Origin of the sequence: Comamonas testosteroni (assembly GCF_014076415.1) — a bacterium.
Lineage (GTDB): Bacteria > Pseudomonadota > Gammaproteobacteria > Burkholderiales > Burkholderiaceae_C > Comamonas > Comamonas testosteroni_F.
Genome location: NZ_CP043568.1, coordinates 339207 through 450789 on the forward strand (window position 1 = coordinate 339207; position 111583 = coordinate 450789).

Below are 111583 nucleotides of genomic sequence, written 5' to 3' on the forward strand. Positions count from 1 at the left end.
CATCGCCGGCATGCCGGTGCTGGAAGTGTGGAAGGCCAAGACCTCCATCGTGATGAAGCGCTCCATGGCCTCCGGCTATGCGGGCGTGGACAATCCGCTGTTCTACAAGGACAACAACCGCATGCTGTTCGGCGATGCCAAGAAGATGCTCGATGAGGTGCTGGGGGCTCTGAAGAGCTGATGAAAGGGGTGCCTCTCCTGAGGCGCTCTCTCCTCGCCGGGCGCCTCTCTCGCTTTGCTTCGCAATGCGGGCGGGGGACTACATCTTCGCCGGGGCGCAGCGTACGCCTGTTCTTGAAATGCCTGCGGTTTTCGGCTGCAGGCATCTTTTCTTTCAGAGATGCTGGACGGCGATCTCGCCCAGCAGCACAGCGGCAATCAACAGCATCAGCGTGCCCGACAGGCGCGAGACGGCAAGCGCTGCTGCGGGGCGCGAGCGCAGCACGCTTTGCGAGCCCCAGCCCACGCCGAAGTAGACCACGGCACAGCTGGCCGCATGGACGGCGCCCAGCACCATGATCTGCGCAAACACCGGCCAGCTGTCGCCGGGCCGCACAAACTGCGGCAGCAAGGCCAGCAGCAGCAACAGCTGCTTGGGGTTGAGGCCGCTGACGCTGGCTCCCTTGACCGTCCAGTGCCAGCGCGTGCCGGCGTCGGCATCTGCGGCGCTGCTGATGGCGGCCGGGCTGCGCCACAGGCCCACGCCCATCCAGGCCAGGTACAGCGCTCCGGTGGCCGTCAAGGCGGTCAGCAGGGCCGGGTTGCGTGCCACCAGGGCGCCCACGCCTGCAGCCACGGCCAGCGTGGCCAGCAGCGCACCGCAGGCCAGGCCCAGCGTGGCGGGCAGCACCAGCCGCCTGCCGCGCAGACCGGCCGAGATCACATAGGCCCAGTCGGCCCCGGGCGTGAGCACCAGAAGAAAGGAGACGGCCCAGAAGGCGGTCAAGGCGGCGTAGGACACGAAATTCCCTCGAAAAGCGTTGATGCCGAGAGAATATGGAAGAGGAGCGAGAATGTGCTCTCAATATTCGCCGCTGAACGGCTTGAAATTGGAAGAAACTGCCCCGTGAATTCGCTGGATCGAAAAATTCTTGCTGCGCTCGAAAACAATGGCCGCCTCACGGTGACCGAGCTGGCCGAGCAGGTGGGCCTGAGCCTGTCGCCCTGCCACCGGCGTGTGCGTGCGCTGGAGGAGTCGGGCGTGATTCGCGGCTACCGCGCCGAGCTGGACCCCGCGGCGCTGGGGCTGGATTTTTCGTCGCTGGTCTTTGTCACGCTCAAGGACAGCAAATCCGTTCCCGCGTTCGAGGACGCCGTGGCCCGGCTCGACAATGTGGTGCAGGCCCAGCGACTGTTTGGCGACCCGGACTATCTGCTGCAGGTCGTGGTGCGCGACCTGCCGGCCTACCAGCGGCTCTATGACGAGCACCTGACCCGGCTGCCCGGCGTGCTGCGCATGACCTCCACGCTGGTCATGAAGCATGTGGTGAGCAACAGACCGCTGACCTCCGCGATGGAATAGCCATGAAAAAGCGCCGGTGACTTTCATCACAGGCGCTTTGGGTCAGCCAGATTTGCTATTGATTAAGAAGCTAATTGCGCTTGATTATCAAGGTTTTAAGGTATCTATATATCTGAAAACCTTTGAGGAAAAGCGCTGGCAGCTACTAAAAAATAGGATTTCGGGATCAGGAACCCAGCTTGAGCGAACCCTTCATGAGGGCAGAGTGGCCGGGGAAGCTGCAGAAGAAGGCGTAATCCGTGCCCGCCTTGAGCTTGGCCACGTCGATATCGAACTTGCTGGTCTCGCCGCCGCCGATAACCTTGGAGTGCGCCAGTACGCGGGCGTCGCCGGCCTTCACATAGTCGGCGCCTGCACCGGCGGCCATGCCGTCGGTGATCACGGGCTGCATATCAGCCGCAGTGCTGACCACGATGTTGTGGCCCATGGCGGTCTTGGGCATCTTGCCCACATGCTTGAGAGTCACGCTGAACTTCTTGCAGGACTTGGGCACATCGATGCTTTTGACATTGAACTGCATGGCGTCGTTGCTTTCAACGATGGCTTCGCAGCCTGCCGCCATGGCGGGTGCGCTCAGGGCACCGACTGCACACAGGGCCAGAGTCGTCAGGATCTTCTTCATTGGCTATTCCTTTTCCTAAAAGCGAAACGGGAGGCCGCTGTGGCGTTGTCGCCATCCAGGCTCCGCATTTCATTTTTTCGGAAACCTGTCCAGCCGGCTCAGTACAACTCATGCTCGCATGGGTTGTACTGTTGCACCTTGCGCTAAAGCAAGTGCTCAAGCATGCATGCGTTCGCTGCTTTGCATGCCTATGCACAGCGCCTCAGATCGCCATGTCGTAGCCAATGGTGATGGGCGCGTGGTCCGAGAACTTCTCGCCCTTGTAGATGGACTCGGTGCGTGCCAGGGCCGCGATCGCTGGTGTTGCCAGATGGTAGTCCAGTCGCCATCCCACGTTGTTGGCATAGGCCTGGCCCCGATTGCTCCACCATGTGTAGCAGGCATCCGTGGTGTCGGGCTGAAGCTGACGATAGACGTCGACCAGACCGCCGCTGGCCTCGGTCTTGTGCAACAACCTGCTCATCCAGTCGCGCTCTTCGGGCAGGAAGCCGCTGTTCTTCTGGTTGCCGCGCCAGTTCTTCAGGTCTTCCTTCTGGTGCGCGATATTGATGTCGCCACAGAGCACGAAGTCACGCTCGGCCTTGAGGTGCATCAAGTGGCTGTGCATCTTGGCCAGAAAGCGGAACTTGGCTTCCTGGCGCAGCTCGCCCGAGCTGCCGCTGGGAAAGTAGGCGCTGATGATGGAGAGCTTGCGGCCGGGCGTGTCGAAGCGGGTTTCGACATAGCGGCCTTCGGCGTCGAACTCGTCGATATCGAAGCCCACCACCACATCGCTGGGCTCGTGGCGGGTGTAGACGCCCACGCCCGAGTAGCCTTTCTTCTCGGCAAAGTGGAAATAGCCCTTCATGCCGGCCAACACCTCGAAGCGCCCGGCCATATCCGAAGCCTGGGCCTTGATTTCCTGGACGCAAATACAATCCGGCGCAGTGGCTTCGATCCAGGCTTCGGCGCCTTTGGTCGTGGCAGAGCGGATACCGTTGAGGTTGAGGCTGGTTAATTTGAACAAGGATGAATCCATGGTGGTGAGTGAGAAGCCAATGGGCGGTGCAGACCGTCTGGCGCAGGATTTTGTGCAGTTTGCCGTCGATGCGGGCGTGCTGCGTTTTGGCGAATTCAAGACCAAGGCCGGGCGCATCAGCCCGTACTTCTTCAATGCCGGCCTGTTTGACGATGGCGCCAAGATGGCCCGTCTGTCCGAATTCTATGCAAAAGCCATTCTGGCCAGCGGCATGGAGTTTGATATGGTCTTCGGGCCTGCCTACAAGGGCATTCCTCTGGCTGCCACGGTGGCGGTGGAGCTGGCGCGCCAGGGCAAGAACGTACCCTTTGCCTACAACCGCAAGGAAGCCAAGGACCACGGCGAAGGCGGTACTCTGGTGGGCGCTCCCCTCAAGGGCCGCGTGCTCATCATTGACGATGTGATGTCGGCCGGTACGGCCGCGCGCGAGTCGATTGCCATCATCAAGGCGGCCGGTGCCGAGCCTCACGCCGTGGCCATCGCTCTGGACCGTCAGGAAATGGCGACGGAGAATGGCCAGGACGTGCCGCACAGCGCCGTCCAATATGTGCGCAATCAGCTGGGCATGCAGGTCTGTGCGATTGCCAAGCTGGCCGATTTGTTGCTTTATCTCGAGCAGCAGGGTGGGGATGCCGGCCGCGAGCATCATGAACGCGTGCTGGCCTACCGTCAGCGCTATGGTGTTGAAAACAAGGAATAAACACGCAAATGAAGCAGGCCTTGCATGCAAAACTGAGTTTGTATGTGGTAGCTATCGTCTGGGCAGGGGCCATGCCGGCCCAAGCCCAGGCCCCAGCCAATAGCGGCGGTATCTACGCCTGCACGGATGCCAATGGGCGGCGCATCACGGCCGACAGGCCTATTGCCTCCTGCGTCGATCGCGAGCAGCGTGTGCTTGGCAACACGGGCGTCGAGCTGCGCCGCGTGGGCCCCACGCTGACCGACCAGGAGCGCAGCGCGCTGGAGGCCAGGCGGCGTCAGGATCAGGCCGAGCAGCAACGCCTGCGCGAGGAGCGCTCGCGTGACCGAGCCATGCTGGCGCGCTTCCCCAATCAGGGCGTGCATGACGCCGCCAGAGCCGAGGCGATTGCCCAGGTCAACGATGTGATCGGCGTGGCCCAGCAGCGCCAGGTCGACCTCAGGGAACGCCGCCGCAAGCTCAATACCGAGCTGGAGTTCTATCAGAACGATCCGAAGAGGGCTCCGGCCAATCTGCGCCGCCAGCTGGACGACAACACGGACTCTCAGGCCGAGCAGCAGCGCTTCATCAAGCAGCAGGAAGAGGAAAAGCAGCGCATCAACCAGCGCTTCGATGCCGAGCTGCAGCAGCTGCGCAAGCTATGGGCGGACCTGCCGCAGACCGCACCGCGCGCGCACTGAGAACGTGTCGCGCCTTCAGTCTTTGTGGCTGTTCTTGTGCATGGCCATGACGCGGCCCAGCAGCAGGGTCGCAATCCAGGCCACTGCCGCGATGATCAAGGGTATCTGCACCAGCAGCGATGCCTGAGCCATGAGCATCAGCGCATCGGCTTGCCACAGCGCCCCATAACCCTTGAACAAGCCATAGGCCAGCCATAGCAGCAGGCCTGCGCTGGCGATGGCGGCCATGCTGCGCATATTGCGGCCGTCACGGCTGCCCGTCGGAACGCGCAGGGCCGAGCGCCACAGCCAGCCCACGGCGGCCAGTACCAGCAGCACGCAGGCCGCGACGGAAAGCGGCAGCCAGAGGGGGAGAGGAATCAACGACATGGCGCCGCACTTTAGCCCAGTTGATCCCTGGATGAAAAAGAAAATACCCACCGAGGTGGGCATGCATGAAGGGGCCTGTCAGCGGCTCAGTTTGCGCGCCAGACCACATAGTGGCCCGGCACGGACTGAATGCCCAGCACGGTTGCGTGGTGGGCGAGCAGCTCTTCGAAGGTCTTGGTGATTTCGCTGCCGGCAGTGCTGCCTTCGTATTCCGTGGCCACCTGTGTCGCGGTAAAGGAATTGGCGCCAAAGCTTTGCACGATGTTGCGCAGCTTGTCGAGGTTGGGGGTGAACACGGCGTCCATGGCAGCAACTCCTTTTTCGGGCAATCAAACCAGTACTGCCCATAGTTTATCCAGCAGCCCGTGCCAGGCAAGAGGGCCTTTGCCCGCATGGCTATTGATTGATGGAGAGCAAAGTGCGAATGACGTCGGAGCGCGTGATGACCCCGACCAGGGTTTTGCCGCGCAGCACGGCAATGAACTGCACGCTGTGCGATGCCAGCTCGTGCAGCAGATCGCCCATGGGGGTGTCTTCCTGCACGCTCATCTCTGGTGCGCGCATCAGTTCCTGGGCTACGGATTGCACTTTGGATGGCCGGCTGCGCAGGCGCTGCCAGAGGTTTTGCTGCTGGCGTGCGCGGTGGTCCTGCCAGAGCCAGTCGAACAGGTCGGCGCGCAGCACGCGACCAATCAGCTCACCTTGCGCATCGACCACGGGAAGGCTTTTGATCAGATGGCGGTGAAACAGCTCGGCCACCTCTTCGAGCGGAGTCTGCGGGCTTACGGTCAGGAGCTTGGCGGACATGACGGTGCCGCAGTTGACGCTGGACAGCCGGCGCTTGATGGCCTCCTCCTCGGCGGCGGCCAGCAGCTCGCCCAGATCCTCGGGTGTCAGGTTGTAGCTTTGCTCGAAGCGCTGCAACAGTTGTTCCAGATCCTGCTCGCTCAGCGCCAGGCGCGTGGTGGGGCGCTGGGTCTTGGCCGCTTGAGGCGGCTGGTGCAGGTAGGGGCGGCCGCAGGCACGATGGTAGAGCACGCCGACTGCTGCAAGAACACCAGAGAGCACGGCCATGGGAATCAGCAGATGCCAGCCAAGGGGAGCCATCTGTGCCGCCGCCAGTACCGTCAGCAAGGCAACGGCGCCGCCCGGCGGGTGCAGGGCGCGCAACAGCAGCATCAGGGCAATGGCTCCTGCCACGGCCAGCGCGGCCAGCGAGGTCTGGGACAGCATAGGGAACGCCCAAAGCAGCAGCAAGGTATAGAGTGCGGGCACGGTGTTGCCGACGACACAGTTCCAGGGCTGGGCCAGCGGGCTGCTGGGCACGGCGAATACCAGCACGGCCGTGGCGCCCAGCGGGGCGAACAGGAACAGGGTGTTGGGAAAGAAATGCTCGACCAGCCCGACCAGAATGCCGGCCAGCGCAAGACCCAGACCTGCGCCGATACTGGCGCGGATCAGCTCTTTCCACGAAGGGCGCGAGGCCACCGGCCCCAGGCGCTGCCACATTGTTTGAATGACGGACATAGGCTCAGGCTGCAGGGCGCAAAATTGATAGCTGCTCCCGCAATGTTGTATTGATTAATGCAGCAATTCTGTCAAAAAAAGCTCCACAGGGTGAGCTGTGGAGCTTTGGCGGGATTGACGCCGCTTCAGGCTGCTGCGGGGGCTTGAACGGCTCCGGCACTCAGCATTTCGGCCAGCGGCTTGCGGCCGGACGGCAGTTCGCGCTCGCGCAGATCGTCAGGCAGAGTGGCTGCATCGGCGCGGCGGCCCACGGCGATCACGCATTCGGGTACCAGGTGCTCGGGCAGGTTCAGCACCTTGCGGGCTTCATCGGCCGAGAAGCCGCCCATGGCGTGCGTGGCCAGACCCATGGCATGGGCCTGCAGCGCCAGATAGCCCCAGGCGCAGCCCGTGTCGAAGCTGTGCTTGGCGGCCGAGGCCTGCCTGTCCGACAGCAGCACGATCAGCGCGCCGCCATTCAGGCACCAGCGGCGGTTGGCTTCGTTGGGGATCTGCGAGAACGCCTGCCAGTTCGCGTCATCGCGCAGGGCGTAGGCAAAGTGCCAGGGCTGCTTGTTGCTGGCCGAAGGCGCCCAGCGGGCGGCTTCCACCAACTGCTCCATCTGGGCCGCACTCAGTGCTTCAGGCACAAAGGCGCGCGGCGACATGCGCTCGATGAATTGCGCGTGGACGGGGACGGTACTGCTACGGGTGGTGCTCATGGTGATATCGCTGAACTGAAAAGAAAAGGGCCCGCCTACTGTACAGAGCAGAGGCGGGCCCGAAACCATAGCGCAAGCTCCGGCCTTTGTGCCGGAGCCGGAAAATCAGGGCTTTTGACCCGATTGCGCGCCGATGCCGCGCAGATGGCGTTCCATGCGGAACATCACCAGCGCCATCATCACCATCACCAGGCAGGAAATCAGCAGCGTGGCAAACGCCGTGTCCATGCCCAGAAACTCCCACTTCTCCTCATCGGGGTTGTCGCCGCGCAGCTTGGCGGCCGTGCGGTCGAACGACAGCGTGTAGTTGGTCAGCAAGGTGTTGACGATCTGCGGGGCGGACTGCTGCTGCAGCTTCTTGGCCAGGCTTTCGTTGCCCAGCACCTTCTCCAGCGCCACGGGCAGCCCCTTGATGTAGGCTGCGTACGAGCCCTCGCCATGCTCCATCTCTGCGGCCTGGGCACGGTCGTTGATTTCGGAGGCCAGGTTCACCGGATCCATCAGCATGGCGTCTTCGCCCGCAGCCTCGGCGGCTGCCGCAATCGCCGCATCGGCTGCAGCATCTGCGGCGGCACGGGCCATGCGGTCCTCGCGGGTCAGCGCGATGCGGCGAGCCGTCCAGGCGGCATCCACTTCGGCAGCGGCCGCGTCGGCAGCCTCCTTGTCGCAGCAGGAGTTTTCACGTGCCTCGCGCATCTTGATCTGGCGGTTGACATCGTCGGCCGAGGGCAGGGCATCGCCCTTGAGCAGGGGGTGGATGGGATCCAGGCCCTGGCTGCTGCTTTCCGTTTCTACGCGTTTGCGCGCAGCCGTGTCCCGGTAGATGAAGCCACGCAGCAGGCCGTCGGCCTTGCGGAAGTCCGGACGCAGGGCAGGGTCGGCCAGACGCTTTTCCATGGGCACGGCGTTGCCGAGGACGCTCATGTCGCGGCCGGTCTCTTCTTCCATGTACTTGAGGTCGTAGGGCGCATCCTTCCAGTTCAGCGCCGTTGCGCCGGCAGTGGCGATATCGGGCTTCTTGGGCTTGTAGTGGTCCCAGATCCAGTGGCCCATGCCAAACAGCACAAAGATGGAAAAGGCGAGCAAGACAAGACGCAGAACTTGAATCAGCAAATCTTCTGCGCGGCGCAAGAGGGTCAGCATAGGCAGCAAATCCTTGTAAAAAGCTTGAGTGGTCTGTACTTTCAACTATGAAATTGGAAGCGCGTGAATGATCGCGATTGTAGGAAGCGAATCGGAAAGTCGTAATTTGTTACAGCTGAGTCGACAAATGCACGCTTCTGTCCCGCCCGGCGCTTGTTGTGGGGCCAGGGGCGCCGGTGCTGCTCCTCCTCACGTCATGAAAGGGCGATGCACCCAGATCCTGTAACGGAATTGCGAAACCGCTGTAATGGAGTTTTGATGGATCGAGGCTGGATCATGGGTAAGACGTCGCTGGATAAATCGAAGATCAAGTTTTTGCTGCTCGAGGGCATACATCCCTCCGCGCTCAAGGTGCTGCATGACGCGGGCTACACCAATGTGGAGGCTCTGACCGGCGCGCTGGACGGCGAGGAGCTCAAGCGCAAGATTGCCGATGTGCACTTTGTCGGCATTCGCTCGCGCACCCAGCTCACGGCCGATGTGTTCGCGGCCGCGCAGAAGCTGGTAGCCGTGGGCTGCTTTTGCATCGGCACCAACCAGGTCGACCTCAACGCAGCGCGCGAGCGCGGTGTGGTGGTCTTCAACGCGCCTTACTCCAACACCCGTTCGGTGGCCGAGCTGGTGCTGGGCGAAGCCATTTTGCTGCTGCGCGGCATCCCCGAAAAGAATGCCGTCTCCCACCGCGGCGGCTGGAAGAAGAGCGCGGAGAATTCCTTCGAGATCCGCGGCAAGACGCTGGGCATCGTCGGCTATGGCTCCATCGGCACCCAGCTGTCGGTGCTGGCCGAAGGCCTGGGCATGAAGGTCATCTTCCACGACGTGGTGACCAAGCTGCCGCTGGGCAATGCCCAGCAGAGCAGCGGTCTCAACGAGCTGCTGGCCCAGTCCGATATCGTCACCCTGCATGTGCCCGAGCTGGCCTCCACCAACGGCATGATGGGGGCTGCCCAGATTGCCGCCATGAAGCCCGGCAGCATTCTGATCAATGCGTCGCGCGGCACCGTGGTCGATATCGAGGCCCTGGCCGAGTCGCTCAAGAGCGGCAAGCTGCTGGGCGCCGCCATCGACGTCTTTCCCAAGGAGCCCAAGAGCAACAAGGACGAATTCCTGTCGCCGCTGCGCGGCATGGACAACGTCATCCTCACGCCCCACATCGGCGGCTCCACCATGGAAGCCCAGGCCAATATCGGTCTGGAAGTGGCGGAGAAACTGGTCAAGTACAGCGACAACGGCACGACCACCTCGGCCGTCAACTTCCCCGAAGTGGCACTGCCCGAGCACCCCGGCAACAACCGCATCCTGCATGTGCACGAGAACCGTCCCGGCATTCTCTCTGCCATCAACCAGGTGTTTGCCGACAACGGCATCAATATCGCGGGCCAGTACCTGCGCACCGATGAGAAAGTGGGCTATGTGGTGATCGATATCGATGCCAAGTCCTCGGCGCTGGCGCTGGAGAAGCTCGCGCAGATCGCGGGCACCATCCGCTGCCGCGTGCTGTTCTGAAGCCTTGGTAGCTGAACGGAAAAGGAGACCTCGGTCTCCTTTTTTCATGGGCCGGCCATTGGCGATGCCACGGGCTGGCCGGAAGGGCGCGCGACGGACATGGTGTTGCGCGCCGCTGATGCTAGGCTTGTGCCGTCACAGACCCTCCCGCTTGCACAATGAATACACCAACCAAGAGAGAGTTCACCTTCCGTGGCGTGCTGCTTGGCGCGCTGATCACCCTGGCGTTCACCGCCGCCAACGTCTATCTGGGACTCAAGGTCGGGTTGACCTTTGCCTCGGCGATTCCCGCTGCCGTGATCTCCATGGCGCTGCTCTATCGCTTCAAGGATTCCAACATCCTTGAAAACAATCTGGTGCAGACCCAGGCCTCCGCGGCCGGCACCTTGTCCTCGGTCATCTTTGTGCTGCCGGCACTGCTCATGCTGGGGCTGTGGACGGGTTTCCCGTTCTGGCAGACGGCATTGATCTGCGCGGCTGGCGGCACGCTGGGCGTGCTCTACACCGTGCCCCTGCGTCGCGTGCTGGTGGTGCAGTCCGAGCTGCCCTATCCCGAGGGCGTGGCCGCTGCCGAGGTGTTGCGCGTAGGCGATGAGCAGCGCCATGCCCATGACCCGGAGAGCCTGGGCAAACCGCGCAGTTCGGGCTTGCGCGAGCTGGGCTGGGGCACGGGGCTGGCCGCACTGTTCGGCTTTCTCAGCGGCGGTCTGCGCCTGCTCGGCGATGCCTTCAATTTCTGGATTCCCGCTGGCGGCGTGGCCTTTCGCGTGGCAGCGGGCTTCTCGCCGGCCCTGCTGGCCGCCGGCTATCTGATGGGCGCGGCCGCAGGCATTGCCGTGCTTGTGGGGCTGGCGCTGTGCTGGGGTGTGGTCGTTCCCTGGCTGACGGCCCAGGCTTCTCCTGCGGCCGGCCAGGCGCTCTCCGAGCTGTCCACCCAGCTCTGGGGCAGCAAGGCCCGCTTTCTGGGGGCGGGCGTCATCGGCATCTCTGCGCTGTGGACCGTGGCCACGCTGGCCAAGCCCATTGTCCAGGCGATTCGCAACCAGCCTGCGCGCAGCGTTGCCGAGGCGGCCGGTGGCGACGAAACCGACAAGGACATGCCGCGCAGCTGGATGCTGATGATAGGAGCCGCCGCCCTGGGCGTGCTGTTCCTGGTGGTCAATGACTTCATCTCGGGGCATATGCCCGATCTGGCCGCTGGCGCGCGCTACGGACTGGCGGCCCTGTGCGTGCTGTTCGCGGCCCTGTTCGGCTTTCTGGTAGCCGCCGCCTGTGGCTATATGGCCGGTCTGGTCGGCTCCTCGGCCAGCCCGATCTCTGGCATCGGCATCATCGCCACCTTGCTCATGGGAGTGAGCCTGCTGGCGCTGCATGCCCTGGTGCCGTCCTATGCCAGCGCCGTCGCGGGGCAGATGGGCATTGCACTGGTGCTGTTCATGGTCTCGGCCGTTCTGGCCATGGCCGCCATCTCCAACGACAACCTGCAGGATCTCAAGACCGGCTATCTGGTGGGGGCCACGCCCTGGCGTCAGCAGATCGTGCTCATCATCGGCTGCCTTGTGGGCGCGCTGGTCATTCCGCCCGTGCTGGATCTGCTCTATAACGCCTACGGCTTTGCAGGCAGCATGCCGCGTGCAGGCATGGACCCGAACCAGGCCCTGGCCGCGCCGCAGGCCACGCTGATGATGCAGATTGCCAGCGGCATCTTCAAGGGCTCGCTGGACTGGAGCATGCTGGGCCTTGGCGTGGCCGTGGGCATTGCCGTCATCCTGGTCGATCTGGCCCTGCGCAAGAGCGGCAAGGGCGCGCTGCCGCCGCTGGCCGTGGGCCTGGGCATCTATCTGCCTCCCACCATAGGCCTGACGCTGACCATAGGCGCGGTGCTGGGCTGGTGCATTGCCAGAGCCATCAAGGCCTATGCGCAGCGCGGCGGCAAGGACTGGACGGCGGCGGCCGAGGAGCGAGGCCTGCTGCTGGCCTCCGGGCTGATCGTGGGCGAGAGTCTGATGGGCCTGCTGATTGCGGCATTGATTGGCTTCAGCGGCAAGGATGCGCCGCTGGCCCTGGTCGGCGAAGGCTTTGCGCCCGCCATGTGGCTGGGCCTGGCCTATTTTGTGGGCCTGTGTGTGTTCTTTTATCGCCGGGTGCTGTGCAAATGAAGACAGGAAAATTCGACGGGGAACAGGCCGAATACCGCCGGGGCAACTTCGGCTTCGCACATGAATGGCTGCAAGAGTTCAAGGCACTGGACGAGGTGCTGGAGCGGCTGGACGTGCTGCGTGCCGCCGATCCTGCACATCGCTACCTCTGCACGCTGGACGATGTGAGCCAGTGCAGCTACACCAGCGGCCATGCGAGCCAGGATGAGCGCCTGTATCTGGACGACCCCGAGGACATGGATTGGGACGACCCCGCGCAGGAGCAGGCCCTGACGCTGGCATCGCTGCAGCACCGCGTGGCGCAGCTGCAGCGGCCTGAACTCGTGCAGGACTGGGCACAGGTCTGCGGCACGCTGCTACTGGCTGCTCAGGACGTGGATGCCCTGCTGCAGGCCAACCGCAGTCCCGAGGCCCTGCTTGATGACGTGGTCTATGTCCAGCGTCTGCCCGTGCCCTGCGACGAGCTGATGATTGCGGGCCAGCCCAACGGCTATTTCAGCGCGGACTGGGACAGCTTCCAGAACCACGCCGTCATCTGCCACCTTGCGGCGCAGTACGGCTATCGCTTCTTCGGCATGGGCGCCGCATGGATGGGTTTTGTGCGCTGCAGCCTGCCCGATGCAGCGCTGGTCGAGCGGCTGATAGAGGACTTGCGCATGCTCTACGGCCAGGGGCAGGGCGAGGTACGGGAGCATGCGGGCTGGGTACAGCTGGCGTCCGTGCTGCTATCGCGGCGTACGCTGATGCTCGGTTATGCCGAGAGCCTGGCCGAAGGCCTGGGCCTGGACCTGCCTGCGGGATAAAGGCGCATCGCCACGCTGGCAGCGCTTGCAGCATCTGTGCCGGAGGTCTTTCAGGCCTTTTTTTGCTGGCCGTCCACAAACTGCTCTATGGCGCTCCAGAAACCGTTGGCGCGGAAGATGGTCGAATGATTCGCCTGGGCGAATGCCTGCACCTGCACCGCCTTGTCCCTGAGACTGTGCAGCAGGGCGTCGGTGCGCTCGGGCAGCACCACCTGATCGCGTCCGGCGCGCAGCACCAGAATCGGCCCATGGTAGTTGCGCAGATGCGCGGCAGAGTCGAACGGGTCGCGCAGCAGCAGTTCCACAGGCAGCCAGCCATACATGCCGCGCACCGTGTTCAGAATGCTGTCGAAGGGCGTGACCAGCACCAGCTGGTCCGGCTGGCGCAGGTCGGCCACGGCAGCCGCCACGCCCGTGCCCAGGCTGCGGCCGACCACGGTGATGGGCAACTGTGGGTGCAGGCGCCTGACCTCATCGAACAAGGCGGCGGCATCGAGCTCCATCAGCTCCTGCGTGGGCTCGCCCTCGCTGGCGCCATAGCCGCGGTAGGCCAGCATATAGATATCGCTGTGCGGCAGGCTGCGCGACAGCTGCTGGCGCCGGTGGGCAATGTTCTCGGCATTCCCGCCAAAGTAGATCACCGCATTGCGCGCCTTGCCGTCGGCCGGGTGCAGCTGCCAGCCCCGCAGCAGCACATCGGCGCGCTGCAGCGAGAAATCGGTGCTCTCGGCCGCCACCTGCGTGCTGCCGCCCGGAAAAATCATCTGGCGCTGCTGCGCAAACATATAGCTGCAGATACAGATATAGACCGCCAGGCACAGGGCCAGCAGCCAGAGCAGGGGCTTGAGCAGCTTTGAGAACATGGAGCGCAAAAGTATGGGGTTTGCACCGGATTGTGCGCAGATTTGTGTGGGTTTGGTGTGCGCTTTACCTCGGCTTTATGTAAGCGGTGGTTTGAGGAATTGATAGCGGGTGGTGCAAGTGATGTCTACGTTTGGGGCTTGTTTGGCTCGTGGTGATGCTTTAGCTGTTTGCCTGCTGTGGCGAGGCTGATTGCATGCCTGCTTTGCTTGCAGAGGGCGGGTCTCGGCCCGCCTGCCGACCGACTTTCTGCTGCCAGAAAGTCGGCAAAGAGCCAGCCCCTGCTGCCCCCGTCCCTCCGGCTTCGCCTGCGGGCAACCTGCGCCGTCAAGCTCTTGGGGCTGTGCGGCAAAACTCACTCCGCGTCTTCGACGCTCCGTTCAAACAGGTTGCCGCAGATTGGATGACGATGCAGTTGCACTCTGCGGTGCAACTGCCCGCCCCAAGAACTTGCCGTCGCAGGCGTGGACACAAGGGGCAATACCGCATACGGGATAGCTTCTTTGTGTTTTTGATAGCTGTTACCGCAATAGGAGTATGCGTTAGCGGAAAATTTCGTCACAACTCACGAAGGCTGTCCGTGCCCGTATCAACCCGTGTGTCAGCGCCTGCGGCACACGGTTCAGGCTGCGGGCAACGCTGCCGCAGGACAGCGTTGCATCGTGCTCTGACTTGCCGCCGTTTGTTTGAGTGGAGCGGCAAAGCCGCGCAGCGAGTTGGGCGGCACCGCAGACTGGATTGCGTGACGCAGGTTTGCCCGGAGTGAAGTGAAACGTAGCGTAGGGACGCGGACAGTCGGGTCTGTGTTCTTTGCTTACTTTCTTGCACAAGCAAGAAAGTGAGTCGCCGGCCGGGGCGAGACCCGGCCTCTGTCGCTGGCAACCAAGCGATGCTGTGTTGATAGAAGCTTACTTCGTCACAGTTCTTGCTGGCAACAAGCAAAAGGCCGCAGGCATGTGCTGCCTGCGGCCTTGAACGGTGGGGTTGGCGCCTGGAGTTGGCGGCTTAGGCCAGCTTGGCCTTGAGCAGCTCGTTGACCTGGCCGGGGTTGGCCTTGCCCTTGGAAGCCTTCATGACCTGGCCGACCAGGGCGTTGAAGGCCTTGTCCTTGCCGGCGCGGTATTGCTCGACGTTGGCGGGGTTGGCAGCAATCACCTCGTTGATGATGGCTTCCAGTGCGCCGGTGTCGTTGGACTGCTTGAGGTCCTTGGCGTCGATCACGGCGTCCACATCGGAGCCTTCGCCGGTCCACAGGGCTTCAAACACCTGCTTGGCCGAGTTGTTGCTGATGACATTGCCGTGGATGCGGGCGATCAGGGTACCCAGCTGCTCGGCGCTGACCTTGACCTGGTCCATGCCGATCTCTTCCATGTTCAGGCGGCGCGAGATCTCGCCCATGACCCAGTTGGACGCCAGCTTGGGCTGGCCGCAGGCCTTGGCGGCGGCTTCAAAGTAGGCGGCCATGGCCTGGCTTTGCGTCAGCGTGGTGGCGTCGTACTCGGGCAGGCCGTATTGCTCGACAAAGCGCGCGGCCATGGCGCGGGGCAGCTCGGGCATCTCGGCCTTGACCTGCTCCACCCATTCGGGCGCCACGACCAGCGGAGGCAGGTCGGGGTCGGGAAAGTAGCGGTAGTCGGCCGCGTCTTCCTTGGTGCGCATGGCGCGGGTCTCGCCCGTGTCGGGGTTGAACAGCACGGTGGCCTGCTGGATCTTGTGGCCGTCCTCGATCTGCTCGATCTGCCAGAGGATTTCGTAATCGATGGCGATCTGCATGTTCCTGAACGAGTTCAGGTTCTTGATCTCGCGGCGTGTGCCCAGCGGCTGGCCGGGCTTGCGCACGGACACGTTGGCGTCGCAGCGGAAGCTGCCTTCCTGCATATTGCCGTCGCAGATGCCGATCCAGGTGACGATCTTGTGCAGCTCCTTGGCATAGGCCACGGCTTCGGCGGTGGAGCGGATATCGGGCTCGGTCACGATTTCCAGCAGCGGCGTGCCGGCGCGGTTCAGGTCGATGCCGGACTGGCCGATGAACTCGTCGTGCACGGACTTGCCGGCGTCTTCCTCCAGGTGGGCACGCACCAGGCGCACGGTCTTGAGGACGTTGTTCTTGCCTTCTTCCAGATAGAAGCTGACTTCACCGCCTTGCACCACGGGGATCTCGAACTGGGAGATCTGGTAGCCCTTGGGCAGATCGGGGTAGAAGTAGTTCTTGCGCGCGAAGATGGAACGCGGCGCAATCGTCGAGCCCAGCGACAGGCCGAGCTTGATTGCGCATTCCACGGCCTTTTTGTTCATCACTGGCAGCGTGCCGGGCAGGGCTAGGTCCACGGCGCTGGCCTGGGTATTGGGCTCGGCGCCGAAGGCGGTGCTGGCACGGCTGAAGATCTTGCTGTTGGTCGCCAGCTGGGTGTGGGTTTCGAAGCCGATGACGACTTCGTAGCCATTGATTAGTTTCACAGTCATGTTCTTGCTTCAAAAAGTGGGCTGTATCCATGGCGCCGCGCATGAAACCGGCGCGGCCCGATCCAGGGACAGCGAGCAAGGGCCGCCCCGCAGCGAGGCTGTCGTCCCCCTTGAGGGGGAAGGCGCGAAGCGACTCAGGGGGTGTTTCATTTAAATTCCAGCGGGGCGCTTCAGATGGAAGTCGGTGGCTTGCTGGAAGCGGTGGGCCGCGTTCAGCAGCTTTGCTTCGCCGAAGTAGTTGCCGATCAGCTGCAGGCCCACGGGCATGCCGCCGTCGCCAAAGCCTGCGGGCAGGCTGAGGCCGGGCAGGCCTGCCAGCGAAGCGGGCAGGGTGAAGATGTCGGCCAGATAGTTGCTCACGGGATCGGCCTTGCCGCCGATGGCCCAGGCCGTGGTGGGCGCGGCCGCGCCGGCGATGACGTCGCAGTCCTTGAAGGCGGCCTGGAAGTCGTCGGCAATCATGCGGCGGATCTTCTGCGCCTGCAGGTAGTAGGCGTCGTAATAGCCTTCGGACAGCACATAGGCGCCGATCATGATGCGGCGCTTGACCTCGTCGCCAAAGCCTTCGGCGCGGGTCTTCTTGTACATATCGTTGAGGTCTTCGTACCTGGCGGCGCGGTGGCCGAACTTCACGCCGTCAAAGCGCGACAGATTGGACGAAGCCTCGGCCGGAGCCAGGATGTAGTACACGGGCACGGAAAGCTCGGTGCGCGGCAGGCTCACGGGCACGAGCTTGGCGCCCAGCTTTTCGTATTCCTTGAGCGCGGCGTCCACGGCTGTGCGGACATCGTCGGACAGGCCTTCACCAAAGAACTCGGCGGGCACGCCGATGCGCAGGCCTTCGATCGAGTCACCCAGGCGGGCAGTGAAGTCCTCGGCGGGGTAGTCCAGGCTGGTGGAGTCGCGGTCCAGATCGGGGCCGCACATCTCGGAGAGCAGCAGCGCGCAGTCTTCGGCGCTGCGGCCCATGGGGCCGGCCTGGTCCAGGCTGGAGGCAAAGGCGATCATGCCGTAGCGGCTGGCGCGGCCGTAGGTAGGCTTGATGCCGGTGATGCCGCAGAACGAGGCGGGCTGGCGGATCGAGCCGCCGGTGTCGGTGCCGGTCACGGCCGGGGCCAGACGCGCGGCCACGGCAGCGGCCGAGCCGCCCGAGGAGCCGCCGGGCACGCGCTCGGTGTTCCAGGGGTTGCGCACGGGCTGTGCCGCGTCAAAGCCCACGGGGGCCACGGCCGAGTTTTCGTTGGCGCCGCCCATGGCGAATTCGTCGCAGTTGAGCTTGCCCAGGGTGACCACGCCGGCATCGGCCAGCTTCTTCACCACGGTGGCGTCGAATGGCGAGCGGTAGCCCTCCAGCATCTTGCTGGCGGCAGTGGTGGGGAAGTCCTTGGTGACGAAGATGTCCTTGTGCGCAATCGGCACGCCGGCCAGCTTGCCGCCCTTGCCTTCGGCGATCAGGGTGTCGGCTGCCTTGGCCTGGGCCAGGGTGGCGTCTTCATCGATGGCGACAAAAGCGCCCAGGTTCTGGTGCAGCTTGGCGCGGGCCAGGAAATGCTGGGCAGCTTCGGTGGCGGAGACCTGCTTGGCGCGCAGTTGCGCGGCCAGCTCGGCCACGCTCAATTGGTGGAGTTCGGTTTGGCTCATGTTCTTGTGGTTCCGCGCGTTTATTCGATGACCTTGGGCACGAGGAAGTAACCCTTTTCGGCTGCAGGGGCGTTCTGCATGTTGGCGTCGCGGTTATTGCCCTCACTTACCAAATCGTCACGTAGCCGTAAGGCGACGTCCTGGATGGCAGCCACCGGATGTGACAGAGGGCTGACGCCCGAAGTATCCACAGCCTGCATTTTTTCGACGATGCCGAAAAAGTTGTTTAGTTGCGCGAGCATGCGCTTACTTTCGTCTTGCGACAGTTCAAGGCGGGCCAAGTTGGCGATGCGCGCAATGTCTTGATCGTTCAATGCCATAGAAATTATTTAACAGGGCCGCCGCGTGTAAAGCAGTGTTTCTAACCCTGACAGTAGAAGTTATTCACAGGGGATACGGTATTATCTCGGCTTTGCCGCAATACCTCCGTTCGGCTGGTCATTGTGCAAAAAATGCCCACCACCCAGACTCCATTACCTTACATCCCGGCGACGGCCAGCCGATGCGCAAGCCGTGCCTGAGAGGACCCTGAATGTTCGGAGCTTTCCGTCGGTACTTCTCCACCGACCTTGCCATTGACCTTGGCACAGCTAACACCCTGATTTTCGCCCGAGACAAGGGCATTGTTCTGGACGAACCTTCGGTGGTTGCGATCCGTCACGAAGGCGGCCCCCACGGCAAGAAGGTGATCCAGGCTGTCGGCCGCGAAGCCAAGGCCATGCTGGGCAAGGTGCCCGGCAACATCGAAGCCATTCGCCCCATGAAGGACGGCGTGATCGCCGACTTCGTGATCACCGAGCAGATGATCAAGCAGTTCATCAAGATGGTGCATCCGCGCTCGGTGCTGACGCCCAGCCCCCGCATCATCATCTGCGTGCCCTGCGGCTCCACCCAGGTCGAGCGCCGCGCCATCAAGGACGCTGCCGAAGCTGCGGGCGCCACGGCCGTGTACCTGATCGAAGAACCCATGGCTGCCGGTATCGGCGCGGGTCTGCCCGTCTCCGAAGCCTCCGGCTCCATGGTGGTGGACATCGGTGGCGGCACGACCGAAGTGGGCGTGATCTCGCTGGGCGGCATGGTCTACAAGGGCTCGGTGCGCGTGGGTGGCGACAAGTTCGATGAATCCATCATCAGCTATATCCGACGCAACTACGGCATGCTGATCGGCGAGCCCACGGCAGAACTGATCAAGAAGCAGATCGGCTCGGCTTTCCCCGGCTCCGAAGTCAAGGAGCTGGAAGTCAAGGGTCGCAACCTGTCCGAAGGCGTGCCGCGCAGCTTCACCATCTCTTCGAACGAAGTGCTGGAAGCGCTGACCGACCCCCTGAACCAGATCGTTTCCGCCGTAAAGAATGCGCTGGAGCAAACGCCTCCCGAGCTGGGCGCCGACATTGCCGAACGCGGCATGATGCTGACTGGCGGCGGCGCGCTGCTGCGCGATCTGGATCGTCTGCTGGCCGAAGAAACCGGTCTGCCTGTGCTGGTGGCCGAGGAGCCGCTGACCTGCGTGGTGCGCGGTTGCGGCATGGCGCTGGAGACCATGGATCGCCAGGGCAGCATCTTCACCAGCGATTAATCGCTGTGCACTGTGGTGTTTTGCGGCACGCGGCATAGTGCGCGTACCGCAGCCACTTCCATGAACAGGGCCTGAGTCCGTGATACGCCTGCATACTGCGCTCTCTTTTTGCATTCCTTCTGGTCGGGAAGGCCGTGCGCATGCGGCTATGCCCAGGGAGCGCACATGAGCCTGGACACCCTGGACCACCGCGCCCCATCACTGTTCAAGCAACAGGCATCGCGCACTTCCCAGCTAGCCCTCTACAGCGCCTTGGCGCTGTTTTTGATGGTGGCCGATGCGCGTTTCAAGATCACTACGCCAGTGCGCTCCGCCTTGTCGGTGGCGCTGTCACCCGTGCAATGGCTGGTGGCCCAGCCCGTGCTGGCCTACCAGAACGCCAGCCGCTATGCCGAGGTACAGCAGCAGGCAGTGGCCCGCGAGGATGCCGCGCGCCAGGAACTGGTAGTCATGGCTCAGCGGGCCGAACTGGCCGATGAGCTGATCAAGGAGAACGAGCATCTGCGCTCCATGCTGGAGTTGCGTGAGCGCTCGTTGACGCCGGGCCAGGTGGCCGAGGTGGTCTATGACAGTCCTGACCCCTATACGCGCCGCGTGGTGATCGACAAGGGGCAGGCGGACAATATTGCGCCGGGCTCGCCCGTGCTCGATGAAAAAGGCGTGATAGGCCAGGTCACGCGCGTCTATCCGACGCGTGCCGAGGTCACGCTGCTGATCGATCGCGATCAGGCCATTCCCGTTTTCAACCCGCGCACCGGTGCGCGCAGCGTTGCCTATGGCGATGCGTCTTCGACGCGCGCTGGAGGGCTGGAGCTGCGCTTCATGCCCAGCAATGCCGATGTACAGGTGGGCGATTTGCTGACTACCAGCGGTATTGACGGGCTTTATCCCTTGGGTCTGCCCGTGGCCAAGGTGGTGACGGTGGACCGCCGTGCCGATTCTGCCTTCACCCGCATCTACTGCGAGCCCGTGGGCCGCGTGCAGGGCGTGCGCCATGTGATGGTGCTCAAGCCCCAGGGCCGGACCGAGCATCCCGAGGCTGCCAATATGCAGGCCCAGGCCGATGTCGATAAGGCCGACCGCGCTGCCAAGGCACGTGGCAGGAAGGAAGCAGCCGCTGCCGAAAAGGAGAAGGCCGCCGCCGAGAAGGCGGGGACCAAGGCCGCCAAGCCTGCAAAGGATCCCGCATGATCATGCCGCGCGGCCAGCAGCTCTTGCTGCCGGTCAATCCTCTGTTCATCGTCGTCACCCTGGTGATAGGCCTGGCCGTCAACATGCTTCCGCTGGGCCGCATCGTCTGGCTGCCGGACCTGCTCATGTTGCTGCTGGCCTTCTGGAGCTTGAACCAGCCGCAGCGCGTGGGCCTGGGCATTGCCTTCGCATTGGGGCTGGTCATGGATGTGGACCGAGCCTCACTGCTGGGCCAGCATGCACTGGCCTATACCTTGCTGGTCTTCGTGACGGGCTGGATGAGTCGCCGCCTGCTCTGGTTCTCGAGCCCCGTGCAGGCCCTGCACCTGCTGCCGGTGTTTGCTGCGGCACACGGCATTCAGGTACTGCTGCGTGTCGCTACGGGGGGGATCTTCCCCGGACTGGAGTTTTTGATAGCTCCAGTGATCGAGACCTTGCTGTGGCCTGTGGTCAGCGCTTTGCTGCTGGCGCCGCAGCGCCGTGCGCCGGACAGCGATGAAAACCGTCCTCTGTAGATGAAAGCCCCCTTGAGTCGCTGCGCGCCTTTCCCCCTCTCGCTTCGCGAGGGGGAACGACTGCCTCGCTGCGGGGCGGCCCTTGCTTGCAGTCACTGGCTTGACGTGCGGGGAGCCTGCGCATGATGGAGATCCGTAACACCGAAGTCGAGCTGCAGCGCTTCCGGATGCGTGCAGTCGTCATGGGCTGCGTGGTGTTTCTTGCGTTCTGTCTGCTGGTCTGGCGTCTGCTGGTGCTGCAGGTGGAGCGACATGAGGAGTTTGCCGAGCGGGCCGAGAGCAATCGCACGGCGGTGGTGCCCATCGTGCCCAATCGGGGCCAGATTCTGGACCGCAACGGCGTGGTGCTGGCGACCAATTACTCGGCCTATACGCTGGAGATCACTCGCTCCAAGGTCGAGGATCTGGACGAGACCATCGAGGGGCTGTCCGAGGTCATCGAGATCACTCCGCGCGACCGCCGCAAGTTCAAGCGACTCATGGATGACTCCAAGAGCTTTGAGTCGATTCCGATCCGCTCGCGCCTGACGGATGAGGAAGTCGCCAAGTTCGCGGCTCAGCGTTATCGCTTTCCGGGCGTGGACATCAAGGCCCGTCTGTTCCGCACCTACCCGCTCAAGGAAACCGGCAGCCATCTGATCGGATACATCGGTCGTATCAATCAAAGGGAAAAAGAAGAGATCGACGAGTCCGACGATGCGGCCAACTACCGCGGCACCGAGGTCATGGGCAAGCTGGGTGCCGAAAAGAGCTATGAGCTGCAGCTGCACGGTCAGACCGGCTGGGAGGAAATGGAAACCTCGGCTGGCGGCCATGCCGTGCGCCGCCTGGGCAGTCGCCCCGCCACACCGGGACACAGCCTGCAGCTGTCGGTGGACATCAAGCTGCAGAAGATGGTGGAAGACCTCTACGGCAACCGCCGTGGCGTGGCCATCGCCATGGACCCGCGCAACGGCGAGGTGCTGGCCATGGTCAGCAAGCCGACCTACGACCCGAATCTGTTTGTCGACGGCATCGACCAGGAGAGCTGGAAGGCACTCAACGAATCCCTGGACCGCCCTTTGCTCAACCGCTCCATGCGCGGCACCTACCCCGTGGGCTCGACCTACAAGCCCTTTATGGGCCTGGCGGGCATAGAGACCGGCAAGCGCACGCCGGGCACGGTGATCCAGGACGGCGGCTCCTGGACTTTCGGCGGCCACACCTTCCGCTCCGGCCATGCGCTGGGGCCGGTGGACCTGGCACGCGCCATCCAGCATTCCAGCAACGTCTATTTCTACACCCTGGCCAACGAGATGGGCGTGGATGCGATCCACGACTTCATGAAGCCGCTGGGCTTTGGCCAGATCACCGGCATCGACCTGCCCGGCGAGGTGCGCGGAGTGCTCCCCAGCAAGGAGTGGAAGCGCAAGACCTACAAGCGCGCCGCGCAGCAGCAATGGTTTGCGGGCGAGACGATTTCTCTGGGTATCGGCCAGGGCTACAACAACTTCACCATCCTCCAGCTCTCGCATGCGCTGGCCACGCTGGTCAACAACGGCATGAGCTTCACGCCCCATGTGGGCAAGGAGCTGATCGACTCCGTCACCGGAACGCGCACGGCCATTGTCCAGCCGGCGCCCGTCAATCTGGGCTTCAAGCAGAGCAATGTCGATGCCGTCAAGCGCGGCATGGTGGGGGTGGTGACCGGCGGCACGGGGCGCGGCGTCTTCGGCAGTGCCAGCTATCTGTCGGGCGGCAAGACCGGCACGGCCCAGGCCGTGAGCGTGGGCCAGAAGGAAAAGTACAACGCTGCGCGTCTGGCCGAGTACCAGCGCGACCACTCGCTCTATATCGCCTATGGCCCGGCCGAAGCGCCCAGGATTGCCGTGGCCGTGATTGTGGAAAACGCCGGCTTCGGTGCAGCGGCTGCCGCACCTATTGCACGCCGCATACTGGACTACTGGCTGGTCGGCAACTATCCCAGCGAGGCGGATATCGCTGCCGTGCGCCAGGGCAAGGCAGGCGCACCGATAGGCACGCCGCGCCGTGTGGAAGATATCTCGGTGCTGTCCGACGACGAAACAGCACCCTGATAAATTGATAGCTGTTAACGCTTGCTGTGTAAAGGTTTAACGCAGAAAAGCGTCATAACCTGTCTTCAGAATCAGCAAGCTGACCACGCCGATGAAAATCGTGCGCACAAAGCCCGTGCCGTGGCGCAAGGCCATCCAGGTGCCCAGCATGCTGCCCAGCACATTGGCCACGGCCAGCGGGATGGCAAAGTGCCACCAGACATGGCCCTTGAGAGTGAACAGCAGCAGTGCCGCGGCATTGGAGGCCAGGTTCAGCAGCTTGGCGCTGGCCGAGGCGTTGAGGAAGTCATAGCCCAGCAGGCGCACGAACAGGAACACGAAGAAGCTGCCTGTGCCCGGGCCGAAGAAGCCGTCGTAGAAACCGATCAGCAGGCCGATGGCGCTGGCGGTCAGCATCTCGGTGCGGCCCGCCAGGCGCGGCTCGTGGTCGCGGCCCAGCTCTTTTTTGGCCAGGGTGTAGCCCAGCACGCCAAGCAGGATGAAGGGCAGCAGCTTGCGCAGAAAATCGGGCGAAATCAATGTGACGGCCCAGGCTCCGAGAAAAGCTCCCACCAGCGTCGTGCCGATGGCAGGTACCAGCGTGGCCCAGGTGATATGCACACGCTTGCTGTACTGCCAGGCGGAAATGGCCGTGCCCCAGACGGCGGCACTCTTGTTGGTGCCAAACAGCGTGGCGGGCGTGGTGGTGGGGAAGGCTGCAAACATGGCCGGCACCAGAATCAGTCCGCCGCCTCCCACGATGGCGTCAACAAACCCGGCCAGGGCCGAGGCGAGGGAAACAAGAATCCATTCCATGGAGCAAATGCCTGCAATTGGTGCATGCCGTGAGCAGCGCCCGTTGCTGCTGGGGCGGCGCTGCCGGAGGCGGGATGAAGAAGCCAGGGGAGAGCGGGCGTGCATGCCCGCAAATGGCGCCGGCATTGTCGCACCGCCGCCTCAAGCTTGTGCGCAGGCATAAAAAAAGCGCCCACTGAGGGGCGCTTTTGAACGCATCTTTGATGCTTTTATATGTATTGGTCTGGTTGTGTCGAGTTGTCTCCTCGGCCCTCCATGCTGCTTCGTGGAGCAGCGAGAGTGACGAGAATGTAAGGGCTGCACCTGTGTGGTGCATTGGGGAATTCCCTTGGGTTATATCAAAAACGTCTGACAAATGAATCCGAAAGTTTCGTGACATCCTTATGAGTTTTGAGATATTTCAAAAACAATAGCGTCATATGCTTATAAGCAAAAGATCTCTGAGGACTTTGATTCGTGCGGCATGACGCCGCACCGGATTCTTCCGCTAGTACAGACTTTGCGCTCCAGAGCGAATTTCAGGGGGCTGACGGGCTTGTCGCAGTGAATCGCTCGGTTTTTTGAGAGGCCGTTTTTCAGGCCGCGTCACGAATCCACTGCGCCGCCTTCTCAGCCATCATCAGCGTCGGGCTGTTGGTATTGCCGCTGGTGATGGTGGGCATGGCGCCGGCATCGACCACGCGCAGACCCTGCACGCCTCGCACCTTGAAACGGCTGTCCAGGACTGCCATCGGGTCGTCGGCGCGTCCCATCTTGGTCGTGCCCACGGGGTGGAAAATGGTGGTGGCGATATCGCCGGCCAGACGAGCCAGGTCCTCATCGCTCTGGTATTGAGCACCGGGCTTGAACTCTTCGGGTTGGAAGCGCGCAAGCGCCGGCTGGCTGACGATGCGCCGCGTGACGCGCAGGCTGTCTGCCGCCACCTGCCGGTCTTCTGGCGTGGAGAGGTAATGGGGGGCGATGGCCGGAGCCTGGCGGAAATCCGCGCTTTGCAGCTGCACCGTGCCACGGCTGCTGGGGTTGAGGTTGCAGACGCTGGCGGTGAAGGCGGCAAAGTCGTGCAGCGGCTCGCCAAAGGCATCCAGCGACAGCGGTTGCACGTGATATTCCAGATTGGGGTGGGCCAACGCCGGATTGCTGCGTGTAAAGGCGCCGAGTTGCGAAGGCGCCATGCTCATGGGGCCGCTGCGCTTGAGCGCGTACTCCAGGGCGATGGCCGCCTTGCCCCAGAGACTGCCTGCCATGGTGTTGAGCGTCCTGGCGTTCTGCACCTTGTAGACCGAGCGGATTTGCAGATGGTCCTGCAGGTTGGCGCCCACGCCGGGCAGATCGCGGCGCACAGCCATCCCATGGCGCTGCAGCAATTCGCCGGGGCCTATGCCCGACAGCTGCAGGATATGTGGCGAGTTGACCGCACCCGCGCAGAGCAGTATTTCGCGCCCGGCCTGCACAGTCACCATCTCCTCTCCGGTCCAGACTTCGGCACCGGTGCAGCGCTGGCTGCCGTCCGGCAGATCTTCCAGAATCAGCCGGCGCACCTGGGCGCGGGTCCACATCTCGAAGTTGGGGCGGCCGTAGCAGGTGGGGCGCAGAAATGCCTTGGCTGTGTTCCAGCGCAGCCCCGACTTCTGATTGACTTCAAAGTAGCCCACGCCCTCGTTGCAGCCGCGGTTGAAGTCGTCGGTGGCCGGAATGCCGGCCTGCTGCGCGGCCTGGGCAAAGGCGTCGAGTATGTCCCAGCGCAAACGCTGCTTCTCCACGCGCCACTCGCCGCTGCCACCGGTGCTCTTGCTGCCGTGCAGGCGCATGAATTCTTCGCTGGCGCTGCCTCCGGCGTCGAGACGCCAATGGTCTTCATGCTGTTTGAAGGCCGGCAGGACCTGCTCCCAGCGCCAGGTGTCGTCGCCGGTGAGCTCGGCCCATTGCTCGTAGTCGCGGGACTGGCCGCGCATATAGATCATGCCGTTGATGCTGGAGCAGCCGCCCAGTGTCTTGCCGCGCGGATAGCGCAGGCTGCGGCCGTTGAGGCCGGGGTCGGGCTCGGTCTGGTAGAGCCAGTCGGTGCGCGGGTTGCCTATGCAATAGAGATAGCCGACGGGGATGTGGATCCAGTGGTAGTCATCCTTGCCGCCGGCTTCGATCAGCAGAATCCGGTGATTCTTGTTGCGGGTGAGACGGTTGCACAGCAGCGAACCTGCTGTGCCGCCGCCGATGACGATGTAGTCGAACTGGGTATCACTCATGGGCAGATCAAAAGGCTGGTACAGCTAGGCGCAGAGGCCAGAGCATCAGGCAGTCATGGGCAAAAAGGCTGGTTCATTAGGTGTGATGAGCTTGCGGGTGTCGATAGGGAAAGCGCTCGCATACTCCTGTTTTGGAAGCTGTCAACGCAGTGCTGGTTTTGACTTTCACGGTTTTTTGATAAAAATTGCAGCGTTATCATGCTGCTGCTGGCCATGCGCTGCATTGGCATAAAACGGCTTGAATCTTGCTCGGCACGTTATGCTGGCTCCTCTGGCTAGCCAGCCTCCCTCAAGTTCTAGGAAGCTTTTCTTTGTCCAGCTCAGACCAACTACCTCAATGTCCGCTGCAGTCCCGTGAGGGGCAGCAATGGGCCGTGCCTGTGGGCCGCTGGAGTGCAGCCGAGTTGGGCGACCGCCATATCTGGCGTCAGCTGGGGCCGCAGATCAGGGCGGTGCCCAAGGGCGTCGCCTGGGATTTGCAGCAGATGGTCTGGTTCGACCATATCGGTGCCCAGTTGCTGTGGGAGCAATGGGGCAAGGCCTGGCCGGTCCACTTGCTGACGACCAAGACCCAGCGCTCCATGCTGGAGCGTGTGGCCAGGTTCAGCGAAGTGCCCGAGTCCAAGCCCGAACCCTCGGGATGGATGTGCGAGATCAATCGACTGGGTCAGATGGTGATCGATGCCTGCGGGCACTTTTCCAACTTGATCCAGCTCGTCGGTCAGTTGCTGCTGGACTGCCTGCGCCTGCTGCGCAATCCGTTTCGTGGTCCCTGGCGCGATATTTCAGGCCACCTCTATGCGACAGGGGCGACAGCCTTGCCGATCACGGCGCTGGTCGGCTTTCTGATTGGCGTGGTGCTGGCCTATCTGATGGCGCTGCAGCTGCGCCAGTTCGGGGCCGAATCCTTTATCGTCAACATTCTTGGCATTTCGCTGATCCGAGAACTCGGGCCGCTGCTGGCGGCGATTCTGGTGGCAGGACGTAGCGGCTCGGCCATCACGGCGCAGATCGGCGTGATGCGCGTGACCGAAGAGCTTGACGCCATGCAGGTCATGGGCATCTCTCAGGGCTACCGACTGGTGCTTCCGCGTGCGCTGGCGCTGGCCGTTTCCATGCCGCTGGTGGCGTTGTGGACCATTCTTGCGGCATTGGCCGGCGGCATGGTCGCGGCCGACCTGACCATGGACATCACGCCGTCTTACTTCATTCAAAGCCTGCCTGCGGCCGTAAAGGTCGGCAATCTGGTGCTTGCCATGGGCAAGTCCGTGGTGTTTGGCGTGCTGATTGCCCTGATTGGCTGCCATTGGGGCCTGAAGGTAGAGCCCAATACCCAGAGCCTGGGGCGCGGCACCACGGCGGCGGTGGTGTCATCCATCACCATGGTCATCATCGTGGATGCCATCTTTGCCATCCTCTTCAGAAACGTGGGCTTTTAGGATGAACTACCCCCTGCGCGGCTTCGCCGCTTCCCCCCAAGGGGACGACACCTTCGCTGCGGGGCGGCCCTTGCTCGGCGTCTCTGGCTTGGGTCGTGCCAGCCTCGTGGAGCGGGGGACAGGCAAATGACAGAGGTGATGCAGAACCGCCGCATCGAGGGGGCCGTGGGTGACTACACGCCGCCGCAGGATGTGAAGCCGCTGGTGCAGGCGGTGGACCTGTGGACCGAGTTTGGCGAGGGCGAGTCGCGCTTTGCCGTGCACCAGGACTTGAATTTCGATGTCTATCCGGGCGAGATCCTTGCCCTGGTTGGCGGCTCCGGCACCGGCAAGACGGTGCTGCTGCGCCAGATCCTGGGGCTGCTTTCGCCTTCGCGCGGCACGGTGACCGTGGATGGCCGGCCCTCGCGCGAGGTCATCAGCGGTGAACTGGCGGCGAGTCAGGTGGGCATGCTGTTCCAGCAGGGGGCGCTGTATTCGGCCTTCAACGTTCTGGACAACATCGCATTTGCATTGCGTGAACAGGGCACCCTGCCAGATGCCGTGGTGCGCGATGCGGCCATGGTCAAGCTGCAGATGGTCGGCCTCAAGCCGGAGCATGCCTCGCGCATGCCTGCAGACCTGTCAGGCGGCATGATCAAGCGTGTGGCTCTGGCACGTGCGCTGATGATGGATCCGCCGCTTCTGCTGCTCGACGAACCCACAGCGGGGCTCGACCCCAAGGGCTCGGACGAGTTCTGCGAGCTGCTGCGCGATATCCATGCCGAGCTGGGCCTGACCGTGATCATGGTCACCCACGATCTGGATACGCTGTTTGCGCTGTCCACACGAGTGGCCGTGCTGGCCGAGAAAAAAGTGCTGTTCACAGGGGCTCCGCGCGATGTTGCCCGGATCAAGCACCCGTTTATTGAACATTTCTTCCAGGGAGAGCGTGGCCGCCGTGCCATGGCCCCGGTGCAAGGCGGCGCGGCCGCAGAGGAAAGCTGATGGAAAACAAGTCCCATGCCATGGCTGCCGGCATCTTCGTTCTGGTGGTGGCGACCCTGCTGGCAGGGCTGGCCGTCTGGCTGACGCGCGACAACAGGGAATACCAGCTCTATGAAATGTCCACCAAGGACGGTGTCAGCGGCCTGCAGCCCCAGGCCACGGTGCGCTACAAGGGCGTGCCCGTGGGCAAGGTGGTGCGCATCGGTTTTGACCCGCAGATTCCCGGCAATGTGCTGATTCGCATTGCCGTGGGCGAGGACACGCCGGTCACGCCGGCCACCTATGCCCAGCTCGGCTATCAGGGGGTGACGGGGCTGGCCCATATCCAGCTCGACGATGACAGCCGGGCTTCGCAGCCGCTCAAGCCCGGGCCCAGCGGCCTGCCGCGCCTGCCCATGAAGTCCTCGCCGCTGAACATGCTGGCCGACCAGGGGCCGGTGCTGCTGGAGCGGGTTGATGAAATTTCACGCCGCCTCAATTCCATGCTGGGTGAGGACAACCAGAAGCGGGTGAGCGTGGCGCTCGACAATATCGCTGCTGCATCTGGCGGGATCAAGGATCTGGCCGAGACCATGAACAAGACGGCCAAGGACTTTCCACAGATCACGGCAGATGCGCACCAGACCCTGCAGTCCCTTACCAAGGCTGGCAATGCCGCCACGGGCGTGGCGACCGATCTGCAGCAGACCGTGCGCAAGGTGAATGCGCCGGACGGCCCGCTGCAGCAGATTGCCGAGGGCACACAGGCCCTGTCGCAGGCGGCCGAGTCGCTGGGGCGCAGCACCTTGCCGCGCATGAACGGCGCGGCCGACGATGTCTCGCGTGCCGCGCGCACCATGGGCGCGGCCGCGGGCCGCTTCAATGACAACCCACAATCCGTCATCTACGGCCAGGGACTGGGCCTGCCAGGCCCCGGCGAGCCTGGTTTCGTGGCTCCGGCCAAGTGAACCCGCAACAAGGACACGACTTGCGCAAATCCGGAGCAGGCATGGTGTTTTCTTCGATAGCAACATCCATTGTCCATCCCCGTTTGCGTCGGTCCTAAAGGAATCAATATGGCAGACACAAAGCTTTCACTCACAGGCCGCAGAGCATGGCGATTGCTGGGCGCATCTTCTTTGTTGCTGGCGCTTGCGGCCTGCTCGGGCCTGCCCACGGCTCCCACGCAGCCGGTGCGATATGACCTGGGCATGGCCAACCTGGCAGTGCCGGCCGCGAATGCCGCCGCACCCTCCGTGGCGCCGGTGCCGCTGGTGCTGGCTGAAGTCCAGGCGCCGGGGCTGCCCGAGGGCCTGACGGCCATGTTCTACCGTCTGAACTACAGCGACAGCCAGCAACTGCGTGCCTACCAGAACGCACGCTGGAGCCTGCCTCCCGCCCAGATGGTGGAGCAGCGCCTGCGTATGCGCTTGGGGCTGGAGCGTCCCGTTCTTTCGGGTAAGGACAATGTCCGCGCGGTGCTGGCCGACAAGCGCTCGATTGCGCAGCTGCGCGTGACGGTGGACGAGTTCAGCCAGGTCTTTGACAACGCCAGCAACAGCCGTGCGCAGCTGCGCCTGAGCGCCAGCCTGATTGGTGCCGGCGAGAGTGCAGGCAACCAGTTGCTGGGCCAGAAGGTGTTCACGGTCGAGGTTCCGGCTGCCTCGGCCGACGCAGCCGGCGGTGCCCAGGCCATGGCGCGTGCAGTGGATGAGGCGGCAGCCCAGCTCAGCCGCTGGTTGCAGGGTTACGGGCGCTAAGGCCCGGTCAGTCCCAGGCATTTCCGCTCCCAAAGCCCTGCCATGCAGGGCTTTGTTGATTCCGGGCAAGTCCTGGTTGCCGGTGGGCAACTGCTTTGCTGATGTGGGTCAATGGCCGGGACAGGCCTTGTTCTTAAGCTGGCAGTTCCTCAACCTCGCACAAGGAACTGCCATGGCCAGCCTCGAATGGAATGCCGCTCTCATCCTGGATTTTCCCGTCATGGACGCGGTGCATGAAGAGTTCGTCACCTTGCTGGCCCAGGTGGAGGCGGCGGCCGATGAGCAGCTGTGCGCGCTCTGGGACGAGTTGATTGCCCATACCCAGCAGCACTTCGATCAGGAAGACCGCTGGATGCAGACCACGGGCTTTGCCACGAGCAACTGCCACAGCCAGCAGCACAAGGTGGTACTGGCCGTGCTGCGCGAGGGGGCGGTCAAGGGCGAGCAGGGCGATCTGGCCACGATCCGCCATATGGCGGCCGAGCTGGGCCCGTGGTTCAGCCACCATGCGCAGAATATGGACGCGGCTTTGGCCTTGCACATGCGCCGCTCGGGTTTCGATCCGGTCAGCGGTGCGGTGCTGATACCCGAGGCCTTGCCGGCCGAGCCTATCACCGGCTGTGGCGGAGCCTGCGGTGAAGCTGAAAAAAAGGAAGTAGTAACTGCCTGAAACTGGCACGCGCTAAGGCGAGAGACAGCGAGCAAGCGCCGGTCCCCCTTGGGGGAAGCGGCGTAGCCGCTCAGGGGGTCAAGGGTAAATCGCCGGGGAGGCCAGGATGGGGAAGATCTTGATCAGGCCTCCTGCCATCACCTCGATGGCCAGCGCGGCCAGAATCAGGCCCATGAGCCGGGTCATCACATTGATGCCGGTCTTGCCCAGCACGCGGGCGATCGGGTGGGCCAATGAAAAGCACACCATGATGGCGGCAGCCACCACCACGCCGTAACCGACCAGCGCCACATGCTGCCAGATGGTACGCGCCTGATCGGCATAGATCACCACGGTGGACATGGCGGCAGGCCCGGTCAGCAGCGGAATGGTCAGCGGCACTACGGCAATGCTGTTGCCCTCGGCGGCCTTTTCGACGCCGGCTGCCAGCGTGGCATTGTTGGGGCGGTCTTCGGCGGGGCGGGCATTGAGCATGTTCATCGCGCTGATCAGCAGCAGCAGACCGCCGCCGACCTGAAAGCTCTGCAGCGAGATATTGAAGAACTGCAGAATCTGCAGTCCCAACAGGGCGCAGACCGCAATCACACAAAACGCGGCAAAGGCGGCGGTGCGAATGGTCTGCCAGCGCTGCTCGGCGTCGAAGCCGGCCGTGTAGTGGATGAAGAACGGGACGATGGCCAGCGGGTTGATGATGGCGACCAGGGTGATCAGCGGCTTGATATCCATTACAGCTCGCCTCCGGGCATGGGGGGCTTCTTGCGACTGTCGGCCTTTTGTGGGGCTGGGATGGCTTGCATCAACACTCCTGTGAAAAAATGGCCGAATCATCGACGCGGCATCAGCCATTACAGCATTGCTGGCGGCCGCGTCGCGGATTTTCCCTTTGAACCAAGTTAAGGAGCTTCGCAATGGGCAGCTTTATTGAACTGACAGCCGTAGATGGCGCAAAAACCCCCGCCTATGTGGCCATGCCCGAGGGCCAGGCACGCGGTGCCATCGTGGTGCTGCAGGAGATCTTCGGCGTGAACTCGCATATCCGCTCCTTGGCAGACCGCTACGCAGCCCAGGGTTATGTGGCGGTGGCTCCCGCCATGTTTGCCCGCGTCAAGCCCGATGTGGAGCTTGGTTACAGCGAAGAAGACATGAAGGCCGGATTTGCGCTCAAGACCGCGGTGGAGGCCCTGCCCGAGCCTGGCGCGCTGCGCGATGTGGAAGCGGCCGTGGCCCATGCCGCGACGCTGGTGCCCGGCGGCAAGATCGGCGTGGTGGGCTTTTGCTGGGGCGGCCTCATGACCTGGCGCTCGGCCTGCAATCTGGCCAGCGTCTCGGCTGCAGTCTGCTATTACGGCGGCGGCATGACGGGCGAGCTGGAAGCCAGCCGTCAGGCGCTGTGCCCGGTGCTGGCCCACTTCGGCAGCAAGGACCATTACATCTCGCTGGAGTCCGTCGAGGCCTTCAAGACGGCCCAGCCCAAGGCGCAAGTGCATATCTACGAAGCCGATCACGGCTTCAACTGCGACCAGCGCGGCTCCTACAATGAAGCGGCAGCCAAGCTGGCCGGTGAGCGTACGCTGGCCTTCTTTGCCCAGCATCTGGGTTGATATAAAAACCATAGCTGCTTGTGCTTGATATATAAGCACAAGCAGCTGTTTTTATCTAAAGCCCGTTGCCGCTGGGCGGTCCCCCATCAGAGACATCAAGCAAGCGCCGCCGCGCAGCGAGGATGTCGTCCCCCTTGGGGGAAGGCGCGGAAGCGCCTCAGGGGGTCATTCTTTTTCTTCGCTTTCCAGATAGCGCCGCCGCCAGAAATAGGCCACCAGCACCACGGTGATGATCACCATGGCCACCAGGGCCCAGATGAAGCCGTCCTTTTTGTGCACGAAGGGAATGAACTCGAAGTTCATGCCGAAGATGCCTGCAATCAGGTTCAGCGGCAGAAAGATGGCCGTCACCGTGGTCAGCGTGCGCATGATGTCGTTGGCGCGGTTGCTCTGCGCCGAAAAGTGCATCTGCACGGCGGTCTCGGCGCTTTGTTCCATGCGGTGAATGTGGTGGGTCACGCGCTCTATATGTTCGAGCACGTCGCGCGAGCGCACGCGCAGCAACTCGCGCTCATGCTGGCGCGCGGGTGTGTGCTCGGGCGGCCAGCCCTCCAGTGCCTCGGTCCAGTCCTGCACGGCCGCGCGCTGGTCTTCGCAGATTTCATCCAGCTGGTGCAGCGCCAGACGCACGTCGAGCACGCTGGCCCAGTTGCTGAAGCGCTTGTTGGGCTTGAGCAGCGCCATCTGCCAGTGGTCGATCTGGCGCGTCAGTGTGCGACGCAGGTCCAGGTAGCCGTCCACCATGCCATTGACCATGCGAAGCATCAGGTCGGCAGGCTCCACAGGCATCTTGGTGCTGACCTGGCGGCTGTCAGTCTTGGCGGGGCCGGAAATCAGGCGTTGCCAGAAGCTGTCCAGCACAAAGCAGCCATCGGGATGCACGGACAGCAGGATCTGGTCATACAGCGCAAAGCCCACGGGCTGGGTTTCCACGCGTTGCAGCACCGGCGTTTCTCGCTGGCCGCTGTGGGCCGGGTTGTGCGATGGAGGCGGGGCACTGGATGCAGCACTGCCGGTGCCTGCCGTCACGGCAGGCGAGGCTGGGGTGTGGTTGCCGTTGAGCGGCGGCAGATGGGCGTTGGCCAGGCGGCGGAACACCAGCACGTCGTACACCGAGGTGTAGTCGTAATTGGAAGGGATTGCCGGATTCAGCAGATCGGAGACATGCAGATCAACGAGGGCGGAGCCGCCCAGCCTGGTCAGCATGGTCTGAATGGCCGGCAGTTGCGTCTCCAGCTCCGAGCGTGTGCAGGAGACCCAGTAAAACCCCGTTGTCGCGGCCTGCGTTGGCAGTCCGTCAACAGGCTGGGCATAGAGGGGAGAGATATGCAGCACGCGCATGGGAATTGGCAGCCTCGATGTCAGTGCAAAAGCAGATGCAAAAACGGCCCGGGCCAGCAGCCCGAGCCGTCAGATCATGCCTGAAATGCTCTCAGGCGCAAGCATGACCTGCGCTGGTAGCTATCAATTTTGTTACAGGCCGCGCAGCTTCTTGGCGGCGTCGATGGCAAAGTAGGTCAGGATGCCGTCGGCGCCGGCGCGCTTGAAGGCCAGCAGGGCTTCCATCATCACGGCGTCATGATCGAGCCAGCCGTTGGCGGCCGCGGCCTTGAGCATGGCGTATTCACCGGACACCTGATAGGCGAAGGTCGGCACCTTGAACTCGTCCTTGACGCGGCGCACCACGTCCAGATACGGCATGCCGGGCTTGACCATGACCATGTCTGCGCCTTCGGCGATGTCCTGCGCCACTTCGCGCAGGGCTTCGTCGGTGTTGGCAGGGTCCATCTGGTAGACATTCTTGTCGGCCTTGCCCAGGGCGCCGCGTGTGCCCACGGCGTCGCGGAAGGGGCCGTAGAAGGCGCTGGCGTACTTGGCGCTATAGGCCATGATGCGGGTGTGAATATGGCCCTGAAGCTCCAGGGCCTCGCGGATGGCGCCGATGCGGCCGTCCATCATGTCGCTGGGGGCCACCATGTCCACACCGGCTTCGGCATGGGCCAGGGCCTGGCCGACGAGTACTTCCACGGTGTCATCGTTGATGATGTAGCCGCTCTCGTCGAGGATGCCGTCCTGGCCGTGGCTGGTGTAGGGGTCCAGAGCTACATCGGTCATCACGCCCAACTGGGGAAATTCCTTTTTCAGCGCGCGCACCACGCGCGGGATCAGGCCGTCGGGGTTCAGGGCTTCCTTGCCATCGGGGGTCTTGAGGCTGGATTCAATGGCGGGGAATAGCGCCAGGTAGGGAATCTCCAGCTTCACGCATTCCTCGGCCACGGGCAGCAGCAGGTCCAGGCTCAGGCGGTCCACGCCAGGCATGGAGGGCACGGCCTCGCGCTTGTTCTGGCCTTCATGCACGAACACGGGGTAGATGAAGTCGTGCGGTGTCAGCACGCTCTCGCGCACCAGATTGCGGGTGAAAGCATCGCGGCGCAGACGACGCGGACGATTCTGGGGAAAAGGAGTAGGGCTGGACAAATGCATGGGGAAAATTGTGCCCCATTCGTCATGGCTTGGCTTGCAGCTGCGTGACTATTCCATGACGACCGGCGCGACAAGGCCCGAGCTTCAGGGTAAAGACGCGGCGCGCAGCGGCTGTGGCGCAGCGCAGGCCTTTACACTGGCCCCATGCTATGGGTCAAAGCCTTTCACATCATTTTTGTCGCCAGCTGGTTTGCTGGTCTGTTCTACCTGCCGCGCATCTTTGTCAATATCGCCATGGTCACCCCGGGCTCTGTGGCTGAGCGCGAGCGCCTGCTGCTGATGGCGCGCAAGCTGCTGCGCTTCACCACCATGCTGGCCGTGCCCGCGCTGGGCCTGGGCCTGTGGCTGTGGCTGGGCTGGGGCTTCGCGGGTGGCTGGCTGCATGCCAAGCTGGTCGTGGTGCTGCTGGTCATCGGCTACCACCACAGCTGTGCCGTGCTGCTGCGCAAGCTGGCGGACAACACCTGTCATAAAAGCCATCGCTGGTTCCGCTTCTATAACGAAGTGCCGGTGCTGCTGTTGATCGCCGCCGTGATTCTGGTGGTGGTCAAGCCCTTCTGAATCTTGCGCTGAGAGTAGGAGGCGACTGTGTCCGATTCCGCGGTGCCGGTGATTTCCATGCGCCATACCTCGGCCTGGCCGCTGGCGCTGGTCTATGGCCTGCTCATCGTGTTTGCCAGCCTGTTCCCGTTCGACGGCTGGCGCGCCCAGGGGATTGATCCCAGCGTATTTCTGCTGGCCAGGATTCCGCCGCCGTACTGGACCTGGTTCGACGTCAATACCAATATCGTCGGCTATGCGCCGCTGGGCTTTTTTCTGGCGCTGGCCCTGATGCGTTCGGGCCAGCCCAGGCTGGCCGTGCCGCTGGCTTTTCTTGCCGGCACGCTGCTGTCGCTGTGCATGGAGTTTCTGCAGATCTATCTGCCGCGCCGCGTGCCGTCGAATCTGGATCTGGTGCTCAATGCAGGCGGTACCTTGATCGGTGCCCTGCTGGCTGCGCTGCTGGAGAGGCTGGGGGCTCTCTCGCGCTGGAGTGCATTTCGCAACCAGTGGCTGGGCGAGGGCGGTGCTGGCGTGCTGGTGCTGCTGGCGCTGTGGCCGTTTGCGCTGCTGTTTCCGGCGGCCGTGCCGTTTGGCCTGGGCCAGGTGCTGGAGCGCATCGACGATACCCTGCAGGACTGGTTGCTGAACACGCCGTTCGAGGACTGGTTGCCTCTGGGTGACTTCGCCATGACGCCGCTGTCGCTGGTGACGGAGATGCTATGCGTGATGCTGGGGCTGTGGATTCCCTGTCTGCTGGCCTACTGTGCCGTGCGCCATATGGGGCGCCGCGCGCTGGCCGGACTGCTGCTGGTGGCGGCAGGGGTAGGGGTGACGGCACTGTCGGCCGCGTTGAGCTGGGGTCCGGCCCATGCCTGGGAGTGGGTGGATCTGCCGGTGCGCCTGGGAGTCTGGGGCGGGCTGGGCCTGGCCGTGATTGCATTGCCTGCCTCGCGCCGCATGTGCGCCGTGCTATTGCTGCTGGTGCTGGTGCTGCATCTGAGCATCCTCAATCAGGCACCGACGAATGTGTATTTCGCCCAGACCCTGCAGGCCTGGGAGCAAGGCCGTTTCATCCGCTTCTACGGCCTGGGCCAATGGCTGGGCTGGCTCTGGCCTTACGTGACACTGGCGTATGTAGTGATTCGACTCTCGCGTCGCCAACAGCCTGCCTAGAATGAGCCACCATGAGCGACATCCAGAATCAAGGCCGGGCCGGTGGCTACTACCAGCGTCATATCTTCTTTTGCCTGAACGAGCGTCCCAACGGTGAGGACTGCTGTGCCCTGCATGGCGCCAAGGCAGGCTTTGACCACTGCAAGCGCAAAGTCAAGGAAGAGGGGCTGGCCGGCAAGGGGCAGGTGCGTGTGAACAAGGCCGGCTGCCTGGATCGCTGCGCCGGCGGCCCCGTGGCCGTGGTCTACCCCGAGGCCGTCTGGTACACCTTCATCGACGACAGCGATATCGATGAAATCGTCGAATCCCATCTCAAGAACGGCAAGGTGGTCGAGCGCCTTGTGCTGCCCGATAGCGTGGGCCGGTGATCTGGCTGCCCTGAGGTTTTTGGTCGCTCCGGCAGGCTTGCGGCAAGGCGGCTCTTGCCTGGTGCGACCTACTCAGGGCTTGCTGGTTCAGGAACTTTAAGCGTTTACAGGCGTCAGCCCAATTACAGCAAGCGCAAAAAGCTACAACTAGGATAGCAATCGTGAATTCCCAGACCGAACGACTGACGCTCACCGGCACCGCCGGTGCCATTGAGGCCCTGCGCGATGCACCGCAACTGGTCGAAGGCCAGAGCCCCAAGGGTGTGGCCATCATCGCCCATCCGCATCCGCTGTTTGGCGGCACCATGGACAACAAGGTGGTCCAGACACTGGCGCGTGCCTTTGTTCAGTGCGGCTATACGGCCGTGCGTTTCAATTTTCGTGGCGTGGGTGCCAGTGCCGGCGAGTATGACGCGGGCAAGGCCGAGCTGCAGGATTTGCTGGCCGTGGTGCAGCAGGTGGCTCCCGAAGGCCCGATTGCCCTGGCCGGTTTTTCCTTTGGCGCCTTTGTCACCAGCCATGCACTGGCCCAGCTCTGGGATCAAGGTCGAGTGCAGAAGGCCGTGCTGGTAGGCACCGCCGCCAGTCGCTTCGAAGTGGCGCCCGTGCCTGCCGAGGCCCATGACCAGACCCTGGTGATCCACGGAGAGGCGGACGACACCGTCGAGCTGTCCGCAGTGATGGACTGGGCACGCCCGCAGATACTGCCTGTTACCGTGATTCCCCAGGTCGGCCATTTCTTTCACGGACAATTGCCTCTGCTCAAGAGCCTGGTGGTGCGCCATCTGAAGTCCCTGTAAGAGCCATTTCCCACACCTTGACGCACGTGAATTGCTGCCCCGTCTTGGTTAACTCCCTTTTCATAGCGCCAGGCCGAGGTATATCCTTGGCCTTGGCCGTTTTCGACGGTAAATCACCGCGCTTACCTTTGCTTTAGCGAGAGTCCTCTTCATGAAGCCCATCTACTCCACACTGCGTGTTCTGGCCGTTGCTGCCGCAGTGGCGCCCGTGTTTGCCATGGCACAGGTGGCGGCCCCTGTTCCTCCCGAAATTGCTGCCCGCAACTATCTGCTGGTGGACGTCACTGCCGGCCAGGTGCTGGGTGCCAAGGACGTCGATGCTCCCGTCGAGCAGGCATCGCTGACCAAGCTGATGTCGGCCTATGTGGTGTTCGACGCCCTGCGCTCCAAGAAAATCACGCTGGAGCAGCGCATGCCAGTAAGCGAGCGCGCCTGGAAGATGCCCGGCTCGCGCATGTTCATCGACCCCAAGATGCAGGTGCCCGTCAATGACCTGCTCAGCGGCATGATCATCCAGTCCGGCAACGATGCCACCATGGCATTGGCCGAGGCTGTGGGCGGCACGGCCGAGAACTTCGTCAAGATGATGAATGACCAGGCCAAGGCCCTGGGCATGAAGAACACCAGCTACAAGAACCCCGAGGGACTGACCGAGCCCGGCCACCTGACGACGGCGCGTGATCTGTCCATCCTGGCGCAGCGATTGATGCATGACTTCCCCGAGTACATGCACTACTACGCCACCAAGCAATACAGCTACCCCGGCACGCCGGCCTCCAACGGCAGCAACCGCAATGCCTTGCTGTTCCGCGATCCCACCGTGGACGGCCTGAAGACCGGTCACACCAATGCCGCCGGCTATTGCCTGGTGGCCACTGCCAAGCGCGACCTGCCCAATGTGGGCCAGCGCCGCCTGCTGTCCATCGTGCTGGGAACGGCCAGCGAAAAGGCGCGTGCCAACGAAAGCCAGAAGCTGTTGAACTGGGGTTACACCGCATTCGATGCCGTCAAGCTGTTCGATGCCGATCAGCCCGTGGCCACTCCCGCCGTCTGGAAGGGCGCTGCCAATGCCGTCAAGATCGGCAAGGCCGACGGCGCCGTGGTGGTGACCGTGCCCTCGGGTACCGGCGGCAAGCTGACCACCGAGGTGGTGCGCCAGGATCCGCTGATTGCACCTATTGCCAAGGGGCAGTCCATGGGTGTGCTCAAGGTCAAGTCGGGTGCGGATGTGGTGGCCGAGGTGCCGCTGGTAGCGCTTGAGGCCGTCGAGCAGGCGGGCTTCTTCGGCCGTCTGTGGGACACCATCCGCCTCTGGATCAAGTAAGTTCCCGGGCCGGCAGGAGGCTGCTCCTGCCGGTGAGAGCACTTTGATGTGCCATGCAAAGCATCTTGCTGCCTGCGGGGCTATTGTCGGCGGGGAGTTGTGCTGATTTGCACAAGCTGGTACATTCGAGGGCTTTTCGGAATTTCCGAAGGGATTCACGTTTCCGCATCGGCATCTGTTGCTGCGGATAAACCTTTTGCTTTCACGAAGCAAATTCACGTTTAGGGACGTTTAATTAATGCCAACCATTAACCAACTCGTGCGTCAGGGCCGCACGGTCGAAGTTGTTAAATCCAAGAGCCCTGCTATGGAAAACTGCCCCCAGCGCCGTGGCGTGTGCACCCGTGTGTACACCACCACTCCCAAGAAGCCTAACTCGGCTCTGCGTAAGGTGGCCAAGGTTCGTCTGACCAACGGTTTCGAAGTGATTTCGTACATCGGCGGTGAAGGCCACAACCTGCAAGAGCACAGCGTTGTGCTGGTGCGCGGTGGTCGTGTGAAGGACTTGCCCGGTGTGCGTTACCACATCGTGCGCGGTTCCCTGGACCTGCAAGGCGTCAAGGACCGTAAGCAAGCTCGCTCCAAGTACGGTGCCAAGAAGCCTAAGGCTAAGTAATCAGCCCTGGTTTTTTGAAAACAAACGGTGTTTGATTCGCCTGACTGGCGCGGTCAAACGTAGTGGCCCTGAGCACGAATGTTTTGTGCGGGTCGAGTAAGTGAGAGTTTTGAATAGCTCTCGCGGTATCTGAAAAGATGCCAACTGAAGCAAAGATAGAGGTAAAAAATGCCACGTCGTCGCGAAGTCCCCAAACGTGAAATCCTGCCGGATCCCAAGTTCGGCAATGTAGAGCTGTCCAAATTCATGAACGTGATCATGGAAGGCGGCAAGAAGGCGGTTGCTGAGCGCATCATTTACGGCGCTCTGGACCTGATCGAGAAGAAGCACCCCGGCAAAGACCCTCTGGAAGCTTTCGTTGTTGCCATCAACAACGTCAAGCCCATGGTCGAAGTGAAGTCCCGCCGTGTTGGCGGTGCCAACTACCAGGTGCCCGTGGAAGTGCGTCCCGTCCGTCGTCTGGCTCTGGCCATGCGCTGGATCAAGGAAGCCTCCCGCAAGCGTGGCGAGAAGTCCATGGCTCAACGCCTGGCCAACGAGCTGCTGGAAGCTACGGAAGGCCGTGGCGGCGCCATGAAGCGTCGTGACGAAGTGCACCGTATGGCCGAAGCCAACAAGGCCTTCAGCCACTTCCGCTTCTAATCGGAATCTCGCTCGAGATACAGGGCCGCATGCAAAAACTTGCTGCGGCCTTGTGTCGATTCTGAGCGCCCCCATATAGAGCTGCTGCCTCCTGCGCACAATGCGGGGCCGGCAGTACTCCCATACGATCAAGCAAGGATCCATCATGGCTCGCAAGACCCCCATTGAGCGCTATCGCAACATCGGTATTTCCGCTCACATTGACGCAGGTAAGACAACCACTACAGAACGTATCCTGTTCTATACCGGTGTGACCCACAAGCTGGGCGAAGTGCACGACGGCGCTGCCACCACCGACTGGATGGAGCAAGAGCAAGAGCGTGGTATCACCATCACTTCCGCTGCAGTGACCTGCTTCTGGAAGGGTATGGATCTGTCCTACCCCGAGCACCGCTTCAACATCATCGACACCCCCGGCCACGTGGACTTCACGATTGAAGTGGAACGTTCCATGCGCGTGCTGGACGGTGCTTGCATGGTGTATTGCGCCGTGGGCGGCGTGCAGCCCCAGTCCGAAACCGTGTGGCGTCAGGCCAACAAGTACAAGGTGCCTCGCCTGGCCTTCGTGAACAAGATGGACCGTACCGGTGCCAACTTCTTCAAGGTCTATGAAGGCATGAAGACTCGCCTGAACGCGAACCCTGTGCCCGTGGTGATCCCAATCGGCGCTGAAGAAAACTTCCAGGGCGTGGTCGATCTGGTCAAGATGAAGGCCATCATCTGGGACGAAGCTTCCCAGGGCATGAAGTTCGAATACCAGGATATCCCCGCCGAGCTGGTGGAGACCGCCAACAAGTGGCGTGAAAACCTGGTGGAAGCCGCTGCCGAAGCTTCGGAAGAGCTGATGAACAAGTACCTGGAAGAAGGTACTCTGACTGAAGAAGAAGTGAAGCTCGGCGTGCGTACTCGTACCCTGGCCACCGAAATTCAGCCCATGCTGTGCGGCACCGCGTTCAAGAACAAGGGTGTGCAGCGCATGCTGGACGCCGTGATCGACTATCTGCCCGCTCCTGTGGACATTCCTGACGTTACCGGTACCGACCCCGATGACGAAGAGAAGAAGCTGAGCCGCAAGGCTGACGATGCTGAGAAGTTCTCGGCTCTGGCCTTCAAGCTGATGACCGACCCCTTCGTGGGCCAGCTGACTTTCGTGCGCGTGTACTCTGGCGTTCTGTCCAAGGGTGAGACCGTTCTGAATGCCGTCAAGGGCAAGAAGGAACGTATCGGCCGTATCGTGCAGATGATGGCCAACGACCGCGTGGAAGTGGAAGAAATCCGTGCTGGCGACATCGCTGCCTGCGTGGGCCTGAAGGACGTGACCACCGGTGAAACCCTGTGCGACATCGCAGCGCCTATCGTGCTGGAGCGCATGGTGTTCCCCGAGCCCGTGATTGCACAGGCTGTGGAGCCCAAGTCCAAGACCGACCAGGAAAAGATGGGTATCGCTCTGTCGCGTCTGGCTGCAGAAGATCCTTCCTTCCGCGTGCGTACCGACGAAGAATCCGGTCAGACCATCATCGCCGGTATGGGCGAACTGCACCTGGAAATCATCGTTGACCGCATGAAGCGCGAATTCAACGTGGAAGCCAACGTGGGCAAGCCCCAGGTTGCCTACCGCGAAACCATTCGCAGCACGGTCAAGGACGTGGACGGCAAGTTCGTTCGCCAGTCCGGCGGTAAGGGCCAGTACGGCCACGTGGTTCTGACTCTGGAACCCCAGGAAGCCGGCAAGGGCTTCGAGTTCGTCGACGAAATCAAGGGTGGTGTGGTTCCTCGCGAATACATCCCTGCGGTGGAGAAGGGCGTGATCGAAGCTCTGACTTCCGGCGTGCTGGCTGGCTACCCTGTGGTGGACGTCAAGGTTCGTCTGACCTTCGGTTCGTACCACGATGTGGACTCGAACGAAATGGCGTTCAAGATGGCCGCTATCTTCGGTTTCAAGGAAGCTGCCCGCAAGGCCAACCCCGTCATCCTGGAACCCATGATGGCTGTGGAAGTGGAAACGCCCGAAGACTACGCCGGTACCGTGATGGGCGATCTGTCCTCGCGTCGCGGCATGGTTCAGGGCATGGACGACATGGTTGGTGGCGGCAAGGCCATCAAGGCTGAAGTGCCTCTGTCCGAAATGTTCGGCTACGCCACTTCGCTGCGTTCCATGACTCAAGGTCGTGCCAGCTACACCATGGAATTCAAGCACTACGCTGAAGCTCCTCGTAACGTGGCTGAAGCCATCGTTGCTGCCCGCGCCAAGTAATTGACGCAGGTTTGACGAATCCGTCATAATCTACGGCTTCCAATCGCGGCAGTCCTTTGAGGATTGCCGCGATTTTTGCCGGTCTGCGATCCCATGCCGTCCTGTTTCCTGTGCGGGGCGAGTCAGCAATGAGGTGCAGACCTTAAACATCACACAGGTTTTTGCTCTTTCGGAGAAATCATGGCAAAAGAAAAGTTTGAACGTACCAAGCCCCACGTGAACGTGGGCACCATCGGTCACGTTGACCACGGCAAGACCACCCTGACTGCTGCTATCGCTACCGTGCTGTCCAAGCACTTCGGCGGTGAAGCCAAGGACTACTCGCAGATCGACAACGCCCCCGAAGAAAAGGCTCGTGGTATCACGATCAACACTTCGCACGTTGAGTACGAAACTGCCAACCGCCACTACGCTCACGTGGACTGCCCCGGCCACGCTGACTATGTGAAGAACATGATCACTGGTGCCGCTCAGATGGACGGCGCTATCCTGGTTTGCTCCGCTGCTGACGGCCCCATGCCCCAGACTCGCGAGCACATCCTGCTGTCGCGTCAGGTGGGCGTGCCCTACATCATCGTGTTCCTGAACAAGGCCGACATGGTGGACGACGAAGAACTGCTGGAACTGGTCGAAATGGAAGTGCGCGAGCTGCTGTCCAAGTACGACTTCCCCGGTGACGACACCCCCATCATCCGCGGCTCCGCCAAGCTGGCCCTGGAAGGTGATCAGTCCGACAAGGGCGAGCCTGCCATCCTGAAGCTGGCCGAAGCTCTGGACACCTACATCCCCACTCCCGAGCGTGCTGTTGACGGCGCCTTCGTGATGCCCGTGGAAGACGTGTTCTCCATCTCCGGTCGTGGTACCGTGGTGACTGGCCGTATCGAGCGCGGTATCGTCAAGGTCGGCGAAGAAATCGAAATCGTCGGTATCAAGGACACCGTCAAGACCACCGTCACCGGCGTGGAAATGTTCCGCAAGCTGCTGGACCAAGGTCAGGCTGGCGACAACGTGGGCCTGCTGCTGCGCGGCACCAAGCGTGAAGACGTGGAACGCGGCCAAGTGCTGTGCAAGCCCGGCTCCATCAAGCCCCACACCAACTTCACTGCTGAAGTTTACGTGCTGTCGAAGGACGAAGGCGGTCGCCACACTCCTTTCTTCAACAACTACCGTCCCCAGTTCTACTTCCGTACAACTGACGTGACCGGCTCCATCGAACTGCCCGAAGGCAAGGAAATGGTGATGCCTGGCGATAACGTGTCGATCACTGTGAAGCTGATCTCCCCCATCGCCATGGAAGAAGGTCTGCGCTTCGCTATCCGCGAAGGTGGTCGTACTGTGGGCGCCGGTGTGGTTGCCACGATCATTGCCTAATTCTTAGAAAAGCTAGGAATTAACAATGTCTAAGCAAAAAATCCGCATCCGTCTGAAGGCTTTCGATTACAAGCTGATCGATCAGTCTGCAGCCGAAATCGTTGATACCGCCAAGCGTACCGGCGCCATCGTCAAGGGTCCCGTGCCCCTGCCGACACGCATGAAGCGCTTCGACATCCTGCGTTCGCCTCACGTCAACAAGACCAGCCGTGACCAGTTCGAAATCCGTACGCACCAGCGTCTGATGGACATCGTGGATCCGACTGACAAGACTGTTGACGCTCTGATGAAGCTGGACCTGCCCGCAGGTGTGGACGTCGAGATCAAACTGCAATAAGAGTTTTGGAAGCCTCGCAAGAGGCTTTTGAGGGTCTTTGTTTAACGCGAACTTGCTTGAAAAAGCAGTTCGCGTTAAAATTTGGAGCTTCGCCTTTGATGCGGAGTTTTATTAACCTTCTTTTGTGTGCTAGGCATGATTGCCGAGGCGCAACGCTGGGCCAATTGCAGTTTCAGCGGCAAAAGTTTTGGAGCAAACAAATGAGTCTGAGCAACTCCCTGGGGTTGCTGGGTCGCAAGGTGGGCATGATGCGTCTGTTCACTGATGATGGGGACGCAGTGCCTGTCACAGTGGTGGATGTTTCTAACAACCGCGTGACTCAGGTCAAAACCCAAGAGAACGATGGCTATGTGGCCCTGCAGGTCACTTTCGGTGCACGCAAGGCTTCTCGCGTGACCAAGCCTCAAGCCGGCCACCTCGCCAAGGCGGGTGTCGAAGCCGGTGAAGTGACCCGTGAATTCCGTGTGACTGATGAAACCGCTGGCAAGTATGCCGCTGGTGCCGTTCTGCCTGTGGCAGAACTGTTCAGCGTTGGCCAGAAGGTGGACGTGCAAGGCACTTCCATCGGTAAGGGCTACGCCGGCACGATCAAGCGCCACAACTTCAGTTCGCAGCGCGCTTCGCACGGTAACAGCCGTTCGCACAATGTCCCCGGTTCTATCGGTATGGCACAAGACCCCGGTCGCGTGTTCCCCGGTAAGCGTATGACCGGCCACATGGGCGACGAAACCGTCACTACTCAAAACCTCGACGTGGTTCGTATCGACGAAGCACGCCAACTGCTGTTGATCAAGGGTGCCATTCCTGGTGCCAAGGGTGGCTTCGTTTCCGTGCGCCCCGCGATCAAGGCTAAAGCTTCCAAAGGAGCGAACTAATGCAGCTCGAACTCCTGAATGAACAAGGCCAGGCCGCTTCCAAGGTGGAAGCTCCCGAGACTGTGTTCGGTCGTGAATTCAACGAAGATCTGGTCCACCAGCTGGTGACTGCCTACCGTGCCAACGCACGTCAAGGCACTCGCGCCCAGAAGGACCGTGAACAAGTGCGTCACACCACTGCCAAGCCTTTCAAGCAAAAGGGTACAGGCCGTGCACGTGCTGGTATGTCCTCCTCGCCTCTGTGGCGTGGCGGCGGTCGCATCTTCCCCAATCTGCCCGAAGAAAACTTCTCGCAGAAGATCAACAAGAAGATGTACCGCGCCGGTATGGCTTCCATCCTGTCTCAGCTGGCCCGCGAAGGCCGTCTGGCAGTTGTGGAATCCCTGACGCTGGATACCCCCAAGACCAAGGTGCTGGCAGACAAGTTCAAGGCTATGAACCTGTCTTCGTCGGTGATGGTGATCGCTGAAGAAATCGACGAGAACCTGTACCTGGCATCCCGCAATCTGAAGAACGTGTTCGTGGTTGAGCCGCGCTATGCAGACCCCGTGTCGCTGGTGCACTACAAGAAAGTGCTCGTCACCAAGGGTGCGATCGACAAACTCAAGGAGATGTTCGCATGAGCACTACCAAGTTTGACGAAGGTCGTCTGATGCAAGTGCTGGTCGCTCCCATCGTGTCCGAAAAGGCCACTCTGGTTGCTGAAAAGTCCAATGCTGTGACATTCAAGGTGCTGCAGAACGCTACCAAGCCCGAAATCAAGGCCGCTGTGGAATTGATGTTCAAGGTTGAAGTGGCTGGCGTGTCTGTGGTGAACACCAAGGGCAAGACCAAGCGCTTTGGCAAGACCGTTGGCCGTCGCGACAATGTGCGCAAGGCTTACGTGATGCTCAAGCCCGGTCAAGAGCTGAACCTGTCCGGGGAGGCTGCGTAATCATGGCTGTTATCAAGCTCAAACCTACGACCCCCGGCCAACGCGGCGCGGTGAAGGTTACTCGCGACCACCTGCACAAGGGTGAGGGCTTTGCCCCCCTGCTGGAAGCTCAATTCCAGAAGGCCGGTCGTAATAACAACGGTCACATCACAACTCGCCACAAGGGCGGTGGTCACAAGCACCACTACCGTGTGGTGGACTTCAAGCGCAACAAGGACGGTATCCCCGCCAAGGTTGAGCGCATTGAATACGATCCCAACCGTACTGCCCACATCGCTCTGGTGTGCTATGCAGACGGCGAGCGTCGCTACGTCATTGCTCCTCGCAACCTGGAAGTCGGCGCTACCATCATCAGTGGCTCCGAAGCTCCTATCCGCGTGGGCAACACCCTGCCTATCCGCAACATCCCCGTGGGCTCGACCATCCACTGCATCGAACTGAAGATCGGTGCCGGTGCTCAGATCGCTCGCTCGGCTGGTACCTCCGCCACTCTGCTGGCTCGCGAAGGCATCTACGCTCAAGTGCGTATGCGTTCGGGCGAAGTCCGCAAGGTGCACATCGAGTGCCGCGCCACCATCGGTGAAGTTGCCAACGAAGAACACAGCCTGCGCCGTCTGGGCAAGGCCGGTGTGAAGCGTTGGATGGGTATTCGTCCTACCGTCCGCGGTACGGTCATGAACCCTGTCGACCACCCGCACGGTGGTGGTGAAGGTAAGACCGGTGAAGGCCGTCACCCAGTTGACCCATGGGGCAATCTGACGAAGGGCTACCGCACCCGTAACAACAAGCGCACACAGACAATGATCGTGTCGCGCCGTAAGAAGTAAGGGGTAGCAAATGACTCGTTCTCTTAAAAAGGGTCCGTTTGTTGACCATCACTTGCTGGCCAAGGTCGAAAAGGCCATCGCCACCAAGGACAAGAAGCCAGTGAAGACCTGGTCGCGTCGCTCCATGGTCCTGCCCGAGTTCATCGGTCTGACCATTGCCGTGCACAACGGCAAGCAACACGTGCCGGTTTATGTGACTGACCAGATGGTCGGCCACAAGCTGGGTGAATTCGCGCTGACTCGTACCTTCAAGGGTCACCCTGCGGACAAGAAAGCCAAGAAGTAAGGAATAGAACATGTCTGAAACACGTGCTGTTCTCCGTGGCGTCCGCCTGTCTGTTGACAAGGGTCGCCTGGTCGCGGATCTGATCCGCGGCAAGAAGGTGGATCAAGCTCTGAACATTCTCCAGTTCACGCAGAAAAAAGCTGCCGTGATCGTGAAGAAGGTTCTGGAATCCGCTATCGCCAACGCTGAGCACAACGACGGCGCCGATATCGACGAACTGAAGGTCAAGACCATCTACGTCGAGCAAGGCACTACGCTCAAGCGTTTCACTGCTCGCGCCAAGGGCCGCGGCAACCGCATCAGCAAGCCTACCTGCCACATCTACGTGACAGTGGGTAACTGAGGCCTTAAGGAAGAATATGGGACAGAAAATCCATCCTACCGGCTTCCGTCTGGCGGTGAGCCGCAACTGGGCAAGCCGCTGGTACGCTAGCAACCGTGACTTCGCCGGCATGCTGGCCGAAGACATCAAGGTGCGCGAGTACCTGAAGGCCAAGCTGAAGAACGCTGCCGTGGCTCGCGTTCTGATCGAGCGTCCTGCCAAGAACGCCCGTATCACCATTTTCTCGGCTCGTCCGGGCGTGGTGATCGGCAAGAAGGGTGAAGACATCGAGGCCCTGAAGAAGGAACTCGCTGCTCGCCTGGGCGTGCCCGTGGCTGTGAACATCGAAGAAGTGCGCAAGCCCGAAATCGATGCCAAGCTGATCGCTGACTCCATCTGCCAACAGCTGGAAAAGCGCATCATGTTCCGCCGCGCCATGAAGCGTGCCATGCAGAACGCCATGCGTCTGGGTGCTCAAGGCATCAAGATCATGTCTTCCGGTCGTCTGAACGGTATCGAAATCGCTCGTACCGAGTGGTACCGCGAAGGCCGCGTGCCTCTGCACACTCTGCGTGCCGACATCGACTACGGCTTCTCCGAAGCCAAGACGACTTACGGCATCATCGGCGTGAAGGTCTGGGTCTACAAGGGTGACACCCTGGGCCGTAACGATCTGCCCGCCGTGGAAACGCCCCGTCCTGAAGACGAGCGTCGTCCCCGTGGTCCCCGTCGTGACGGTCGCCGTGATGGCCGTGATGGCGCTGGCCGTGGTGGCCGTCGTCCCGCAGGCACCAATGCCGCTCCTGCCGATGGCAGCGACAAGCCTGCTGGCGCTGGTGCTGATTCCGTTAAGCGCGTTCGTAAGGCCGACGCGCCCGCTACAGCAGCGGACGGTAAAGGAGAATAAACATGCTGCAACCTGCACGCCGCAAGTTCCGTAAGGAACAAAAAGGCCGCAACACCGGCATCGCTACCCGTGGCAACTCCGTTGCCTTCGGCGATTTCGGTTTGAAGTCTACTGACCGTGGTCGTCTGACCGCACGCCAGATCGAAGCTGCACGTCGTGCAATTTCCCGTCACGTCAAGCGTGGTGGTCGTATCTGGATCCGCGTGTTCCCGGACAAGCCCATCTCTACCAAGCCCGCCGAAGTGCGTATGGGTAACGGTAAGGGCAATCCCGAGTACTACGTGGCCGAAATCCAGCCCGGCAAGGTGATCTACGAAATCGTGGGTGTGCCTGAAGAGCTGGCCCGTGAAGCGTTCCGCCTGGCTGCTGCAAAGCTGCCTCTGCGCACGACCTTCGTGTCCCGTCACATTGGTGCTTAAGGAGATCAACATGACGAAATCTGCTGAACTCCGCCAAAAAGACGTGGCTGGTCTGGAAGCTGAAGTGAAGTCCCTGCAAAAGGCTCACTTCGGTCTGCGCATGCAAAAGGCCACGCAACAACTGGGCAACACTGCGACCATCAAGGCTACACGCCGTGACATCGCTCGTGCCAAGACCATCCTTGCTGAAAAGCAAGCCGCCAAGTAAGGAGCCGACATGACGGAAGCTAAAACATCCCTCAAGCGCACCTTGATTGGCAAGGTGGTCAGCGACAAGCGTGCCAAGACCGTGACCGTTCTGGTGGAACGCCGCGTCAAGCACCCCATCTACGACAAGATCATGATCAAGTCGAGCAAGTACCACGCTCACGACGAGCAAGGTGAGTACAAGCTGGGTGACGTGGTTGAAATCACCGAGAGCCGTCCTCTCTCCAAGACCAAGAACTGGGTTGCTACCCGCTTGGTTCAAAAGGCTGCCCTGGTGTAAGCCTAACCAGGCCCGCCGGCTGCAAAGCCCTTGAAAACGACCCACAATGCTGTGGGTCGTTTTTTTATTTGGGCCGCCAAGAACGCGGTCCTTGCTTTGCAACAAAGGAGATAGTCATGATTAAAGTTGGTGATGCCCTGCCCGCAGTGACCTTGATGGAATATGTGGAAGTGGAAGGCAATGGCTGCAGCCTCGGCCCCAACCCCGTGAAGCTGCCCGAAGCTCTGGCCGGCAAGACTATTGCCGTGTTTGCCGTGCCCGGTGCATTCACGCCCACCTGCTCCGAAAAGCACCTGCCAGGCTATGTGGCCAAGGCCGAAGAACTCAAGGCTGCTGGCGTCGATGAAATCTGGTGCCTGGCCGTGAACGATGCTTTCGTGATGGGCGCCTGGGGCCGCGATCAGAAGGTGGCTGGCAAGGTGCGCATGATTGCCGACGGCGATGCGGCCTTTGCCAAGGCGACCGGCCTGACGCTGGACCTGAACGGCAAGGGCCTGGGCCTGCGTGCCAATCGCTTCTCGATGCTGGTCAAGGACGGCAAGGTCGCGACCCTGAACGTGGAAGCCCCCGGCAAGTTCGAAGTCAGCGATGCCGACACCATGCTGGCTCAGGCCAAGGCTTGATGGGTGAAGTCCCGAGCTGCTGCGCGCGGGAATGATGTTCTCGCCGTAAGGCAGCTTGGCATCACAGAAAAAAGGCATTGCCAAACTGGCAATGCCTTTTTCGCATTAGGGGGCTCAGAACAGGTTCGCCTTGAGGTAGTGCGCCCCTGGAAGCGGGTTGTGATAGTAGGGCTCGATCGACTCGAAGCCCAGATCCACATAGAGGGCGCGGGCAGACTCCATGTCGTCCAGGGTGTCGAGCAGCACATGGTCATAGCCGGCCTGGCGGGCTATGTCGAGCATGGTTTCGGCCAGTTGGCGCCCCAGGCCAAAGCCACGAAACGCCTTGCGCACGAACAGGCGCTTCATCTCGGCGGCATTGGGGTAGTCGGAGTCGTCCAGAGGGCGCAGCGCGCAGCAGCCCGCAATGCTGCCATCCACGCGAGCCAGCAGAATCTGTCCACGGGGCGCAGCATATTCCCCAGGGAGGGCGGCGAGTTCAGATTCGAATCCTTGAAATTCCAGGTCGATGTTCAGGCTGTCCGCATACTCTTGGAAGATCTGGCGCACAGCACCCATTTCCTCCAGGCTGGGCGTCAGCAAGTCCACGGCAGGCTTGTCCACGGCAACTAGGCGATGATGAAAGAAGGGTCAGTGTAGCGGCAAGTGCGCTTCATGGTTAAAGCGCAGGCGGCGTCGTCAGAACTCAGAAAGCAGCGCCCTGACCCAGTTGATGGACCCACCAGGACAGTGCGCTTGCCATCACGGCCAGTAGCACAGCCAGCATGCGGGTGGCAGCGGTGTCGCGGCTGGCGGCAACAGGTTCGGTCAGGCATTTGTCGCCCGTCACCATGGCGGGCACCAGCTTGTCGCCCTTGAGGCTGTAGCCGATGAGGGCCAGCAGATGCAGTGCGACCAGTGCGTAAACCAGGTACTGGCCCCAGTGGGCGTGGTAGTTGGTGGCCTTGGAGATCAACTCGCCCGAGACAAAGCGGGTCAGGGGGCCGCTGAAGGCAATTTCGTCATCGCTCATCAGTCCGCTGGCGATCTGCGCTATCAGAACGATGAGCATTGCGATGACCGACAGCGAGCCCAGCGGGTTGTGGCCTGCGCGGTCCTGCGTGGTCGACGCGCCGCTGAGATAGCGTTTCATGGCTGCTGCGGAGGGGATGAAGCTGCCAAAGCGTGACCAGTACCCGCCCACCAGGCCCCAGAGAATGCGAAAGACCAGCAAGGCCAGCACCACCTGTCCCAGTATCAGATGCCAATTCATGGCATTGCCGCCCATCTTGGCGGTGACGACCAGGGCCACGATGCAGATCGCCAACAGCCAGTGAAACAGGCGGGTGGGCAGATCCCAGATCCGAACTCTGTGGATTTTCGTGGCGGTTTGTGCGACGGACTCTGTCATGGCTTTTTTCATGGCTGATGGACCCGGGCATTGTGCCCTGGCAAGGCCGCAAGCCCAAATCGCGGCTTTTGGGTGACTCTGCCATACTGGTCAGGCAGCCGCCTGCGGCAGGCTGCAGAACCAAGAAAGGATACCCTGATGAAAGCTTTTTCCACTCTGGCATTCGCTGCTGTGGTTGCCACCGTGGCCCTGCCTGCCTCGGCCCAGTTCGCCAAGGCTGAAGATGCCATCAAATACCGCCAGAGCGCCCTGAGCGTGTTGGGCACGCATTTCAGCCGTCTGGGCGCCATGGCCAACGGCAAGATGCCCTTCGATGCCAAGAGCGCGCAGGAAAGCGCCGAGGTCGTGGCCTTCATGTCCAAGCTGCCCTGGGCTGGCTTCGGTGCCGGCACCGAAGGCGGCAAGGCCAAGCCTGAGGTGTGGAAGGAGCAGGCCAAGTTCCATGACCTGTCGGGCAAGCTGGAAGCAGAAGTCGTCAAGCTCAACGCCGCCGCCAAGACCGGCAATCTGGACAATCTCAAGACGGCTTTCGGCCCGGCCGCCAATAGCTGCAAGAGCTGCCACGACAGCTTCCGCAATAAGTAAGCCAAGACTGTTCTGCATCAAACAGACGCAAAAAAACCGGCATTGCCGGTTTTTTATGAGCGTCTTGCGCTTGTTGGTAGCTCATTTTAGCTGGATTGAAGCTTGAGATTCAGCAGCAGCATGCGCAGCCAGCTATGCTTTTGAATGAGCTCAGGCGTTCGCCGGCTCGGCCAGCAGCTTCTCGATCAGCTTGTGCAGTTGCTCAAAGTCGGGGGCGCCGATATAGCGCTTCACGATCTCGCCGCGCTTGTTGACGATGAAGGTGGTAGGGGTGAGCTGCACATCGCCCCAGGCCTTGGCCACGGTGCCGGTGTTGTCCAGCGCGACCTGGAAGGGCAGCTTGCGCGATTCGACGAAGTTCACGACATAGCTGGGCGGGTCGTAGCTCATGGCCACGGCCAGGGTGTCAAAGCCCTTGTCCCGATACTTCTGGTAGGTGCTGATGATCTCGGGCATTTCCGCCACGCAGGTGGTGCAGCTGGTGGCCCAGAAGTTCACCAGCGTCACCTTGCCTTTGAGCTCGGCGGTGGTTTTCTGGCTGCCGTCCAGCAGCACAAAGGTGGATTGGGGGGCTGTGGTCTGCCCTGCGCCCGAATACACCCAGGCCCCGACGCCGATGACGGCGGCCGCCACAATGCCTGCGATCCAATGTTTGCTTGCCATAGAGATTGATTGTGCACAAATCTTCAGCACCTTGCTGATCTGTGGTTTGGTGTGTCAAACCCGCCTAAAGTTCAGTTCTTACTGCTTGACCCACGGGTCAACCCTAGGCTTGTGTGACAGCTCGGGCCCGTGCCGCTGCCGATAATGGGTCATGAAGAAAACCGGACTCCGGGCCGTGAACTTGCTTGCCGGTTGCGCGCTGTTGCTGGCAGCCTGCAGCCCGGCGCTGAACTGGCGTACCACCCAGCTCAAGGATGCGCCGCTGCAAGCACTCTTGCCCTGCGATGCGCAAACAGCCGCCCGGCCGATAGAGCTGGGGCTGGGTCAGGTGCAACTGTCGGTCGTGGGCTGCGAGGCCCGGGGCGCGACCTATGCGGTATCGCATTTCGCCGTGGCCGAGCCAGCGCGTGCTGCCGAGGCTCTGACATTCTGGCAGCAGGCGGTGCTGGCACAGCTGAAGTCGGCAGGCGGCGTCGCGGCAAGGCTCAATGCCAAGGGCGACGGCCCATGGGTGCCCAAGGGGGTGCTGAATCTGCCGCAGTCCCTGCGCATCACGTTCGAAGGCCAGGGCCCGAGCGGACAGAACGTGGTGGGGCATGGCCTGTGGTTTGCTCGTCTGGAGGGCAGTGGTGCCAGGGTCTATCACGCCGTGATCTATGCCGACAAGCTCAGGCCTGCCGAGGCCGAGATGTTTTTTTCAGGCCTGCAATTGCAATAAGCCCCCATCCAGATCATGAGCTTTGCGCTTCATCCACCTCATTGCCCTTGTTGATCGAAGCAACAGGCCATAATTTGCTTTCAAGAACTGTGACTACATGACCACGCGCATTCTTTTGCTCACTCACGCTCCTTTGGCCGCTGCATTGCGCGAATGCGCCCTGCATGTGTTTGCCGATAGCGCTGACGATTTGCTGGCCCTGGACGTGCCTTCCGAAGAGGCGCCCGAGGCCACGCTGGAGCGCGCCCTGGCCATGCTGGTGGCACATGGCGGGCTGGATGCTCCGACCCTGGTGCTGACCGACCTGTTTGGCGCCACTCCATGCAATGTGGCCCAGCGTCTCACGGGCCTGTTGCAGGCCAGGCTGGTGGCGGGCGTGAACCTGCCCATGCTTTTGCGCTCCATCGGCTATCGGCATGAGCCGCTGGATGCCCTGGTTTCGCGGGCCATGGTGGGCGGCAGCCAGGGGGTGATGCAGGTAGCCGGCAGTTCTCGACAAAATCAAAGCGCACGACCTTCCAATGATCAAGACCAATATCACCATCAGCAATAAATTGGGCCTGCATGCCCGTGCATCGGCCAAACTCACCAAGCTCGCCGGCAGCTTCCCCTGCGAGGTCTGGCTGACCAAGGGCGAGCGCCGCGTCAATGCCAAGAGCATCATGGGAGTGATGATGCTGGCGGCAGGCATAGGCTCCGAGCTGGAGCTGGAAACCGACGGCGCGCAGGAGCAGGAGGCCACGGAGGCGCTGGTGGCCCTGATCAACGACAAGTTTGGCGAAGGCCAGTAAAAGCTGTTTCACCTGTGCCGCGGCTTGACCGCGCGGAGGTGGCAGTTAGCTCTTTTGATAGCGGGCAAGGTCTTGCTGTCAATAAAGTAGAGCTGTTTTGATGCTGTAGTGCAGCGATAGTTGGCGCTGACTGCTGCAAAAACAAGAGCAAGAAGCAAGCAAAAAGCAATCGCGAAATTCGCGAAAGGGCATTCGCTATGACATTTGCCATCCACGGCCTGGCCGTCTCCCGGGGGATTGCCATCGGGCGCGCGGTCGTTGTGGCCTCCAGTCGCATGGAGGTGGTGCATTACTTCATCCGGCCCGATCAGGTGGAGTCGGAGATCCAGCGTGCCCGCACGGCACGCAATGCGGTGATTGACGAGCTGCGCCGGCTTCAGGAGGAAATGCCCAAGGATGCGCCAGGCGAGCTGGATGCGCTGCTCGATGTGCATCTGATGCTGTTGCAGGACCAGGCACTGGCCGAGGCCATCCGCAACTGGATCTCGGAGCGCCTGTACAACGCCGAATGGGCGCTGACCACACAGCTGGAAATCGTCTCGCGCCAGTTCGACGAGATGGACGACGAGTACCTGCGCGAGCGCAAGGCCGATCTGGAGCAGGTAGTGGAGCGCATTCTGCGCCACATGAAGGGCGCGGCCAGTCCGCTTGCGCAGGTTGCGCCACCTTTGGCTCCGACGGGCGCCGCGCCTGCAACCGATGGGCAGCAGCTGCGTCTTGACGTCACCACGGAAACCCCGCTGGTGCTGGTGGCACAAGACCTGTCGCCTGCGGACATGCTGCAGTTCAAGAGCAAGGTCTTTGCGGGCTTCATCACAGCCGTGGGCGGCAAGACCAGCCACACGGCCATCGTCGCGCGCAGCATGGACATTCCGGCCGTGGTTGGGGCGCGGGCTGCAAGCCAGCTGATTCGTCAGGATGACTGGGTCATCATCGACGGCAACGAGGGCGTGGTCATCGTGGACCCCACGCCCATCATCCTGGCGGAGTACAGCTTTCGCCAGCGCCAGACTGAACTGGAGCGCGAGCGCCTGACCCGTCTGCGTTACACGCCGTCCCTCACCATGGACGGGCAGAAGGTGGAGTTGCTGGCCAATATCGAGCAGCCCAGCGACGGGGCTGCTGCCGTGCGTGCCGGCGCAGTCGGGGTGGGGTTGTTCCGTACCGAGTTTCTGTTCATGGGACGCAGCGGCAATCTGCCCGGCGAGGAAGAGCAGTACCGCGCCTATCGCGAGGCCATAGACGGCATGCAAGGCATGCCGGTCACCATCCGCACGCTGGACGTGGGGGCCGACAAGCCGCTGGACAAGGCACAGCCCAAGGACTACTACCTCAACCCCGCGCTGGGCCTGCGCGCCATACGCTGGAGTCTGGCCGACCCCGTCATGTTCCGTACCCAGCTGCGCGCCATTCTGCGCGCGGCAGCGCATGGGCAGATCAAGCTGCTGTTTCCCATGCTGGCCCATCGCAGCGAGATCGAGCAGACCCTGGCCCAGCTGCGCCAGGCGCAGCATGAGCTCGATGTGCGCGGCGTCGCCTACGGCCCGGTCAAGCTGGGCGCCATGATCGAGATCCCGGCGGCCGCCCTGACGGTGCGCAGCTTTCTCCAATATTTCGACTTTCTGTCCATAGGCACCAACGACCTGATCCAGTACACGCTGGCCATCGACCGGGCCGACGAAACCGTGGCCCATCTCTACGACCCCATGCATCCGGCCGTGTTGCGCCTGGTGGCCGAGGTGATCGCAGCGGCCAATGCCGCAGGCAAGGAAGTCTGCGTTTGCGGCGAAATGGCGGGCGATCTGAGCATGACCCGGCTGCTTTTGGGCCTGGGCCTGCGCAGCTTTTCCATGCACCCCGCGCAGATTCTGGCGGTGAAGCAGGAGGTGCTGCGTGCGGACACCGGCAAGCTTGCACCCTGGGCCAGTGAAGTACTGGTCAGCGAATGTCCGGCGCAGATGCTGGCGCCCTGAAGCACCCGGGGAACGACATCGAGGCAGGCAGAAAGGGATGGATGAATTACGCAGATTCGCAGGAAATTGCCCGCGCGCTCGAGCCGGTGCTGGAAGATGCGGCACTTGCGCAGCAACTGGCTGAGCAAGCCAGGCCGGCCGTGTGGTTGCAGACCACTGTGGTGGAGGATGAAGCGGAGATTGCGTCCGGCAGCACCAAATTTGGCGGCTGTCCCGATCTGCCTGCCGGTGTGGCCTGGCCCGAGCGCGGACGCTATCCGGACCATGAGCAGCGGGTGAAGCCCCATCGCGAAGACAGTGTTGCTCCCGACAGCCGCTGGCGATGGGCCAGGCCGGAGCAAGTCCAGCTGTTTCGCGAAGAGGCCTTGCAGCACGTCGCAAGGCTTGAAAGCACTTTTCCGCTGAGCTTTGTGGCGCAGATCAACTTCGCCGAAGCCCGCTCCGCCGGGACTCTGGATGCAGATTTCCCCGAGTCCGGACTGCTGTCCGTCTTCTACGACCTGATGGAGCAGCCCTGGGGTTTCGATCCTGCCGATGCCTGCGGGTTGAAGCTGATCTTCTCCGAGGGCGATGCCGCGCTCGAGCGGCGCCCGCAGCCGCCGGCGCTGCTAGAGCTGCCCGATCACTGCCAGCTCGCTCCTATGGCCTGCGAACTGCATGCCTGCGTCACGGCCCTGCCCCTGGAGAGCGCTCAGTGGGGTTCGCAGGGCCTGGCACTTGACGAAGAGCAGCGTGACCGCTTTGTCGAATGGTGGTTTGATGGCGCACAGAACGCTGCCAGCAGCGGTGGTGAGGACAGCGGTTGCCACCGCATCGGCGGCTGGCCCACGCCTGTCCAGGGTGATATGCAGACCGAATGCGCGCTGGTGGCTGCGGGGCATTACTGCGGTAATGGCGATGCCTACGCGGACGATGCCACGCTGGCTGTGCGCCATACTGCAACGCAGTGGCTTTTGCTGCTGCAGATCGGCAGTGATGAAAAAGGTGGCATGGGCTGGGGTGATGGAGGCCAGGTCTATCTGTGGATGCGCCGCGACGACCTGCGCGCACGTCGCTTCGACCGAGCGCGGCTGGTGCTGCAGTGTTGCTGAAACCGGCAGGCGCCGTAATTGCAGGTGTCAACGGTTGCGAAATGGCTGCAAAACAGGTGTTTACAGATTTCTTTTTGTCTGAAGTGAAAATTAATTGATATTGATTCTCATTTGATGTTAATATTCATCCGGCTTGCAGCGCAGGACTCTGGTGGGGTATTCAGTGCTGCATTGCTCAGTTTCATCGTGGGGCGACTCGTCGGGCCTGTTCAGCCTGCAGTCGTTTTTGCCAGCCAGCGGTTTGCCGGTTAGCCAGGCGTTTTTTTCGATGCAAACAGTGAGTTACTCAAAATTCATAGCTTTTGGCGCATGATATGCAACGATTGTGCTATGGATTGACTTTGTAAGTGCTACAGGAAAAGCGCATCAAGCTCCTTATTCAGGAGCTTTATTTTTGGGGAAATCCTGGAGCGCGCAGCACTGCCCATCGCATCCGGGCATGAAAAAAAGCAGCCACAGGGGCTGCTTTTGTGAGTGCTGTCTTCGGTGCTCAGACGCCGGCAGCATGTGCCTGCTGGTCGGCATGGTAGCTCGAGCGCACCATGGCGCCGACGGCGGCGTGGGTGAAGCCCATCTTGTAGGCCTCTTGCTCGAACATCTTGAAGGTATCGGGGTGCACATAGCGGCGCACGGGCAGGTGGCTGTTGGTGGGCGCCAGGTACTGGCCGATGGTCAGCATGTCGATGTTGTGGGCGCGCATATCGCGCATCACCTGCAGGATTTCCTCGTCCGTCTCGCCCAGGCCCACCATGATGCCGCTCTTGGTCGGCACATCGGGGTGCAGTTCCTTGAACTTCTTGAGCAGGTTCAGGCTGAACTGGTAGTCGGAGCCGGGGCGCGCTTCCTTGTACAGGCGCGGCGCGGTTTCCAGATTGTGGTTCATCACATCGGGCGGAGCCGACTTGAGGATTTCCAGTGCGCGGTCGTCACGGCCGCGGAAGTCGGGCACCAGGATCTCGATCTGCGTCTCGGGCGAGAGCTCGCGGATGTTCTTGATGCATTCCACGAAGTGGCCCGAGCCACCGTCGCGCAGGTCGTCGCGGTCCACGCTGGTGATCACCACGTACTTCAGGCGCAGCGCGGCAATGGTGCGCGCCAGATTCAGCGGCTCGTTCACATCCAGTGGATCGGGGCGGCCATGGCCCACGTCGCAGAAGGGGCAGCGGCGCGTGCACTTGTCGCCCATGATCATGAAGGTGGCCGTGCCCTTGCCGAAGCATTCGCCGATATTCGGGCAGCTGGCTTCCTCGCAGACCGTGTGCAGATTGTTCTTGCGCAGAATGTCCTTGATCTCGTAGAAGCGCGTGCTGGGGCTGCCGGCCTTGACGCGGATCCATTCCGGTTTTTTGAGGACTTCGGCCTGCTCCACCTTCACGGGGATGCGTGCCAGCTTGGCAGCAGCCTTCTGCTTGGCCAGCGGGTTGTAGTTTTCGGCGGACTGCGCTTCGCGCACGACTTCATTGGTGCTCATGATCTTGCCTTCAGGGAGAGAGACGCGCCTTCAGCTGGCGGCCCAGCACGGATGCGGCCTCGTCCCAGGTTGTCTGTACGCCGATTGTAGAAAGGTCCACCGTCCTCAGCCCTGCGTATCCGCAAGGGTTGATTCGCAAATAAGGTTCCAAATCCATATCGACATTGAGTGCCACTCCGTGGTAGGTGCTGTGGCGGCTGACCTTGATGCCCAGGGCGGCAATCTTGCCCAGGCCCTCGAAATGCGGCTCGGGCGCCGGGCTGCCGGCCTCGCGGTGTTGCGGTCGCTGCTCCAGCATGGCATGGCTGCGCGGATCGTCCAGGCGCACATAGATGCCGGGGGCACCTGCCACGCGGTGGCCGGTGACGCCGAAATGGTCCAGCGTGCGGATCACTGCATCTTCCAGCCGGTACACATACTCTTTGACGAAGTAGCCCATGCGCTGCAGATCCAGCAGCGGATAGGCCACCACCTGACCGGGGCCGTGATAGGTCACCTGGCCGCCGCGATTGGTTGCCACCACGGGAATATCGCCGGGATTCAGAACATTTTCAACTTTGCCGGCCAACCCCTGGGTGAAGTGGGGTGAGTGCTCGCACACCCATAATTCGTCACGTGTGGCCGGGTTGCGAGTGCGCGTGAACTCCTGCATCGCGACCACCGTTGCTTCATAGCCGGTGTGCCCCAGAAAGCGCAGATCCATGGCTTCGGGAGGCTGCAAGGCGGAAGCAATCGGGCTGTTGCTCACAGCACGACCTTCACCAGGGGGTGAGAGGTCAGTGCGCGGTAGGTGTCGTCCAGCTGCTCGCGGCTGGTGGCCGTGATGGTGATGGTCACGCCCAGGTAGTTGCCGCCAGAACTGGGGCGCAGCTCCACCGTGCTGGCGTCAAAGCTGGGGTCGAATTTTTCGGCGATCTTGGTGATTTCATGCACCAGATGCTCATTCTTGACGCCCATCACCTTGATGGGGAACTGGCTCGGATACTCGATCAGCGAATCCTTGCGCGGGTCTTCTTGCTGGCCGTTCTCGTTGGCGGCAGATGGGTTGGGCGTGTCGCTCATGAAGAGTCCTTGGCTGGAATGAAAAATTGCCGTTGGTGAAACAGCCGGTCAATGAGTAAGAAAGATTGTGCGCCACGCCGGGCAGCCCTGCGCGCGTGGGCCTAATCCATGGCTCGGCGAGGCCTGTCAACCGGCAAAGCCCCTGGCAGGCGGCAGACAATTCAGGGTAATCAGGTATTTCAATTAGGGCACACTCGCGCCGCACCAAAGCCGAGGGTGGCAGATGTTGTCACTCAGCGACAACCCTCAGGTCTTGTCAAAGACGTTTTGCGCATGACAGTATCAACCCCTATCTAACGACGGGGGTTTTTACTTATAATCAGAGGCTTTGTAAAAAAGTCTTGTCTGGTCAGCGGTGTGAAAGAAAACATGACAAACATGCCCGCTGATTTTCAGGATGAGGACGAAGTCGAAGACTTCAAGCCCCTGACTGCACAAGAAGCCTCTGCATGGCGTTCGCGCTTTCCGCAGGTTTCGGTCTGGCGCATCGTCATCGTTCAGACGCTGGTAGGCGTTATCGTGGCTTTGCTGTCGTGGTTGATCACGGGGCGTGCAGCCGCAGGCTGGTCGGCAGCGTATGGAGCGCTGGCGGTCGTGTTGCCCGCGGCGCTGTTTGCAAGAGGCGTGGTTCGTCAGCGGCCGGGAGGTGCCGGTGCGGCCATGGCAGGGATTTTCGGTTGGGAGCTGGTGAAGCTGGTGCTGTGCATTGCCATGTTGGCGGCTGCACCCAAGCTGGTACCTGACCTGAGCTGGCTGGCGTTGCTGGTTGGCTTGATTGTTGTGATGAAAACGTATTGGGTTGCGCTTCTGGTGCGATCCAGTGTCCAAAAACCGATTGATATTTGAGAGAAGTTGACCGATGGCCGCAGAAGCGCACGCACCAACTGCAAGTGAATACATCGTTCACCACTTGCAACACCTCCAGAACATCAAGCAGAAGTCCATCATCGACTTCTCCGTGTTCAATCTGGATTCGATTGCCGTGAGTGTGACTCTGGGCGCTTTGTGCCTGTTCGTCCTCTGGCTGGCTGCCCGCAAGGCGACTTCCGGCGTTCCCGGTCGTTTCCAGGCAGCGGTGGAAATGCTGGTCGAGATGGTGGACAACCAGGCCAAGGCCAATATTCACAACGCTGAATCTCGCAAGTTCATCGCTCCTCTGGCACTGACCGTGTTCGTCTGGATCTTCGCGATGAACGCCATGGACATGCTGCCTGTGGATCTGCTGCCCGTGCTGTGGCAGACCGCCCAGGGCGACTCCCATGCCTACCTGCGTGTCGTGCCTACTGCCGACCTGTCCACCACTCTGGGTCTGTCGACCGGCGTGCTGGTGCTGTGCCTGATCTACTCGGTGAAGATCAAGGGCATGGGCGGCTGGGCTCACGAACTGGTGACCGCTCCTTTCGGTACCTCTAAGAATCCCGTGTTTGCTGTGATCCTGGGTATTGTGAACCTGGCCATGCAAATCATTGAATACATTGCCAAGACGGTTTCGCACGGTATGCGACTGTTCGGCAATATGTACGCTGGTGAGTTGGTGTTCTGTCTGATCGCCTTGATGGGCGGTGCGGCTGCCATGTCGCTTTCCGGTGTGTTGCTCCCCGTGGGGCACATCATTGCAGGTTCGATCTGGGCGATCTTCCACATCCTGATCATTACCCTGCAAGCCTTCATTTTCATGATGCTGACGCTGATTTACCTCGGCCAGGCACATGAAGCTCACTGAAATCCTTTCTTTCACTCAACCTTTCTTTAATCCCTAGGAGTCATCATGGAAAACGTTCTCGGTCTCGTCGCTCTGGCTTGTGGTCTGATTGTTGGTCTGGGCGCTATCGGCGCTTCGATCGGTATCGCTCTGATGGGTGGCAAGTTCCTGGAATCCTCGGCACGTCAGCCTGAGCTGATCAACGAACTGCAAACCAAGATGTTCATCTTGGCTGGTCTGATCGACGCCGCCTTCCTGATCGGTGTGGCTATCGCTCTGCTGTTCGCCTTCGCCAACCCCTTCCAACTGGTTGCCTAAGCTCCGTTCAACGCCCTAAATAGAAAGGTGTTGCCGTGAGTATTAACGCGACCCTGTTCGTTCAGCTTGGTGTTTTCCTGGTTCTGGCGCTGTTCACGATGAAGTTCGTGTGGCCCCCGATCGCGAAGGCACTGGATGAGCGAGCCCAGAAAATCGCCGATGGCCTCGCTGCTGCCGACAAGGCCAAGACCGAACTGACCGCTGTCAACAAGCGCGTCGAGCAGGAATTGGCCCAGACGCGCAACGAAACAGCTTCGCGGCTTGCGGACGCCGAACGCCGCGCCCAGGCCATCATTGAAGAAGCCAAGGCCCGCGCGACAGAAGAAGGCAACAAGATTGTTGCTGCTGCCCGCGCTGAAGCTGACCAGCAAGCCATTGCTGCCCGTGAAGCCCTGCGTGAGCAAGTGGCAGCGCTGGCCGTCAAGGGTGCCGAGCAGATCCTGAAGAAGGAAGTCAATGCCGGTATCCACGCTGATCTGCTGAACCGCCTGAAGACAGAGCTGTAAGGAAAGCAAAAAATGGCAGAACTCGCCACCATTGCCCGCCCTTACGCCGAAGCATTGTTCAAAGCCTGCGCCGACAAGGCTGCAGATTTGAACAGCACTGTCGCTTGGGTGGAGGAATTGGCGGCGATTGCCGCCAATCCGCAATTGCGCCAACTGGCCGACAACCCGAACGTGAGCGACGCGCAAGTGTTCGATCTCATCACAGGTGTGGCCAAGTCGGCATTGCCCGAGTCCGCACGCAACTTCCTGCGTGTGGTCCTCGAAAACGGCCGTCTGGACGTGCTGCCTGAAGTGGCAGCCCAGTTCCGCAGCCTCGTGAACAGCAAGAGCGGCTCTTCGGATGCCGTGGTGTACAGCGCTTTCCCGATTGAGGATGCAGCGCTGGCCGAGCTTGGCGCCACGCTGGAAAAGCGCTTTGGCCGCAAGCTGAATCTCACCGTGAAGCTCGATGAATCGCTGATCGGTGGCGTTCGCGTTGTGGTGGGCGACGAGGTGCTGGACACCTCCGTCAAGGCCCGTCTGGAACAAATGAAAGCGGCCCTCACGGCGTAATGCGCTTGAGGTCTCGGCTAACACACAAGAAAGAAGGAAAGAGTCATGCAACTCAATCCCGCAGAAATTTCTGAACTGATCAAGAGCCGCATCGAAGGGCTGGCTGCTAGCACTGACGTCCGTAACCAAGGCACCGTGGTGTCGGTGACTGACGGTATCGTGCGCGTGCACGGCCTGTCGGACGTGATGGCTGGCGAAATGCTGGAATTCCCCGCAGGCGCCGACGGTCAACCCACTTACGGTCTGGCTCTGAACCTGGAGCGCGACTCCGTGGGCGCCGTGATTCTGGGTGCCTACGAGCACATCGCAGAAGGCAACACCGTCAAGTGCACCGGCCGTATCCTGGAAGTGCCCGTGGGTCCCGAGCTGGTCGGCCGCGTGGTGAACGCCCTGGGTCAGCCTATCGACGGCAAGGGTCCCATCAACGCCAAGATGACGGACGTGATCGAGAAGGTTGCACCTGGCGTGATCGCACGTCAATCCGTGGATCAGCCCCTGCAAACCGGTATCAAGTCCATCGACTCCATGGTTCCCGTGGGCCGTGGTCAGCGTGAACTGATCATTGGTGACCGTCAGACTGGTAAGACGGCTGTCGCTATCGACGCCATCATCAACCAGAAGGGCCAGGGCGTTATCTGTATCTACGTGGCTATTGGTCAGAAGGCTTCTTCGATCAAGAACGTGGTGCGCTCTCTGGAACAAGCTGGCGCGATGGACTACACCATCGTCGTGGCTGCGACCGCTTCCGAATCCGCTGCCATGCAGTACGTGTCGGCCTACGCTGGCTGCACCATGGGTGAATACTTCCGCGACCGCGGCGAAGACGCTCTGATCGTTTATGACGATCTGTCCAAGCAAGCCGTGGCCTACCGTCAAGTTTCGCTGCTGCTGCGTCGTCCTCCCGGACGTGAAGCCTTCCCCGGCGACGTGTTCTATCTCCACAGCCGTCTGCTGGAGCGTGCCGCTCGCGTGAACGCCGACTACGTCGAAGCCTTCACCAAGGGTGAAGTCAAGGGCAAGACCGGTTCTCTGACCGCTCTGCCTATCATCGAAACACAAGCTGGCGACGTGTCCGCTTTCGTTCCCACGAACGTGATTTCGATTACCGACGGCCAGATCTTCCTGGAAACCAGCCTGTTCAACGCCGGTATCCGTCCCGCTATCAACGCCGGTATTTCGGTGTCCCGCGTGGGTGGTTCCGCTCAGACCAAGGTTGTGAAGGGCCTGTCCGGCGGTATCCGTACCGACCTGGCTCAGTACCGTGAACTGGCTGCCTTTGCGCAGTTCGCTTCCGATCTGGACGATGCAACCCGCAAGCAGCTGGACCGCGGCGCCCGCGTGACCGAACTGCTCAAGCAGGCTCAGTACTCTCCTCTGTCGACCGCTCTGATGGCCGCTTCTCTGTTCGCAGTGAACAAGGGCTTCATGGACGATATCGAAGTCAAGCAAGTGCTGCCCTTCGAATCTGGTCTGCACCAGTTCCTGAAGACCAGCCACGGCGCTCTGCTCGACCGTCTGAACGAAAAGCGTGCTTTCGACAAGGAAGGCAAGGACGAAGCTGAACTGACTGCAGCCATTACTGCATTCAAGAAGTCCTTCGCTTAATACCGGCGAGGAGTCATCATGGCAGCAGGTAAGGAAATACGCGGCAAGATCAAATCGGTGGAAAACACCAAGAAGATCACCAAAGCCATGGAAATGGTGGCTGCATCCAAAATGCGCAAGGCGCAGGACCGGATGCTGGCTGCCCGTCCATATAGCGAAAAAATCCGCAACATTGCAGCCCATCTTGGCGAAGCTAACCCTGAATATGTGCATCCGTTCATGCAAGTGAACGATGCCAAGAAGGTCGGCGTCATCGTGGTGACGACCGACAAGGGTTTGTGCGGCGGCATGAACACCAACGTGTTGCGTGTCGTCACCAACAAGTTGCGCGAACTGCAAGATGCGGGTGTTGCGACAGATGCAGTGGCCATTGGCGGCAAGGGACTGGGTTTCCTGAACCGTGTCGGTGCCAAGGTGGTCTCTCACGCTACAGGCTTGGGCGACACGCCTCACCTGGACAAGCTCATCGGGCCTGTCAAGGTGTTGCTGGACCAATATGCTGAAGGCAAGCTGAGCGCGGTGTACCTGGCGTACACCAAGTTCATCAACACCATGAAGCAGGAGTCGGTGGTGGAGCAACTGCTCCCCCTGTCGTCCGAAAAATTGCAAGCCGAGAAGACGGGTGCATCCTGGGAATACATCTACGAGCCTGACGCTCAAAGCGTCATTGACGAACTGCTGGTTCGTTACGTGGAGTCCCTCGTGTACCAGGCAGTTGCGGAAAACATGGCGTCCGAGCAATCGGCGCGCATGGTGGCCATGAAGGCCGCTACCGACAACGCCGGCAACGTCATCAGCGAGTTGAAGCTGGTCTACAACAAGACGCGTCAGGCAGCGATTACGACCGAGTTGTCGGAAATCGTGGCAGGCGCAGCCGCTGTGTAAACGGCTTTAACGAACAAACAGATTGGAGCAAAAAATGGCTCAAGTACAAGGCAAGATTGTTCAATGTATCGGCGCCGTGGTGGACGTGGAGTTTGCCCACGGCCAGGTGCCCAAGGTGTATGACGCCTTGAAGCTGGAAGGCTCGGCCCTGACCCTGGAAGTTCAGCAGCAGCTGGGCGACGGCGTGGTGCGTACCATTGCCCTGGGTTCTTCGGACGGTCTGAAGCGTGGCCTGATGGTCACCAACACCGGCAACCCCATCACTGTTCCCGTGGGTAAGGCTACCCTGGGCCGCATCATGGACGTGCTGGGTAACCCCATCGACGAACGTGGTCCCGTGGACCAGACCCTGACCGCCGCGATCCACCGCAAGGCTCCTGCTTACGACGAACTGTCGCCTTCGCAGGAACTGCTGGAAACCGGTATCAAGGTGATCGACTTGGTCTGCCCCTTCGCCAAGGGCGGCAAGGTGGGCCTGTTCGGTGGTGCCGGTGTGGGCAAGACCGTGAACATGATGGAACTCATCAACAACATCGCCAAGGCCCACAGCGGTCTGTCGGTGTTCGCTGGTGTGGGTGAGCGTACCCGTGAAGGCAACGACTTCTATCACGAAATGTCCGACGCTGGCGTTGTGAACCAAGAGAACCTGGGCGAGTCCAAGGTTGCCATGGTTTACGGTCAGATGAATGAGCCCCCAGGAAACCGTCTGCGCGTGGCGCTGACCGGCCTGACCATGGCTGAGTCGTTCCGTGACGAAGGCAAGGACGTGCTGTTCTTCGTGGACAACATCTACCGCTACACACTGGCCGGTACCGAAGTGTCCGCTCTGCTGGGTCGTATGCCTTCCGCCGTGGGCTACCAGCCTACCCTGGCTGAAGAAATGGGTAAGCTGCAAGAGCGTATTACCTCCACCAAGGTTGGCTCGATCACTTCCATCCAGGCCGTTTACGTGCCAGCCGATGACTTGACCGACCCCTCGCCCGCCACCACTTTTGCTCACTTGGACTCCACCGTGGTGCTGTCCCGTGACATCGCTTCGCTGGGTATCTACCCCGCTGTGGATCCTCTGGACTCCACCAGCCGTCAGCTGGACCCCCAAGTGGTTGGCGAAGAGCACTACAAGGTGGCTCGCCAAGTGCAGGGCACGCTGCAGCGCTACAAGGAACTGCGCGACATCATCGCGATTCTGGGCATGGACGAACTGGCTCCCGAAGACAAGCTGACCGTGGCTCGTGCTCGTAAGATCCAGCGTTTCCTGTCTCAGCCTTTCCACGTGGCTGAAGTGTTCACCGGCGCTCCCGGCAAGTACGTTCCCCTGTCTGAAACCATCCGTGGCTTCAAGATGATCGTGAACGGCGAAGCCGATCACCTGCCCGAACAGGCTTTCTACATGGTTGGTACCATCGACGAAGCCTTCGAGAAGGCCAAGAAGCTGGCAGCCTAACGGACTTTCACCCCCTGAGCGGCTAACGCCGCTTCCCCCTCTCTCTTCGGGAGGGGGACGACGCCCTCGCTGCGGGGGCGGCCCTTGCTTGGCGTCTCTTGCTTGGGGTGTGTCGGTTTTAGGACCAGTTTTAACCTTTTCAAGGAGCAAAGATGAACACCATCCACGTTGATGTGGTCAGTGCCGAAGAGTCCATCTTCTCCGGTGAAGCGCGCTTTGTCGCCTTGCCCGGCGAAGCGGGCGAGCTGGGCATTTATCCCCGCCACACACCGCTGATCACCCGCATCAAGCCGGGTTCGGTGCGCATCGAAATGCCTGATGGCAGCGAAGAGTTCGTCTTCGTGGCCGGTGGCATTTTGGAAGTGCAACCCAACTGCGTGACCGTGCTGTCCGACACCGCCATCCGCGGCAAGGATCTGGACGATGAAAAGGCGCAAAAGGCCAAGGCTGCCGCTGAGGAAGCCCTGAAGAACGCCAAGGGCGAGCTGGATATCGCTCGTGCACAGTCCGAGCTGGCCGTCATGGCCGCTCAGATTGCCGCTCTGCGCAAGTATCGCCAGAAGCGTTGATGTCCGGTGCCCTGGAGCACCTGCATCAGCAAAGAAAGCCACCGCATGCGGTGGCTTTCTTTATGGACTGCTGCTGCGGAAATCGAAGCGCACTGCGCTTGTCCAAAAGGGTCTGATCCCGAAACCAGCAGGATTCTGAACCGCGGCAGCGCGCAAGCAGCCTAGCCGTTGCAGGCGGCCTGATAGCCGTAGACCACGGAGTTGTCCTTGGGGTCCACATGGCGCGATTTGCGCACCACGGCCTTGCTAGGGTCTTCGCAGAGTGCTCGGATCTGGGCTTCGCACTTCTTGGGGTCATCTTCCTTGAGCTTGCAGCTCAGTGCGTAGTCGTATTCGGCCGGCGTTTCGGCGCCCTTGGGGCTGATGGAGGAGCAGGCGCTCAGTGCCAAGGCAGAGCTGATGATGGCCAGAGAGAACAAAGATTTCTGCATGCTTGAATGCTTTCTTAAGAAAATACGGCTGCCCCAAAACTAACACAGCCATGCGGGGAAAAAGGTTTTTTCTGGCTGGGACTGACCTGCTTTTGGGCTCACGAGGCCTGTTTGCGGTGTCAAAAACAACAAAGGACGGAGATGCGCTATAGCGGTGTCTTGACGCAATGGAATGACGAGCGTGGCTTTGGCTGGATAGAGACCGATAGCGGTGGTGAGCGTCTGTTTGTCCATATCAGTGCTTTTGAGCCGCGTCCGCCCGCAGAGCAGCGTCCTCAGCCTGGCCTGCGCCTGGAGTTTGCCGTCGGCATGGAGCAAGGCAAGAAGCGCGCGCTTCAGGTTGCGTGGCGCGCCACCGGTCAAATCCGTCAGCCGGCAGCGAAAGTATCCAGATTGGTGCGGCACAACAGCTCGCCTGCAGGGCGTTTGCAGTCCTCGCGTACGGCTCCTCAGGGCTGGCATGCCTCCAGTGGCTTCAGTTATGGTGCATTGCTGGTCTGGTTGCTGATGATGCTGGCCGCCGCCGTGATTTGGGGCGTGCCACGCATCCTCTGGCTGGTCTATGCAGGTCTTAGCATGCTGACCTTCATGGCCTACTGGCAGGACAAATGGGCCGCCCAGAAGGGGCATTGGCGCACGCCGGAAAAAACGCTGCAGACCATGGCTCTGGCCGGTGGCTGGCCCGGTGCCTTGCTGGCTCAGCAATGGCTGCGTCACAAAAGCAGCAAGACGAGCTTTCAGCTGCAGTTCTGGCTCATGGTTCTGATCAATGTGGCGACTGTGCTCTGGCTGTGCTCGCCCTATGGGCGGCATGTGCTGGCTTAGGGTGTTGGTGCCTTCAGCCGTTTTCCGGAAGACGCATGCAGCTTGACGCCTGATTAGCTGCTGTGGCCTGGCAGATGTCGCTCGACCACGGGCGAGTCTGGCAGGTTTCGTTCCGCGCTGGGGGCTGATTTGCGCGGGAAGTGGGTCTGCAACTGCCGACTGACGCGCTCCAGTGCCGATACCAGGCCCACGCTGAAATGCCCGCCCTGGAAGGCGGACTGCATATCGCTGATCAGCGTTTGCCATTGCTCGGCGCTCATGGTGCGGTCCAGGGCGCGGTCGGCCACGATTTCTATGGCGTGATCGGCCAGCAGCAGGTAGATGAGGGCGCCGTTGTTGTGCTCAGTGTCCCAGACACGGAGCTTTGCGAACTGCGAGAGCGCACGCTGGCGGGCCGTGGCATCGCGCCAGATATAGCTCCAGGGTAGGCCGGCCTCCACGCAGATGCGGACCTGGCCGGTGTGGCCCAGTTCACTTTGGGCGATCAGCAGTTCCAGCTCCTTGAGCGTGGCAGGAGGCAAGGCCTTGCGCAGATGCTGTTCGGCCCAGCGGTGTCGCACCAGGCGTGCCAAGCGTTGGAAGATATTGCTCATTTCACCAATCCCCCGAGGCGCCACCGCCACCAAAGCTGCCGCCGCCCCCCGAGCTGAAGCCACCGCCCCCGCCGCTGCTCCAGCCGCCGCCCCCGCCCCCACCCCCGCCGGTGCCGATGTACGGTCCGCCCCCGCCACGCGAAAGGTTTGAGAGCAGGGTGAAGATCAGGCCCACAAAGCCAGCCACGCCTGCGATCAACAGGCTGGCGGTGATCACATAAGCGGCCACCCCGGCAACGCCGCCAATGAGCAGCGAACCCAGCACGCGGCCAAAAATGGCGCGTGCGACGGCAATCCCGATCGGAAAACCGAAGAACAGCAGAGGAAGCAGAAAGTCCAGCTGGTCGGCCCAGGACTTGCCGGACTTGCGCGGTTGGGACTGCGGTGCGGGCAGTTTCTCGCCATGAATCAGCAGGCTCATCTGCTCGATGGCGGCAGACAGTCCACCCGCATAGTCGTCGGCGCGAAAGCGCGGCTTCATGGCACTGTCGATGATGCGTGCAGCCTGGATGTCGGGAATGGCGCCTTCCAGCTTGCGCGCCACTTCGATGCGCATGCGCCTGTCGTTTTTGGCCACGACGATGAGAGAGCCGTCGCCTATGTCCTTGCGTCCCAGCCTCCAGCTGCTGGCCACACGCCAGGAATAGGCTGCGATGTCTTCCGGGGCCGTTGTGGCAACCATGAGCACGGCGACCTGGGCGCCGGTCTCATCCTCCAGCTTCTTGAGCTGCTCGCTCAGCGATTGCAGATCGCCGGGGCTCAGCGTGCCGGTCTGGTCGATGATGCGCGCAGTGAGCTCGGGAACAGGCTGAAGTTGCGTGCCTGCAGCACCTTGTGCCCAGACTGGCAGCGCCGCAAGCAGTGCCAGCCATGCAAAAACAATAGCTGCAAGCGCTTTATGTATAAGAGCTTGATGCATGTGGTGCATGGTTTTTGAAGCGGAAGCCTGCAATTACTTGCTGCCAGCAGGCGCTGCGGGTGTGGAAAAGTCAACGGCTGGTGGCTGTGAGATCTGGGCTTCGTTCTGGACCGTGAAGGTCGGCTTGACCTTGTAGCTGAATACCTTGGCCGTGATATTGGTGGGGAAGCTGCGCGCCAGCACGTTGTAGGCTTGTACGGTGCCTATGTATTCGTTGCGCGCCACGGTGATGCGATTTTCTGTGCCTTCCAGCGTTACGCGCAGATCGCGGAACGCCTGGTTGGCCTTGAGTTCGGGGTATTTTTCCGCCACCACCATCAGGCGTGAGAGCGCGCTGGAAATCTCGCCCTGAGCCTGCTGGAACTTGTTGAAGGCTTCGGGGTTGTTGATCAGCTCGGGCGTGGCCTGAATCGAGGTGGCCTTGGCGCGTGCTTCGATCACCTTGGTCAGGGTCTCTTGCTCGAAGTTGGCTTCGCCCTTGACCGTGGCGACAATGTTCGGGATCAGGTCCGAGCGGCGCTGGTACTGATTCAGCACCTCGCTCCAGGCGGCCTTGGATTTTTCATCCAGGCGCTGAAAGTCGTTATAGCCGCAGCCCGTGAGGGAGAGCATGGAGGCCGCGGTTGCGATTGCCAGAAGCCAGCGTTTCATGGGTGTTTCCATTCACGAGATTGAGACGGAAACAATAGCATAAGGGCTTGGTCGGTTCGTGTGTGTGCAAGGCCTGTCACCCTGCCCGCTGCCCGGCGGCGCTAGCATTGCAATCATGTCCACTGTTTCTGCACTCGATGCCCTGCGTGGCGCACAGCGTCCCGGCCCGAAAACTGCGACCTTGCCGCGCCTGTTGCTGGCCGGGGCCACGGGGCCGCTGGGTAACGAGGTGCTCAGCCGCGTGGTAGGTGCGCAGAACTATGGGCTGGTCCAGGTGCTGGCACGCGAGCCCTATGTCCAGGGCCTGCGTGGCATGGAGTTGCTGACGCAGCTGCACGGCGATGTGCAGCAATGGCCTGTGCAGAGTGCCGATGTGGGCCTCATCATGTTTGAGCCTCCGCGTCCCTATTACCAGCGCGAGCGCGCCTTGTGGACGCCCCGGCCCGATCAGCTGCCGGCGGTGGCGCAGTGGATGCAGCGCTGTGGCGTGCATACGCTTGCCGTGGTGTTGCCCCACGATACGGGCAGCCTGCCCCAGGCTTTGAAGCAGGGACTGGCCAATCTCAATGAGCAAGGCGTAGCTGCGCTGGGCTTCGAGCGCCTGATTTTTGTGCGCTCGGCCAGAGAGGCCCGGAAAATCAATACCGACCATTGGCTGCAGCGTACGGCAAAGACCATGCTTTCGGTGCTCAGCTATATGCTGCCGCAGACGGAGCGACCGGTGCGGGCCATGCATGTGGCCCGTCTGGTGGAGGCGGCCTTGCTCAAGGCGCCGCCGGGAATTCATGTGGCTCCGCCTGAACTGGTCTGGCGTGCGGCGCAAAAAGACGCCCTGCAGTCAGAGCTGCGCAACTGGCTGGGTTCCCCATGAATTTCGAACAATTTCGTGCACCTTGGTGGCAGCCCGGAGGTCATGTCCAGACCATTTGGGCTGCACTCTGTGCGAAGGGCGGAGAGTCTCCGAGGTGGCGGCGCGAGCGCTGGGATACGCCCGATGGCGATTTCATCGATATCGATTTTTCAAGCCATCTGGCCAGTGCAAGCGCTCCCACACTGGTGCTGTTCCATGGCCTGGAAGGCTCTTCCTCCAGCCACTACGCCAAAGCCCTGGCACAGGTCTGCGCGCAGCGCGGCTGGCATCTGGCCGTGCCGCATTTTCGCGGCTGCAGCGGTGAGCCCAATCGCTTGCTGCGTGCTTATCACTCTGGCGACTCGGACGAGGTGGACTGGATTTTGCGCAGGCTGCAGCAGAGCACGAGCGGCGAGTTGCTGGCAATGGGTGTATCGTTGGGCGGCAACGCCCTTGCGCGCTGGGCCGGGCTGCAGCAGCGGGCGGCTGCAGAACTCGTCAAGGGCGCGGCAGTGATCTGTGCGCCGCTGGACCTGGTGGCCGGAGGCGTCAATCTGGGCCAGGGGCTCAATCGCTGGATTTACACCCCCATTTTCATGCGTACCCTGGTGCCCAAGGCCCTTGCCAAATGGCAGCAGTCGCCGGACTTGTTCGACAGGGAGCGGCTGCAGCGCGCGCGCACCCTGCATGACTTTGACGATGTGTTCACGGCCCCGGTCCATGGCTTCAGGGATGCCGATGATTACTGGAGCCGGGCCTCGGCCAAGCCCCTGCTCAAGCAAGTGGCCGTGCCCTTGTTGCTGCTCAATGCGCGCAACGATCCGTTTGTGCCGGCGCACAGCCTGCCCAGGCCCGATGAGGTCAGTGCCTCCGTGCAGCTATGGCAGCCGCCCCACGGTGGACATGTGGGCTTTGCCAGCGGTGCATGGCCTGCCCATGTGCAGGCCATGCCGCTGGCCGTGACCGAATGGCTGGAGCAGTGGCTCTGAGCGTTCGCAGAATAATCAGGAGATGAGTGATGGATGACATCGTGAAGCAGGCCATGGCGAAATGGCCCAACGTGCCTGCCTGCAGCGGCTGGCTGGGTCTGGATGCGCGCGGCCAGTGGTGGCTCAGAGACGAGCAGGCCCAGGCATGCGGCACGTTTGCCGGCGGCAAGCCCGGAGCCAGGGGCAATCTGCTGCGCCACGAAAAGCTGGCCGAATTCATCGGTCGCAACTATCTGGCCGAGTCTGATGGTCGCTGGTATTTCCAGAACGGCCCGCAGCGTGTGTATGTGGAGCTGGAGAGTGCGCCATGGATATGGCGTCTGCGATGCACGGAGCATGGCCTGCAGCTCAGCAGCCACACGGGCCAGGAGCTGGCGGTCGAACAGGTGCAGCAGGTGCTGCTTGATGAGCAGGGGCGGCTTTTCCTGGCTTTGCCGCAGGGCCTGGGCATGGTGCACAGCCTGGACATGCTGGATGCCGCCAATGCGCTGGAAGGCGGCTTGCTGCCCGAGGTGCAGGAGGTCGACAGCGCTTCGCTGACATTGAAGTTCGGTTTTGTACCCAGTCCTGAGGGGTATCAAGTTTGATAGCTGCTTTCGCTTGCGTGCAAAGGGCTTGAGGCCAAAAATAACAAAACCGGCCAAAGGCCGGTTTTTGCGGAGCAGAGAGCAGGGCTTACTTGGCTGCATCCACCATGTACTGAATGGCGGCCTTGAAGTCTGCGTCCGAAGCAGTGGAGCCGCCCTTGGGAGGCATGGCCCCAACACCTTGGGTGGCCTTCTGCACCATATCGTCCATGCCCTTGGCAATGAAAGGTGCCCAGGCAGCCTTGTCGCCAAACTTGGGAGCCCCGGCTACGCCACTGGCGTGGCAGGCCATGCAGGTGGTGTTGTAGATGTTCTTGCCCACATCGGAGGCTGCGGCAGCTGCGGCGGGTGCCGCCTCGGCGGCTGCAACAGCTGCAGCAGGTGCAGCGGCAACGGGGGCTGCAGCTGCTGCTGCGGGGGCATCACCGGCTGCTGCGCCAGCTGCAGGCTGGGGCTCGGGGAAGTTGGCTCCGGCCGCATTGGCCATATAGACCACGCCACGGGCAATTTCCGTGTCATTGAACTCGCCGCCACCCTGGGCCGCCATTGCGCCCTTGCCTGCCAGGGCCGAATGCACCAGCGTTTCCAGACCCTGCTTGATGCGCGGGCCCCAGGCTGCCGCATCCTGGAATTTGGGTGCGCCGGCTACGCCGGTTTCATGGCAGGCCGCGCATTGCGACTTGAAGACTTCCGCGCCACCGCGCAGCGGGCGGTTGGCATCACGAATTTCCACCGTTCCCACTTTTTGCAGACGCATGGCCTTGGCCATTTCGGCATTGGCCGTACCTGCGCCCGTGGTGTCGGACGAAGTCACGAACTTGACCAGTCCGATGATGACGAAGATGGGAACCACAAACGAGAAGAAGACGGCAAGCAACAACTGCTTGGGTTTTTTGATTGGGCCGGTATGGGCTTCTTCGTGGTGTTGCTCGCTCATGAAGTCCTCTGAGATCGTGGGGTGGGAATTAACAAACCATTATAGAAGTGAGGGTTAAGAACACCAGTGCACGACGATCCGGGTTGACGGCTGCTGCATAAAGGAGTTGAGTTGGATCAACTTTGTGCAGTCAATTTGTGGCGTGCATGAAAAAAGGCGTCCGAAGACGCCTTGAGTGAGGGGGCAAAAAACGGCCTGATTACTGGGCTGTAGTTGCTGCCGCAGGGTTGTTGCTGGCGCTTGCCTCCGTCCAGCCGCCGCCCAGCACCTTGTAGAGATTGACCTGGTTTTGCAGCTGCGCCAGGCGGACCTGAACCACGGACTGCTCCAGTGCAAACAGTGAACGCTGCGCATCCAGCAGATCCAGGTAGCTGGCCACACCGTTGGTGTAGCGCAGGTCCGACAGCTTGTAGCGAACCTGCTCTGCCTCCAGCTGACGCGATTGGGCATCGAGCTGATCCTTGAGTGCCCGGCGATTCACCAAGGTGTCGGACACCTCGCGGAAGGCCGACTGGATGGAGCCTTCGTATTGCGCCACGGCAATCTTCTGGCTGGCTTCTGCAACCTGCAGATTGGCGCGATTGCGGCCTGCATTGAAGATGGGCAGATACAGCGAAGGCGCAATCGTGAAAGCCGCAGAGTCCGATTTGAACAGATCGGAAACCTCCGAATTCACAAAGCCTGCCGAGGCAGTCAAGGAGATGTTCGGGAAGAACAGCGCACGTGCCGCACCAATGCTGGCATTGGCGGCAATCATGCTTTGCTCTGCCTGACGGATGTCGGGCCGGCGCAGCAACAGGTCAGAAGGCAGGCCCGACGGCACATCGGCCAGGGCTGGCAGATCACGCAGCTGCTTGCCTTGCATGCTGGTCTGCAGATCGGCAGGCAGAGCCTGGCCTACGAGCAGCGTCAGGGCGTTGACGTCGCGCTCGCGCTGACCGGCTTGCTGGGCCAGCGTGGCGCGTGCGCTTTCGGTCAGCGACTGAGCCTGGCGGTAGTCCAGCTCGGAAGCCACGCCAGAGTCCAGGCGCAGCTTGGTCAGCTTGATGGACTGCTCGCGTGTGCCCAGGGTACGGCGGGAAATGGCCAGCAGCTCCTCGTCAGCCTGCAGGTTCAGCCAGGTGTTGGCGACTGTTGCAATCAGGCTGATCTGGGCTGCCTTGCGGCCTTCCTCGGTCGCCAGATACTGGGCCAGAGCTTGCTGCTTGAGGCTGCCGATGCGGCCCCAGAAGTCAATCTCCCAGCTGGGCATGGAGAGGCCCGCCATGTACGAGTTTGCATAGCGGCCCGTGGTAGCGCTGGGCTGGCGGCTGGCGCTGCCTGCCACACCGAACTCAGGAAACTGAGCGGCACGCTGGATCTGGTACTGGGCCTGCGCCTTTTCGATGTTGAGCACGGCCACACGCAGGTCGCGGTTGTTGTCCAGCGCGAGCTGTATCACCTGCTGCAGGCGTGGGTCCGTGTAGAACTGCTGCCAGGGGATGTCGGCGGCCGCAGTGGTGCCGGCCTGCTCGTCGGCGGCAGAGTAATGCTCGGCCACCGGAGCGGCAGGGCGCTCCAGCGTGGGGATGAAGGAGCAGCCGCTGGCCAGCAGCGCGCCGGCCAGTGCTACGGGTAGCAAGGTTTTATTCATGTTGCGAGCCTCCCTGTGCTGCAGAAGTTGCCGCCGGGGGAGTGGCGTTGGAGTCTTGCTTGGATTTCTTGCCAAACAGATTGAACACGGCCACAAAGAACACGGGCACCAGGAACACGGAGATCGGCGTGCCGATCACCATGCCCCAGAACACGCCGGTGCCGATTTCCTTCTGGCTGGCAGCGCTGGCACCTGAGGCGATGTACAGCGGCACCACGCCCAGAATAAAGGCCAGCGAAGTCATCAGAATGGGGCGGAAACGCAGGTGACCGGCTTCCAGTGCGGCTTCCAGCGCGCTCTTGCCTTCCGCATGCAGGTCCTTGGCGAACTCCACGATCAGGATGGCGTTCTTGGCCGAGAGACCAATCACCGTGATCAGCGCCACCTGGAAGTAGATGTCGTTGGGCATGCCGCGCATCAGCATGCCGGCCACGGCGCCGAACACGCCCAGAGGCACGACCAGCAGCACGGACAGCGGAATGCTCCAGCTTTCATACAGTGCGGCCAGGCACAGGAACACGGCCAGGATGGAGAACGCGTACAGCAGCATGGCCGAGGAGCCGGCCTTTTTCTCGTCCAGAGACTGGCCGGTCCACTCGTAGCCGAAGCCGTCGGGCAGTTCCTGGGCCAGCTTTTCCATTTCCTTCATGGCATCACCGCTGGTAAAGCCGGGTTTGGCCTGACCGGTGATGCTCATGGAGGGGTAGCCGTTATAGCGTGTCAGCTGCATGGGACCGCTGATCCACTTGGCGCTGACCATGGTGGAAAGCTCCACCAACTGGCCTTGCGCGTTGGGAACCGTCAGGCGCATCACGTCCTCGGGTTGCATGCGGCGGGCCGCATCGGCCTGGATGGTGACGCGCTGCATATAGCCGTTGTTGGGGAAGTCCGTGGAGTTGGACGAGCCCAGGGCCGTTGCCAGCGTCGAGGCAAGGTCGCTCATGTTCACGCGCTGGGCATAGACGGCATCGCGGTTGATGTCCACCTGCCATTGGGGGGCGTCATCCACACCGTCAAAGCGCACGCCGGTCAGCACAGAGCTCTGGTTGGCCTTGGCAACCAACTGATTGCGGGCTGCCAGCAAGGCTGCATGTCCCTTGCTGCCGCGGTCTTGCAGACGGAAGGTGAAACCGTCGCTATTGCCCAGCTCTGAAATGGAGGGGGGAACCAGCGTGAAGATGAAACCATCGCGCAGCGCTGACATGGCGCCCTTGGCTCGGTCAGCGAAGGATTTGGCATCCGAGCCCGCTCCTGTACGCTCGGACCAGTCCTTGAGCGTGGTGAACGCCAGGCCCACGTTCTGGCCCTGACCCATGAAGCTGAAGCCCAGAATGCTCACGATGTGATCGGTCTCAGGCTGGCTCAGGGCGAACTTCTCCAGCTCAGACATGGTCTTGCTGGTGCGTTCCAGACTCGCGCCGGGAGGCAGCTGAGCCAGCGAGATGACATAGCCCTGATCTTCGGTGGGAAGAAAGGCCGTGGGCAGTCGCATGAACATGAAGACCACACCGGCGATTACCAGCAGGTAGACGATGAAGGCCTGCACGGAGCGCTTGACCACACCGGACAGAGCGGTTGAATAGCGCCTTGTGCCGGCTTCAAACTTGCGGTTGAACCAGTTGTAGAACGGGCCGAGCAGACCGGTCTTCTTGTCGTGCGCATGGCCCTTTGGAATGGGCTTGAGCATGGTGGCGCACAGTGCGGGCGTCAGTGTCAGCGCAAAGAAGCCCGAGAAGAAGATTGAGATGGCCATCACCAGCGAGAACTGGCGATAGATGTTGCCGGTCGCGCCGGAGAACATGGCCAGAGGCAGGAAAACCGTCACCAGAATCACGGTGATGCCGACCACGGCGCCTTGAATCTGTCCCATGGCCTTGATGGTGGCTTCCTTGGGTGGCAGACCTTCCTCGGCCATGATGCGCTCGACGTTTTCCACCACCACGATGGCATCGTCCACCACGATACCGATCACCAGCACCATGGCGAACATGGCCAGAATGTTGATGGTCAGACCGGCAAGCAGCATCACGGCAAAGGTGCCGAGCAATGCGATGGGGACCACGATGGTAGGGATCAGGGTGTAGCGGATGTTCTGCAGGAAGATCAGCATCACGATGAACACCAGCACGATGGCTTCAAGCAGCGTGTGCACCACCTTTTCGATGGAAATCTTCACGAACTTGGAGGTGTCGTAGGGCGAGGACCACTTCACGCCGGCAGGCAGGAAGGGCTCCATCTCTGCCATCTTGGCCTTGACCAGCTTGGCAGTCGCCATGGCGTTGGCAGTAGAAGTCAGCTGCACGGCCATTGCCACGGCGGGCTTGCCGTCCAGGCGCGACTCGAAAGCATAGCTTTCGATGCCCAGTTCGATGCGAGCCACATCCCTGAGGCGCACGGTGGAGCCGTCGGAGTTGGAGCGCAGCACCACTTCGCCGAATTCCTCGGGCGTCGTCAGCTGGCCAGGCACCACGATCGTGGCGGTGGTGGTGGTGCCAGGGGTGCTGGGCAGGTTGCCCAGGGCGCCACCGGAGATCTGCTGGTTCTGCGCGGCAATCGCTGCGTTGACCGATGCAATCGACAGACCGAAGCCCTGGAGCTTGGCAGGATCCACCCACACGCGCATGGCACGACCCGATGCAAACAGCTGTGCCTTGCCCACGCCGTCCAGACGCTGGATTTCAGGCACCACATTGCGGTTCACGTAGTCGGCAATATCGTCACGCGAAGTCTCTCCGGACTCGGCCTGGAAGGCCAGAATCATCAGGAAGTTGCTCATGGACTTGTCCACGCGCACGCCCAGGGCCTGTACGACCTGAGGCAGGCGGGGCAGCACGCGGGAGAGGCGGTTTTGCACGTCCACCTGCGCCAGATCGGGGTTGGTGCCCGGAGCAAAGGTGACGGTCAGAGTGCCTTGACCGCCCGCAGGGGCGGAGGCTTCCATATACATCAGACCCTGGGCGCCGTTGATTTCGCGCTCGATCAGTTGCAGAACGGAGTCCGTCATGGTCTGTGACGTGGCGCCCGGGTAGGTCGCCGTCACGTTGATGGTGGGAGGTGCGACCGATGGGAACTGTGCCACCGGTAGCTTGGTGATGGAGATCACGCCCGCAATGATCACGAAAATCGCGATCACCCAGGCAAAGATCGGTCTGTGGATGAAAAACTTTGACATGGATCGTGCCTGTTACTTGGCTGCCTGGCCTTCGCCAGCACCTTCGGCTGGTGTGGCCGCTTTCTCTTGCGCAGGTGCGGCAGGGGCCGCAGCAGAGGGCTGTGCTGGTGTGCCGGCAGCCGCATTGTTGATCTCGACGGGCTTGACCTTCTTGGCGCCCATGCCCACCTTGATCAGGCCGTCCACCATGACTTTCTCTCCAGCTTTCAAGCCGGATGTGACGACCCAGTTATTGCCACTGGACTGACTGATCTGAACGGGACGCGGTGCCACGGAGCCATCCTCGGCCACGATCATGACGAAGTTGCCCTTTTCGTTGCGAGTCACGGCTTGTTGCGGAATCAGCGCTGCGTTCTCGACCTGTGCCTGCTCCAGGTGCACGCGTACATAAGTGCCGGGCAACAGCAGTCCGTCGGGATTGGGCAGCTCCGCACGCACGCTGACCTGTCCGGTAGTCGGGTCCACGGTCAGGTCGGTGAACAGCAGCTTGCCGGTGTGTGCATACTCCTTGCCATCGTCCAAATAGACGTGGACGCGCGCTGCGTTGTCACCTACCTTTGCTAACTTGCCGGAGCTGAGCGCTTCGCGCATGCGCATGATGTCGGAAGAGGACTGAGTCAGGTTCACGTACAGCGGGTTGACCTGCTGAATGGTCGCCAGCTGTGTGGCCTCGCCCTGGCCGACCAGAGCGCCTTCCGTCACCAGAGCGCGGCCGATGCGTCCGGAGATGGGGGCTGTCACGCTGGCATAGCCCAGGTTGACGTTGGCATTGGTGACTGCCGCCTTGCCTGCTGCAACCTGTGCCAGTGCCGCCTTTTCGTTGGCAATGGCCGTGTCGTACTCCTGCTTGCTGATGGCATTGGCTTCCACCAGGGGCTTGTAGCGGCGGGTGGTGGCAGATGCCTGGGCAAGATTGGCTTCGGCCTGTGCCAGGGTCGCCTGAGCGCTCTGCAGATTGGCCTTGTACGGCGTGTTGTCAATCTGGAACAGGGCCTGGCCGGCCTTGACATCCGAGCCTTCCTGGAACAGGCGCTTTTGCACGATGCCGGCTGCGCGGGCGCGAACCTGAGCAATGCGCGATGGCTCCAGACGGCCGGGCAGATCGGAGATCAAAGGCACGTTCTGCATGGATACCGTCACCACACCCACTTCGGGTGGCTGTGCCTGCGCGGCTGCCTGTGCTTTTTGAGCTTCCGCGTTTTTGTCACTGCATGCGACTAGGCCCAGTGCAGCAGCCAGGCTCAGGCCGATGACCATGGAGCGGGTGCCGGATGCGGCTGAATGGGACTGATTGTCGGGAGCCTGGTTTGCTTCATACATCGGGTGCATGAACGTCCTTCCGGTTGACATTGTGAAAACGAGAAAAGAGCGCTGTCCGCAGTGGAGCGCTCATTCGGGTGGAAACCCTAGATGGTTTCCTGCATATCGGTGCTAGAGAAATTATACATACATGCATAAATGTATAATTGAAAACGCTGCGTAAAGCAGCTGAGAAATGGTTGTTCTCGCGGCGAGCTATCGCTGGCGAGTGATGAGGAGGGTGAGTGATGGCTCGAAGAACCAAGGCTGAAGCGGACGAGACGCGCACCAAGCTGCTGGATGCGGCTGAGGAGGTGTTTTTCGAGAAGGGGGTGTCTCGAACCTCTCTGGGCGATATCGCGCAGCGTGCAGGGGCTACACGCGGGGCGGTGTACTGGCACTTCAAGGACAAGATGGATGTCTTTGTTTCCATGCTTGGGCGCATATGCCTGCCTTTCGAAGAAATCTGTGACGACAGGTATGGCGACCTGTTGCCGCTAGAGCGCATTCGTCACTCCATCCTGTGTGTGTTCGAGAGCTTGGATGAGGATGAGCGCAGACGCAAGGTGTTTGAAACGGCGCTATTCAAAATGGAATACGTGGGCGAACTGGCTGATGTGCGTTTGCAGCATATAGAAAGTTCAGGCTTCGCTCGGGAAAAATTTGCGCACGACCTGGCGGCTGCAGCGCAGGGGCAGTCCGTGCAGTTGTCGGTATCCCCGGAAGAGGCAGCCCTTGGTTTGCACTCTCTTTTTGTAGGTCTTATACATGGTTGGGTATTGACGGAAGGAAGTTTCTCATTGGTCAAGGTCGGTTCGATGTCGGTGGATGTCTACTTGTCTGGTTTGGGATTTCGGGTGAATTTGTGATTTGGGTGTCCAAACCCGTGCAATAATTGCGGCTGTTGAATTGTTGTTGGCCGTGCAAGCGGCCTGACGGATTCGCGGCTGTAGCTCAGTGGATAGAGTATTGGCCTCCGAAGCCAAGGGTCGTGGGTTCGATCCCCGCCAGCCGCGCCAGCATCGATCTTCGGTAAGAAAAAAGAAATTTCAAAATTTCTTTTTAAGCCGGAAATAGATGCTACAATTCAAGTCTCTTCGGAGGGGTGGCCGAGTGGTTAAAGGCAGCAGACTGTAAATCTGCCCGCTAACGCGTACACAGGTTCGAATCCTGTCCCCTCCACCAGCAATGGTTGAGAAGAGCGATTGCTAGAAATAGCAGTCACGTGCAGTAGTAAATCTGTGCGGGAGTAGTTCAATGGTAGAACCCTAGCCTTCCAAGCTAATGACGCGGGTTCGATTCCCGTCTCCCGCTCCAGTTTGCGAGCAAAGATTTTAGAAGTTGTTTTTGCAGCTTCTTTGCCCATGTGGCTCAGTGGTAGAGCACTCCCTTGGTAAGGGAGAGGTCGCGGGTCCGATTCCCGCCATGGGCACCATTTTCTGGTGCGCTCGCTTGATAGGGTTGCGCCGAAATCCTCTTGCAGTGAATTAGTTTTTTCGGAGTCGGAAAAATGGCAAAAGAAAAATTCGAGCGCACCAAGCCCCACGTGAACGTGGGCACCATCGGTCACGTTGACCACGGCAAGACCACCCTGACTGCTGCTATCGCTACCGTGCTGTCCAAGCACTTCGGCGGTGAAGCCAAGGACTACTCGCAGATCGACAACGCCCCCGAAGAAAAGGCTCGTGGTATCACGATCAACACTTCGCACGTTGAGTACGAAACTGCCAACCGCCACTACGCTCACGTGGACTGCCCCGGCCACGCTGACTATGTGAAGAACATGATCACTGGTGCCGCTCAGATGGACGGCGCTATCCTGGTTTGCTCCGCTGCTGACGGCCCCATGCCCCAGACTCGCGAGCACATCCTGCTGTCGCGTCAGGTGGGCGTGCCCTACATCATCGTGTTCCTGAACAAGGCCGACATGGTGGACGACGAAGAACTGCTGGAACTGGTCGAAATGGAAGTGCGCGAGCTGCTGTCCAAGTACGACTTCCCCGGTGACGACACCCCCATCATCCGCGGCTCCGCCAAGCTGGCCCTGGAAGGTGATCAGTCCGACAAGGGCGAGCCTGCCATCCTGAAGCTGGCCGAAGCTCTGGACACCTACATCCCCACTCCCGAGCGTGCTGTTGACGGCGCCTTCGTGATGCCCGTGGAAGACGTGTTCTCCATCTCCGGTCGTGGTACCGTGGTGACTGGCCGTATCGAGCGCGGTATCGTCAAGGTCGGCGAAGAAATCGAAATCGTCGGTATCAAGGACACCGTCAAGACCACCGTCACCGGCGTGGAAATGTTCCGCAAGCTGCTGGACCAAGGTCAGGCTGGCGACAACGTGGGCCTGCTGCTGCGCGGCACCAAGCGTGAAGACGTGGAACGCGGCCAAGTGCTGTGCAAGCCCGGCTCCATCAAGCCCCACACCAACTTCACTGCTGAAGTTTACGTGCTGTCGAAGGACGAAGGCGGTCGCCACACTCCTTTCTTCAACAACTACCGTCCCCAGTTCTACTTCCGTACAACTGACGTGACCGGCTCCATCGAACTGCCCGAAGGCAAGGAAATGGTGATGCCTGGCGATAACGTGTCGATCACTGTGAAGCTGATCTCCCCCATCGCCATGGAAGAAGGTCTGCGCTTCGCTATCCGCGAAGGTGGTCGTACTGTGGGCGCCGGTGTGGTTGCCACGATCATTGCATAATTGATTTGTAGGGGTATAGCTCAATTGGCAGAGCGTCGGTCTCCAAAACCGAAGGTTGTAGGTTCGATTCCTACTGCCCCTGCCACCTCTTAATGGTGGAATCAACAAGAGCCCGCCTTTGGCGGGCTTTTGTGTCTTGAAATTGCACATTTTTGTGCATTTGAAACAAAATATGGCCACTACTCAGGTTGAAACAGTCAGCTCTGCTGCTGACAAAGCAAAATTAGCCGCTGTTGCGGCTTTAGTTGTTGCTTCTATTGCTGGCTTTTATCTGTTGAGCAAGCAAGGTGCGCTGGTGCAGTGGGCGACTCTGATTGTCGGCCTGGTGCTGGCTGCTGGCGTGTTTCTGATTTCTGAGCCGGGCAAGCGCTTCATTGGCTTTGCTCGTGATGCTTGGCGTGAGGTGAAGAAGGTGGTCTGGCCCACCCGCAAAGAAACCATGCAGATGACACTGTATGTCTTTGCGTTTGTGGTGGTGATGGCCTTGTTCTTGTGGTTCACCGATAAGACGCTTGAATGGGTCTTGTACGACTTGATTTTGGGCTGGAGGAAGTAATGGCTGATGCAGTCGAAACAGATGTGAATGGTGGAGCAGCGGGACCCGCCAATCCCGATCTGCGCTGGTATATCGTCCATGCCTATTCGGGTATGGAGAAGGCTGTCGAGCGCAATATTGCGGAGCGTATTGCCCGCTCGGACATGCAGTCCAAGTTTGGCCGCATCCTGGTGCCTTCCGAAGAAGTTGTGGAAATGCGCAACGGCACTCGTCGCACCACAGAGCGTCGCCTGTTCCCCGGTTATGTTTTCGTCGAAATGGTGATGGATGACGATACATGGCACCTGGTGAAGCACACCAGCAAGGTGACTGGTTTCGTCGGTGGTGCCAAGAATCGTCCTGCCCCCATTTCTGAAGAAGAAGTTCGCAAGATCGTCGACCAGATGCAGGAGGGCACCGAGAAGCCCCGCCACAAGGTCGAGTTCATGGTGGGCGAAATGGTTCGTGTCAAGGAAGGTCCGTTCGCAGACTTCAACGGCTCCGTCGAAGAAGTCAACTACGAAAAGAACCGTCTGCGTGTGTCGGTCACCATCTTTGGCCGCGCAACTCCTGTGGAATTGGAATTCTCTCAAGTTGAGAAAACTTGAGATTCGCAATAGAATCTAGGGCTTCGCATTTTTTGACTCGATGCGAAGCTTTTTTGTAGAGTCAGCAACCTCGGGGAGCTGTTTGCAGACGCTGCGAATGGCGCTATACCCGTAAGGAGCTCAACATGGCGAAAAAAATCGTCGGCTTCATCAAGCTGCAAGTGCCAGCTGGTAAGGCCAATCCTTCTCCTCCCATTGGTCCTGCGCTGGGTCAGCGCGGCCTCAACATCATGGAATTCTGCAAGGCGTTCAACGCCCAGACCCAAGGTGTCGAGCCCGGCCTGCCTCTGCCCGTGGTGATCACGGCTTTTGCTGACAAGAGCTTCACGTTCGTCATCAAGACTCCTCCCGCAACCGTTCTGATCAAGAAGGCTGTGAAGCTGGACAAGGGCTCTTCCAATCCTCTGAAGAACAAGGTTGGCAAGATCACACGTGCTCAGCTGGAAGAAATCGCCAAGACCAAGCTGAAGGACATGAACGCCGCTGACGTTGACGCTGCTGTGCGTACGCTGGCTGGTTCTGCCCGTTCGATGGGCGTGATCGTGGAGGGTGTGTAAATGGCCAAGTTGACCAAGAAGCAAAAAGCTCTCCAGGGCAAGGTTGATTCCAACAAGCTGTACTCTTTCGCTGACGCCGTGGCGCTGGTGAAGGAAGCTGCAACTGCCAAGTTCGATGAATCCATCGACGTGGCCGTGCAACTGGGTGTGGATGCCAAGAAGTCGGACCAAGTGGTGCGTGGCGCTGTGGTGCTGCCTCACGGTACCGGCAAGACTGCTCGCGTGGCTGTGTTCGCACAAGGCGCCAAGGCTGAAGAAGCCAAGGCTGCTGGCGCTGACGTGGTCGGCATGGACGACCTGGCTGCTCAAGTCAAGGCCGGTGACATGCCCTTCGACGTGGTGATCGCTGCTCCCGACGCTATGCGCGTTGTGGGCCAGCTGGGTCAGATCCTGGGCCCCCGTGGCCTGATGCCCAACCCCAAGGTTGGCACCGTGACTCCTGACGTCGCTACGGCCGTGAAGAACGCCAAGGCTGGTCAAGTGCAGTTCCGCGTGGACAAGGCTGGTATCGTGCACGGCACGATCGGTCGCCGTTCGTTCGATGCCGACAAGCTGCAGGGCAACCTGGCTGCTCTGATCGATGCACTGAACAAGGCCAAGCCTGCTTCCAGCAAGGGTCTGTACCTGCGCAAGGTGGCTGTTTCGTCGACCATGGGTGTGGGCGTTCGCGTCGATACACAATCCATCTCGGCGTAATTGCTAGAAATCGTCAGATGAGCCTGGCTCATCTGGTGTGGTGGGCTGCGGGAGTTGTTGCTCCTGCAGGTCATCCAAGACCGTTGGTGTGATTTGATCACTTAATCACGAAGGCCAACGCAGATGGCGATCCCGCTGCAGATGGAAATTTTTCCTAAACAGTTGGTCGCTGCAACAAGAGCGTGTATGCAGGGCTTGCCTTGCATATGCATTTGAAGGAGTAGACCTTGAGTCTTAATCGCAGTGAGAAAGAAGCGGTCATCAACGAAGTGACCAGCCTCGCCGCTAAAGCTCAAACGCTTGTGATCGCGGAATACCGTGGCATCACGGTCGCCGACATGACCAAACTGCGTGCCGATGCTCGCAGCAAGGGTGTGAGCCTGAGCGTGTTGAAGAACACCCTGGCCCGCCGTGCTGTTGCCGGTAGCGCGTTTGACGTGGTGGCTGACCAGATGACTGGTCCCCTGATCTATGGCTTCTCTGAAGACGCAGTGGCTGCCGCCAAGGTGGTGGCCGACTTCGCGAAGACCAACGACAAGTTGGTGATTCGCGGTGGTGCGTTCGGAGGCAAGGCCCTGGACATCGACGGCGTTAAGCAACTGGCAAACATCCCCTCCAAGGAAGTACTGCTCGCACAACTGTGCGGCTTGCTCATGTCGCCTATCTCGCGTACAGCCGTTGTGCTGGGCGCTCTGGCGGCCAAGAAGGGCGAAGGCTCTGCCGAAGCGGCAACAGAAACAGCCGCAGCCTGAGTGCTCGGCAAAACCAACCAATTTTAGGAAATCAAAATGGCATTCGATAAAGACGCATTCCTGACCGCCCTGGACAGCATGACTGTTCTGGAACTGAACGACCTGGTCAAGGCTATTGAAGAGAAGTTTGGCGTGTCCGCCGCTGCTATGGCTGCTCCCGCTGCTGGCGGCGCTGCTGGTGGCGCTGCTGCTGCTGAAGAAAAGACCGAGTTCAACGTCGTTCTGACCGACGCTGGCGCTAACAAGGTGTCCGTGATTAAGGCTGTGCGCGAAATCACCGGCCTGGGTCTGAAGGAAGCCAAGGATCTGGTCGACGGCGCTCCCAAGACCGTGAAGGAAGCAGCTCCCAAGGCTGACGCTGAAGCCGCTGTGAAGAAGCTGGTTGAAGCCGGTGCCAAGGCTGAACTGAAGTAATTCAGTGAAATCAAGGGCTGGAGACTCCTAAAAGGGTCTCCAGCCTTTGGCGCTTGTGGAACGCGCTGAAAGAACACACCAGAAAGCAGGTTTCCTAGGGAGTCTGCTTTTTAGTGTCTTCTGACAATCCGACAGCAGAAGATGCCTTGGTTCGGGCGATGTGCAACGCATCGCCGTCAGCCATGGTTGGTAGTGGCCAACCGCCAAGCCCGCAGGAGAACCCTGTGGGGCAGTCGTCGCAGACCCAGGACTCATGTCTTTGCCCGGAGATCTCATGGCCTATTCTTATACCGAACGCAAGCGAATCCGCAAAAGCTTCGGGAGCCGCGATAGCGTGCTCGAAGTGCCTTATCTGCTGCAGATGCAAAAAGATGCCTATACAGCATTCCTGCAGGCAGATGTAGCCCCCAAAAAACGTACCATTGATGGCCTGCAAGCGGCCTTCAATTCCGCCTTCCCCATCGTCTCCCACAATGGTTTTGTGGAGATGAAGTTTGTCGAGTACAACCTCGCCAAGCCCGCTTTCGACGTGCGTGAATGCCAGACCCGTGGTCTGACCTTCGCCTCCGCTGTCCGCGCCAAGGTCCAGTTGATCATCTATGACCGCGAGTCCTCCACGGCTCAGTCCAAGGTGGTCAAGGAAGTGAAGGAACAAGAGGTCTACATGGGCGAAGTGCCCCTGATGACCGACAAGGGTTCGTTCATCATCAACGGTACCGAGCGCGTGATCGTGTCTCAGCTGCACCGTTCGCCTGGCGTGTTCTTCGAACACGACAAGGGCAAGACCCATAGCTCGGGCAAGCTGCTGTTCTCGGCTCGCATCATTCCTTACCGCGGCTCCTGGCTGGACTTCGAGTTCGACCCCAAGGACCTGCTGTACTTCCGCGTCGACCGTCGCCGCAAGATGCCCGTGTCGATCCTGCTGAAGGCCATCGGCATGACGCCCGAGACCATCCTGGCAACGTTCTTCGTGAACGACAACTTCCGCCTGATGGACAGCGGTGCCCAGATGGAATTCGTGGCCGATCGCCTGAAGGGCGAAGTCGCGCGTTTCGACATCACCGACAAGTCCGGCAAGGTTGTTGTCGCCAAGGACAAGCGCATCACTGCTCGCCACACCCGCGAGCTGGAGCAGTCCGGCACCAAGTTCGTCAGCGTGCCCGAAGACTTCCTGCTGGGTCGTGTGCTGGCCAAGAACATCGTTGATCCCGATACCGGCGAAATCATCGCCAAGGCCAACGAAGAACTGACCGAAGCCCTGCTCAAGAAGCTGCGCAGCGCCGGTGTGCAGGACGTTCAGTGCATCTACACCAACGAACTGGACCAGGGCGCCTACATCTCGCAGACTCTGCGCACCGATGAAACCGTGGACGAGTTCGCTGCCCGCGTTGCCATCTACCGCATGATGCGTCCTGGCGAGCCTCCTACCGAGGACGCCGTGCAGGCCCTGTTCCAGCGCCTGTTCTACAACGCCGACACCTATGATCTGTCGCGTGTGGGCCGTATGAAGTTCAACGCCAAGATCGGCCGCGAAGGCGCGACCGGTCCCATGGTGCTGTCCAACGAAGACATCCTGGCCGTGGTCAAGATCCTGGTGGACCTGCGCAATGGCCGCGGCGAAGTCGACGATATCGACCACCTGGGCAACCGCCGCGTGCGCTGCGTGGGCGAACTGGCCGAAAACCAGTACCGTACCGGTCTGGCTCGTATCGAAAAGGCTGTGAAGGAACGTCTGGGTCAGGCCGAGCAAGAGCCCCTGATGCCTCACGACCTGATCAACTCCAAGCCCATCTCTGCGGCTCTGAAGGAGTTCTTCGGTGCCTCGCAGCTGTCGCAGTTCATGGACCAGACCAACCCTCTGGCAGAAATCACGCACAAGCGTCGTGTTTCTGCCCTGGGCCCAGGCGGTCTGACCCGCGAACGTGCCGGCTTTGAAGTGCGTGACGTGCACGTGACCCACTACGGTCGCGTCTGCCCTATCGAAACGCCTGAAGGTCCCAACATCGGTCTGATCAACTCGCTGGCTCTGTACGCCCGCCTGAACGAGTACGGTTTCATCGAAACCCCTTACCGTCGCGTGGTGGACGGCAAGGTGACGATGGACATCGACTACCTGTCGGCCATCGAAGAAGGCAAGTACGTGATCGCCCAGGCCAACGCCGATCTGGATGCCGAAGGCAATCTGGTGGGCGAGCTGGTGTCGGCCCGTGAAGCCGGTGAATCGACCCTGGTGTCGGCCGAGCGCGTGCAGTACATGGACGTGTCGCCTGCGCAGATCGTGTCCGTGGCCGCTTCGCTGATTCCCTTCCTGGAACACGACGACGCGAACCGTGCCTTGATGGGCGCCAACATGTCGCGTCAGGCCGTGCCTGTGCTGCGTCCTGAGAAGCCCATGGTCGGTACCGGCATCGAGCGCGTTGCCGCTGTGGACTCCGGCACCGTGGTCACCGCCAAGCGCGGCGGTATCGTGGACTATGTCGACGCCACCCGCATCGTGATCCGTGTGAACGACGACGAAGCCGTGGCCGGTGAAGTCGGCGTGGACATCTACAACCTGATCAAGTATCAGCGTTCCAACCAGAACACCAACATCCACCAGCGCCCCATCGTCAGCCGTGGCGACAAGCTGGCCAAGGGTGATGTGCTGGCGGACGGCGCTTCGACCGACCTCGGCGAAATCGCCATCGGCCAGAACATGCTGATCGCGTTCATGCCCTGGAACGGCTACAACTACGAAGACTCGGTGATGATCAACGAGCGCATCGTGGCTGACGACCGCTACACCTCGATCCACATCGAGGAGCTGGTGGTGATGGCTCGCGACACCAAGCTGGGTGCCGAAGAAATCACGCGCGACATCCCCAACCTGTCCGAGCAGCAACTGAACCGCCTGGACGAGTCCGGCATCATCTACGTGGGTGCCGAAGTGCAGCCCGGCGACGTGCTGGTGGGCAAGGTCACGCCCAAGGGCGAGACCACGCTGACGCCTGAAGAGAAGCTGCTGCGCGCCATCTTCGGCGAGAAGGCTTCCGACGTGAAGGACACTTCTCTGCGTGTGGATCAGGGCTCGCAAGGCACCGTGATCGACGTGCAGGTGTTCACGCGTGAAGGCATCCAGCGCGACAAGCGCGCCCAGCAGATCATCGACGATGAACTCAAGCGCTTCCGCCTGGACCTGAACGACCAGCTGCGCATTGTGGAAGCCGACGCCTTCGACCGTATCGAGAAGCTGCTGACCGGCCGCGTGGCCAACGGCGGTCCTCAGAAACTGTCCAAGGGCGCCAAGATCGACAAGGCCTATCTGGACGGTGTGGAGAAGTTCCACTGGTTCGACATTCGTCCTGCCGAAGACGATGTGGCCGCTCAGCTGGAGTCCATCAAGAATTCCATCGAGCAGCAGCGTCACACCTTCGACCTGGCGTTCGAAGAAAAGCGCAAGAAGCTCACCCAGGGCGACGAGCTGCCTGCCGGCGTGCTGAAGATGGTCAAGGTCTACCTGGCCGTCAAGCGTCGTCTGCAGCCCGGTGACAAGATGGCCGGCCGTCACGGTAACAAGGGCGTGGTCTCCAAGATCACTCCTGTGGAAGACATGCCTTTCCTGGCTGATGGCTCCACTGCCGACATCGTGCTGAACCCGCTGGGCGTGCCTTCGCGTATGAACATCGGTCAGGTGCTGGAAGTGCACTTGGGCTGGGCCGGCAAGGGTCTGGGCCAGCGCATCGGCGACATGCTGCAAAAGGAAGCCCGTGCTGCTGAAGTGCGCGCCTTCCTGGAAGAGATCTACAACCGCAGCGGTCGCAAGGAAGAGCTGTCTCAGCTGGACGACGGCGAAGTCATGTCCATGGCCAAGGAACTGACCACGGGCGTGCCGTTCGCAACGCCGGTGTTCGACGGTGCTTCCGAAGCCGAGATCAAGGACATGCTGAAGCTGGCCTACCCTGACGACATCGCTGCCGCCAAGGGTCTGACCGAGACACGCACTCAGGCTTATCTGTATGACGGCCGCACCGGCGAGCGCTTCGAGCGTCCGACCACCGTGGGCTATATGCACTACCTGAAGCTGCACCACTTGGTCGACGACAAGATGCATGCCCGCTCCACCGGTCCTTACTCGCTGGTGACGCAACAGCCTCTGGGCGGTAAGGCCCAGTTCGGTGGTCAGCGTTTCGGTGAAATGGAAGTGTGGGCGCTGGAAGCTTACGGCGCCGCCTACGTGCTGCAGGAAATGCTGACCGTGAAGTCCGACGACGTGGTCGGTCGTACCAAGGTGTACGAGTCCATCGTCAAGGGCGAGCACTCGATCGAAGCGGGCATGCCCGAATCGTTCAACGTGCTGGTCAAGGAAATCCGCTCTCTGGGCTTGGACATCGAGCTCGAACGTTCTTAAGCCCTATTAAACAGAGAGCTGCAACCGCTTTAAAACAAAGGATTTGCGCTTGGTTCGTTGCTGAAACCAAGGCAAATCCAGCGGTGGCTGCAATGATTTTTGACGAAAAGGAAAGAGTTACATGAAATCGCTACTCGACCTGTTCAAGCAATTTACGCCTGATGAGCATTTCGATGCCATCAAGATCGGCCTGGCCTCGCCCGAGAAGATCCGTTCCTGGTCTTTCGGTGAAGTGAAGAAGCCTGAAACGATCAACTACCGTACTTTCAAGCCCGAGCGTGATGGTCTGTTCTGCGCCAAGATCTTTGGCCCGATCAAGGACTACGAATGCCTGTGCGGCAAGTACAAGCGCCTCAAGCACCGCGGCGTGATCTGCGAGAAGTGCGGCGTTGAAGTCACACAGACCAAGGTGCGTCGCGAACGCATGGGTCACATCGACCTGGCCGCGCCCTGCGCCCACATCTGGTTCCTGAAGTCCCTGCCTTCGCGCCTGGGCCTGGTGCTGGACATGACGCTGCGCGACATCGAGCGCGTGCTGTACTTCGAAGCCTATGTGGTGACCGACCCCGGCATGACTCCGCTGAAGAAGTTCAGCATCATGACCGAGGACGACTACGACGCCAAGCAACTCGAGTACGGCTACGATGAGTTCACCGCCAAGATGGGCGCTGAAGGCATCAAGGACCTGCTCGAAGGCATCGACATCGACGTCGAGATCGAGCGCCTGCGCAACGATCTGACCGGCTCCGAAGTCAAGGTCAAGAAGAACGCCAAGCGCCTGAAGCTGCTGGAAGCGTTCAAGAAGTCCGGCATCAAGCCCGAGTGGATGGTGATGGAAGTGCTGCCCGTGCTGCCTCCCGATCTGCGTCCCCTGGTGCCTCTGGACGGTGGCCGTTTCGCCACTTCCGACCTGAACGACCTGTACCGCCGCGTCATCAACCGCAACTCGCGTCTGCGCCGCCTGCTCGAGCTGAAGGCTCCTGAAATCATCGCGCGCAACGAAAAGCGCATGTTGCAGGAAGCGGTGGACTCGCTGCTGGACAACGGCCGTCGCGGCAAGGCCATGACGGGCGCCAACAAGCGTGCCCTGAAGTCGCTGGCCGACATGATCAAGGGCAAGAGCGGTCGTTTCCGTCAGAACTTGCTGGGCAAGCGCGTGGACTACTCCGGTCGTTCCGTGATTACCGTGGGTCCTTACCTCAAGCTGCACCAGTGCGGTCTGCCCAAGCTGATGGCGCTGGAGCTGTTCAAGCCCTTCATCTTCGCGCAGCTCGAGCAGCGCGGCATCGCCACGACCATCAAGGCTGCCAAGAAGGAAGTGGAAGCCGGTACGCCCGTGGTGTGGGACATCCTTGAAGAAGTCATCAAGGAACACCCCATCATGCTCAACCGTGCGCCTACGCTGCACCGTCTGGGCATCCAGGCTTTCGAGCCCATCCTGATCGAAGGCAAGGCCCTGCAACTGCACCCGCTGGTCTGCGCGGCCTTCAACGCCGACTTCGACGGTGACCAGATGGCTGTTCACGTGCCCCTGTCTGTGGAAGCGCAGATGGAAGCCCGCGTGCTGATGCTGGCCTCGAACAACGTGCTGTTCCCCGCTTCGGGCGAACCCTCCATCGTTCCTTCTCAGGACGTGGTGCTGGGTCTGTATCACGCCACGCGTGAAAAGATCAACGGCAAGGGCGAAGGCATGGTGTTTGCCGACCTGATGGAGCTGCAACGCGCTCTGGATGCCGGCGAGACCGAACTGCACGCCAAGATCAGCGTGCGCCTGACCGAGTGGAACAAGAACAAGGAAACCGGCGAATTCGAGCCCGTGACCTCGCTCGTGGAAACCACCGTGGGCCGTGCCCTGCTGTCTGAAATCCTGCCCAAGGGCCTGGCTTTCAGCAACATGAACAAGGCGCTCAAGAAGAAGGAAATCTCCAAGCTGATCAACGCCTCCTTCCGCAAGTGCGGTCTGAAGGCCACGGTCGTGTTTGCCGACAAGCTGCTGCAAAACGGTTTCCGTCTGTCCACGCACGCCGGTATCTCGATCTCCATCGACGACATGCTGGTGCCTCCGCAAAAGGCCGACATCCTGGCCCGCGCAGAGTCCGAAGTGAAGGAGATCGAGCAGCAGTACGTCTCGGGTCTGGTGACCTCCGGCGAGCGCTACAACAAGGTGGTGGACATCTGGGGCAAGGCCGGCGACGACGTGTCCAAGGTGATGATGGACCAGCTCAAGGTCCAGAAGACCACCGACCGTCATGGCAACGAAGTCGATCAGGAGTCGTTCAACGCGATTTACATGATGGCCGACTCCGGCGCCCGTGGCTCCGCAGCTCAGATTCGTCAGCTGGCCGGTATGCGTGGTCTGATGGCCAAGCCTGACGGCTCCATCATTGAGACGCCTATCACCGCGAACTTCCGCGAAGGCCTCAACGTGCTGCAGTACTTCATCTCGACCCACGGTGCTCGTAAGGGTCTGGCCGACACGGCGCTGAAGACGGCTAACTCCGGTTACCTGACTCGTCGTCTGGTGGACGTGACGCAGGATCTGGTCGTGAACGAACAGGATTGCGGTACCTCCAACGGCTATCTGATGCGCGCCATCGTCGAAGGCGGTGAAGTGATCGAATCCCTGCGCGACCGTGTGCTGGGCCGTTCGACCGCGGAAGAAGTGCTGCACCCCGAAACCCGTGCCGTGCTGGTGCCTGCCGGTACCCTGCTCAACGAAGACACCATCGAAGAGCTGGAAGCCCAGGGCGTGGACGAAATCAAGGTTCGCACGGCTCTGACCTGCGAAACCCGTTTCGGCCTGTGCGCCACCTGCTACGGTCGCGACCTGGGCCGCGGCGGCCTGATCAACCTCGGCGAAGCCGTGGGTGTGATCGCTGCCCAGTCCATCGGTGAACCCGGCACGCAGCTGACCATGCGTACCTTCCACATCGGTGGTGCCGCTTCGCGTGCCGCCATCGCTTCGAGCGTGGAAGCCAAGTCCAATGGTGTCATCGGCTTCAACAGCACGATGCGCTATGTGTCCAACACCAAGGGCGAGCTGGTGGTGATTTCGCGTTCCGGCGAGATCGTGATCAGCGAAAACGGCCGCGAGCGCGAGCGTCACAAAGTGCCTTACGGCGCCGTGCTGACCATCAAGCCCGATGAAGCCATCAAGGCCGGCAAGATCCTGGCGAACTGGGATCCGCTGACCCGACCCATCATTACCGAATACGCCGGTCAAGTGCGTTTCGAGAATGTGGAAGAAGGTCTGACGGTGGCCAAGCAGGTCGACGAAGTGACCGGTCTGTCCACTCTGGTGGTGATCGACCCCAAGCGTCGTGGCTCCGCCAAGGTGGTGCGTCCCCAGGTCAAGCTGATCGACGCCAACAACCAGGAAGTCAAGATCCCAGGTACCGACCATGCCGTGACGATCGGCTTCCAGGTCGGCGCCCTGATCCAGGTGCGTGACGGCCAGGACGTGGGCCCCGGCGAAGTGCTGGCCCGTATCCCTGTGGAAGGTCAGAAGACCCGCGACATTACCGGTGGTCTGCCCCGTGTGGCCGAACTGTTCGAAGCCCGTACGCCCAAGGACAAGGGCACTCTGGCCGAGATGACCGGTACCGTGTCCTTCGGCAAGGAGACCAAAGGCAAGATCCGCCTGCAGATCACCGATCTGGAAGGCAAGGTCTGGGAAGAGCTGGTGCCCAAGGAGCGCAACATTCTGGTCCACGAAGGCCAGGTGGTGAACAAGGGCGAGTCCATTGTTGACGGTCCTGCCGATCCTCAAGACATCCTGCGTCTGCTGGGTATCGAAGAGCTGTCGCGCTACATCGTGGACGAGGTGCAGGACGTTTACCGTCTGCAGGGTGTGAAGATCAACGACAAGCACATCGAAGTGATCGTGCGTCAGATGCTGCGTCGCGTGATCATCGAGAACTCCGGCGATACCACCTACATCCAGGGTGAACAGGTCGAGCGTTCCGAGGTGCTCAACACCAACGAACAGATGCAGAAGGAAGGCAAGCTGCCTGCCACGTACTCCAACGTGCTGCTGGGTATCACCAAGGCTTCGCTGTCGACCGACTCGTTCATCTCTGCGGCTTCCTTCCAGGAAACCACCCGTGTTCTGACCGAAGCTGCCATCATGGGCAAGCGCGACGAACTGCGTGGCCTGAAGGAAAACGTGATCGTGGGTCGTCTGATCCCCGCCGGTACCGGTCTGGCCTATCACCAGGCTCGCAAGGCCAAGGACGAAATGGACGATGCCGAGCGTCGTGCCATCGCCGAAGCCGAAGAAGCCGAGCTGGCCGGTGTGCTGGCTGATGACGTCGAAGCACCTGCTGGCGACGCCTCTGCCGACTAAGCATGGCACTGGGCCGCAGCCGGCAAGGGCTGCGGTTCGCTGCTGATGCACCGCGCTCCCGCTCTGCCTTGTGCAGACGGGAGCGTTTTTCATTGATCAAGACACGATTTGCGCAAGTTCGGATCAGGCATGGCGCATGTCGATGGACATGCCCGCCGTGCCTTGCTGTCTGCGTCAGTTTTCCAAGTTTTTCAGGTCTGCTCTTCATGACTTCCAAGCCTTCCCAACCCAAGAACGCCGCGGCTGGTGCTGCTGTACCCAACGCTCCTGCCCTGTGGCAACAGCTGGATGCAGTGGCCAAGGCCCTGCACGGCATCCTGGGTGGCCAGTCCAGCAAGGCTGTGCTGGCACAGGTGCCGCAGCGCTTGCGTCCGGGAGTGCAGGCCTTGCTGTTCCAGGTGCTGCGCAATCTGGGACGTGCCCAGGCGCTGCAAAAGCAGCTGGCGCCGCGCGCACCTGCACCCAAGGTCAGTGCCTTGCTGAGCACGGCGCTGGCTTTGGCCTGGGATGAGGCGCAAGCCCCGTATCCGCCCTTCACCCTGGTCAACCAGGCCGTGGAAGCCGCCAAGAATGGCGCGGCACGCGCGCAGTCCGGTTTCATCAATGCCTGCCTGCGCCGCTTTCTGCGCGAGCGCGATGCCTTGGTGAGCGCGACCGACAGCGATCCAGTGGCCGTCTGGAATCACCCTGCCTGGTGGATTGCCCGGCTCAGGAAAGACCATCCCCGGGATTGGCAGACCATTTTGGCGGCCAACAATGCCCAGCCGCCCATGACGCTGCGCGTGAATGCACAGAAAAGCACTGCAGCCCGGTATCAGGATGCGCTGCAGGAGATGAACCTGAAGGCGACGGCCGTCGCCGAGTGCGGTCTGCAGCTGGAGCAGGCCGTGCCTGTACAGGAGCTGCCGCATTTTGAAGAAGGCTGGGCATCGGTGCAGGACGGCGCGGCACAGGCCGCGGCCCCACTGCTGCTGGCCGGCTTGTCCCAGCCCCAGGGGCGCCCGCTGCGCGTGCTGGATGCCTGTGCGGCGCCCGGCGGCAAGACCGCTCATCTGCTCGAACGTGCCGCGCCCGGCAGCATCGAAGTCACGGCCTTGGAGATCGACCCCGAGCGGGCTCGCCGCATCGATGAAACCCTGTCGCGCCTGGGCTTGAAGGCCAAGGTGCTGGTGGCCGATGCGTCCGCGCCCCAGGCGTGGTTCGAGTCGCAATGTGGCGGTCAGCCCTTCGATGCCATCTTGCTTGATGCGCCTTGCACCGCATCGGGCATTGTGCGTCGCCAGCCCGATGTGCGCTGGCTGCGTCGTGAAAGCGATGTGGCCCAGTTGGCAGACATCCAGTCCAGGCTGCTGGATACCTTGTGGCCGCTGCTGCAGCCCGGCGGCCGCATGGTCTATTGCACCTGCTCGGTCTTCAAGGCCGAGGGCGATGCCCAGATGCAAGCGTTTCTTGCACGCAACACTACGGCGGCCAGCTTGCCTGCTCCGGGTCATTTAATTCCCGGCAAAGCTGCCAAACACGATTCAGTGGCAGACAATCCCCTGGGTGACCACGACGGCTTTTTTTACGCTCTGCTGGAAAAATTGCGCTAACGCTGTAGCGGGGGCCTTGTGGCCTGCGGCCCGTGCAGCTTCGCTGGTGCTGGCCTTGTCCCTGTTTTTCGTGATGGCCCGGGCGGATACCGTGCCGCCGGACATCAGCTCCATGCAGGTCACGCGTACCGACGAGGGGGTGTTTCTCTCGGCCAATCTGCAGTTCGAGCTGCCTGGCCAGGTTGAAGATGCCCTGCGTCAGGGCATTCCCATGTATTTCATTGCCGAAGCCCAGGTACAGCGCGAGCGCTGGTACTGGTCCGATCAGCAATTGGGCGTCGCCACCCGCTATTACCGCATTACGCACCAGCCACTGACCAGGCGCTGGCGTTTGCATATCTCCAATTCCGCCTTCACCGGCGGCAGCGGCACCGGACTGGCGCTGGGCCAGTCCTACGAGCAGCTGGAGGATGCCATCGCAGCCATTCAACGCATTTACCGCTGGAAGATTCTGGAGTCCGGCCAGCTCGGCTCCACTTCAGGCGTCTCGGTGCAACTGCGCTTTCGCATAGATCTGTCGTCCCTGCCCAGACCTTTACAGATTGGGGCGCTGGGGCGCTCGGGCTGGAATCTGCAACTGTCGCGCACACAGACGCTGGAGGCTGCTCCCTGATGGCTGACTTCAAGCTCCTGGATGGCGAAGCCAGCGGCTCCTCTGCCGCGCGCTGGTCGCGCGCCACGCGCTGGGCCGTTGGCACGGGCGTGGCGCTGATGGTGGTGGTGGGGGTGCTGCTGCTGTTCCTGCTGACCCTGGCCACGAATAACCGGCTGGCCTATGAGCGCAACTACAACTGGCTGTTTGCCGCCAATGTCGTTGTGGCCGGATTGCTGCTGCTGGTACTGTTCTGGGGCGGCTTGCGCCTGGCTCTGCGGCTCAGGCGCGGGCGTTTTGGCAGCAAGCTGTTGCTCAAGCTGGCGGGCATCTTCACCTTGGTGGGTTTGCTGCCGGGCTTGTTGATCTATGTGGTGTCCTACCAGTTTGTTTCGCGCTCGATAGAGAGCTGGTTTGACGTCAAGGTCGAGGGGGCCTTGTCTGCGGGTGTGAGCCTGGCCAGTGCCACACTGGATACCGTGGCCAATGACATGGCCAACAACACGCGCACGGCAGGCCTTCAGCTCTCTCAGACCTCGGATGCCGGTGCGGCACTGATGCTGGAGCGCATCCGAGATCAGATCGGTGCCTCCGATGTGGTGCTCTGGAATGCATCAGGCAAGGCCATTGCAAGTGCCGGTCAGTCTCAGTTCAGCCTGGCGCCGGAGCGGCCCAACACCCAGCTGCTGCGCAGCTTGAGGGAGCAGGGCGGTCAGCGTGCCGTGGCCAGCATCGAAGGCCTGGATGATGCCGGTGACGTGCCTGCCGATCAGGCTGCGGCCAACGCCAAGGTGCGCACACTGGCGCTGGTGCCCAGCTCGGCCGTGAATCTGTTGGAGGAGGCTCGTTATCTGCAGGCCACGATTCCCCTGCCGCAAGCCCTGGTCAGCAATGCCCTGGCCGTGCAGGAGGCCAATCGCGAATACCAGGAGCGAGCACTGGCTCGCGGTGGGTTGCAGCGCATGTATATCGGCACTCTGACGCTGGCGCTGTTTCTGGCCGTGTTTGGTGCCGTGGTGCTGGCCGTGGTGCTGGGCAATCAGCTGGCCAAGCCATTGCTGTTGCTGGCCCAGGGCATGCGCGATGTGGCGCGTGGAGATTTGCGTCCCAAGCCTGCGCTGCAAAGCAAGGACGAGATTGGCGGGCTGACGCGCTCTTTTGCCGTCATGACCCAGCAACTGGCCGATGCACGCTCCGATGCCAACCGCAATCTGCTGCAACTCGATGCTGCGCGCAGCAATCTGCAGACCATTCTGGACAACCTTACTTCGGGCGTCATCGTGCTCGATCGCTCCGGGCGCATCGTCCTCAGCAATCCCGGTGCAACACGCATTCTGCGTGCGCCCATGGCGGTGTTCCAGGGCAAGCGTCTGCGCGATGTCTCGGGTCTGCAGGACTTCGCGCGCGTGGTGCAGGAGCAGTTCGAGATTTTCCTGGGCGATGCTTCGGCCGAGCAGGGGCGCGACCGCTGGCAGCAGGTCTATGAGCTGGACGGTGGCAGCGGCAATGGCGATGTGGTGCATAACACCACCAGCCTCGTCATGCGTGGTGCGGAGCTGCCCGATGACCAGCGTCTGCTGGTGTTCGATGATATTTCGGAGATCGTCTCGGCCCAGCGTGCACAGGCCTGGGGCGAGGTTGCGCGCCGCGTGGCGCATGAGATCAAGAATCCGTTGACGCCGATTCAGCTGTCTGCGGAGCGTCTGGCGATGAAGCTGACCGACAAGCTGCAGCCTGCGGAGCAGGCGCTGCTGGCAAAATCGGTCAAGACTATCGTCGACCAGGTGGGCGCCATGAAGCGTCTGGTCGATGAGTTTCGTGAGTACGCACGTTTGCCGGCAGCCAATCTGCAAGCGCTGGATCTGAATGCACTGATCGCAGAGGTGCTGCAGCTCTATGGCGAAGAGAATGCGACGGTGCGTGTGGAGGCATCGCTTGACGAAGCCTGTCCGCTGATTCAGGGCGATAGCCAGCAATTGCGCCAGGTCATCCACAATCTTTTGCAAAATGCGCAAGATTCCACGGCGCAAAGAGCGCAGGAAACAGGGCAGACTCCGGGCTCCGTCACCATCGAAACCCGCTGGATGGACACGGCCCAGCGTGTGCGCCTGAGCATCAGCGACAGTGGCACAGGTTTTGCTCCCAATATTCTTCAAAGAGCTTTCGAGCCCTATGTGACCACCAAGTCCCGCGGCACAGGTCTGGGTCTGGCCGTGGTCAAGAAAATCGCCGACGAGCATGGCGCAAGAGTGGACCTGGGTAATCGAGAGGAAGACGGGGTAGTGCAAGGCGCGCGAGTGTCGCTATCATTTGTACCTAACGACCGTGCGGGGGCGGCTTGATCCCGTTCTGCACAAGGCATAGCAACAGGCTTTAGACACATGGCAAACATACTAGTGGTCGACGACGAACTGGGGATCCGGGATTTGTTGTCGGAAATCCTCAACGACGAAGGTCATAGTGTGGACGTGGCGGAGAACGCCACGCAGGCACGCGTATCCAGGGCAACCCACAACTACGATCTGGTGCTGCTGGACATCTGGATGCCGGATACCGACGGCGTCACCTTGCTCAAGGAATGGGCCACGGCCGGCCAGCTCACCATGCCCGTCATCATGATGAGCGGTCATGCGACCATCGAAACGGCCGTCGAGGCCACGCGCATCGGTGCACTGTCCTTCCTCGAAAAGCCCATCACCATGCAGAAGCTGCTCAAGGCGGTGGAGCAGGGGTTGGCGCGCAGCACGGCCAGCCAGGGCGCGGAAACTGCAGCGCATGCCAGCAACGGCACGGCGCCATCGGCCGTGGTCAGCATCACAGCCCAGGCGGCGGAAGACAACCTGCCCAATTCGCACCAGGGCTTCGATCTTGACCGTCCCTTGCGCGAGGCGCGCGACGGCTTTGAAAAAGCCTATTTCGAATTCCACCTGGCCCGCGAAGGCGGCTCCATGACGCGCGTGGCCGAGAAGACCGGCCTGGAGCGCACCCACCTGTATCGCAAGCTGCGTCAGCTGGGCGTGGACCTCGGACGCAATCGCCGCGGATAATTTCCAAAAAAAATCGCAGTTTTCGACTTTGGGTCGAAAAGTGTGCCTATAATCGTGGCTTCGGCACTCCAGAGTGTTGATAAAGGCCCGGTAGCTCAGTCGGTAGAGCAGAGGATTGAAAATCCTTGTGTCGGCGGTTCGATTCCGTCCCAGGCCACCACACATGAAGCCCTAGATCAGAAATGATCTAGGGCTTTTCTGTTCGCGCCTGAGGAAAAGAATCCTTGGCTCCCGGTGCAATGCCAGGGACCTGGGGTGGTCTACACTGCTACACATTTTGTGGTGGCTTATGCTGCAGGTTTCGTGCAAGCTTTGAGCACAGAGGCGGTGAGGGTGCTGACGTACCCCCGTTTTCAGTAGCATTGGGCTTTGGAGTCCGGGGATTAATTCAACGGGTCTTGCATCAGCCTTTGAGCATATGCCGCCGGGCTCAGTTCGTCGACGGCCTTCTTTGGCCGTTCCTCGTTGTATTCCCGGCGCCAAGCCTCGACGATCACGAGGGCATGTGCCAAGCTGGTGAACCAATGTTCGTTCAGGCATTCCTCTCTGAAGTGGCCGTTGAACGATTCGATGTAGGCGTTCTGGTTGGGCTTGCCAGGCTCAATGAGTAACAACTGAACACCCCTGGCGTGGGCCCAGTTCAGCATGGCTCGACCGCAGAACTCCTTGCCGTAGTAAATGCATAGTAGTTGTCAGTTCGGATCGCTTTGGGCAGTCCCCTTGTGATGGCGAGTTGATCCACGACGCGCACCAACTGGTTGCCCCCCATTGCTCGCTCGGCCACGATGGCTACCGCCTCGTGGGTCGCGTCATCGACTACCGTCAGGCTCTTGATGCTGCGTCCTTCGGCCGTGCGGTCAAAGACAAAGTCCATCGACCACACTTGATTGGCTGTCATCGGACGCTGTAGCGGGTGGCGATCGGCCAGCGGGATCTTTTTGCGTTCGCGTTTCCTTACCTGCAAACCAGCCTCGGCGTACAGGCGGTTCACCCGTTTGTGGTTGACGATCTCGCCAGCTTGCCTGAGCTTGAGATAGATCATGCCGGCGCCGTAACGGCGATGGCGTGGCGCCAGAGCGATGATCTTGTCCTTCAAGGCACCGTTTCGGTCTTCAGCGGGCTTGTAGCGGTAGGCGCTGGCGCTCATGCCGATGACGAGCAGTGAGCGGCGTTCGCTGAGTCCACAGCTCATCATGTGGCGCACCGACTCGCGCCGTGCAGGTGCGCTCACCACTTTTTTCTCAAGGCTTCTTTCGTCACCTCGTTCTCCAGCATGGACTCGGCCAGCAGCCGCTTGAGACGGGCGTTTTCAAGCTCTAGCTCCTTGAGCCGTTTCGCGTCCGAGACGGTCATGGCGCCGAACTTGTTACGCCAGAGGTAGTAGCTGGCCTCAGAGAAAACGTGCCGGCGGCACAGCTCTGCCACTGGCAGTCCAGATTCCGCTTCTCGCAGGAAGCCAAAGATCTGTTCTTCTGTAAATCTCTTTTTCACGTCCAATCTCCTGTCTTCGGGATTGGACTCCAGAGTCAGACGCTACTCAAATCCGGGAGGCGTCGGTCCAGTCTTGCCTTACCTGATGCGGTTCTGAGGATTCAAACGTCGGGCATCCGTGGCAAAGTTCATAAAAGCGCGACGATCACTTGGTGCGCCCGGAATTACAAGAAATACACTTCCCTTCAATGGGGAGATGCGGTGAGAGGCGTTTGTGACAAGCATCTGATCGATGCTTGCACTGCAGCCTCGTCAATCACCAGCGGCGTACCCGGCGCCTGCGGGCCAGGTGTAATCACGACCTGCTCGACTTGGCCTGTGTAGGCGAAAACTCCCAACCCTGCGCACCGTGCACTCACTGGCATTCTTCTGCTCTGCCCGATGGATAGGCCCCCTGAAGGAATTCGCACCATAGTGGGTGAAAAATCTGTTTCTTGGCAGATAGGTTGCCCGTTAAGCTGTACTTGGCCGATACCCTGGCGATTGCCCTTGGCCGAGTAGCGGAGCTCAAAGTGTTGCACTCCCGGGTGTAGCGGTATTGGGGCAATTTCTGTGGGCTTGAACCACCACTGGTAGACGAAGTGAAGTTCCCCATTAAGGACGAAGAGGCTGATGCCGCAAAACGGATCTCCAATGGAGAAAATTATCCCTTTGTCCCCAGCCTGCCAGTGGAAAGCTGTGCTCAGCAGGTAGTCGCGATCCGCAATCATGGGCGAGATGACCGTCGGAGGTATCCAGCGTGCGCTAGGCAGAAATTCCCGGCGCTGATTCAATGATGCCAGCTCGTGCGGAGGTACCGAAACTGCTCGGACATCATCCCGATTGTCCAGTGGGTAGACATAGTTTGCAGTGGCATCTGTTTCGAACTCCGCAGCGAGCCGCGACACCACATCGGGATGCTGCTGCGAAAGATCCTTGATCTCCGCCGGGTCGCTCTCGATGTCAAACAGCATCCACTGATCTAGGTTCATCTGCTGTCGAGGTGGCTGCAGCGAAACGATCTTCCAGCGACCGCTGATGTAGCCGCGGTTGGCCTGTAGTTCGTAGTACTGCCGCTGTCGCTTTTGCTCGACGCCTTCATTGTTCATCATGTCGGCGAAGCTGGTGCCATCCATGCCCCGCGTACGTAGGCCGTTGAAAGTCTCCGGGTAGGATGCGCCAGTAACGTCCAGCACCGTGGGCAGAAGATCGGTGACGTGTACCCACTGGTGGCGAATTTTTCCCTGGTGGTGCTTGATTTTCTTGGGCCAGTGCACAACCAGCGGTACCCGGATACCGCCCGCCATGGGGGTACGCTTGTAAAAGCGAAATGGCGTGTTGCTCACCTGAGTCCATCCGCTTGGATAGGCTCCATATGTGTCCGCGCTGCCCATGCGGCAGGAGTCGAGCAACTGCTTGACCACCTCTTGATCCTCGGGTAGACCCGCGCGTCGCCCCTGAAGATTGAGTACCCCTTCAGGACCACCAATGGAGTTGGCGCCGTTATCAGAGGTGACTATGACCAGCGTGTTGTCGAGTTGCCCGGAGGATTCGAGAAGCCGTAGAACCTTGCCGATGTTCTGATCTGCGTTGTTCACGAGGGCTGCATATACCTCCATGTGGCGCGTAAAGTACTTTTTTTGCCCTGCATCCAGCGTGTCCCACGGTGGGATGCCTGGATTGAGAGAGGCAAAACCAAAACGGTCATCAATCAGTCCAAGAGAGCGCTGGCGCTCGAAACGTGCGCGGCGCGCCTGCTCCCAGCCGTCGTCGTAGAGGCCTGCATTGCGGGCTAGGTCATCCGGCTTGGCTTGCAATGGCGTATGAGGGCTCTGTAGCGCGAGATAGAGAAAGAATGGTTTCCCGGGGGCGTTGGAATGGTGTTCACTCAGCCACGAAAGAGCACGGTCGGTGTAATCGTCCGGTGCAAAGTAGCCGGGAGCGAACGTGTCTGCGGAGGCGGGTTCATTGCCCTCCATCATTCGGTCAGGGTGGAAGTAGCTGGTCTCCGCCCCCAGAAATCCATAGAAGCGGTCGAAGCCTCGTTGCAGGGGCCAGGAACGTAGGTCGCCGCCGGGCCGGGCGTTGGCGTCATAGGTGTTGTGCCATTTGCCTGCGGCGTAGGTCGCGTATCCCTGTGCACGCAGCAGTTCTGCCATGGTTGGAGAGTCCTGGCTCATCTCCCCTTTGTAGCCAGGGTAGCCAGGATCATTGTGTGTCAACCATCCGCAGCCCACGCTGTGCGGATTCTTTCCGGTCAGCAAGGCTGCGCGTGCAGGGGTGCACATGGGAACCGTCGTGTAGCCGCTGAAGCGCAGTCCACCGGCTGCCAAGCGATCCACATGAGGAGTTGCTATCTCACCGCCAAAGCAGCCGAAGTCCGAATAACCCAAGTCGTCCAGCAGAATGACCAGAACATTGGGTACATCCTTTGCCGCCCGTTTGGGCGTCTGCCAATGGGGGGTCGAGTTTGCGAGTGTGTGTCCAATATGTCCCGCGAAGAATGATGCTGGGTCGCCTGCAAGCTCAGCGTCGAGGGTAGTCGCCATGCGTTTCTCCGTTCCAATTCCAGATGAATGATGGTGTCGACCATACGAGTCGTACACCTAGAAAACTGTCAAGAATTCGACATTGCAGCGCAGACCTCAGATGGGCCAGCCATCCTAGCCCCATGGAGGCAGATTTGTCTGAAGTTTGACAGTCCTCGATGGACCTCGTTCGTAGCATCCATCGCTCATGCAACAACCATGGAGAGACAAACGCAATTTCGATGGAGTGTGCCCTTACTGATGCCGATGCTTGTGTTCCCTGTTGCAGCCGCAGTGGCCCAGACGACAAGCAGTTCATTGACGCTCTATGGTCGGACCACTGCCGCGGTGGATTACAGAACGGATCAGGCGAGCGGTAAAGGTTCTGTGAATCTGGCCAACAGCACATTCTCTCCATCGAACTTTGGTCTTCGAGGTGTGGAAGACTTGGGTGGTGGCATGCGCGCAATGTTCTGCCTGGAGAGTGGCATCGCCATCGACACCGGGGCACCAGTCAATGCTGCCAAGTTCTGGAATTGCGAATCCCCCGTGGGGCTGGCACTGAACAGTGTGGTTCTGCTCACGTTGGGGCGCCAACTTCACGCAGGGCCGGAGCGTGTCGCTCAATCCCTGGATGTCACAACGTATCCGGATCGGGCTTGGAGGTGACACCATTGGTTGCGTTTGGCGTAAACAAGTTTGCACAGAACGACGTTCGCGCAGATGACAGCATCAAATTGCGCCTCCAAGGTCCGAAGGGGCTAGGTTTGGGTTTGAGCGCTGCATTGAAAAACAGTTCGGGACGCAGTCAGCCCTTTGATTTGGTCCAGGTCACGCCGCAGTGTACGGTGGTGGTCTGGGCGGTGAAATACAAAGGACCAGAGGCGGCTGGCAATGGCATGATTTCGGAACACATCGCTTACGGTGTTGGTGGACATGTGCCGATCGGACCGAGGCGCGTGTACGCGCACTACGTCGTTGCTACCATGGATCCACTATAGGCGAGTCAGGTCGAATCCCGAAATCAGATTCCTCATCTTGGTGTTGCGTGGGCGGCGAGTCCCTGCGTTACGCTTAAGTTTGCGCTCTACCCTGACAGAGGAAAATCCTTGGACGGCGTGGAGGGCAGGGATGGGACTAAGAACTCCTATGTCTTGTCGGGTGACTATGCGATCTCGAAGCGCACGAGCTTGAATGTGGGTGTGTTCACTAATCAGTTCCAGAAGGGCTGCCGGCTGGAGCCCATCAACATCGCCGCGCTGTAAGGGGACTCCAGCGCGTCTTCTACCTTCGGCATCGGTATCGGAATTAGCCACCGTTTCTGAGGACCACAAGGCCGGCGCTGCCTCGATGCTCATCCCTGGGCGATGGCTTTCAGTCCGGCCTTGTTCGTGATGCTCAGGGCTGCATAGGACAGGCTGATGACGCCGGATGCTTCTAACTGCCGGAGGGCAAAATTGATGCGCTGCCGGCTCAGGCCCAGCCAGTCGGCAAGGTCAGACTGAGACAGTTTGACGTCGAGAAGGATACGGTCTCCGTCTTGTTTTCCGTGCAGGTCAGCCAGGATCTCCAGCATTGAGGCCACACGACTTTCAAGAGGCACGCCAGAGTCTATGGAGAGCCGCGCCATTGTCAGCCGGTAGCGGAAGGCGATCTGTTTTTCGAATGCCTGGACCAAGATGGGGTGACGTGTACGCAAGGCCTGCAAATCCTCAATCGCCCAGCCATAGACGAGCGATTCTCCCCGTGAGGAGAGGTCGTTGGAGTAGGTGCCCCCATCGATGACGCAAACAAGTCCGAAGAAGTCGCCGGGCAAGACCAAGCCCAGCAGATGCCGGTGTCCATTGCTACGCAGTGACACGCTCTCCAGCAAGCCATCGAGCAGCAACCAGGCGCGAGTGGGTTTGTCTCCTCGTCGACCCAGGTACTCGCCACGCTGAAGCTGGCGTGCGCGCCCCAAGGCCAGCATTTCTTCGATGAGGGCCTTCGAGCAATCCCGGAAACCAAGTGCCTGAGTCATACAGGCGTGCGCTTGCTCAGTAACGTTATTGGTCGATTCGAGAGGCATTGTCGAATTTTTGACAGTGGCGATCACGTGATAGGCGAAGACTACAGCTGTTGATTCTATGACGGTGACACAGAGTCACCTAGCAGGAGATCTATGACTGTTTCCACACACTTGATGCCGAATCCTCCGGGAGGGCCTAGTGCTTCTTCGATGCTTTCGGCATTGCAGAACGAAGGCGTGACGCATGCTGTCACCGTCCCGGATTTTGTGCAGTTTGCCCTTCATGAGCGGATTGCGGACCAAGCCTGCGGCATCCGGAATGTTTTCGCAGCAACTGAGGATCAAGCGCTGACCACGGCTGCCGGCCTGTATCTGGGCGGGAGAACTCCCGTGGTCATGCTGCAGAACCAGGGCCTCTACAAGGGCTTCAACTCCCTTCGGGCCGTGTGTCTGGATGCGGGTATCCCCCTCGTGATTTTGGCCGGGCAGTTTGGCCGGGAGGTAGACAACTTTACCAAGCCCATGACCCAGTCGCGTCGCAGCATGGTGAGGTTAATGCAACCTTTTCTGGATGCCATCGGATTTCGCTATTGGACGATTGAAGAGGATTCGGACGTCGCCGCGATCGCACAAGCCTATACACACGCGCGCCAAGCTCAGACCGCTGCTGTGGTTTTGGTCGGACGCCACATCACTTGGAACTGACGCGGAGTCGACGCCTTATGAATAACCATCTTCCGACGCTGGCCCTTGGTAGCGTCATGGCCGAATTGATCCAGGCAAGGGCTGTTCTTGAGCCGAACGCGGTGCTGGTCGCCACCATGTCTTCGATGCTGGTACTTGATGAGCTGGGCGAGACGCATCGCCGGATCGACTCCGTTCCGCTGATGGGCGGGGCCGCAGGACTGGGGCTTGGCATCGCTTTGAGCCGGCCTGACGTGCCTGTGGTCGTGCTCGACGGCGATGCGAGCCTCTTGATGGAGCTTGGCAGCCTGGCCACGGTAGCCCGCAATCAGCCTAACCGTTACCTGCATGTCGTCATCAACAACCAAGTGCAGTTCAATGGCATAACTAATCTCCCGGTCGTGGCGACAGAGCCGAGTGTGGATTTCACCGCAATGGCACTCGCCGCCGGGTACCAGAGTGCGGAGCGAATTGACAGCTTTGCTGCATGGAAGGATGCGCTTCCCCGGCTGCTTTCGGCGAAGGGAGCAAGCTTTGTTGAATTGTGCGTTCGCCCTGATGCACGTCGAGTCGGGGCGCAGCAGCCGCAGCCAATTCTTCCTGATATTCAGTTTGTACGCATGCGCATGGCAGCACGCAAGCTGATGGTGGAGCTGGCATGAACCGCGACACATTCGACTACATTGTTGTGGGGGCAGGGTCTGCAGGCGCTGCAGCTGCGGCTCGGCTTTCCGAGAACCCTGACCTGAGGGTGCTCCTTCTCGATGCTGGTCCACCCGATGGCAATATATGGAGCAAGATTCCGCTAGGCGTCGGTACGGTGCTGGGTAGAGGTATCTACCTGCGCAACTTTCACACAGAGCCCGATCCGCAGCTCAATGGGCGTCAGATCTACTGGCCGCGCGGCTGGGTTCTTGGCGGATCGTCGACAGTCAACGGGATGATCTGGGTGCACGGGACGCCGCATCTGTATGACGAATGGGCGGCAGACGGTTGTCCTGGTTGGGCCTATGCAGACCTCCTGCCGTGGTTTCGGCGCATCGAAAGTTTTGGCCGAGGTGATGACAGATTCCGCGGGCATGAAGGTCCCGTGACGATCACGGAGTTCTCTCCGGTGGATCCTCTGGCCAACGCCTTTCTGGATGCTCTCGAGGCTTCTGGCGTCGGACGCCGTGTCGCAGACTACAACGCGGGCGGATTCGGCGGCAGTCATTTGCAGTTCAATACCCGGAGAGGCGTGCGCTGCAATACGCGCATGGCATACCTGGACCCAGCCCAATCGCGCGCGAATCTGCAAGTGCTTCCAAACACCTTGGTCACACGTTTGCTCTTGCAAGAAAAGAGGGCGGTCGGAGTTCAGGCACTCCATGAGGGTAGGGAAGTCAAGCTCTACGCAAAGCATGAGGTTATCCTTTGCGGTGGCACCTTCAATTCGACACAGCTGCTTGAACTGTCAGGCATAGGCCGACGCGAGGTGCTGGAAGCTGTGGGAGTGCCGGTAGTGCTGGAGTTGCCGATGGTGGGTGAGAACCTGTCGGAGCATGTCTATAGTCCCATGGTCTATCGCACCCAAAAAGGGGTGAGCTGGAATAGGCCGCTGAACAGCGTCCTCGGCAAGGCTAGGTGGGGGGCACGCTGGTTGCTCAGGCGTGATGGGCCGCTGTCCACCAACTCAATCACTGCGCAGGCCTTTGTGGCCGAAGATGGACAGGGCACGAATGCCGATCTGAAGCTGCAGGTCCAGCAAGTGAGCTCATCGAATAACCGCGCCAAAGGTGCGATGGTCCTGGATGATTTTGAGGGAGTAACCTTGGCCTCCTTTCAAATTCGTCCGCATTCGCGTGGTACTTGCCATATCGCCAGCAGAGACCCTCAAGGGGATCCTCGTTTGGTTGCCAACCACTTTACTGATGCGCGTGACATCGACGCTTGCTTGAATGCGCTCAGGCTCTCGCGCCGGATGGCAGCCGCTGCTCCGCTGTCTCATTGGATTGAGGAGGAGCTTCGTCCAGGCCCGAACGGCGCCAGCGACGAAGCGTTACTGGCCTATCTGCGTGCCACGGGAGCGACCGCCTATCACCCGGTGGGGACTTGTCGAATCGGCTCGGATGCAGCGCAGTCCGTCGTGGATCCACAATTGCGTGTACACGGGATGAGTGGCCTGCGCGTGGCTGATGGATCCGTCATGCCCACTATTGCATCGACCAACACCAACGCGATATGCACGGTCATAGGCGAGCGTGTCGCGGAGTTCATTCGGCAGCAGCGTATGTAGTGCGCTTAGAACCACATGAAGCCCTCTCAGGATCACGCCATGAACCACCCCCGGCTCAAACAATACCCATCTAACATCCCTGCCCATGTCGATGTGAGGTCTTTCCCGTCGCTGGTCGCATTGCTGGAGCAAGCCTTGAACAGCATGCTGCGCGTGCCGCTATAACCAGCTTGGGTAAGACAGCGTCGTTCGCGGAACTGGACCTGATGTGTCATTGAATCCCTGGAGGCTTTGATAGGTGGTCATATTGATTTTGCGGCTGCGCTACTCGGACCTTTGGCTTTGCATATACGTCCTGGAAAAATGCGCGCCCTGGCAGTATTCGCAGGTCGGCGAATGCTTCGGGCTGAAATGCCCCGGCGGGGCAGGAAGCGGAAAAAATATGCCTATAATCGCAGCTTCGGCAAATTCAAGTTGCTGGACAGCAAAGGCCCGGTAGCTCAGTCGGTAGAGCAGAGGATTGAAAATCCTTGTGTCGGCGGTTCGATTCCGTCCCAGGCCACCAGACATGAAGCCCCAGATCAGCAATGATCTGGGGCTTTTCTCATTGCCGCCTCGAATGTCAGCAATGGGCATGGGTACTGGGCAGCAGAAAGCAGAGCGGCTTGCGCTTGCTTTAGCTTGATTTCAAGGTGTTTCAGCTCCAGTTTGCTTTGTGGGTGAGCGCAACCAGCTTTTCATTTAATAGCGCTTGCATGCTGCCGTTAAGCTTGCAGCTTTCATCGTGCACAGACAGGCACAGGAGCGCGTGTGACAGCAGAGCAGCAACCAAGGGCGTCGCAACCGGCAGCTAACTGGCAGCCGGGCCTGATCGCCATTCACGGCAACCAGACCGAGGCGCTGGCCGATACCGTGCTGGCCTGGCTGGCCGCGCACCCCTTGCAGGCGCTGGAGCCCGAGATCGTGCTGGTGCAAAGCAACGGCATGGCCGAGTGGTTCAAGATGCGCATGGCCGGGCAGCAGGGCGTGTGCGCCGCCGCACAGGTCGAGTTGCCGGCGCGCTTTGTCTGGCGCAGCTACCGGCAGATTCTGGGCAGGCATGAGGTGCCACGTGAATCGCCGCTGGACAAGACGCCCATGATCTGGCGCCTGATGCGTCTGCTGCCGCAATGTCTGGGCGAGTCTGCATTCGCACCGATCGCCAACTTTCTGCGCCCTGGCGAGCCGCAGCGCCTGCTGCAGCTGGCAGAAAAGCTGGCGGACCTGTTTGACCAGTACCAGATCTACCGCGCCGACTGGCTGGCCGCCTGGGAGCAGGGCGAGGATGTGCTGCGCACGGCGGGACGCCCCGATGCGCCCGTGCCCGAAGGGCAGCTCTGGCAACCCCAGCTGTGGCGCAAGGTGCTGGCCGAGCTCGATGAGCAGGAGCGTGCCGCCACCCGCCCGGCCCTGCTGGCGCGGATTCTGGACGCGCTGCAGAGCGGCCGGCCGCCGGTCACGCCGCTGGCGCGCCGCGTGGTGGTGTTCGGCATGAGCCAGATGCCTCTGTCGCTGATGCAGTTTCTGAGCGGCATTGCCCAGCACAGCCAGGTGCTGATTGCCGTTCCCAACCCCTGCCGCTTTCACTGGGCCGATGCCATCGACGGGCGCGAGCTGCTGCGCCAGCAGCGCCGCCGCCACGCCGACAAGGGCGGCAAGGACCTGGCGCAGATTCCCTTGGCCGCCATGCACGCCCATGCCCATCCGCTGCTGGCGGCCTGGGGACGGCAAAGCCGTGACTACGTGCGTCAGCTCGATGCCTTCGACACCACGGATGACACCGCCATGCAATGGGGCTGGCCGCGTGTGGATGTGTATGACGAGGCCGAGGCGGGCGAGCTGATCGACGCACCGCTGCTGGCCCAGGTGCAGCAGCGCATTCGCGATCTGGTACCCATGTCTGAGCACCCTGCCGTCGAGATCGCGGCGGCCGACCAGTCCATCGTCTTTCGCAAGGCCCATGGCCTGGTGCGCGAGCTCGAAGTGCTGCACGATCAACTGCTGCAATGGCTGGCCGAGCCTGCCGCTGCGGGCCGCGCAGCGCTGGCGCCGCGCGAGGTGGTG

111 protein-coding genes, 7 tRNA genes and 1 pseudogene (2 of these 119 only partly in view) are annotated in these 111583 nt (G+C 60.9%); 85 read left to right on the forward strand and 34 right to left on the reverse strand.

The features are described 5' to 3' along the window. Positions 1-181: the end of a Re/Si-specific NAD(P)(+) transhydrogenase subunit beta gene (gene pntB, locus F0P97_RS01465; RefSeq protein WP_182285354.1), read on the forward strand. Its footprint begins 1235 nt before the window's first position; only the last 181 of its 1416 coding nucleotides appear in the window; the start codon falls outside the window, past its left edge; the stop codon is at positions 179-181. Between the two features lie 153 nt (positions 182-334). Here the strand turns inward: pntB and F0P97_RS01470 are convergent, their stop codons facing one another. After that, positions 335-961, reverse strand: coding sequence for a LysE family translocator (locus F0P97_RS01470; protein WP_182285355.1), 627 nt, complete (start codon positions 959-961; stop codon positions 335-337). Positions 962-1066: 105 nt separating this feature from the next. Here F0P97_RS01470 and F0P97_RS01475 point away from each other — a divergent pair, with 105 nt between their 5' ends. Beyond that, a complete protein-coding gene (locus tag F0P97_RS01475; RefSeq protein WP_182285356.1) occupies positions 1067-1522 on the forward strand; it encodes an Lrp/AsnC family transcriptional regulator in 456 nt (151 codons plus the stop codon). A gap of 166 nt (positions 1523-1688) precedes the next feature. On the opposite strand, the gene azu is transcribed toward F0P97_RS01475, so the two are convergent. Beyond that, a complete protein-coding gene (gene azu / locus F0P97_RS01480) occupies positions 1689-2144 on the reverse strand; it encodes an azurin (RefSeq protein WP_182285357.1) in 456 nt (151 codons plus the stop codon). 202 nt (positions 2145-2346) lie between these two features. Next, entirely contained in the window at positions 2347-3150 is an 804-nt protein-coding gene (locus tag F0P97_RS01485; protein WP_182285358.1) for an exodeoxyribonuclease III, read from the reverse strand. A 10-nt stretch (positions 3151-3160) separates the two neighbouring features. Between F0P97_RS01485 and pyrE the strand changes: the two genes are divergently transcribed. Further along, the gene (gene pyrE / locus F0P97_RS01490; protein WP_182285359.1) at positions 3161-3862 is read left to right on the forward strand and encodes an orotate phosphoribosyltransferase; all 702 of its coding nucleotides are present in this window, start codon (positions 3161-3163) and stop codon (positions 3860-3862) included. 8 nt (positions 3863-3870) lie between these two features. Continuing rightward, on the forward strand, positions 3871-4542 hold the full coding sequence (locus F0P97_RS01495) for a DUF4124 domain-containing protein (protein WP_182285360.1): 672 nt from the start codon (positions 3871-3873) through the stop codon (positions 4540-4542). A gap of 15 nt (positions 4543-4557) precedes the next feature. Here the strand turns inward: F0P97_RS01495 and F0P97_RS01500 are convergent, their stop codons facing one another. The 5 genes from F0P97_RS01500 to F0P97_RS01520 all read right to left on the reverse strand — a co-directional run bounded on the left by F0P97_RS01500 (position 4558) and on the right by F0P97_RS01520 (position 8282). Continuing rightward, positions 4558-4911: a hypothetical protein gene (locus F0P97_RS01500; protein WP_182285361.1), complete on the reverse strand. Its 354-nt coding sequence runs from the start codon at positions 4909-4911 to the stop codon at positions 4558-4560. Positions 4912-4997: 86 nt separating this feature from the next. Then, positions 4998-5216 (reverse strand): hypothetical protein, encoded by a 219-nt coding sequence (locus F0P97_RS01505; RefSeq protein WP_182285362.1) that lies wholly within the window; start codon positions 5214-5216, stop codon positions 4998-5000. Positions 5217-5307: 91 nt separating this feature from the next. Continuing rightward, complete coding sequence (locus F0P97_RS01510; protein WP_232538088.1) at positions 5308-6438, reverse strand: HPP family protein; 1131 nt, start codon at positions 6436-6438, stop codon at positions 5308-5310. A 125-nt stretch (positions 6439-6563) separates the two neighbouring features. After that, positions 6564-7139 (reverse strand): nitroreductase family protein, encoded by a 576-nt coding sequence (locus F0P97_RS01515; RefSeq protein ID WP_232538089.1) that lies wholly within the window; start codon positions 7137-7139, stop codon positions 6564-6566. A 105-nt stretch (positions 7140-7244) separates the two neighbouring features. Then, complete coding sequence (locus F0P97_RS01520; protein ID WP_182285363.1) at positions 7245-8282, reverse strand: hypothetical protein; 1038 nt, start codon at positions 8280-8282, stop codon at positions 7245-7247. 276 nt (positions 8283-8558) lie between these two features. Between F0P97_RS01520 and serA the strand changes: the two genes are divergently transcribed. From serA to F0P97_RS01535, 3 genes are all read left to right on the forward strand, one after another. Next, positions 8559-9788 carry a phosphoglycerate dehydrogenase gene (serA, locus tag F0P97_RS01525; protein ID WP_003074609.1) on the forward strand — a complete coding sequence of 410 codons (1230 nt, stop codon included), beginning with the start codon at positions 8559-8561 and terminating at the stop codon, positions 9786-9788. 158 nt (positions 9789-9946) lie between these two features. Further along, positions 9947-11947, forward strand: a complete 2001-nt coding sequence (locus tag F0P97_RS01530; RefSeq protein ID WP_182285364.1) for an OPT family oligopeptide transporter — start codon at positions 9947-9949, stop codon at positions 11945-11947. Further along, positions 11944-12750 (forward strand): hypothetical protein, encoded by an 807-nt coding sequence (locus F0P97_RS01535; RefSeq protein WP_182285365.1) that lies wholly within the window; start codon positions 11944-11946, stop codon positions 12748-12750. The genes F0P97_RS01530 and F0P97_RS01535 overlap by 4 nt, the downstream gene beginning before the upstream one ends. 50 nt (positions 12751-12800) lie before the next feature. On the opposite strand, the gene F0P97_RS01540 is transcribed toward F0P97_RS01535, so the two are convergent. From F0P97_RS01540 to gatC, 4 genes are all read right to left on the reverse strand, one after another. After that, complete coding sequence (locus tag F0P97_RS01540) at positions 12801-13613, reverse strand: alpha/beta hydrolase (protein ID WP_182285366.1); 813 nt, start codon at positions 13611-13613, stop codon at positions 12801-12803. Between the two features lie 1003 nt (positions 13614-14616). Next, positions 14617-16074 (reverse strand): Asp-tRNA(Asn)/Glu-tRNA(Gln) amidotransferase subunit GatB, encoded by a 1458-nt coding sequence (gene gatB / locus F0P97_RS01545; RefSeq protein WP_182285367.1) that lies wholly within the window; start codon positions 16072-16074, stop codon positions 14617-14619. A 150-nt stretch (positions 16075-16224) separates the two neighbouring features. Beyond that, entirely contained in the window at positions 16225-17715 is a 1491-nt protein-coding gene (gene gatA / locus F0P97_RS01550; RefSeq protein WP_182285368.1) for an Asp-tRNA(Asn)/Glu-tRNA(Gln) amidotransferase subunit GatA, read from the reverse strand. A gap of 20 nt (positions 17716-17735) precedes the next feature. Continuing rightward, positions 17736-18035, reverse strand: a complete 300-nt coding sequence (gene gatC / locus F0P97_RS01555; RefSeq protein WP_003070403.1) for an Asp-tRNA(Asn)/Glu-tRNA(Gln) amidotransferase subunit GatC — start codon at positions 18033-18035, stop codon at positions 17736-17738. A 212-nt stretch (positions 18036-18247) separates the two neighbouring features. Between gatC and F0P97_RS01560 the strand changes: the two genes are divergently transcribed. The 4 genes from F0P97_RS01560 to mrdA all read left to right on the forward strand — a co-directional run bounded on the left by F0P97_RS01560 (position 18248) and on the right by mrdA (position 23072). Then, a complete protein-coding gene (locus F0P97_RS01560) occupies positions 18248-19291 on the forward strand; it encodes a rod shape-determining protein (protein ID WP_003059473.1) in 1044 nt (347 codons plus the stop codon). Between the two features lie 165 nt (positions 19292-19456). After that, a complete protein-coding gene (mreC, locus tag F0P97_RS01565; protein WP_182285369.1) occupies positions 19457-20482 on the forward strand; it encodes a rod shape-determining protein MreC in 1026 nt (341 codons plus the stop codon). Then, the gene (gene mreD, locus F0P97_RS01570; protein WP_182285370.1) at positions 20479-20997 is read left to right on the forward strand and encodes a rod shape-determining protein MreD; all 519 of its coding nucleotides are present in this window, start codon (positions 20479-20481) and stop codon (positions 20995-20997) included. Before mreC ends, mreD begins: the two co-directional genes overlap by 4 nt. Positions 20998-21119: 122 nt before the next feature. Continuing rightward, the gene (mrdA, locus tag F0P97_RS01575; RefSeq protein ID WP_182285371.1) at positions 21120-23072 is read left to right on the forward strand and encodes a penicillin-binding protein 2; all 1953 of its coding nucleotides are present in this window, start codon (positions 21120-21122) and stop codon (positions 23070-23072) included. Positions 23073-23108: 36 nt separating this feature from the next. On the opposite strand, the gene F0P97_RS01580 is transcribed toward mrdA, so the two are convergent. Together F0P97_RS01580 and F0P97_RS01585 are read right to left on the reverse strand one after the other, a co-directional pair. After that, positions 23109-23867: a sulfite exporter TauE/SafE family protein gene (locus tag F0P97_RS01580; protein WP_003070412.1), complete on the reverse strand. Its 759-nt coding sequence runs from the start codon at positions 23865-23867 to the stop codon at positions 23109-23111. Positions 23868-24442: 575 nt separating this feature from the next. Continuing rightward, positions 24443-26110, reverse strand: a complete 1668-nt coding sequence (locus tag F0P97_RS01585; RefSeq protein ID WP_182285372.1) for a GMC family oxidoreductase — start codon at positions 26108-26110, stop codon at positions 24443-24445. A 311-nt stretch (positions 26111-26421) separates the two neighbouring features. Between F0P97_RS01585 and F0P97_RS01590 the strand changes: the two genes are divergently transcribed. The 5 genes from F0P97_RS01590 to F0P97_RS01610 all read left to right on the forward strand — a co-directional run bounded on the left by F0P97_RS01590 (position 26422) and on the right by F0P97_RS01610 (position 30945). Next, the gene (locus F0P97_RS01590) at positions 26422-27549 is read left to right on the forward strand and encodes an MlaE family ABC transporter permease (RefSeq protein WP_182285373.1); all 1128 of its coding nucleotides are present in this window, start codon (positions 26422-26424) and stop codon (positions 27547-27549) included. Positions 27550-27675: 126 nt separating this feature from the next. After that, entirely contained in the window at positions 27676-28536 is an 861-nt protein-coding gene (locus F0P97_RS01595; protein WP_182285374.1) for an ABC transporter ATP-binding protein, read from the forward strand. Further along, the gene (locus F0P97_RS01600) at positions 28536-29483 is read left to right on the forward strand and encodes an MlaD family protein (protein WP_182285375.1); all 948 of its coding nucleotides are present in this window, start codon (positions 28536-28538) and stop codon (positions 29481-29483) included. The genes F0P97_RS01595 and F0P97_RS01600 overlap by 1 nt, the downstream gene beginning before the upstream one ends. A gap of 108 nt (positions 29484-29591) precedes the next feature. Next, complete coding sequence (locus tag F0P97_RS01605) at positions 29592-30275, forward strand: ABC-type transport auxiliary lipoprotein family protein (protein WP_182285376.1); 684 nt, start codon at positions 29592-29594, stop codon at positions 30273-30275. A gap of 172 nt (positions 30276-30447) precedes the next feature. After that, entirely contained in the window at positions 30448-30945 is a 498-nt protein-coding gene (locus F0P97_RS01610) for a hemerythrin domain-containing protein (protein ID WP_182285377.1), read from the forward strand. A gap of 78 nt (positions 30946-31023) precedes the next feature. Here the strand turns inward: F0P97_RS01610 and F0P97_RS01615 are convergent, their stop codons facing one another. Then, complete coding sequence (locus tag F0P97_RS01615) at positions 31024-31671, reverse strand: MarC family protein (protein WP_003059455.1); 648 nt, start codon at positions 31669-31671, stop codon at positions 31024-31026. Positions 31672-31853: 182 nt separating this feature from the next. On the opposite strand from F0P97_RS01615, the gene F0P97_RS01620 reads away from it, so the two are divergent. Beyond that, positions 31854-32546, forward strand: coding sequence for a dienelactone hydrolase family protein (locus F0P97_RS01620; protein WP_182285378.1), 693 nt, complete (start codon positions 31854-31856; stop codon positions 32544-32546). Positions 32547-32711: 165 nt separating this feature from the next. Here F0P97_RS01620 and F0P97_RS01625 read toward each other — a convergent pair whose 3' ends face one another. Next, positions 32712-33887: a magnesium transporter CorA family protein gene (locus tag F0P97_RS01625; RefSeq protein WP_182285379.1), complete on the reverse strand. Its 1176-nt coding sequence runs from the start codon at positions 33885-33887 to the stop codon at positions 32712-32714. A gap of 132 nt (positions 33888-34019) precedes the next feature. Then, positions 34020-35030: a porphobilinogen synthase gene (gene hemB / locus F0P97_RS01630; protein WP_003059450.1), complete on the reverse strand. Its 1011-nt coding sequence runs from the start codon at positions 35028-35030 to the stop codon at positions 34020-34022. A 144-nt stretch (positions 35031-35174) separates the two neighbouring features. Here hemB and F0P97_RS01635 point away from each other — a divergent pair, with 144 nt between their 5' ends. The 21 genes from F0P97_RS01635 (at position 35175) to F0P97_RS01735 (ending at position 50138) form a co-directional block, all read left to right on the forward strand. Beyond that, positions 35175-35591 (forward strand): CopD family protein, encoded by a 417-nt coding sequence (locus F0P97_RS01635; RefSeq protein WP_182285380.1) that lies wholly within the window; start codon positions 35175-35177, stop codon positions 35589-35591. Between the two features lie 57 nt (positions 35592-35648). Beyond that, positions 35649-36746, forward strand: coding sequence for a VanZ family protein (locus tag F0P97_RS01640; RefSeq protein ID WP_182287072.1), 1098 nt, complete (start codon positions 35649-35651; stop codon positions 36744-36746). Between the two features lie 11 nt (positions 36747-36757). Next, positions 36758-37114 carry a (2Fe-2S) ferredoxin domain-containing protein gene (locus F0P97_RS01645; protein WP_182285381.1) on the forward strand — a complete coding sequence of 119 codons (357 nt, stop codon included), beginning with the start codon at positions 36758-36760 and terminating at the stop codon, positions 37112-37114. Positions 37115-37275: 161 nt separating this feature from the next. Further along, positions 37276-37914 (forward strand): alpha/beta hydrolase, encoded by a 639-nt coding sequence (locus F0P97_RS01650; RefSeq protein WP_182285382.1) that lies wholly within the window; start codon positions 37276-37278, stop codon positions 37912-37914. Between the two features lie 151 nt (positions 37915-38065). Continuing rightward, entirely contained in the window at positions 38066-39238 is a 1173-nt protein-coding gene (locus tag F0P97_RS01655) for a D-alanyl-D-alanine carboxypeptidase family protein (RefSeq protein ID WP_182285383.1), read from the forward strand. A gap of 238 nt (positions 39239-39476) precedes the next feature. After that, a complete protein-coding gene (gene rpsL, locus F0P97_RS01660) occupies positions 39477-39854 on the forward strand; it encodes a 30S ribosomal protein S12 (RefSeq protein ID WP_003059441.1) in 378 nt (125 codons plus the stop codon). A gap of 168 nt (positions 39855-40022) precedes the next feature. Then, complete coding sequence (rpsG, locus tag F0P97_RS01665; RefSeq protein WP_003059438.1) at positions 40023-40496, forward strand: 30S ribosomal protein S7; 474 nt, start codon at positions 40023-40025, stop codon at positions 40494-40496. Positions 40497-40641: 145 nt separating this feature from the next. Next, the gene (fusA, locus tag F0P97_RS01670) at positions 40642-42750 is read left to right on the forward strand and encodes an elongation factor G (protein ID WP_003064006.1); all 2109 of its coding nucleotides are present in this window, start codon (positions 40642-40644) and stop codon (positions 42748-42750) included. 180 nt (positions 42751-42930) lie between these two features. Then, positions 42931-44121: an elongation factor Tu gene (gene tuf, locus F0P97_RS01675; RefSeq protein WP_012836789.1), complete on the forward strand. Its 1191-nt coding sequence runs from the start codon at positions 42931-42933 to the stop codon at positions 44119-44121. Between the two features lie 25 nt (positions 44122-44146). Then, the gene (gene rpsJ, locus F0P97_RS01680) at positions 44147-44458 is read left to right on the forward strand and encodes a 30S ribosomal protein S10 (RefSeq protein WP_003059431.1); all 312 of its coding nucleotides are present in this window, start codon (positions 44147-44149) and stop codon (positions 44456-44458) included. Positions 44459-44658: 200 nt separating this feature from the next. Continuing rightward, complete coding sequence (gene rplC, locus F0P97_RS01685) at positions 44659-45333, forward strand: 50S ribosomal protein L3 (protein ID WP_003059417.1); 675 nt, start codon at positions 44659-44661, stop codon at positions 45331-45333. Continuing rightward, complete coding sequence (gene rplD / locus F0P97_RS01690; RefSeq protein WP_003065421.1) at positions 45333-45956, forward strand: 50S ribosomal protein L4; 624 nt, start codon at positions 45333-45335, stop codon at positions 45954-45956. The genes rplC and rplD overlap by 1 nt, the downstream gene beginning before the upstream one ends. Beyond that, positions 45953-46267, forward strand: a complete 315-nt coding sequence (gene rplW, locus F0P97_RS01695; protein WP_003059415.1) for a 50S ribosomal protein L23 — start codon at positions 45953-45955, stop codon at positions 46265-46267. Before rplD ends, rplW begins: the two co-directional genes overlap by 4 nt. Positions 46268-46269: 2 nt before the next feature. Then, a complete protein-coding gene (rplB, locus tag F0P97_RS01700) occupies positions 46270-47094 on the forward strand; it encodes a 50S ribosomal protein L2 (RefSeq protein ID WP_003059414.1) in 825 nt (274 codons plus the stop codon). Positions 47095-47104: 10 nt separating this feature from the next. After that, positions 47105-47380, forward strand: a complete 276-nt coding sequence (rpsS, locus tag F0P97_RS01705; protein ID WP_003059413.1) for a 30S ribosomal protein S19 — start codon at positions 47105-47107, stop codon at positions 47378-47380. A 10-nt stretch (positions 47381-47390) separates the two neighbouring features. Next, complete coding sequence (gene rplV, locus F0P97_RS01710) at positions 47391-47723, forward strand: 50S ribosomal protein L22 (protein ID WP_003059408.1); 333 nt, start codon at positions 47391-47393, stop codon at positions 47721-47723. A gap of 16 nt (positions 47724-47739) precedes the next feature. After that, positions 47740-48609 carry a 30S ribosomal protein S3 gene (rpsC, locus tag F0P97_RS01715; protein WP_003059406.1) on the forward strand — a complete coding sequence of 290 codons (870 nt, stop codon included), beginning with the start codon at positions 47740-47742 and terminating at the stop codon, positions 48607-48609. 2 nt (positions 48610-48611) lie between these two features. Then, positions 48612-49028 carry a 50S ribosomal protein L16 gene (gene rplP, locus F0P97_RS01720; RefSeq protein ID WP_003059405.1) on the forward strand — a complete coding sequence of 139 codons (417 nt, stop codon included), beginning with the start codon at positions 48612-48614 and terminating at the stop codon, positions 49026-49028. Positions 49029-49038: 10 nt separating this feature from the next. After that, positions 49039-49236 carry a 50S ribosomal protein L29 gene (gene rpmC / locus F0P97_RS01725; RefSeq protein ID WP_003059403.1) on the forward strand — a complete coding sequence of 66 codons (198 nt, stop codon included), beginning with the start codon at positions 49039-49041 and terminating at the stop codon, positions 49234-49236. Between the two features lie 9 nt (positions 49237-49245). Beyond that, positions 49246-49515, forward strand: coding sequence for a 30S ribosomal protein S17 (gene rpsQ, locus F0P97_RS01730; RefSeq protein WP_003059401.1), 270 nt, complete (start codon positions 49246-49248; stop codon positions 49513-49515). A gap of 116 nt (positions 49516-49631) precedes the next feature. Further along, positions 49632-50138, forward strand: coding sequence for a peroxiredoxin (locus tag F0P97_RS01735; RefSeq protein ID WP_182285384.1), 507 nt, complete (start codon positions 49632-49634; stop codon positions 50136-50138). 114 nt (positions 50139-50252) lie between these two features. On the opposite strand, the gene F0P97_RS01740 is transcribed toward F0P97_RS01735, so the two are convergent. Together F0P97_RS01740 and F0P97_RS01745 are read right to left on the reverse strand one after the other, a co-directional pair. Next, a complete protein-coding gene (locus tag F0P97_RS01740) occupies positions 50253-50741 on the reverse strand; it encodes a GNAT family N-acetyltransferase (RefSeq protein WP_182285385.1) in 489 nt (162 codons plus the stop codon). Positions 50742-50823: 82 nt separating this feature from the next. Next, positions 50824-51528 (reverse strand): cytochrome b/b6 domain-containing protein, encoded by a 705-nt coding sequence (locus tag F0P97_RS01745; RefSeq protein WP_182285386.1) that lies wholly within the window; start codon positions 51526-51528, stop codon positions 50824-50826. Positions 51529-51666: 138 nt separating this feature from the next. On the opposite strand from F0P97_RS01745, the gene F0P97_RS01750 reads away from it, so the two are divergent. After that, on the forward strand, positions 51667-52113 hold the full coding sequence (locus F0P97_RS01750; protein ID WP_182285387.1) for a c-type cytochrome: 447 nt from the start codon (positions 51667-51669) through the stop codon (positions 52111-52113). A gap of 150 nt (positions 52114-52263) precedes the next feature. On the opposite strand, the gene F0P97_RS01755 is transcribed toward F0P97_RS01750, so the two are convergent. Next, positions 52264-52776, reverse strand: a complete 513-nt coding sequence (locus F0P97_RS01755; RefSeq protein ID WP_182285388.1) for a TlpA disulfide reductase family protein — start codon at positions 52774-52776, stop codon at positions 52264-52266. Between the two features lie 151 nt (positions 52777-52927). Here F0P97_RS01755 and F0P97_RS01760 point away from each other — a divergent pair, with 151 nt between their 5' ends. The 5 genes from F0P97_RS01760 (at position 52928) to F0P97_RS01780 (ending at position 57349) form a co-directional block, all read left to right on the forward strand. Further along, a complete protein-coding gene (locus F0P97_RS01760) occupies positions 52928-53494 on the forward strand; it encodes a hypothetical protein (protein ID WP_182285389.1) in 567 nt (188 codons plus the stop codon). Positions 53495-53591: 97 nt separating this feature from the next. Further along, entirely contained in the window at positions 53592-54047 is a 456-nt protein-coding gene (locus F0P97_RS01765; protein WP_034359049.1) for a PTS sugar transporter subunit IIA, read from the forward strand. Beyond that, a complete protein-coding gene (locus F0P97_RS01770) occupies positions 54016-54285 on the forward strand; it encodes an HPr family phosphocarrier protein (protein WP_182285390.1) in 270 nt (89 codons plus the stop codon). The genes F0P97_RS01765 and F0P97_RS01770 overlap by 32 nt, the downstream gene beginning before the upstream one ends. Before the next feature lie 197 nt (positions 54286-54482). After that, complete coding sequence (ptsP, locus tag F0P97_RS01775; RefSeq protein ID WP_182285391.1) at positions 54483-56258, forward strand: phosphoenolpyruvate--protein phosphotransferase; 1776 nt, start codon at positions 54483-54485, stop codon at positions 56256-56258. Between the two features lie 41 nt (positions 56259-56299). Beyond that, positions 56300-57349, forward strand: a complete 1050-nt coding sequence (locus F0P97_RS01780; protein WP_182285392.1) for a YwqG family protein — start codon at positions 56300-56302, stop codon at positions 57347-57349. Positions 57350-57839: 490 nt separating this feature from the next. Here the strand turns inward: F0P97_RS01780 and lipA are convergent, their stop codons facing one another. The 3 genes from lipA to F0P97_RS01795 are packed head-to-tail and all read right to left on the reverse strand — an operon-like array spanning position 57840 to position 59882. Beyond that, on the reverse strand, positions 57840-58820 hold the full coding sequence (gene lipA / locus F0P97_RS01785; protein ID WP_003059385.1) for a lipoyl synthase: 981 nt from the start codon (positions 58818-58820) through the stop codon (positions 57840-57842). Between the two features lie 10 nt (positions 58821-58830). Further along, on the reverse strand, positions 58831-59523 hold the full coding sequence (gene lipB / locus F0P97_RS01790; RefSeq protein WP_182287073.1) for a lipoyl(octanoyl) transferase LipB: 693 nt from the start codon (positions 59521-59523) through the stop codon (positions 58831-58833). Positions 59524-59564: 41 nt separating this feature from the next. Then, the gene (locus F0P97_RS01795; RefSeq protein ID WP_003065410.1) at positions 59565-59882 is read right to left on the reverse strand and encodes a YbeD family protein; all 318 of its coding nucleotides are present in this window, start codon (positions 59880-59882) and stop codon (positions 59565-59567) included. A 378-nt stretch (positions 59883-60260) separates the two neighbouring features. On the opposite strand from F0P97_RS01795, the gene F0P97_RS01800 reads away from it, so the two are divergent. The 9 genes from F0P97_RS01800 to F0P97_RS01840 all read left to right on the forward strand — a co-directional run bounded on the left by F0P97_RS01800 (position 60261) and on the right by F0P97_RS01840 (position 67463). Beyond that, on the forward strand, positions 60261-60728 hold the full coding sequence (locus F0P97_RS01800; RefSeq protein WP_087085758.1) for an ATP synthase subunit I: 468 nt from the start codon (positions 60261-60263) through the stop codon (positions 60726-60728). Between the two features lie 13 nt (positions 60729-60741). After that, positions 60742-61605, forward strand: a complete 864-nt coding sequence (atpB, locus tag F0P97_RS01805; protein ID WP_182285393.1) for a F0F1 ATP synthase subunit A — start codon at positions 60742-60744, stop codon at positions 61603-61605. 45 nt (positions 61606-61650) lie between these two features. After that, entirely contained in the window at positions 61651-61902 is a 252-nt protein-coding gene (gene atpE, locus F0P97_RS01810; protein ID WP_003059376.1) for a F0F1 ATP synthase subunit C, read from the forward strand. Between the two features lie 35 nt (positions 61903-61937). Next, positions 61938-62408 carry a F0F1 ATP synthase subunit B gene (locus F0P97_RS01815; RefSeq protein WP_003059375.1) on the forward strand — a complete coding sequence of 157 codons (471 nt, stop codon included), beginning with the start codon at positions 61938-61940 and terminating at the stop codon, positions 62406-62408. A gap of 12 nt (positions 62409-62420) precedes the next feature. After that, positions 62421-62960, forward strand: a complete 540-nt coding sequence (locus tag F0P97_RS01820) for a F0F1 ATP synthase subunit delta (protein WP_003065404.1) — start codon at positions 62421-62423, stop codon at positions 62958-62960. Positions 62961-63005: 45 nt separating this feature from the next. Continuing rightward, positions 63006-64565 (forward strand): F0F1 ATP synthase subunit alpha, encoded by a 1560-nt coding sequence (gene atpA, locus F0P97_RS01825; protein ID WP_003065402.1) that lies wholly within the window; start codon positions 63006-63008, stop codon positions 64563-64565. Between the two features lie 18 nt (positions 64566-64583). Continuing rightward, entirely contained in the window at positions 64584-65450 is an 867-nt protein-coding gene (gene atpG, locus F0P97_RS01830) for a F0F1 ATP synthase subunit gamma (protein ID WP_003065400.1), read from the forward strand. Positions 65451-65484: 34 nt separating this feature from the next. Further along, a complete protein-coding gene (gene atpD, locus F0P97_RS01835) occupies positions 65485-66894 on the forward strand; it encodes a F0F1 ATP synthase subunit beta (protein WP_003065399.1) in 1410 nt (469 codons plus the stop codon). Positions 66895-67046: 152 nt separating this feature from the next. After that, entirely contained in the window at positions 67047-67463 is a 417-nt protein-coding gene (locus F0P97_RS01840) for a F0F1 ATP synthase subunit epsilon (protein ID WP_003059364.1), read from the forward strand. 161 nt (positions 67464-67624) lie between these two features. Here F0P97_RS01840 and F0P97_RS01845 read toward each other — a convergent pair whose 3' ends face one another. Further along, complete coding sequence (locus F0P97_RS01845) at positions 67625-67894, reverse strand: hypothetical protein (RefSeq protein WP_182285394.1); 270 nt, start codon at positions 67892-67894, stop codon at positions 67625-67627. A gap of 159 nt (positions 67895-68053) precedes the next feature. Here F0P97_RS01845 and F0P97_RS01850 point away from each other — a divergent pair, with 159 nt between their 5' ends. Further along, a complete protein-coding gene (locus F0P97_RS01850) occupies positions 68054-68719 on the forward strand; it encodes a DUF1294 domain-containing protein (protein ID WP_232538090.1) in 666 nt (221 codons plus the stop codon). A 53-nt stretch (positions 68720-68772) separates the two neighbouring features. Here the strand turns inward: F0P97_RS01850 and F0P97_RS01855 are convergent, their stop codons facing one another. The 3 genes from F0P97_RS01855 to F0P97_RS01865 are packed head-to-tail and all read right to left on the reverse strand — an operon-like array spanning position 68773 to position 70882. Beyond that, positions 68773-69312, reverse strand: a complete 540-nt coding sequence (locus F0P97_RS01855) for a TPM domain-containing protein (protein WP_182285396.1) — start codon at positions 69310-69312, stop codon at positions 68773-68775. Position 69313: 1 nt separating this feature from the next. Continuing rightward, positions 69314-70231: a TPM domain-containing protein gene (locus F0P97_RS01860; protein WP_182285397.1), complete on the reverse strand. Its 918-nt coding sequence runs from the start codon at positions 70229-70231 to the stop codon at positions 69314-69316. 33 nt (positions 70232-70264) lie between these two features. Continuing rightward, positions 70265-70882, reverse strand: coding sequence for a LemA family protein (locus F0P97_RS01865; protein WP_182285398.1), 618 nt, complete (start codon positions 70880-70882; stop codon positions 70265-70267). A 115-nt stretch (positions 70883-70997) separates the two neighbouring features. On the opposite strand from F0P97_RS01865, the gene F0P97_RS01870 reads away from it, so the two are divergent. Genes F0P97_RS01870 through F0P97_RS01880 form a run of 3 tightly spaced genes read left to right on the forward strand, consistent with a single transcriptional unit; the run spans position 70998 to position 73308 of the window. After that, on the forward strand, positions 70998-71753 hold the full coding sequence (locus F0P97_RS01870) for a hypothetical protein (RefSeq protein ID WP_182285399.1): 756 nt from the start codon (positions 70998-71000) through the stop codon (positions 71751-71753). Continuing rightward, positions 71750-72721: a YheT family hydrolase gene (locus F0P97_RS01875; protein ID WP_182285400.1), complete on the forward strand. Its 972-nt coding sequence runs from the start codon at positions 71750-71752 to the stop codon at positions 72719-72721. The genes F0P97_RS01870 and F0P97_RS01875 overlap by 4 nt, the downstream gene beginning before the upstream one ends. A 29-nt stretch (positions 72722-72750) precedes the next feature. Next, positions 72751-73308, forward strand: a complete 558-nt coding sequence (locus F0P97_RS01880; protein WP_182285401.1) for a DUF2946 family protein — start codon at positions 72751-72753, stop codon at positions 73306-73308. 88 nt (positions 73309-73396) lie between these two features. Here F0P97_RS01880 and F0P97_RS01885 read toward each other — a convergent pair whose 3' ends face one another. The 4 genes from F0P97_RS01885 to F0P97_RS01900 all read right to left on the reverse strand — a co-directional run bounded on the left by F0P97_RS01885 (position 73397) and on the right by F0P97_RS01900 (position 80370). Beyond that, positions 73397-74245, reverse strand: a complete 849-nt coding sequence (locus F0P97_RS01885; protein WP_182285402.1) for a c-type cytochrome — start codon at positions 74243-74245, stop codon at positions 73397-73399. 199 nt (positions 74246-74444) lie between these two features. After that, positions 74445-75878 carry an efflux transporter outer membrane subunit gene (locus tag F0P97_RS01890; protein ID WP_182285403.1) on the reverse strand — a complete coding sequence of 478 codons (1434 nt, stop codon included), beginning with the start codon at positions 75876-75878 and terminating at the stop codon, positions 74445-74447. Continuing rightward, entirely contained in the window at positions 75871-79050 is a 3180-nt protein-coding gene (locus F0P97_RS01895) for an efflux RND transporter permease subunit (protein WP_182285404.1), read from the reverse strand. The genes F0P97_RS01890 and F0P97_RS01895 overlap by 8 nt, the downstream gene beginning before the upstream one ends. A 12-nt stretch (positions 79051-79062) precedes the next feature. Beyond that, positions 79063-80370 carry an efflux RND transporter periplasmic adaptor subunit gene (locus F0P97_RS01900; RefSeq protein ID WP_182287074.1) on the reverse strand — a complete coding sequence of 436 codons (1308 nt, stop codon included), beginning with the start codon at positions 80368-80370 and terminating at the stop codon, positions 79063-79065. Between the two features lie 227 nt (positions 80371-80597). Between F0P97_RS01900 and F0P97_RS01905 the strand changes: the two genes are divergently transcribed. From F0P97_RS01905 to F0P97_RS02000, 20 genes are all read left to right on the forward strand, one after another. Next, positions 80598-81218, forward strand: coding sequence for a TetR family transcriptional regulator (locus tag F0P97_RS01905; RefSeq protein WP_042438626.1), 621 nt, complete (start codon positions 80598-80600; stop codon positions 81216-81218). Positions 81219-81292: 74 nt separating this feature from the next. Next, positions 81293-81368: transfer RNA gene (locus F0P97_RS01910), tRNA-Arg, on the forward strand. An 80-nt stretch (positions 81369-81448) separates the two neighbouring features. Then, a tRNA-Tyr gene (locus F0P97_RS01915) sits at positions 81449-81534 on the forward strand. A gap of 58 nt (positions 81535-81592) precedes the next feature. Continuing rightward, a tRNA-Gly gene (locus F0P97_RS01920) sits at positions 81593-81666 on the forward strand. 43 nt (positions 81667-81709) lie between these two features. Beyond that, positions 81710-81784, forward strand: a tRNA-Thr gene (locus F0P97_RS01925). A gap of 75 nt (positions 81785-81859) precedes the next feature. Beyond that, positions 81860-83050, forward strand: coding sequence for an elongation factor Tu (gene tuf / locus F0P97_RS01930; RefSeq protein WP_012836789.1), 1191 nt, complete (start codon positions 81860-81862; stop codon positions 83048-83050). Positions 83051-83059: 9 nt separating this feature from the next. Continuing rightward, positions 83060-83135 (forward strand) — tRNA-Trp (locus tag F0P97_RS01935). Positions 83136-83222: 87 nt separating this feature from the next. Beyond that, positions 83223-83606 (forward strand): preprotein translocase subunit SecE, encoded by a 384-nt coding sequence (gene secE, locus F0P97_RS01940; RefSeq protein ID WP_034349432.1) that lies wholly within the window; start codon positions 83223-83225, stop codon positions 83604-83606. Continuing rightward, positions 83606-84193: a transcription termination/antitermination protein NusG gene (nusG, locus tag F0P97_RS01945; RefSeq protein WP_003065695.1), complete on the forward strand. Its 588-nt coding sequence runs from the start codon at positions 83606-83608 to the stop codon at positions 84191-84193. Before secE ends, nusG begins: the two co-directional genes overlap by 1 nt. Positions 84194-84318: 125 nt before the next feature. Next, positions 84319-84750 carry a 50S ribosomal protein L11 gene (gene rplK, locus F0P97_RS01950; RefSeq protein ID WP_003059339.1) on the forward strand — a complete coding sequence of 144 codons (432 nt, stop codon included), beginning with the start codon at positions 84319-84321 and terminating at the stop codon, positions 84748-84750. Continuing rightward, positions 84751-85446, forward strand: coding sequence for a 50S ribosomal protein L1 (rplA, locus tag F0P97_RS01955; protein WP_003065693.1), 696 nt, complete (start codon positions 84751-84753; stop codon positions 85444-85446). Positions 85447-85673: 227 nt separating this feature from the next. After that, positions 85674-86198, forward strand: coding sequence for a 50S ribosomal protein L10 (gene rplJ / locus F0P97_RS01960; protein ID WP_003065692.1), 525 nt, complete (start codon positions 85674-85676; stop codon positions 86196-86198). Between the two features lie 36 nt (positions 86199-86234). Continuing rightward, positions 86235-86612, forward strand: coding sequence for a 50S ribosomal protein L7/L12 (gene rplL, locus F0P97_RS01965; protein WP_003065690.1), 378 nt, complete (start codon positions 86235-86237; stop codon positions 86610-86612). Between the two features lie 274 nt (positions 86613-86886). Further along, on the forward strand, positions 86887-90999 hold the full coding sequence (rpoB, locus tag F0P97_RS01970) for a DNA-directed RNA polymerase subunit beta (RefSeq protein ID WP_182285405.1): 4113 nt from the start codon (positions 86887-86889) through the stop codon (positions 90997-90999). Between the two features lie 121 nt (positions 91000-91120). Then, the gene (rpoC, locus tag F0P97_RS01975; RefSeq protein WP_003065685.1) at positions 91121-95344 is read left to right on the forward strand and encodes a DNA-directed RNA polymerase subunit beta'; all 4224 of its coding nucleotides are present in this window, start codon (positions 91121-91123) and stop codon (positions 95342-95344) included. Positions 95345-95550: 206 nt separating this feature from the next. Then, positions 95551-96936: a 16S rRNA (cytosine(967)-C(5))-methyltransferase RsmB gene (gene rsmB, locus F0P97_RS01980; protein WP_182285406.1), complete on the forward strand. Its 1386-nt coding sequence runs from the start codon at positions 95551-95553 to the stop codon at positions 96934-96936. 73 nt (positions 96937-97009) lie between these two features. Then, on the forward strand, positions 97010-97549 hold the full coding sequence (locus tag F0P97_RS01985) for a DUF4390 domain-containing protein (protein ID WP_182287075.1): 540 nt from the start codon (positions 97010-97012) through the stop codon (positions 97547-97549). Next, the gene (locus F0P97_RS01990) at positions 97549-99870 is read left to right on the forward strand and encodes a sensor histidine kinase (RefSeq protein WP_182285407.1); all 2322 of its coding nucleotides are present in this window, start codon (positions 97549-97551) and stop codon (positions 99868-99870) included. Before F0P97_RS01985 ends, F0P97_RS01990 begins: the two co-directional genes overlap by 1 nt. Before the next feature lie 39 nt (positions 99871-99909). Then, positions 99910-100575, forward strand: coding sequence for a response regulator (locus tag F0P97_RS01995; protein ID WP_182285408.1), 666 nt, complete (start codon positions 99910-99912; stop codon positions 100573-100575). 84 nt (positions 100576-100659) lie between these two features. After that, positions 100660-100735: transfer RNA gene (locus tag F0P97_RS02000), tRNA-Phe, on the forward strand. Positions 100736-100958: 223 nt separating this feature from the next. On the opposite strand, the pseudogene F0P97_RS02005 reads toward F0P97_RS02000, so the two are convergent. After that, positions 100959-102066 (reverse strand): annotated as a pseudogene (locus F0P97_RS02005) (IS3 family transposase). A 185-nt stretch (positions 102067-102251) separates the two neighbouring features. After that, a complete protein-coding gene (locus F0P97_RS02010; protein WP_182285409.1) occupies positions 102252-104594 on the reverse strand; it encodes an arylsulfatase in 2343 nt (780 codons plus the stop codon). A 240-nt stretch (positions 104595-104834) separates the two neighbouring features. On the opposite strand from F0P97_RS02010, the gene F0P97_RS02015 reads away from it, so the two are divergent. Together F0P97_RS02015 and F0P97_RS02020 are read left to right on the forward strand one after the other, a co-directional pair. Continuing rightward, on the forward strand, positions 104835-105242 hold the full coding sequence (locus F0P97_RS02015) for a porin (protein ID WP_182285410.1): 408 nt from the start codon (positions 104835-104837) through the stop codon (positions 105240-105242). Between the two features lie 440 nt (positions 105243-105682). Continuing rightward, positions 105683-105838, forward strand: coding sequence for a hypothetical protein (locus tag F0P97_RS02020; protein ID WP_182285411.1), 156 nt, complete (start codon positions 105683-105685; stop codon positions 105836-105838). An 89-nt stretch (positions 105839-105927) separates the two neighbouring features. Here F0P97_RS02020 and F0P97_RS02025 read toward each other — a convergent pair whose 3' ends face one another. Beyond that, on the reverse strand, positions 105928-106593 hold the full coding sequence (locus F0P97_RS02025; RefSeq protein WP_182285412.1) for a Crp/Fnr family transcriptional regulator: 666 nt from the start codon (positions 106591-106593) through the stop codon (positions 105928-105930). Between the two features lie 141 nt (positions 106594-106734). Here F0P97_RS02025 and F0P97_RS02030 point away from each other — a divergent pair, with 141 nt between their 5' ends. The 6 genes from F0P97_RS02030 to recC all read left to right on the forward strand — a co-directional run. Further along, positions 106735-107286: a thiamine pyrophosphate-binding protein gene (locus tag F0P97_RS02030; protein WP_232538092.1), complete on the forward strand. Its 552-nt coding sequence runs from the start codon at positions 106735-106737 to the stop codon at positions 107284-107286. Positions 107287-107303: 17 nt separating this feature from the next. Beyond that, complete coding sequence (locus tag F0P97_RS02035) at positions 107304-107927, forward strand: thiamine pyrophosphate-dependent enzyme (protein WP_232538093.1); 624 nt, start codon at positions 107304-107306, stop codon at positions 107925-107927. Next, complete coding sequence (locus F0P97_RS02040) at positions 107924-109540, forward strand: GMC family oxidoreductase (protein WP_182285413.1); 1617 nt, start codon at positions 107924-107926, stop codon at positions 109538-109540. The genes F0P97_RS02035 and F0P97_RS02040 overlap by 4 nt, the downstream gene beginning before the upstream one ends. Positions 109541-109579: 39 nt before the next feature. Further along, positions 109580-109705, forward strand: a complete 126-nt coding sequence (locus F0P97_RS27790) for a hypothetical protein (protein ID WP_269780105.1) — start codon at positions 109580-109582, stop codon at positions 109703-109705. 264 nt (positions 109706-109969) lie between these two features. Continuing rightward, positions 109970-110045 (forward strand) — tRNA-Phe (locus F0P97_RS02045). 245 nt (positions 110046-110290) lie between these two features. Continuing rightward, on the forward strand, positions 110291-111583 hold the start of the coding sequence (gene recC / locus F0P97_RS02050) for an exodeoxyribonuclease V subunit gamma (protein ID WP_182285414.1). Its footprint extends 2295 nt past the window's final position; the window shows 1293 of its 3588 coding nt (coding positions 1-1293); its start codon is at positions 110291-110293; its stop codon lies off the right edge, out of view.

Excerpts from the sequence above, each read along its gene's own strand:
- azu (WP_182285357.1), bottom strand. The coding sequence starts at position 2,144 with ATGAAGAAGATCCTGACGACTCTGGCCCTGTGTGCAGTCGGTGCCCTG.
- pyrE (WP_182285359.1), top strand. The coding sequence starts at position 3,161 with ATGGTGGTGAGTGAGAAGCCAATGGGCGGTGCAGACCGTCTGGCGCAG.
- F0P97_RS01495 (WP_182285360.1), top strand. The coding sequence starts at position 3,871 with ATGAAGCAGGCCTTGCATGCAAAACTGAGTTTGTATGTGGTAGCTATC.
- F0P97_RS01500 (WP_182285361.1), bottom strand. The coding sequence starts at position 4,911 with ATGTCGTTGATTCCTCTCCCCCTCTGGCTGCCGCTTTCCGTCGCGGCC.
- F0P97_RS01505 (WP_182285362.1), bottom strand. The coding sequence starts at position 5,216 with ATGGACGCCGTGTTCACCCCCAACCTCGACAAGCTGCGCAACATCGTG.
- F0P97_RS01510 (WP_232538088.1), bottom strand. The coding sequence starts at position 6,438 with ATGTCCGTCATTCAAACAATGTGGCAGCGCCTGGGGCCGGTGGCCTCG.
- F0P97_RS01515 (WP_232538089.1), bottom strand. The coding sequence starts at position 7,139 with ATGAGCACCACCCGTAGCAGTACCGTCCCCGTCCACGCGCAATTCATC.
- F0P97_RS01520 (WP_182285363.1), bottom strand. The coding sequence starts at position 8,282 with ATGCTGACCCTCTTGCGCCGCGCAGAAGATTTGCTGATTCAAGTTCTG.
- serA (WP_003074609.1), top strand. The coding sequence starts at position 8,559 with ATGGGTAAGACGTCGCTGGATAAATCGAAGATCAAGTTTTTGCTGCTC.
- F0P97_RS01530 (WP_182285364.1), top strand. The coding sequence starts at position 9,947 with ATGAATACACCAACCAAGAGAGAGTTCACCTTCCGTGGCGTGCTGCTT.
- F0P97_RS01535 (WP_182285365.1), top strand. The coding sequence starts at position 11,944 with ATGAAGACAGGAAAATTCGACGGGGAACAGGCCGAATACCGCCGGGGC.
- F0P97_RS01540 (WP_182285366.1), bottom strand. The coding sequence starts at position 13,613 with ATGTTCTCAAAGCTGCTCAAGCCCCTGCTCTGGCTGCTGGCCCTGTGC.
- gatB (WP_182285367.1), bottom strand. The coding sequence starts at position 16,074 with ATGACTGTGAAACTAATCAATGGCTACGAAGTCGTCATCGGCTTCGAA.
- gatA (WP_182285368.1), bottom strand. The coding sequence starts at position 17,715 with ATGAGCCAAACCGAACTCCACCAATTGAGCGTGGCCGAGCTGGCCGCG.
- gatC (WP_003070403.1), bottom strand. The coding sequence starts at position 18,035 with ATGGCATTGAACGATCAAGACATTGCGCGCATCGCCAACTTGGCCCGC.
- F0P97_RS01560 (WP_003059473.1), top strand. The coding sequence starts at position 18,248 with ATGTTCGGAGCTTTCCGTCGGTACTTCTCCACCGACCTTGCCATTGAC.
- mreC (WP_182285369.1), top strand. The coding sequence starts at position 19,457 with ATGAGCCTGGACACCCTGGACCACCGCGCCCCATCACTGTTCAAGCAA.
- mreD (WP_182285370.1), top strand. The coding sequence starts at position 20,479 with ATGATCATGCCGCGCGGCCAGCAGCTCTTGCTGCCGGTCAATCCTCTG.
- mrdA (WP_182285371.1), top strand. The coding sequence starts at position 21,120 with ATGATGGAGATCCGTAACACCGAAGTCGAGCTGCAGCGCTTCCGGATG.
- F0P97_RS01580 (WP_003070412.1), bottom strand. The coding sequence starts at position 23,867 with ATGGAATGGATTCTTGTTTCCCTCGCCTCGGCCCTGGCCGGGTTTGTT.
- F0P97_RS01585 (WP_182285372.1), bottom strand. The coding sequence starts at position 26,110 with ATGAGTGATACCCAGTTCGACTACATCGTCATCGGCGGCGGCACAGCA.
- F0P97_RS01595 (WP_182285374.1), top strand. The coding sequence starts at position 27,676 with ATGACAGAGGTGATGCAGAACCGCCGCATCGAGGGGGCCGTGGGTGAC.
- F0P97_RS01600 (WP_182285375.1), top strand. The coding sequence starts at position 28,536 with ATGGAAAACAAGTCCCATGCCATGGCTGCCGGCATCTTCGTTCTGGTG.
- F0P97_RS01605 (WP_182285376.1), top strand. The coding sequence starts at position 29,592 with ATGGCAGACACAAAGCTTTCACTCACAGGCCGCAGAGCATGGCGATTG.
- F0P97_RS01610 (WP_182285377.1), top strand. The coding sequence starts at position 30,448 with ATGGCCAGCCTCGAATGGAATGCCGCTCTCATCCTGGATTTTCCCGTC.
- F0P97_RS01615 (WP_003059455.1), bottom strand. The coding sequence starts at position 31,671 with ATGGATATCAAGCCGCTGATCACCCTGGTCGCCATCATCAACCCGCTG.
- F0P97_RS01620 (WP_182285378.1), top strand. The coding sequence starts at position 31,854 with ATGGGCAGCTTTATTGAACTGACAGCCGTAGATGGCGCAAAAACCCCC.
- F0P97_RS01625 (WP_182285379.1), bottom strand. The coding sequence starts at position 33,887 with ATGCGCGTGCTGCATATCTCTCCCCTCTATGCCCAGCCTGTTGACGGA.
- hemB (WP_003059450.1), bottom strand. The coding sequence starts at position 35,030 with ATGCATTTGTCCAGCCCTACTCCTTTTCCCCAGAATCGTCCGCGTCGT.
- F0P97_RS01635 (WP_182285380.1), top strand. The coding sequence starts at position 35,175 with ATGCTATGGGTCAAAGCCTTTCACATCATTTTTGTCGCCAGCTGGTTT.
- F0P97_RS01640 (WP_182287072.1), top strand. The coding sequence starts at position 35,649 with ATGCGCCATACCTCGGCCTGGCCGCTGGCGCTGGTCTATGGCCTGCTC.
- F0P97_RS01645 (WP_182285381.1), top strand. The coding sequence starts at position 36,758 with ATGAGCGACATCCAGAATCAAGGCCGGGCCGGTGGCTACTACCAGCGT.
- F0P97_RS01655 (WP_182285383.1), top strand. The coding sequence starts at position 38,066 with ATGAAGCCCATCTACTCCACACTGCGTGTTCTGGCCGTTGCTGCCGCA.
- rpsL (WP_003059441.1), top strand. The coding sequence starts at position 39,477 with ATGCCAACCATTAACCAACTCGTGCGTCAGGGCCGCACGGTCGAAGTT.
- rpsG (WP_003059438.1), top strand. The coding sequence starts at position 40,023 with ATGCCACGTCGTCGCGAAGTCCCCAAACGTGAAATCCTGCCGGATCCC.
- fusA (WP_003064006.1), top strand. The coding sequence starts at position 40,642 with ATGGCTCGCAAGACCCCCATTGAGCGCTATCGCAACATCGGTATTTCC.
- tuf (WP_012836789.1), top strand. The coding sequence starts at position 42,931 with ATGGCAAAAGAAAAGTTTGAACGTACCAAGCCCCACGTGAACGTGGGC.
- rpsJ (WP_003059431.1), top strand. The coding sequence starts at position 44,147 with ATGTCTAAGCAAAAAATCCGCATCCGTCTGAAGGCTTTCGATTACAAG.
- rplC (WP_003059417.1), top strand. The coding sequence starts at position 44,659 with ATGAGTCTGAGCAACTCCCTGGGGTTGCTGGGTCGCAAGGTGGGCATG.
- rplD (WP_003065421.1), top strand. The coding sequence starts at position 45,333 with ATGCAGCTCGAACTCCTGAATGAACAAGGCCAGGCCGCTTCCAAGGTG.
- rplW (WP_003059415.1), top strand. The coding sequence starts at position 45,953 with ATGAGCACTACCAAGTTTGACGAAGGTCGTCTGATGCAAGTGCTGGTC.
- rplB (WP_003059414.1), top strand. The coding sequence starts at position 46,270 with ATGGCTGTTATCAAGCTCAAACCTACGACCCCCGGCCAACGCGGCGCG.
- rpsS (WP_003059413.1), top strand. The coding sequence starts at position 47,105 with ATGACTCGTTCTCTTAAAAAGGGTCCGTTTGTTGACCATCACTTGCTG.
- rplV (WP_003059408.1), top strand. The coding sequence starts at position 47,391 with ATGTCTGAAACACGTGCTGTTCTCCGTGGCGTCCGCCTGTCTGTTGAC.
- rpsC (WP_003059406.1), top strand. The coding sequence starts at position 47,740 with ATGGGACAGAAAATCCATCCTACCGGCTTCCGTCTGGCGGTGAGCCGC.
- rplP (WP_003059405.1), top strand. The coding sequence starts at position 48,612 with ATGCTGCAACCTGCACGCCGCAAGTTCCGTAAGGAACAAAAAGGCCGC.
- rpmC (WP_003059403.1), top strand. The coding sequence starts at position 49,039 with ATGACGAAATCTGCTGAACTCCGCCAAAAAGACGTGGCTGGTCTGGAA.
- rpsQ (WP_003059401.1), top strand. The coding sequence starts at position 49,246 with ATGACGGAAGCTAAAACATCCCTCAAGCGCACCTTGATTGGCAAGGTG.
- F0P97_RS01735 (WP_182285384.1), top strand. The coding sequence starts at position 49,632 with ATGATTAAAGTTGGTGATGCCCTGCCCGCAGTGACCTTGATGGAATAT.
- F0P97_RS01745 (WP_182285386.1), bottom strand. The coding sequence starts at position 51,528 with ATGACAGAGTCCGTCGCACAAACCGCCACGAAAATCCACAGAGTTCGG.
- F0P97_RS01750 (WP_182285387.1), top strand. The coding sequence starts at position 51,667 with ATGAAAGCTTTTTCCACTCTGGCATTCGCTGCTGTGGTTGCCACCGTG.
- F0P97_RS01755 (WP_182285388.1), bottom strand. The coding sequence starts at position 52,776 with ATGGCAAGCAAACATTGGATCGCAGGCATTGTGGCGGCCGCCGTCATC.
- F0P97_RS01760 (WP_182285389.1), top strand. The coding sequence starts at position 52,928 with ATGAAGAAAACCGGACTCCGGGCCGTGAACTTGCTTGCCGGTTGCGCG.
- F0P97_RS01765 (WP_034359049.1), top strand. The coding sequence starts at position 53,592 with ATGACCACGCGCATTCTTTTGCTCACTCACGCTCCTTTGGCCGCTGCA.
- F0P97_RS01770 (WP_182285390.1), top strand. The coding sequence starts at position 54,016 with ATGATCAAGACCAATATCACCATCAGCAATAAATTGGGCCTGCATGCC.
- ptsP (WP_182285391.1), top strand. The coding sequence starts at position 54,483 with ATGACATTTGCCATCCACGGCCTGGCCGTCTCCCGGGGGATTGCCATC.
- F0P97_RS01780 (WP_182285392.1), top strand. The coding sequence starts at position 56,300 with ATGAATTACGCAGATTCGCAGGAAATTGCCCGCGCGCTCGAGCCGGTG.
- lipA (WP_003059385.1), bottom strand. The coding sequence starts at position 58,820 with ATGAGCACCAATGAAGTCGTGCGCGAAGCGCAGTCCGCCGAAAACTAC.
- lipB (WP_182287073.1), bottom strand. The coding sequence starts at position 59,523 with ATGGATCTGCGCTTTCTGGGGCACACCGGCTATGAAGCAACGGTGGTC.
- F0P97_RS01795 (WP_003065410.1), bottom strand. The coding sequence starts at position 59,882 with ATGAGCGACACGCCCAACCCATCTGCCGCCAACGAGAACGGCCAGCAA.
- F0P97_RS01800 (WP_087085758.1), top strand. The coding sequence starts at position 60,261 with ATGCCCGCTGATTTTCAGGATGAGGACGAAGTCGAAGACTTCAAGCCC.
- atpB (WP_182285393.1), top strand. The coding sequence starts at position 60,742 with ATGGCCGCAGAAGCGCACGCACCAACTGCAAGTGAATACATCGTTCAC.
- atpE (WP_003059376.1), top strand. The coding sequence starts at position 61,651 with ATGGAAAACGTTCTCGGTCTCGTCGCTCTGGCTTGTGGTCTGATTGTT.
- F0P97_RS01820 (WP_003065404.1), top strand. The coding sequence starts at position 62,421 with ATGGCAGAACTCGCCACCATTGCCCGCCCTTACGCCGAAGCATTGTTC.
- atpA (WP_003065402.1), top strand. The coding sequence starts at position 63,006 with ATGCAACTCAATCCCGCAGAAATTTCTGAACTGATCAAGAGCCGCATC.
- atpG (WP_003065400.1), top strand. The coding sequence starts at position 64,584 with ATGGCAGCAGGTAAGGAAATACGCGGCAAGATCAAATCGGTGGAAAAC.
- atpD (WP_003065399.1), top strand. The coding sequence starts at position 65,485 with ATGGCTCAAGTACAAGGCAAGATTGTTCAATGTATCGGCGCCGTGGTG.
- F0P97_RS01840 (WP_003059364.1), top strand. The coding sequence starts at position 67,047 with ATGAACACCATCCACGTTGATGTGGTCAGTGCCGAAGAGTCCATCTTC.
- F0P97_RS01845 (WP_182285394.1), bottom strand. The coding sequence starts at position 67,894 with ATGCAGAAATCTTTGTTCTCTCTGGCCATCATCAGCTCTGCCTTGGCA.
- F0P97_RS01855 (WP_182285396.1), bottom strand. The coding sequence starts at position 69,312 with ATGAGCAATATCTTCCAACGCTTGGCACGCCTGGTGCGACACCGCTGG.
- F0P97_RS01860 (WP_182285397.1), bottom strand. The coding sequence starts at position 70,231 with ATGCATCAAGCTCTTATACATAAAGCGCTTGCAGCTATTGTTTTTGCA.
- F0P97_RS01865 (WP_182285398.1), bottom strand. The coding sequence starts at position 70,882 with ATGAAACGCTGGCTTCTGGCAATCGCAACCGCGGCCTCCATGCTCTCC.
- F0P97_RS01870 (WP_182285399.1), top strand. The coding sequence starts at position 70,998 with ATGTCCACTGTTTCTGCACTCGATGCCCTGCGTGGCGCACAGCGTCCC.
- F0P97_RS01875 (WP_182285400.1), top strand. The coding sequence starts at position 71,750 with ATGAATTTCGAACAATTTCGTGCACCTTGGTGGCAGCCCGGAGGTCAT.
- F0P97_RS01880 (WP_182285401.1), top strand. The coding sequence starts at position 72,751 with ATGGATGACATCGTGAAGCAGGCCATGGCGAAATGGCCCAACGTGCCT.
- F0P97_RS01885 (WP_182285402.1), bottom strand. The coding sequence starts at position 74,245 with ATGAGCGAGCAACACCACGAAGAAGCCCATACCGGCCCAATCAAAAAA.
- F0P97_RS01890 (WP_182285403.1), bottom strand. The coding sequence starts at position 75,878 with ATGAATAAAACCTTGCTACCCGTAGCACTGGCCGGCGCGCTGCTGGCC.
- F0P97_RS01895 (WP_182285404.1), bottom strand. The coding sequence starts at position 79,050 with ATGTCAAAGTTTTTCATCCACAGACCGATCTTTGCCTGGGTGATCGCG.
- F0P97_RS01900 (WP_182287074.1), bottom strand. The coding sequence starts at position 80,370 with ATGTATGAAGCAAACCAGGCTCCCGACAATCAGTCCCATTCAGCCGCA.
- F0P97_RS01905 (WP_042438626.1), top strand. The coding sequence starts at position 80,598 with ATGGCTCGAAGAACCAAGGCTGAAGCGGACGAGACGCGCACCAAGCTG.
- tuf (WP_012836789.1), top strand. The coding sequence starts at position 81,860 with ATGGCAAAAGAAAAATTCGAGCGCACCAAGCCCCACGTGAACGTGGGC.
- secE (WP_034349432.1), top strand. The coding sequence starts at position 83,223 with ATGGCCACTACTCAGGTTGAAACAGTCAGCTCTGCTGCTGACAAAGCA.
- nusG (WP_003065695.1), top strand. The coding sequence starts at position 83,606 with ATGGCTGATGCAGTCGAAACAGATGTGAATGGTGGAGCAGCGGGACCC.
- rplK (WP_003059339.1), top strand. The coding sequence starts at position 84,319 with ATGGCGAAAAAAATCGTCGGCTTCATCAAGCTGCAAGTGCCAGCTGGT.
- rplA (WP_003065693.1), top strand. The coding sequence starts at position 84,751 with ATGGCCAAGTTGACCAAGAAGCAAAAAGCTCTCCAGGGCAAGGTTGAT.
- rplL (WP_003065690.1), top strand. The coding sequence starts at position 86,235 with ATGGCATTCGATAAAGACGCATTCCTGACCGCCCTGGACAGCATGACT.
- rpoB (WP_182285405.1), top strand. The coding sequence starts at position 86,887 with ATGGCCTATTCTTATACCGAACGCAAGCGAATCCGCAAAAGCTTCGGG.
- rpoC (WP_003065685.1), top strand. The coding sequence starts at position 91,121 with ATGAAATCGCTACTCGACCTGTTCAAGCAATTTACGCCTGATGAGCAT.
- rsmB (WP_182285406.1), top strand. The coding sequence starts at position 95,551 with ATGACTTCCAAGCCTTCCCAACCCAAGAACGCCGCGGCTGGTGCTGCT.
- F0P97_RS01985 (WP_182287075.1), top strand. The coding sequence starts at position 97,010 with ATGGCCCGGGCGGATACCGTGCCGCCGGACATCAGCTCCATGCAGGTC.
- F0P97_RS01990 (WP_182285407.1), top strand. The coding sequence starts at position 97,549 with ATGGCTGACTTCAAGCTCCTGGATGGCGAAGCCAGCGGCTCCTCTGCC.
- F0P97_RS01995 (WP_182285408.1), top strand. The coding sequence starts at position 99,910 with ATGGCAAACATACTAGTGGTCGACGACGAACTGGGGATCCGGGATTTG.
- F0P97_RS02010 (WP_182285409.1), bottom strand. The coding sequence starts at position 104,594 with ATGGCGACTACCCTCGACGCTGAGCTTGCAGGCGACCCAGCATCATTC.
- F0P97_RS02015 (WP_182285410.1), top strand. The coding sequence starts at position 104,835 with ATGCCGATGCTTGTGTTCCCTGTTGCAGCCGCAGTGGCCCAGACGACA.
- F0P97_RS02025 (WP_182285412.1), bottom strand. The coding sequence starts at position 106,593 with ATGACTCAGGCACTTGGTTTCCGGGATTGCTCGAAGGCCCTCATCGAA.
- F0P97_RS02030 (WP_232538092.1), top strand. The coding sequence starts at position 106,735 with ATGACTGTTTCCACACACTTGATGCCGAATCCTCCGGGAGGGCCTAGT.
- F0P97_RS02035 (WP_232538093.1), top strand. The coding sequence starts at position 107,304 with ATGAATAACCATCTTCCGACGCTGGCCCTTGGTAGCGTCATGGCCGAA.
- F0P97_RS02040 (WP_182285413.1), top strand. The coding sequence starts at position 107,924 with ATGAACCGCGACACATTCGACTACATTGTTGTGGGGGCAGGGTCTGCA.
- F0P97_RS27790 (WP_269780105.1), top strand. The coding sequence starts at position 109,580 with ATGAACCACCCCCGGCTCAAACAATACCCATCTAACATCCCTGCCCAT.